Origin of the sequence: Mesorhizobium tianshanense, assembly GCF_007830515.1 — a bacterium.
Lineage (GTDB): Bacteria > Pseudomonadota > Alphaproteobacteria > Rhizobiales > Rhizobiaceae > Mesorhizobium > Mesorhizobium tianshanense.
Genome location: NZ_VLKT01000001.1, coordinates 1 through 110,060, shown reverse-complemented (window position 1 = coordinate 110,060; position 110,060 = coordinate 1). Strand labels below are relative to the sequence as shown.

The 110,060-nt window shown below is 63.1% G+C and carries 112 protein-coding genes, 1 other RNA gene, 2 pseudogenes and 1 riboswitch (1 of these 116 running past the window's edge); of the genes and pseudogenes, 57 read left to right on the top strand and 58 right to left on the bottom strand.

The annotated features are described in order from the left end of the window. The 4 genes from IQ26_RS00570 to IQ26_RS00555 form a co-directional block, all read right to left on the bottom strand. Nucleotides 1–213: the start of a class I SAM-dependent methyltransferase gene (locus IQ26_RS00570; RefSeq protein ID WP_145711278.1), read on the bottom strand. Its footprint begins 525 nt before the window's first position; 213 of the gene's 738 nt are visible here — the first part of the coding sequence; it begins with the start codon at nucleotides 211–213; its stop codon lies off the left edge, out of view. A gap of 88 nt (nucleotides 214–301) precedes the next feature. After that, nucleotides 302–1,156 (bottom strand): lytic transglycosylase domain-containing protein, encoded by an 855-nt coding sequence (locus tag IQ26_RS00565; RefSeq protein ID WP_145711273.1) that lies wholly within the window; start codon nucleotides 1,154–1,156, stop codon nucleotides 302–304. 4 nt (nucleotides 1,157–1,160) lie between these two features. After that, on the bottom strand, nucleotides 1,161–2,414 hold the full coding sequence (ispG, locus tag IQ26_RS00560) for a flavodoxin-dependent (E)-4-hydroxy-3-methylbut-2-enyl-diphosphate synthase (protein ID WP_145711267.1): 1,254 nt from the start codon (nucleotides 2,412–2,414) through the stop codon (nucleotides 1,161–1,163). Between the two features lie 420 nt (nucleotides 2,415–2,834). Further along, nucleotides 2,835–3,014 (bottom strand): YdcH family protein, encoded by a 180-nt coding sequence (locus tag IQ26_RS00555; protein WP_095487303.1) that lies wholly within the window; start codon nucleotides 3,012–3,014, stop codon nucleotides 2,835–2,837. Between the two features lie 239 nt (nucleotides 3,015–3,253). On the opposite strand from IQ26_RS00555, the gene IQ26_RS00550 reads away from it, so the two are divergent. After that, the gene (locus tag IQ26_RS00550) at nucleotides 3,254–3,457 is read left to right on the top strand and encodes a YdcH family protein (RefSeq protein WP_145711604.1); all 204 of its coding nucleotides are present in this window, start codon (nucleotides 3,254–3,256) and stop codon (nucleotides 3,455–3,457) included. Between the two features lie 33 nt (nucleotides 3,458–3,490). Here IQ26_RS00550 and IQ26_RS00545 read toward each other — a convergent pair whose 3' ends face one another. Beyond that, nucleotides 3,491–4,294 carry an IclR family transcriptional regulator gene (locus IQ26_RS00545; protein ID WP_145711264.1) on the bottom strand — a complete coding sequence of 268 codons (804 nt, stop codon included), beginning with the start codon at nucleotides 4,292–4,294 and terminating at the stop codon, nucleotides 3,491–3,493. Between the two features lie 123 nt (nucleotides 4,295–4,417). Between IQ26_RS00545 and IQ26_RS00540 the strand changes: the two genes are divergently transcribed. From IQ26_RS00540 to IQ26_RS40215, 11 genes are all read left to right on the top strand, one after another. Continuing rightward, a complete protein-coding gene (locus tag IQ26_RS00540; protein WP_145711259.1) occupies nucleotides 4,418–5,299 on the top strand; it encodes a transporter substrate-binding domain-containing protein in 882 nt (293 codons plus the stop codon). 77 nt (nucleotides 5,300–5,376) lie between these two features. Next, complete coding sequence (locus IQ26_RS00535) at nucleotides 5,377–6,042, top strand: amino acid ABC transporter permease (protein ID WP_145711254.1); 666 nt, start codon at nucleotides 5,377–5,379, stop codon at nucleotides 6,040–6,042. A 1-nt stretch (nucleotide 6,043) separates the two neighbouring features. Then, a complete protein-coding gene (locus IQ26_RS00530; protein ID WP_145711250.1) occupies nucleotides 6,044–6,694 on the top strand; it encodes an amino acid ABC transporter permease in 651 nt (216 codons plus the stop codon). Between the two features lie 4 nt (nucleotides 6,695–6,698). Continuing rightward, the gene (locus IQ26_RS00525; protein ID WP_145711246.1) at nucleotides 6,699–7,487 is read left to right on the top strand and encodes an amino acid ABC transporter ATP-binding protein; all 789 of its coding nucleotides are present in this window, start codon (nucleotides 6,699–6,701) and stop codon (nucleotides 7,485–7,487) included. Nucleotides 7,488–7,523: 36 nt separating this feature from the next. After that, entirely contained in the window at nucleotides 7,524–7,985 is a 462-nt protein-coding gene (locus tag IQ26_RS00520) for a RidA family protein (protein WP_126035370.1), read from the top strand. A 25-nt stretch (nucleotides 7,986–8,010) separates the two neighbouring features. After that, nucleotides 8,011–9,213: an aminotransferase class V-fold PLP-dependent enzyme gene (locus IQ26_RS00515; RefSeq protein ID WP_145711242.1), complete on the top strand. Its 1,203-nt coding sequence runs from the start codon at nucleotides 8,011–8,013 to the stop codon at nucleotides 9,211–9,213. A 103-nt stretch (nucleotides 9,214–9,316) separates the two neighbouring features. Further along, nucleotides 9,317–9,814: a 5-(carboxyamino)imidazole ribonucleotide mutase gene (purE, locus tag IQ26_RS00510; RefSeq protein WP_145711237.1), complete on the top strand. Its 498-nt coding sequence runs from the start codon at nucleotides 9,317–9,319 to the stop codon at nucleotides 9,812–9,814. Then, entirely contained in the window at nucleotides 9,811–10,893 is a 1,083-nt protein-coding gene (locus IQ26_RS00505) for a 5-(carboxyamino)imidazole ribonucleotide synthase (protein ID WP_145711234.1), read from the top strand. Before purE ends, IQ26_RS00505 begins: the two co-directional genes overlap by 4 nt. Nucleotides 10,894–11,021: 128 nt before the next feature. After that, nucleotides 11,022–11,147: a type B 50S ribosomal protein L36 gene (gene ykgO, locus IQ26_RS00500; protein ID WP_006203764.1), complete on the top strand. Its 126-nt coding sequence runs from the start codon at nucleotides 11,022–11,024 to the stop codon at nucleotides 11,145–11,147. 156 nt (nucleotides 11,148–11,303) lie between these two features. Beyond that, a complete protein-coding gene (locus tag IQ26_RS00495; RefSeq protein WP_145711232.1) occupies nucleotides 11,304–11,888 on the top strand; it encodes a tetratricopeptide repeat protein in 585 nt (194 codons plus the stop codon). A gap of 189 nt (nucleotides 11,889–12,077) precedes the next feature. Further along, a complete protein-coding gene (locus IQ26_RS40215) occupies nucleotides 12,078–12,281 on the top strand; it encodes a hypothetical protein (RefSeq protein WP_145711230.1) in 204 nt (67 codons plus the stop codon). 212 nt (nucleotides 12,282–12,493) lie between these two features. Here the strand turns inward: IQ26_RS40215 and pyk are convergent, their stop codons facing one another. Together pyk and IQ26_RS00480 are read right to left on the bottom strand one after the other, a co-directional pair. Continuing rightward, nucleotides 12,494–13,930: a pyruvate kinase gene (pyk, locus tag IQ26_RS00485; protein WP_145711227.1), complete on the bottom strand. Its 1,437-nt coding sequence runs from the start codon at nucleotides 13,928–13,930 to the stop codon at nucleotides 12,494–12,496. Beyond that, nucleotides 13,927–14,373, bottom strand: coding sequence for a DUF1036 domain-containing protein (locus IQ26_RS00480; RefSeq protein ID WP_240546960.1), 447 nt, complete (start codon nucleotides 14,371–14,373; stop codon nucleotides 13,927–13,929). The genes pyk and IQ26_RS00480 overlap by 4 nt, the downstream gene beginning before the upstream one ends. Nucleotides 14,374–14,660: 287 nt before the next feature. On the opposite strand from IQ26_RS00480, the gene IQ26_RS00475 reads away from it, so the two are divergent. The 3 genes from IQ26_RS00475 (at nucleotide 14,661) to IQ26_RS00465 (ending at nucleotide 17,218) form a co-directional block, all read left to right on the top strand. Next, nucleotides 14,661–15,458: an N-formylglutamate amidohydrolase gene (locus IQ26_RS00475; protein ID WP_145711223.1), complete on the top strand. Its 798-nt coding sequence runs from the start codon at nucleotides 14,661–14,663 to the stop codon at nucleotides 15,456–15,458. 26 nt (nucleotides 15,459–15,484) lie between these two features. Then, nucleotides 15,485–15,793 carry a DUF1244 domain-containing protein gene (locus IQ26_RS00470; RefSeq protein ID WP_145711221.1) on the top strand — a complete coding sequence of 103 codons (309 nt, stop codon included), beginning with the start codon at nucleotides 15,485–15,487 and terminating at the stop codon, nucleotides 15,791–15,793. Nucleotides 15,794–16,021: 228 nt separating this feature from the next. Further along, the gene (locus IQ26_RS00465) at nucleotides 16,022–17,218 is read left to right on the top strand and encodes an MFS transporter (protein WP_145711220.1); all 1,197 of its coding nucleotides are present in this window, start codon (nucleotides 16,022–16,024) and stop codon (nucleotides 17,216–17,218) included. On the opposite strand, the gene IQ26_RS00460 is transcribed toward IQ26_RS00465, so the two are convergent. After that, nucleotides 17,176–18,087, bottom strand: a complete 912-nt coding sequence (locus tag IQ26_RS00460; RefSeq protein WP_145711218.1) for a LysR family transcriptional regulator — start codon at nucleotides 18,085–18,087, stop codon at nucleotides 17,176–17,178. The genes IQ26_RS00465 and IQ26_RS00460 overlap by 43 nt on opposite strands. A 94-nt stretch (nucleotides 18,088–18,181) precedes the next feature. Between IQ26_RS00460 and IQ26_RS00455 the strand changes: the two are divergent. After that, nucleotides 18,182–19,146 (top strand): annotated as a pseudogene (locus IQ26_RS00455) (NmrA family NAD(P)-binding protein). Between the two features lie 103 nt (nucleotides 19,147–19,249). Here the strand turns inward: IQ26_RS00455 and IQ26_RS00450 are convergent. From IQ26_RS00450 to IQ26_RS00435, 4 genes are all read right to left on the bottom strand, one after another. Continuing rightward, nucleotides 19,250–22,426 (bottom strand): efflux RND transporter permease subunit, encoded by a 3,177-nt coding sequence (locus tag IQ26_RS00450; RefSeq protein ID WP_145711216.1) that lies wholly within the window; start codon nucleotides 22,424–22,426, stop codon nucleotides 19,250–19,252. Between the two features lie 2 nt (nucleotides 22,427–22,428). Continuing rightward, on the bottom strand, nucleotides 22,429–23,622 hold the full coding sequence (locus IQ26_RS00445) for an efflux RND transporter periplasmic adaptor subunit (RefSeq protein ID WP_145711214.1): 1,194 nt from the start codon (nucleotides 23,620–23,622) through the stop codon (nucleotides 22,429–22,431). Between the two features lie 326 nt (nucleotides 23,623–23,948). Then, nucleotides 23,949–26,222: a xanthine dehydrogenase family protein molybdopterin-binding subunit gene (locus IQ26_RS00440; RefSeq protein WP_145711212.1), complete on the bottom strand. Its 2,274-nt coding sequence runs from the start codon at nucleotides 26,220–26,222 to the stop codon at nucleotides 23,949–23,951. A 2-nt stretch (nucleotides 26,223–26,224) separates the two neighbouring features. Further along, nucleotides 26,225–26,686 (bottom strand): (2Fe-2S)-binding protein, encoded by a 462-nt coding sequence (locus tag IQ26_RS00435; protein WP_145711210.1) that lies wholly within the window; start codon nucleotides 26,684–26,686, stop codon nucleotides 26,225–26,227. A gap of 123 nt (nucleotides 26,687–26,809) precedes the next feature. On the opposite strand from IQ26_RS00435, the gene IQ26_RS00430 reads away from it, so the two are divergent. Next, the gene (locus tag IQ26_RS00430) at nucleotides 26,810–27,406 is read left to right on the top strand and encodes a TetR/AcrR family transcriptional regulator (protein WP_145711208.1); all 597 of its coding nucleotides are present in this window, start codon (nucleotides 26,810–26,812) and stop codon (nucleotides 27,404–27,406) included. A gap of 2 nt (nucleotides 27,407–27,408) precedes the next feature. On the opposite strand, the gene IQ26_RS00425 is transcribed toward IQ26_RS00430, so the two are convergent. The 3 genes from IQ26_RS00425 to IQ26_RS00415 form a co-directional block, all read right to left on the bottom strand. Next, nucleotides 27,409–28,539: a patatin-like phospholipase family protein gene (locus tag IQ26_RS00425; RefSeq protein WP_145711601.1), complete on the bottom strand. Its 1,131-nt coding sequence runs from the start codon at nucleotides 28,537–28,539 to the stop codon at nucleotides 27,409–27,411. 47 nt (nucleotides 28,540–28,586) lie between these two features. Next, nucleotides 28,587–29,369 carry a 3-hydroxybutyrate dehydrogenase gene (locus IQ26_RS00420; RefSeq protein WP_145711206.1) on the bottom strand — a complete coding sequence of 261 codons (783 nt, stop codon included), beginning with the start codon at nucleotides 29,367–29,369 and terminating at the stop codon, nucleotides 28,587–28,589. Nucleotides 29,370–29,558: 189 nt separating this feature from the next. Further along, nucleotides 29,559–30,224, bottom strand: coding sequence for a TetR/AcrR family transcriptional regulator (locus IQ26_RS00415; protein ID WP_145711599.1), 666 nt, complete (start codon nucleotides 30,222–30,224; stop codon nucleotides 29,559–29,561). Nucleotides 30,225–30,324: 100 nt separating this feature from the next. On the opposite strand from IQ26_RS00415, the gene IQ26_RS00410 reads away from it, so the two are divergent. Further along, entirely contained in the window at nucleotides 30,325–30,771 is a 447-nt protein-coding gene (locus IQ26_RS00410; protein ID WP_145711204.1) for a hypothetical protein, read from the top strand. A gap of 184 nt (nucleotides 30,772–30,955) precedes the next feature. Here the strand turns inward: IQ26_RS00410 and phaR are convergent, their stop codons facing one another. Further along, nucleotides 30,956–31,567: a polyhydroxyalkanoate synthesis repressor PhaR gene (gene phaR / locus IQ26_RS00405; protein ID WP_145711597.1), complete on the bottom strand. Its 612-nt coding sequence runs from the start codon at nucleotides 31,565–31,567 to the stop codon at nucleotides 30,956–30,958. A 279-nt stretch (nucleotides 31,568–31,846) separates the two neighbouring features. On the opposite strand from phaR, the gene IQ26_RS00400 reads away from it, so the two are divergent. The 6 genes from IQ26_RS00400 (at nucleotide 31,847) to IQ26_RS00375 (ending at nucleotide 39,801) form a co-directional block, all read left to right on the top strand. After that, nucleotides 31,847–33,031, top strand: coding sequence for an acetyl-CoA C-acetyltransferase (locus IQ26_RS00400; RefSeq protein ID WP_145711202.1), 1,185 nt, complete (start codon nucleotides 31,847–31,849; stop codon nucleotides 33,029–33,031). A 111-nt stretch (nucleotides 33,032–33,142) separates the two neighbouring features. After that, on the top strand, nucleotides 33,143–33,868 hold the full coding sequence (phbB, locus tag IQ26_RS00395; protein WP_145711199.1) for an acetoacetyl-CoA reductase: 726 nt from the start codon (nucleotides 33,143–33,145) through the stop codon (nucleotides 33,866–33,868). 719 nt (nucleotides 33,869–34,587) lie between these two features. Beyond that, nucleotides 34,588–37,959, top strand: coding sequence for a helicase-related protein (locus IQ26_RS00390; protein WP_145711198.1), 3,372 nt, complete (start codon nucleotides 34,588–34,590; stop codon nucleotides 37,957–37,959). A gap of 14 nt (nucleotides 37,960–37,973) precedes the next feature. Further along, a complete protein-coding gene (locus IQ26_RS00385; RefSeq protein ID WP_145711196.1) occupies nucleotides 37,974–38,360 on the top strand; it encodes an RNA-binding S4 domain-containing protein in 387 nt (128 codons plus the stop codon). Nucleotides 38,361–38,510: 150 nt separating this feature from the next. Then, the gene (gene fdxA, locus IQ26_RS00380) at nucleotides 38,511–38,849 is read left to right on the top strand and encodes a ferredoxin FdxA (protein WP_095487362.1); all 339 of its coding nucleotides are present in this window, start codon (nucleotides 38,511–38,513) and stop codon (nucleotides 38,847–38,849) included. 370 nt (nucleotides 38,850–39,219) lie between these two features. Further along, nucleotides 39,220–39,801, top strand: a complete 582-nt coding sequence (locus tag IQ26_RS00375; protein ID WP_111544498.1) for a CarD family transcriptional regulator — start codon at nucleotides 39,220–39,222, stop codon at nucleotides 39,799–39,801. Between the two features lie 105 nt (nucleotides 39,802–39,906). On the opposite strand, the gene IQ26_RS00370 is transcribed toward IQ26_RS00375, so the two are convergent. The 3 genes from IQ26_RS00370 to IQ26_RS00360 form a co-directional block, all read right to left on the bottom strand. Beyond that, nucleotides 39,907–40,680 (bottom strand): amino acid ABC transporter ATP-binding protein, encoded by a 774-nt coding sequence (locus tag IQ26_RS00370; protein ID WP_145711194.1) that lies wholly within the window; start codon nucleotides 40,678–40,680, stop codon nucleotides 39,907–39,909. Beyond that, a complete protein-coding gene (locus IQ26_RS00365) occupies nucleotides 40,677–41,357 on the bottom strand; it encodes an amino acid ABC transporter permease (RefSeq protein ID WP_145711192.1) in 681 nt (226 codons plus the stop codon). Before IQ26_RS00365 ends, IQ26_RS00370 begins: the two co-directional genes overlap by 4 nt. A 175-nt stretch (nucleotides 41,358–41,532) precedes the next feature. Continuing rightward, a complete protein-coding gene (locus IQ26_RS00360; RefSeq protein WP_145711190.1) occupies nucleotides 41,533–42,306 on the bottom strand; it encodes an amino acid ABC transporter substrate-binding protein in 774 nt (257 codons plus the stop codon). Between the two features lie 331 nt (nucleotides 42,307–42,637). Here IQ26_RS00360 and IQ26_RS00355 point away from each other — a divergent pair, with 331 nt between their 5' ends. Continuing rightward, a complete protein-coding gene (locus IQ26_RS00355) occupies nucleotides 42,638–43,501 on the top strand; it encodes an RNA polymerase factor sigma-32 (protein ID WP_145711188.1) in 864 nt (287 codons plus the stop codon). On the opposite strand, the gene IQ26_RS00350 is transcribed toward IQ26_RS00355, so the two are convergent. The 4 genes from IQ26_RS00350 to thiB all read right to left on the bottom strand — a co-directional run bounded on the left by IQ26_RS00350 (nucleotide 43,502) and on the right by thiB (nucleotide 48,888). After that, nucleotides 43,502–44,908 carry a M48 family metalloprotease gene (locus tag IQ26_RS00350; protein WP_240546959.1) on the bottom strand — a complete coding sequence of 469 codons (1,407 nt, stop codon included), beginning with the start codon at nucleotides 44,906–44,908 and terminating at the stop codon, nucleotides 43,502–43,504. Between the two features lie 318 nt (nucleotides 44,909–45,226). Beyond that, nucleotides 45,227–46,000 (bottom strand): thiamine ABC transporter ATP-binding protein, encoded by a 774-nt coding sequence (thiQ, locus tag IQ26_RS00345; RefSeq protein WP_145711184.1) that lies wholly within the window; start codon nucleotides 45,998–46,000, stop codon nucleotides 45,227–45,229. Next, nucleotides 45,997–47,616: a thiamine/thiamine pyrophosphate ABC transporter permease gene (gene thiP / locus IQ26_RS00340; protein WP_145711182.1), complete on the bottom strand. Its 1,620-nt coding sequence runs from the start codon at nucleotides 47,614–47,616 to the stop codon at nucleotides 45,997–45,999. The genes thiQ and thiP overlap by 4 nt, the downstream gene beginning before the upstream one ends. Nucleotides 47,617–47,874: 258 nt before the next feature. After that, nucleotides 47,875–48,888, bottom strand: a complete 1,014-nt coding sequence (gene thiB, locus IQ26_RS00330; RefSeq protein WP_145711178.1) for a thiamine ABC transporter substrate binding subunit — start codon at nucleotides 48,886–48,888, stop codon at nucleotides 47,875–47,877. A gap of 43 nt (nucleotides 48,889–48,931) precedes the next feature. Then, nucleotides 48,932–49,046: riboswitch (TPP riboswitch) on the bottom strand. Between the two features lie 103 nt (nucleotides 49,047–49,149). On the opposite strand from thiB, the gene IQ26_RS00325 reads away from it, so the two are divergent. From IQ26_RS00325 to IQ26_RS00310, 4 genes are all read left to right on the top strand, one after another. Further along, nucleotides 49,150–49,794 (top strand): thiamine diphosphokinase, encoded by a 645-nt coding sequence (locus tag IQ26_RS00325; RefSeq protein ID WP_145711176.1) that lies wholly within the window; start codon nucleotides 49,150–49,152, stop codon nucleotides 49,792–49,794. 1 nt (nucleotide 49,795) lies between these two features. After that, nucleotides 49,796–51,616, top strand: a complete 1,821-nt coding sequence (locus IQ26_RS00320; RefSeq protein WP_145711174.1) for an ABC-F family ATP-binding cassette domain-containing protein — start codon at nucleotides 49,796–49,798, stop codon at nucleotides 51,614–51,616. Between the two features lie 64 nt (nucleotides 51,617–51,680). Then, nucleotides 51,681–51,923, top strand: a complete 243-nt coding sequence (locus tag IQ26_RS00315) for a type II toxin-antitoxin system CcdA family antitoxin (protein WP_145711171.1) — start codon at nucleotides 51,681–51,683, stop codon at nucleotides 51,921–51,923. Then, nucleotides 51,923–52,222 carry a CcdB family protein gene (locus IQ26_RS00310; protein WP_145711169.1) on the top strand — a complete coding sequence of 100 codons (300 nt, stop codon included), beginning with the start codon at nucleotides 51,923–51,925 and terminating at the stop codon, nucleotides 52,220–52,222. The genes IQ26_RS00315 and IQ26_RS00310 overlap by 1 nt, the downstream gene beginning before the upstream one ends. A 24-nt stretch (nucleotides 52,223–52,246) precedes the next feature. On the opposite strand, the gene IQ26_RS00305 is transcribed toward IQ26_RS00310, so the two are convergent. Further along, nucleotides 52,247–53,884, bottom strand: coding sequence for a hypothetical protein (locus tag IQ26_RS00305; RefSeq protein ID WP_145711167.1), 1,638 nt, complete (start codon nucleotides 53,882–53,884; stop codon nucleotides 52,247–52,249). A 74-nt stretch (nucleotides 53,885–53,958) separates the two neighbouring features. Then, nucleotides 53,959–55,257: an adenylosuccinate synthase gene (locus tag IQ26_RS00300; RefSeq protein WP_145711165.1), complete on the bottom strand. Its 1,299-nt coding sequence runs from the start codon at nucleotides 55,255–55,257 to the stop codon at nucleotides 53,959–53,961. Between the two features lie 219 nt (nucleotides 55,258–55,476). On the opposite strand from IQ26_RS00300, the gene IQ26_RS00295 reads away from it, so the two are divergent. Continuing rightward, nucleotides 55,477–56,367: a DMT family transporter gene (locus tag IQ26_RS00295; RefSeq protein ID WP_145711162.1), complete on the top strand. Its 891-nt coding sequence runs from the start codon at nucleotides 55,477–55,479 to the stop codon at nucleotides 56,365–56,367. A gap of 60 nt (nucleotides 56,368–56,427) precedes the next feature. Here IQ26_RS00295 and serA read toward each other — a convergent pair whose 3' ends face one another. From serA to glmM, 5 genes are all read right to left on the bottom strand, one after another. Beyond that, nucleotides 56,428–58,029: a phosphoglycerate dehydrogenase gene (serA, locus tag IQ26_RS00290; protein ID WP_145711160.1), complete on the bottom strand. Its 1,602-nt coding sequence runs from the start codon at nucleotides 58,027–58,029 to the stop codon at nucleotides 56,428–56,430. A gap of 66 nt (nucleotides 58,030–58,095) precedes the next feature. Beyond that, entirely contained in the window at nucleotides 58,096–59,271 is a 1,176-nt protein-coding gene (locus IQ26_RS00285) for a phosphoserine transaminase (RefSeq protein ID WP_145711158.1), read from the bottom strand. A gap of 186 nt (nucleotides 59,272–59,457) precedes the next feature. Continuing rightward, nucleotides 59,458–60,207 carry an outer membrane protein gene (locus IQ26_RS00280; protein ID WP_145711156.1) on the bottom strand — a complete coding sequence of 250 codons (750 nt, stop codon included), beginning with the start codon at nucleotides 60,205–60,207 and terminating at the stop codon, nucleotides 59,458–59,460. Nucleotides 60,208–60,404: 197 nt separating this feature from the next. Next, nucleotides 60,405–61,235, bottom strand: coding sequence for an outer membrane protein (locus IQ26_RS00275; protein ID WP_145711154.1), 831 nt, complete (start codon nucleotides 61,233–61,235; stop codon nucleotides 60,405–60,407). 228 nt (nucleotides 61,236–61,463) lie between these two features. Then, nucleotides 61,464–62,816: a phosphoglucosamine mutase gene (gene glmM / locus IQ26_RS00270; protein WP_145711152.1), complete on the bottom strand. Its 1,353-nt coding sequence runs from the start codon at nucleotides 62,814–62,816 to the stop codon at nucleotides 61,464–61,466. Between the two features lie 537 nt (nucleotides 62,817–63,353). Between glmM and IQ26_RS40210 the strand changes: the two genes are divergently transcribed. Together IQ26_RS40210 and IQ26_RS00265 are read left to right on the top strand one after the other, a co-directional pair. After that, nucleotides 63,354–63,674: a hypothetical protein gene (locus IQ26_RS40210; protein ID WP_407660301.1), complete on the top strand. Its 321-nt coding sequence runs from the start codon at nucleotides 63,354–63,356 to the stop codon at nucleotides 63,672–63,674. Next, a complete protein-coding gene (locus tag IQ26_RS00265; RefSeq protein WP_240546937.1) occupies nucleotides 63,671–64,336 on the top strand; it encodes a hypothetical protein in 666 nt (221 codons plus the stop codon). The genes IQ26_RS40210 and IQ26_RS00265 overlap by 4 nt, the downstream gene beginning before the upstream one ends. A 380-nt stretch (nucleotides 64,337–64,716) precedes the next feature. Here the strand turns inward: IQ26_RS00265 and ftsH are convergent, their stop codons facing one another. The 9 genes from ftsH to ybgC all read right to left on the bottom strand — a co-directional run bounded on the left by ftsH (nucleotide 64,717) and on the right by ybgC (nucleotide 74,801). Then, nucleotides 64,717–66,645, bottom strand: a complete 1,929-nt coding sequence (gene ftsH / locus IQ26_RS00260; protein WP_145711150.1) for an ATP-dependent zinc metalloprotease FtsH — start codon at nucleotides 66,643–66,645, stop codon at nucleotides 64,717–64,719. A 123-nt stretch (nucleotides 66,646–66,768) separates the two neighbouring features. Further along, a complete protein-coding gene (gene tilS / locus IQ26_RS00255; protein ID WP_145711148.1) occupies nucleotides 66,769–68,205 on the bottom strand; it encodes a tRNA lysidine(34) synthetase TilS in 1,437 nt (478 codons plus the stop codon). Nucleotides 68,206–68,260: 55 nt separating this feature from the next. Next, nucleotides 68,261–69,337, bottom strand: coding sequence for a tol-pal system protein YbgF (gene ybgF / locus IQ26_RS00250; RefSeq protein WP_145711146.1), 1,077 nt, complete (start codon nucleotides 69,335–69,337; stop codon nucleotides 68,261–68,263). Between the two features lie 201 nt (nucleotides 69,338–69,538). Beyond that, complete coding sequence (gene pal, locus IQ26_RS00245) at nucleotides 69,539–70,045, bottom strand: peptidoglycan-associated lipoprotein Pal (protein WP_145711144.1); 507 nt, start codon at nucleotides 70,043–70,045, stop codon at nucleotides 69,539–69,541. Nucleotides 70,046–70,328: 283 nt separating this feature from the next. Continuing rightward, nucleotides 70,329–71,612, bottom strand: a complete 1,284-nt coding sequence (tolB, locus tag IQ26_RS00240; RefSeq protein ID WP_407660307.1) for a Tol-Pal system beta propeller repeat protein TolB — start codon at nucleotides 71,610–71,612, stop codon at nucleotides 70,329–70,331. 66 nt (nucleotides 71,613–71,678) lie between these two features. Next, nucleotides 71,679–72,836, bottom strand: a complete 1,158-nt coding sequence (locus tag IQ26_RS00235; RefSeq protein WP_145711139.1) for a TonB family protein — start codon at nucleotides 72,834–72,836, stop codon at nucleotides 71,679–71,681. Nucleotides 72,837–72,843: 7 nt separating this feature from the next. Next, on the bottom strand, nucleotides 72,844–73,302 hold the full coding sequence (gene tolR / locus IQ26_RS00230; protein ID WP_162457828.1) for a protein TolR: 459 nt from the start codon (nucleotides 73,300–73,302) through the stop codon (nucleotides 72,844–72,846). A 9-nt stretch (nucleotides 73,303–73,311) separates the two neighbouring features. Beyond that, a complete protein-coding gene (gene tolQ / locus IQ26_RS00225; RefSeq protein ID WP_145711137.1) occupies nucleotides 73,312–74,022 on the bottom strand; it encodes a protein TolQ in 711 nt (236 codons plus the stop codon). Nucleotides 74,023–74,327: 305 nt separating this feature from the next. Beyond that, nucleotides 74,328–74,801, bottom strand: a complete 474-nt coding sequence (gene ybgC / locus IQ26_RS00220) for a tol-pal system-associated acyl-CoA thioesterase (protein ID WP_145711135.1) — start codon at nucleotides 74,799–74,801, stop codon at nucleotides 74,328–74,330. A gap of 133 nt (nucleotides 74,802–74,934) precedes the next feature. Between ybgC and IQ26_RS00215 the strand changes: the two genes are divergently transcribed. Further along, nucleotides 74,935–76,185, top strand: coding sequence for a glycoside hydrolase family 5 protein (locus IQ26_RS00215; protein ID WP_145711133.1), 1,251 nt, complete (start codon nucleotides 74,935–74,937; stop codon nucleotides 76,183–76,185). Between the two features lie 6 nt (nucleotides 76,186–76,191). Here the strand turns inward: IQ26_RS00215 and IQ26_RS00210 are convergent, their stop codons facing one another. The 6 genes from IQ26_RS00210 to IQ26_RS00185 form a co-directional block, all read right to left on the bottom strand. Next, complete coding sequence (locus IQ26_RS00210) at nucleotides 76,192–77,100, bottom strand: metallophosphoesterase (protein WP_145711131.1); 909 nt, start codon at nucleotides 77,098–77,100, stop codon at nucleotides 76,192–76,194. A gap of 121 nt (nucleotides 77,101–77,221) precedes the next feature. Beyond that, a complete protein-coding gene (ruvB, locus tag IQ26_RS00205) occupies nucleotides 77,222–78,259 on the bottom strand; it encodes a Holliday junction branch migration DNA helicase RuvB (protein WP_145711128.1) in 1,038 nt (345 codons plus the stop codon). A 43-nt stretch (nucleotides 78,260–78,302) separates the two neighbouring features. Then, nucleotides 78,303–78,923, bottom strand: a complete 621-nt coding sequence (gene ruvA / locus IQ26_RS00200) for a Holliday junction branch migration protein RuvA (RefSeq protein WP_145711126.1) — start codon at nucleotides 78,921–78,923, stop codon at nucleotides 78,303–78,305. Nucleotides 78,924–78,933: 10 nt separating this feature from the next. Next, nucleotides 78,934–79,443 (bottom strand): crossover junction endodeoxyribonuclease RuvC, encoded by a 510-nt coding sequence (gene ruvC, locus IQ26_RS00195; RefSeq protein ID WP_145711124.1) that lies wholly within the window; start codon nucleotides 79,441–79,443, stop codon nucleotides 78,934–78,936. Nucleotides 79,444–79,530: 87 nt separating this feature from the next. Beyond that, on the bottom strand, nucleotides 79,531–80,061 hold the full coding sequence (gene rcdA / locus IQ26_RS00190) for a protease adaptor protein RcdA (RefSeq protein ID WP_145711122.1): 531 nt from the start codon (nucleotides 80,059–80,061) through the stop codon (nucleotides 79,531–79,533). 379 nt (nucleotides 80,062–80,440) lie between these two features. Beyond that, nucleotides 80,441–80,845, bottom strand: a complete 405-nt coding sequence (locus IQ26_RS00185) for a cbb3-type cytochrome c oxidase subunit I (RefSeq protein ID WP_145711120.1) — start codon at nucleotides 80,843–80,845, stop codon at nucleotides 80,441–80,443. 345 nt (nucleotides 80,846–81,190) lie between these two features. Here IQ26_RS00185 and IQ26_RS00180 point away from each other — a divergent pair, with 345 nt between their 5' ends. Then, complete coding sequence (locus IQ26_RS00180; RefSeq protein WP_145711117.1) at nucleotides 81,191–81,742, top strand: DUF2269 family protein; 552 nt, start codon at nucleotides 81,191–81,193, stop codon at nucleotides 81,740–81,742. A 56-nt stretch (nucleotides 81,743–81,798) separates the two neighbouring features. Here the strand turns inward: IQ26_RS00180 and IQ26_RS00175 are convergent, their stop codons facing one another. Then, a complete protein-coding gene (locus IQ26_RS00175) occupies nucleotides 81,799–82,569 on the bottom strand; it encodes a sulfite exporter TauE/SafE family protein (RefSeq protein WP_145711115.1) in 771 nt (256 codons plus the stop codon). A gap of 218 nt (nucleotides 82,570–82,787) precedes the next feature. Here IQ26_RS00175 and IQ26_RS00170 point away from each other — a divergent pair, with 218 nt between their 5' ends. The 8 genes from IQ26_RS00170 to IQ26_RS00135 all read left to right on the top strand — a co-directional run bounded on the left by IQ26_RS00170 (nucleotide 82,788) and on the right by IQ26_RS00135 (nucleotide 89,678). Next, a complete protein-coding gene (locus IQ26_RS00170) occupies nucleotides 82,788–83,435 on the top strand; it encodes a thiamine phosphate synthase (RefSeq protein ID WP_145711113.1) in 648 nt (215 codons plus the stop codon). Nucleotide 83,436: 1 nt separating this feature from the next. Then, nucleotides 83,437–84,462 (top strand): tetratricopeptide repeat protein, encoded by a 1,026-nt coding sequence (locus IQ26_RS00165; protein WP_240546936.1) that lies wholly within the window; start codon nucleotides 83,437–83,439, stop codon nucleotides 84,460–84,462. A gap of 168 nt (nucleotides 84,463–84,630) precedes the next feature. After that, a complete protein-coding gene (efp, locus tag IQ26_RS00160; protein ID WP_145711109.1) occupies nucleotides 84,631–85,197 on the top strand; it encodes an elongation factor P in 567 nt (188 codons plus the stop codon). Nucleotides 85,198–85,237: 40 nt separating this feature from the next. Continuing rightward, complete coding sequence (locus IQ26_RS00155) at nucleotides 85,238–86,038, top strand: inositol monophosphatase family protein (RefSeq protein ID WP_145711105.1); 801 nt, start codon at nucleotides 85,238–85,240, stop codon at nucleotides 86,036–86,038. Between the two features lie 97 nt (nucleotides 86,039–86,135). Further along, nucleotides 86,136–86,825: a PAQR family membrane homeostasis protein TrhA gene (gene trhA / locus IQ26_RS00150; protein WP_145711103.1), complete on the top strand. Its 690-nt coding sequence runs from the start codon at nucleotides 86,136–86,138 to the stop codon at nucleotides 86,823–86,825. Between the two features lie 114 nt (nucleotides 86,826–86,939). After that, the gene (locus IQ26_RS00145) at nucleotides 86,940–87,965 is read left to right on the top strand and encodes a MotA/TolQ/ExbB proton channel family protein (protein WP_145711101.1); all 1,026 of its coding nucleotides are present in this window, start codon (nucleotides 86,940–86,942) and stop codon (nucleotides 87,963–87,965) included. A 1-nt stretch (nucleotide 87,966) separates the two neighbouring features. Beyond that, nucleotides 87,967–88,998 carry a peptidoglycan -binding protein gene (locus tag IQ26_RS00140; protein WP_145711099.1) on the top strand — a complete coding sequence of 344 codons (1,032 nt, stop codon included), beginning with the start codon at nucleotides 87,967–87,969 and terminating at the stop codon, nucleotides 88,996–88,998. Nucleotides 88,999–89,231: 233 nt separating this feature from the next. Beyond that, the gene (locus tag IQ26_RS00135) at nucleotides 89,232–89,678 is read left to right on the top strand and encodes a hypothetical protein (RefSeq protein WP_145711097.1); all 447 of its coding nucleotides are present in this window, start codon (nucleotides 89,232–89,234) and stop codon (nucleotides 89,676–89,678) included. Between the two features lie 118 nt (nucleotides 89,679–89,796). On the opposite strand, the gene IQ26_RS00130 is transcribed toward IQ26_RS00135, so the two are convergent. Beyond that, entirely contained in the window at nucleotides 89,797–90,156 is a 360-nt protein-coding gene (locus IQ26_RS00130; protein WP_145711095.1) for a DUF1304 domain-containing protein, read from the bottom strand. 221 nt (nucleotides 90,157–90,377) lie between these two features. Between IQ26_RS00130 and IQ26_RS00125 the strand changes: the two genes are divergently transcribed. Both IQ26_RS00125 and IQ26_RS00120 read left to right on the top strand, forming a co-directional pair. Beyond that, a complete protein-coding gene (locus IQ26_RS00125) occupies nucleotides 90,378–91,862 on the top strand; it encodes a carboxypeptidase M32 (protein WP_145711093.1) in 1,485 nt (494 codons plus the stop codon). Nucleotides 91,863–92,027: 165 nt separating this feature from the next. Next, nucleotides 92,028–94,022 (top strand): DUF3857 domain-containing protein, encoded by a 1,995-nt coding sequence (locus IQ26_RS00120; RefSeq protein WP_145711090.1) that lies wholly within the window; start codon nucleotides 92,028–92,030, stop codon nucleotides 94,020–94,022. A gap of 14 nt (nucleotides 94,023–94,036) precedes the next feature. Here IQ26_RS00120 and IQ26_RS00115 read toward each other — a convergent pair whose 3' ends face one another. Continuing rightward, entirely contained in the window at nucleotides 94,037–95,839 is a 1,803-nt protein-coding gene (locus IQ26_RS00115; RefSeq protein WP_145711088.1) for an ABC transporter transmembrane domain-containing protein, read from the bottom strand. 202 nt (nucleotides 95,840–96,041) lie between these two features. Between IQ26_RS00115 and rpmE the strand changes: the two genes are divergently transcribed. Next, the gene (gene rpmE / locus IQ26_RS00110; RefSeq protein ID WP_006327661.1) at nucleotides 96,042–96,263 is read left to right on the top strand and encodes a 50S ribosomal protein L31; all 222 of its coding nucleotides are present in this window, start codon (nucleotides 96,042–96,044) and stop codon (nucleotides 96,261–96,263) included. Nucleotides 96,264–96,328: 65 nt separating this feature from the next. On the opposite strand, the gene IQ26_RS00105 is transcribed toward rpmE, so the two are convergent. After that, on the bottom strand, nucleotides 96,329–96,970 hold the full coding sequence (locus tag IQ26_RS00105) for a TetR/AcrR family transcriptional regulator (RefSeq protein ID WP_145711086.1): 642 nt from the start codon (nucleotides 96,968–96,970) through the stop codon (nucleotides 96,329–96,331). Between the two features lie 110 nt (nucleotides 96,971–97,080). Here IQ26_RS00105 and IQ26_RS00100 point away from each other — a divergent pair, with 110 nt between their 5' ends. After that, a complete protein-coding gene (locus IQ26_RS00100) occupies nucleotides 97,081–97,914 on the top strand; it encodes a Rossmann-fold NAD(P)-binding domain-containing protein (protein WP_145711084.1) in 834 nt (277 codons plus the stop codon). A gap of 1 nt (nucleotide 97,915) precedes the next feature. After that, complete coding sequence (locus IQ26_RS00095; RefSeq protein WP_145711082.1) at nucleotides 97,916–98,395, top strand: anthrone oxygenase family protein; 480 nt, start codon at nucleotides 97,916–97,918, stop codon at nucleotides 98,393–98,395. 31 nt (nucleotides 98,396–98,426) lie between these two features. Here IQ26_RS00095 and IQ26_RS00090 read toward each other — a convergent pair whose 3' ends face one another. The 3 genes from IQ26_RS00090 to IQ26_RS00080 all read right to left on the bottom strand — a co-directional run bounded on the left by IQ26_RS00090 (nucleotide 98,427) and on the right by IQ26_RS00080 (nucleotide 100,090). Continuing rightward, entirely contained in the window at nucleotides 98,427–98,753 is a 327-nt protein-coding gene (locus IQ26_RS00090) for an Rdx family protein (protein WP_145711080.1), read from the bottom strand. Nucleotides 98,754–98,791: 38 nt separating this feature from the next. Then, complete coding sequence (locus tag IQ26_RS00085; protein WP_145711078.1) at nucleotides 98,792–99,541, bottom strand: YebC/PmpR family DNA-binding transcriptional regulator; 750 nt, start codon at nucleotides 99,539–99,541, stop codon at nucleotides 98,792–98,794. 225 nt (nucleotides 99,542–99,766) lie between these two features. Continuing rightward, on the bottom strand, nucleotides 99,767–100,090 hold the full coding sequence (locus IQ26_RS00080) for an ArsR/SmtB family transcription factor (protein ID WP_145711076.1): 324 nt from the start codon (nucleotides 100,088–100,090) through the stop codon (nucleotides 99,767–99,769). 51 nt (nucleotides 100,091–100,141) lie between these two features. On the opposite strand from IQ26_RS00080, the gene IQ26_RS00075 reads away from it, so the two are divergent. The 4 genes from IQ26_RS00075 to IQ26_RS00060 are packed head-to-tail and all read left to right on the top strand — an operon-like array spanning nucleotide 100,142 to nucleotide 101,947. After that, nucleotides 100,142–100,624: an SRPBCC domain-containing protein gene (locus tag IQ26_RS00075; RefSeq protein WP_145711074.1), complete on the top strand. Its 483-nt coding sequence runs from the start codon at nucleotides 100,142–100,144 to the stop codon at nucleotides 100,622–100,624. A gap of 22 nt (nucleotides 100,625–100,646) precedes the next feature. After that, nucleotides 100,647–101,042: a VOC family protein gene (locus IQ26_RS00070; RefSeq protein ID WP_145711072.1), complete on the top strand. Its 396-nt coding sequence runs from the start codon at nucleotides 100,647–100,649 to the stop codon at nucleotides 101,040–101,042. Nucleotides 101,043–101,090: 48 nt separating this feature from the next. Further along, complete coding sequence (locus IQ26_RS00065; protein WP_145711070.1) at nucleotides 101,091–101,453, top strand: hypothetical protein; 363 nt, start codon at nucleotides 101,091–101,093, stop codon at nucleotides 101,451–101,453. Nucleotides 101,454–101,479: 26 nt separating this feature from the next. Beyond that, entirely contained in the window at nucleotides 101,480–101,947 is a 468-nt protein-coding gene (locus tag IQ26_RS00060) for an SRPBCC family protein (protein WP_145711068.1), read from the top strand. Between the two features lie 7 nt (nucleotides 101,948–101,954). Here IQ26_RS00060 and IQ26_RS39040 read toward each other — a convergent pair whose 3' ends face one another. The 5 genes from IQ26_RS39040 to ssrS form a co-directional block, all read right to left on the bottom strand. Beyond that, on the bottom strand, nucleotides 101,955–102,107 hold the full coding sequence (locus tag IQ26_RS39040) for a hypothetical protein (RefSeq protein ID WP_156090913.1): 153 nt from the start codon (nucleotides 102,105–102,107) through the stop codon (nucleotides 101,955–101,957). 3 nt (nucleotides 102,108–102,110) lie between these two features. Next, nucleotides 102,111–102,875, bottom strand: coding sequence for a TerC family protein (locus IQ26_RS00055; protein ID WP_145711066.1), 765 nt, complete (start codon nucleotides 102,873–102,875; stop codon nucleotides 102,111–102,113). Between the two features lie 74 nt (nucleotides 102,876–102,949). Further along, on the bottom strand, nucleotides 102,950–103,774 hold the full coding sequence (locus IQ26_RS00050; RefSeq protein ID WP_145711064.1) for a TIGR00282 family metallophosphoesterase: 825 nt from the start codon (nucleotides 103,772–103,774) through the stop codon (nucleotides 102,950–102,952). Nucleotides 103,775–103,855: 81 nt separating this feature from the next. Further along, on the bottom strand, nucleotides 103,856–104,443 hold the full coding sequence (locus IQ26_RS00045; RefSeq protein WP_145711062.1) for a 5-formyltetrahydrofolate cyclo-ligase: 588 nt from the start codon (nucleotides 104,441–104,443) through the stop codon (nucleotides 103,856–103,858). 98 nt (nucleotides 104,444–104,541) lie between these two features. Further along, nucleotides 104,542–104,697, bottom strand: a non-coding RNA gene (ssrS, locus tag IQ26_RS00040) — 6S RNA. Nucleotides 104,698–104,831: 134 nt separating this feature from the next. On the opposite strand from ssrS, the gene IQ26_RS00035 reads away from it, so the two are divergent. From IQ26_RS00035 to msrB, 5 genes are all read left to right on the top strand, one after another. Further along, entirely contained in the window at nucleotides 104,832–105,671 is an 840-nt protein-coding gene (locus IQ26_RS00035) for an AAA family ATPase (protein ID WP_145711060.1), read from the top strand. 178 nt (nucleotides 105,672–105,849) lie between these two features. Beyond that, nucleotides 105,850–106,296 carry a GNAT family N-acetyltransferase gene (locus IQ26_RS00030; RefSeq protein WP_145711058.1) on the top strand — a complete coding sequence of 149 codons (447 nt, stop codon included), beginning with the start codon at nucleotides 105,850–105,852 and terminating at the stop codon, nucleotides 106,294–106,296. Nucleotides 106,297–106,304: 8 nt separating this feature from the next. Continuing rightward, entirely contained in the window at nucleotides 106,305–107,495 is a 1,191-nt protein-coding gene (locus tag IQ26_RS00025) for a vWA domain-containing protein (RefSeq protein WP_145711055.1), read from the top strand. Between the two features lie 32 nt (nucleotides 107,496–107,527). Then, on the top strand, nucleotides 107,528–108,325 hold the full coding sequence (locus IQ26_RS00020) for an MBL fold metallo-hydrolase (RefSeq protein ID WP_145711053.1): 798 nt from the start codon (nucleotides 107,528–107,530) through the stop codon (nucleotides 108,323–108,325). Between the two features lie 109 nt (nucleotides 108,326–108,434). Then, on the top strand, nucleotides 108,435–108,839 hold the full coding sequence (msrB, locus tag IQ26_RS00015) for a peptide-methionine (R)-S-oxide reductase MsrB (RefSeq protein ID WP_145711051.1): 405 nt from the start codon (nucleotides 108,435–108,437) through the stop codon (nucleotides 108,837–108,839). 60 nt (nucleotides 108,840–108,899) lie between these two features. Here the strand turns inward: msrB and IQ26_RS00010 are convergent, their stop codons facing one another. Beyond that, entirely contained in the window at nucleotides 108,900–109,244 is a 345-nt protein-coding gene (locus IQ26_RS00010; RefSeq protein WP_145711048.1) for a hypothetical protein, read from the bottom strand. Nucleotides 109,245–109,461: 217 nt separating this feature from the next. Here IQ26_RS00010 and IQ26_RS00005 point away from each other — a divergent pair. Further along, nucleotides 109,462–109,970 (top strand): annotated as a pseudogene (locus tag IQ26_RS00005) (arsenate reductase ArsC). The last annotated feature ends 90 nt before the right edge of the window (nucleotides 109,971–110,060 follow it).

Sequence of the window (110,060 nt, the reverse complement as noted above, 5' to 3'; positions counted from 1 at the left end):
CGCGATATCGAGCATCGCCGGCGCCGGATCGACGCCGGTCACGCTGCGCCGGTCGGCGAGCGCGGCGGCCAGTTGCCCCGTGCCGCAGCCGAGATCGAGAACCGAGCCGACATCCTTGGCAAAGCCGACGCAATAGTCGAAGTCCACGCCGGCTTCGTTCTCGATATCGTAGAACTGGACGAGGTCGGGATCGCTGTAGAGATGGTCGGTCATGGTAGGCCTATAGCTGGAGCCGTGGAGCAGAATTCGTGGAGTCAAAGCGCAGTTTCGACGGTTTGTCGGGCAAATCGGTCGGTATCCATCACCGATTCCGCACCACAATGCATGCGCCGCCGACGCTTTGCAGTTTCTGGCAGATATTGTCGGCCTTAGCTTTGGAGTCGGCGCCAATCCGGACCGCATAGATGCCACGCCTGCCGATCGGCGTGCGCACCCGGCTGACCACCGGATCATGGCCGTTAAGCAAGACCGGAAACCGGCGCTTTACACCGCTCCATTGATTGAGCGCGGCAGCGCGGCGGAAATTGCCGGCGACCTGCACGCCCCATGGCTTGACGTTGATCGACGCCATGGCCACGGTTCTGGACATGATCGTCGGCAGCTTGCGGCAGGAGACTGCGAAGTTCGCTTTCTTGTCGAGCGGCTGGATAGTGCCGGCATAGGTGGCGTCTGTAAACCTGTCGGCCGGCTCGCCCATGATGTCCAGGACGTAATTTTCGGTCTCCATCGGCAGGAAGCCACCGGAACTCAGCCAGCGCGACACCCGGCTTTCGCCGGCATTGTAGGCGGCGGCGGCCAGGCCGAGATTGCCGAAGCCGGTTTTCATTTCAGCGAGATATTTTGCCGAGGCCGGGATGGCCTGCTGGATATCGAAGGAATTGGCGAGACCGCGCATCTTCGCTGTGCCCGGCATGAACTGGGCTATGCCTTCGGCGCCGACCGGACTGACCGCATTGGGATCGAAGCGGCTTTCCTTCCAGATCAGCCTGGCAAAAAAATCCTTGGGCAGGCCGTTTTGGTCTGCATGAGCCTCGATCAGGTTGCAAACCCGGTCGAGCAGCCTCTGCTTGGCGGGGCGCGGCGGATCGGCCTGGACGGTTGTCGCCCAGCCCAGCCCACAAAACAGAACCAGCGTCGCCCAGGGGAAGCGCCGCATTGACCTACTCCGCCGCGGCCCTGCCGTGTTGTCCAAACCGCTGCTCGATATAGTCGGCGACCATCTTCTCGAAGTCGGCGGCAATCGAAGGGCCGCGCAGCGTCGCCGCCTTCTTGCCGTCGACGAACACCGGCGCTGTTGGCATCTCGCCGGTGCCAGGCAGCGAAATGCCGATGTCGGCGTGCTTGGATTCGCCCGGGCCGTTGACGATGCAGCCCATCACCGCGACCTTGAGGTTCTCGACGCCGGGATATTTTTCACGCCACACCGGCATGTTCTTGCGCAGATCCGCCTGGATGTTCTGGGCGAGTTCCTGGAACACCGTCGAAGTCGTGCGGCCGCAGCCGGGGCAGGCGGCGACGATCGGCACGAACTGCCGGAACCCCATGGTCTGCAGGAGTTCTTGCGACACTTGCACCTCACGGGTGCGGTCGCCATTCGGCTCCGGTGTCAGCGAGATGCGGATCGTGTCGCCAATGCCTTGCTGGAGCAGGATGCCCATCGCCGCGGACGAGGCGACGATGCCCTTGGAACCCATGCCGGCCTCGGTGAGACCAAGATGCAGCGCGTGGTTGGAGCGGGTGGCAAGCTCGGTATAGACCGCGATCAGGTCCTGCACGCCGCTGACCTTGGCCGACAGGATGATCTTCTCGCGGCCAAGGCCGATCTCCTCGGCCAGTTCAGCCGAAAGGATCGCCGATTGCACGATCGCCTCGCGGGTCACTTCCTGCGCGGTCAGCGGAAAGCCTTGGCGCTGGTTGTCGTCCATCAGCCGGGTCAGAAGCTCCTGGTCGAGCGACCCCCAGTTGACGCCGATGCGCACCGGCTTGTCGTACCGGATCGCCATCTCGACGATCGCCGCGAACTGCCGGTCCTTCTTGTCTTTGAAGCCGACATTGCCGGGATTGATGCGGTATTTGGCCAGCGCCTCGGCGCAGGCCGGATGGTCGGCGAGCAGCTTGTGGCCGATATAGTGGAAATCGCCGACCAGCGGCACGCTGACGCCGAGCCGTTCGAGCCGCTCACGGATGGCGGGCACGGCGGCAGCACTCTCGTCACGGTCGACGGTGATGCGCACGATCTCGGAACCGGCGCGATGCAGCGCCGCAACCTGGGCGACCGTCTGGTCGACATCGGCGGTGTCGGTGTTGGTCATCGACTGGACGACGACCGGGGCACCCCCGCCGACCGTCACGCCGCCGACATCGACGCCGACCGACGTGCGGCGCGGGAAGGGAGAGGAAAAATATCCGGTCATGCCGGCTGCCTTTTGTTAGCGCATGGGCCCGAAGGCCGCCGGAATCGGTCTTCGCAAGGGATCATGCGCAAAATCAAAATGCTACAGCGTCTTTTGCGCGTCCGAAAGGTCGCTGTAGAAGGTCCGGGCATGAGGTGGAGGAGCAAAGATGGCTTGTCAATGGCGACAGGAAGGCAGGCCTATCAAATCAATAACAGAAAGACGGCGGCAAACCATCCATCCTGTCCATGTCGCCGGAGCAAAATAATAAACCTTCCGGCGGCATGGTTGCCACCGGAAAGACGATCGCGCGCCGAAAGCGGCGCAGCTATCCCGCGCATGACCTCGAAAATCGGAATCGATTTTCGCTGGAATCATGCGCCAAATCAGCATCCTTTGCGTGTCCAAGGACGCGCGGCACTGTATAGCTGTATAAGGGCGTCAGTGCGTGGTCGGTTTCGCCTTCAGTTTTTCAATCTCGTCCTTGAGTGCCAGCTTGCGCCGCTTGAGATTCACGATTTCGAGGTCGTCGACCGATGGATGATTCATCGCATCATCGATTTCGCGTTCGATGTCGCCGTGTTTCCGCTGCAGCTCATCAAGATGGGATGCAAGAGACATGATTGGTTCTCCCTTTCATGGTTTCCTCGATTGCAGCCGTCAAGGCGCATCCACCGCAGGCTCGCTTCTGTGACGGCATAATGACAGTGTGCCACCATCGGGCATCGATGTCGAATGCTGCGTGGTAGCATTCCACGACAATACGAAATGTGATATTGGCTGCGCGCCGGTGCAAGATACCGCCGGCCTCGCCCAATCAGGCCCATTTTTGGGCGCCGCAGACGTGCAGACGGTAGATGATGTCCGAACAGGAACAGGCTGATATCCGCCTCGAATATTCCCGGCTGAAGCAAGAGCACGCCGATTTCGACGCGGCCATCAATGCAATGATCGCCGTGAACTGCGACCCTCTGCAGATCCAGCGCATGAAGAAGAAGAAGCTTTTCCTGAAAGACCGGCTGATGGCGCTGGAAGACCGGATCATTCCCGACATCATCGCGTGAGCAAACCCCACTTGCCGTCTCGGCAAGAACCGCTCATCCCGCGATCGAAAGCCTCGCGGCGCGTTCGCGCAGCAGGGCGATGAGATCGACTGTCTTCTCCTCGGAGGTGTCGATGGGAACCACCAGGCACATCGTCGCCTCGACCTTGCCCGGCGCTGAAAAGACCGGCGCGGCAAGGCATTTCGTATAGGCGTCGACAAGACCCGAGGTCACGCAATAGCCGGCGGCCCCGGCCATGGCGATATCGGCTATGAAGTCGTCGAGCAGCAATCTGCGGCCGTCCGGCAGGACGAGATCGTCCTCAGACACCATGTCCTCGATCACGGTCCTTTCGAACCCGGCGAGAAGCAACCGTCCGGAAGCGGTCCAGGGAAGCGGTATCTGCAGACCTGTGGCCGAGCTGATCCGGAACGGCCTGGTGCCCGGACTTGAATGGACAATTGTGTAGCGGCCGCTTTGCAGCATGCACAGTTCAGAAGTCTCGCCTGTCTCGCGCGACAGATTGTCGACCTCCTGGCGGCCTCTCCTGAGCAGGTCGTTGCCGCGCACATAGTCCATTCCGTAGAGATAGAGCTTCTTGCCGAAATAGACCCGATTGCCGTCGCCGGCCATTTCCAGCAGGCCCGCATCCACGAGTTCGCGCACCAGCGTGTAGGTCGTCGAACGGGGCGCATTCACGCCCTTTGCAAGGTCGCCAATGCCGACCGCGCGCTGGGTCGTGTGCAGAAACTCCAGAATATGGAGCACACGGTTGAGACCCTTCTCGCGAGAGACCGAAATCTTGTCCTCGTCCGGACCGATATCCGGCCGAGCCGCCAAGGCATTGCCATCTTGCATTGTTGATTCCCGATGTTAGTATCTGTCTTGTACAGGATACATGTGTCTTTTGTAAGAGACAATCCAGCAGATCATTGATGCATGTATCGGCAAAGGGGAACTCAACACGAAAAGGAGGTCGCCGTGAACGACACATCCAAAAGGCGTGAATTTCTGAAACTGGGAATGGCCGGGCTTGCAACGGCCGGAGTGATGGGCGCAGCAGCAGCGGTCGATGTTCAGAAGGCGGCGGCGCAGGCGGCGCCGGACAGTCTCCTGCGCACTGTTCTCGATCGCGGCAAGCTGATCGTCGGCACCGGCAGCACCAACGCGCCCTGGCACTTCGAGAACGATGCCGGCGAACTCGTCGGTATGGACATCACCATGGGCCGCATTCTTGCCAAGGGGCTTTTCGACGATCCGACCATGGTCGATTTCGTCATGCAGGATCCGGCACAGCGCATTCCGAACGTGACCACCAACAAGGTCGACATTTCGATACAGTTCATGACCATGAGCGCCCAGCGCTCGCAGCTGATCAATTTCTCCCGGCCCTATTACGTCGAAGGCATCGCATTGCTGACCCGTCCGGATGCGGAAAACAAGACCTTCGACAAGCTGCTTGCGGGAGGTTCCGCGACGCGAATTTCCATCCTGCAGAATGTCGATGCCGAGGCATCGGTGCACGTCGTCCTGCCGGAGGCGCAGGTGATGCAGATAGATACGCAGGCAAACGTCTTGCAGGCGCTGGAATCGAAACGCGTCGACGCCGCCGCCGTCGATCTTTCCACGGTGCGCTGGCTCGCGTCGCGCAATCCGGATCGCTACTTCGACGCCGGCAAGAGCTGGTACAGCATGCTCTACGGCGCAGCACTCCGGCAAGGCGATCTCGACTGGCTGACCTTCGTCAACTCGACCTTCACCATCGCCATGTTCGGTCACGAAACCGCGCTCTACGATGCAGCGTTCAAGGACTATTTCGGGATGGAGCCACCGGCGCGGCATCCTGGTTTTCCGACCATCTGATCCAGTCGGCGGAAGGAAAGCGTCCGGCGTCCTTCCGCCACCTTCTCCTCGACGGCCGTCGATATTGAGGGAGACGCATGGGCTATACTCTCAACTTCAACCTGATCTGGCGAAATTTCGACAAGCTCTGGGGCGGACTGCTGCTCAGCCTCGAGCTCGCGGTGATCTCGATAGCCATCGGCATCGTCATCGGGCTGCTTCTGGCGGTCTGGTACGTTTCGGCCGGGCGCGTGGTCCGGACCGTCATCGCGGGCTATGTCGAGTTCATCCGCAACGTGCCGCTGATCCTGCTCGTCTATCTGGTCTTCTACGGCCTGCCGACGGTGATCGACGTCGCCTACAGCGCCCAGACGTCGTTCGTCGCGACGCTGTCGCTCTATAGCGGCGCGTATCTGGTCGAGGTGTTTCGCTCCGGCCTCGAAGCGGTTCCGCGCGGACAGATCGACGCCGGCAAGGCGATCGGCCTGACGCCTTGGCAGCGACTGCTCCATGTGCGCCTGCCGACGATGCTGCGGATAACGCTGCCCGCGCTTTCCAACACGTTCATATCGCTCTTCAAGGACACGTCCGTCGCCTCGGTCATTTCGGTGCCCGAGCTCACCTACGGCGCCCAATGGATCAACTTCAACACGTTCCGGATCGTGGAGGTCTACCTTGTCGTGACGGCGATGTACCTCTTCACGGGCTACGCCCTTCTCTATGCGCTTCGGCTTGTCGAGCGCCGGTTCAGGGTGGCGCACTAGGATGCTTGGCCAGATCGCCTATGCCTTGCCCTTCCTGGCCCAGGGTTTTGCCGTGACCCTGTGGGTGTCGCTGCTGGTCGTGGCGTTGTCGCTCGTCGCCGGTGTAATGATGGGCGTCGGCCTTGTCTACGGTCCGGCTCCGCTGCGCTGGGTGGTGCGCATTTTCAGCGACACCATACGCGGCATCCCGATCCTGGTGCTCATCTTCTTCGTCTATTACGGCCTGCCTGCCGTCGGCATCCACCTGGAATCCTTCTGGGCAGCCGTGCTGGCGCTCACCCTGTTCAAGACGGCGCAGGTCATCGAATATCTGCGTGGCGCGGTCGGTTCCATACCAAAGGGGCAGTCCGAAGCGTCGATGGCGATTGGGCTGACCTTTCGCCAGCGACTGGCCTACGTGATCTTCCCGCAAGCGTTCAGGCGCTTCCTGCCCCCATGGATCAATGGCGTCACCGATGCGGTAAAGGGCAGCGCGCTAGTCTCGCTGCTCGGCATCACCGATCTGATGCATGCCATAAACCAGGTCATCGGCCGCACCTACGAGGCGATGCCGCTCTACATCCTCGGCGCGGTCATCTACTTCGCCGTCAACTACGCCCTCTCGCTCGCCAGCCGGCGGCTGGAGCGACGCTTCTCCTTCATCCGGGAATAGCAAGATGTCCACGCACGCCAATCCGGCACTTCTCGATGTCTCTGAGGTTTCCAAATCCTTTGGGTCCGTTGAGGTCCTGCGTTCCGTCAGCCTGCAGGTGACACGTGGCGAAGTCGTGACGGTCATCGGGCCTTCCGGCAGCGGCAAGACCACACTGCTGCGCTGCGTCAACTTCCTGGAGAGCTACGACAGCGGCTCCATCCGCATCGACGGCAAGGAGGTCGGCTTCCGCGAGACGGGAACACGCCAGCGTCGCAGCGAGCGCGACCTGGCGGCGATGCGGGCCGAGACCGGAATGGTGTTCCAGAGTTTCAACCTGTTCCCGCATCTGACAGCGGCCGGCAACATCATGCTTGGCCTGCGCAAGGTGCGCGGCAAGAGCAGCGCCGAGGCTCGCCAGATTGCCGAGCACTGGCTAGGCAGGGTCGGCCTCGCCCATAAGGCGGACAGCCTGCCGGCCGAGCTTTCCGGCGGCCAGCAGCAGCGCGTCGGCATCGCCCGCGCGGTGGCGATGGAGCCGAAAATCCTGCTTCTCGACGAGATCACCTCCGCGCTCGATCCGGAACTCGTCGGCGAGGTGCTCGAAGTCGTGCGCAGCCTGGCCGAGGACGGCATGACGATGGTGATGGTCACGCATGAAATGGCCTTTGCGCGCGACGCCTCGAGCCGCATCGTCTTCATGGCGGATGGCGGCGTCAGCGCCGCAGGGCCGCCTGCCGAGATTCTGGGCGCGGAGATCGACAACGAGCGTCTTCGCAGCTTCCTGGCGCGGTTTCGCGCCTCGCATTTCTGACATCAGACGGCGAAAGCCGTCGCAAGGAGCTTTTTCATGACGCCTTACATCCGGCTCGCCGAATTGGGCCTGACGCTGCCCGAGCCGCCGACGCCCATCGCCAATTTCGTCACCCACGCCGAGAGCGGACGGCTGATCTTCCTCTCCGGACAGGGGCCGTTGCGCGCCGATGGCACGCTTTGCACCGGCAAGGTGGGCGAGGACATCACGGTGGAGGAAGCCTATGAGCATGCCCGTCTCACCGGTTTGAACCTGTTGGCAGTCATGCACGCCGCGGCAGGCGACCTCGGCCGCATCGTGCGCGTCGTCAAGCTGCTTGGCTTCGTCAATGCGATCCCGACGTTCAGTGACCACCCGAAAGTGGTCAACGGCTGCTCCGATCTTTTCGCCGCTGTCTTTGATAGGATCGGCGGCCACGCCCGTTCGGCGATCGGTGTCGGCTCCTTGCCGGGGAACATCACAGTCGAAATCGAGGCGGTCGTCGAGATCGCCGCCTGACGTCTTACCAATGGGATCTCTAGAGATGACGATCTATTCCGCTAACGGCTCCAACACGACAATTCGCGAACGGCTCGGCCTTCGCCCGATCATCAATGTTTCCGGCACGATGACGGCGCTCGGCGCCTCGATCATCGTCCCGGAAGCGATCGCCGCGATGTCGGAGATCGCTTCGCAATGGGTGGAGATGGACGATCTGCAACGCGCCGCAAGCACGATCGTCGCGCGCCTCACTGGCGGCGAGGCCGGTTTCATCACGGCTTGCTGCGCCAGCGGCATCACGATGGCGATTGCCGGCGCGATGACCGGCACCAGCCTTCTCGCGATCGAGCGGCTGCCGGATGACACCGAAGGCCTCAAGTCGGAGGTCATCGTCCAGCTCGGCCATATCGTCAACTACGGCGCGCCGATCGACCAGTCGATCCGGCTTGCCGGAGCCAGCACCGTGCCGGCCGGCACGGTCAGCGTGACGCAGGACTATCACGTACGCGAGGCAATCCGCGACCGCACCGCGGCAGGCCTCTATGTCGTAGCGCATCACACGGTGCAGTACGGCATGCTCTCACTCGAGGAATTCTGCGAAATCTGCCACGCCAGGGGCGTCCCGGTGATCGTCGACGCCGCCTCCGAATACGACCTGCGTGGCTTTCTCGCACGCGGCGCCGACATCGTCGTCTATAGCGGGCACAAATTCCTCTCAGGACCGACCAGCGGCATCGTGACCGGGCGCAAGGATCTGGTACGGGCCGCCTATTTCCAGAACCGTGGCGTTGCGCGGGCGATGAAGATCGGCAAGGAAAGCATCGCCGGCACCATGGCGGCACTCGAAGCCTGGGAAAAGCGTGACCATGTCGGCATCCGGCAGCGGGAGGAAGCTGCACTCAATCTGTGGAAGGACGCACTGCAAGGCATTGCCGGAATTGGCGCCGAGATCATCCCCGATCCGACGGCCAACCCGCTCAACCGCCTGCAGGTCTTCGTCCGGCCGGAAAGCCGCTTCAGCGCCGCCGGTCTTGCCTCGGCGCTGGCGGCGGGCTCACCTCCGATCATCGTGCGCAACCACGAGGTCGAACGCGGCCATTTCTTCCTCGATCCGTGCAACCTTCATCCCGGCGAGGCGGAGATCGTCGCCGAGCGCATGCGCGCCGTGCTCAGCGCCGAGCGTCCCGCGGACGCCATGAAGTCGGCCCGCAAGGACACCGCCGGCGTCTTGCGCTGGCCGGATTAGGCAACGATGGCGCTGTGCGTCCGAATGCTGCGCAGAGGCACCGCATCCTTGCGGCTCTCCCCGAATTCCGCTAATGCGCGCCTTTGCCGCCGGGAGCAGAAGCTTGGACGATCAACGCGCCGACGTCGCCATCATCATGGGCAGCCAGTCCGACTGGGCGACGATGCGCCACGCCGCCGAAACGCTGGAGGCATTGGGCATCCCGCACAGGCGGCTGATCGTTTCGGCTCACCGCACCCCGGACCGGCTCTATGACTTCGCCAAGGGCGCCAAGGCGGCCGGTTTTCGGGTGATCATCGCCGGCGCCGGCGGTGCGGCGCACCTGCCCGGCATGACGGCGGCGATGACCCCGCTCCCCGTTTTTGGCGTGCCGGTGGAATCGAAGGCACTTTCCGGACAGGACTCGCTGCTCTCCATCGTCCAGATGCCGGCCGGCATTCCGGTCGGCACGCTGGCCATCGGCAAGGCCGGCGCCACCAATGCCGCCCTTCTGGCTGCCGCCGTGCTGGCGCTGACCGACGAAAAGCTCGCTGCCCGGCTCGATGCCTGGCGCGCCGCCCAGACCGCCAAGGTCGCCGCCGAGCCCACGGACGCGCCATGAGCCTGCCCGCCGGCTCGACCATCGGCATCATCGGCGGCGGCCAGCTCGGCCGCATGCTAGCCATGGCCGCGGCCCGCCTCGGCTACCGCACGGTCGTGCTGGAACCGCAGCCGGATTGCCCAGCCGCACAGGTCGCCAACCGGCAGATCACCGCTGCCTATGACGATACGGCCGCGCTCGCCGAACTGGCGGCGGTCAGCGCGGTCGTCACCTACGAGTTCGAGAACGTGCCGGTCGCAGCCGCCAGCGCGCTTGCCGTCACGGTCCCGGTCTATCCGCCGGCGCGTGCGCTGGAAGTGGCGCAGGATCGGGTGGCGGAGAAGAAATTCCTCAACGGCATCGGCGTCCCCACCGCGGATTTCTGTCCCGTCGACAATGACGACGAACTGACGGCGGCGCTGAAGAAATTCGGTGGCAGCGGCATATTGAAAACGCGGCGCATGGGCTATGACGGCAAGGGCCAGCGTGTCTTCCGCAACATGGAAACGGGCGGCTTTGCCGGCACCTGCGAGGCGATGGGCAACGTGCCGCTGATCCTCGAATCCTTAGTCGCCTTCGAACGCGAGATTTCGGTGGTCGCGGCGCGCGGCATAGACGGTTTGCTCGCCACCTACGATCCGGCAGAAAACGTCCACCGCGAGGGCATACTGCACAGCTCGACCCTGCCGGCTGGAATAACGTCCGAAACAGCGGTTTCGGCGCAGGCGGCCGCGGCAAAAATACTTGCAGCGCTCGACTATGTCGGCGTCATCGGCATCGAGTTCTTTGTCCTTGCCGACGGCTCGCTGCTGGCCAATGAGATTGCGCCGCGCGTTCACAATTCCGGCCACTGGACGGAAGCCGCCTGCATCGTCTCGCAATTCGAGCAGCACATTCGCGCTGTCGCCGGCCTGCCGCTGGGAAATCCCGGCCGCCATTTTGACTGCGTCATGGAAAACCTGATCGGCGACGACATCCTGTGCGTCCCAGCCCTGCTCGCCGAGCCCGATCTGATGCTGCATCTCTACGGCAAGGCCGAGGCGCGGCCCGGCCGCAAGATGGGCCATTTTACGCGAATGAGCCGTCACCGGCTCATCTAAGAAGCATGCTTGCGGTTGACACGGGCAAGGCTCCTCGTTTATGAGCCACGCACAAGTTGAAAGGCGCGCTTTCCGAGCGCGCCTTAATAATTCGGCCCGGGACCGGGCCCAGACCGACGGGCAAGACCATGAAGATCAAGAATTCGCTCAAGGCGCTGAAGGCGCGTCACCGCGACAACCAACTGGTTCGCCGCAAGGGCCGCATCTACATCATCAACAAGACCGCTCCGCGCTACAAGGCGCGCCAGGGTTGAACCTTGCGCGTGGGGCCTGCCTCCGCGCTCGCATGATGTTACCGCATCGACGTCCTTTGCGCGTCGAAAAGGACGCGTGGCTCTAATACCGGCCTGCCGGGCCCTCTCACGCTAAATTCAGTTTGACGATCCGCTGTCCGGGGCTAGATTCCGGCTATGCGGATTCTTTTTGCATTTCTCGCGGCGCTTTTTCTTTTCGGTTCCGCCTCGCTTCCGGCTCAAGCGGACGACCCGGTCGCACCTCCGGTCGCCACGACCAGAGAGGCAAGGCTCGACCAGTTGTTCGCCGACCTGAAGCGCGAGCGCAACGAAAAAGCCGCCGAGCGCATCGCCGCGCGCATCTCGAACGAGTGGGCGCAATCCGGCAGCGCCTCGATCGACCTGATGATGCAATGGTCGCAAAAGGCGATCGAAGACCAGAAGTTCGACGTGGCGCTCGATTTCCTTGATCAGGTGGTGACCTTGCAACCGGCCTTTGCGGAAGGATGGAACCGGCGCGCCACCGCGCATTTCATGATGAAGAACTTTGGAAAATCGATGTCGGACATCGACCGCACGCTGCAGCTCGAACCACGCCATTTCGGCGCGCTTTCCGGCTTGGCGCAGATCATGGCCGTAACCGGCCACAAGGAATCGGCGCTGGAAGCGTGGCAGCGCGTACTAGGCATCTATCCGATGTTGCGCAGCGCCCAGGGTCAGGTCGGCACGCTTTCGGAAGAGCTCGCCGGCGAAGGGATTTGATACCGGAGGGTCAGTGCCCCAGGCTGCAACGTTCCCACGGCAATTTCAACATTGCTGTCGGTCTTGCGGTGGCCATAGCCATCTTCCGATCAGTGAATGACCAATCTCATCGCTTTTACTTGTCTCGGCACTGCTTGCCGGTGAGCGTGATGTGTGGTTTCTGTATGGGCTAGAGTGGTTGGGGCAATCATGATTGCAGCTTACATCGACGAGTTCATAATGTTTTGCGCCGGTCTATGGATGTCGGGCGTCGGCTACGGGTTCATCCAGATGCCAAACCAATCCCAAGCCGGACAACAGGCCTGGTTGGCACGCCTTCCCAGACATTTCAAATGGATGGGGCCGCTCTTGCTGATAATCTCGATCGTGCTCGCCGTCGCCTCACCTTCTTGATCCGGTTGCAGGCAACAGGTTGCTGCGCTCCGCATCGAGGCGAGGCTTCAGCTTGGTGAATTCGCCTGTGGGCGGCCTAAAGCGCGTCGCGTTTGAATGGATTCGTGTGACGCGCTTTAAGTCCTGATTTTATGCATGTCGTTATCGCAAAACCCTGCACACTTTTGCGCGACATGCATTAAAAATCGCTGCGCATCTTTGAGCGACTCGCTCTAGCGGCTGGCCTGGATCTCCGATCCGACATAGGCGATGCGCAGCATGTTGGTGGAGCCCGGCGTCCTCAGCGGCACGCCGGCCGTGATGATGACCCGGTCGCCCGGCTTGCCGAATCCCTCGTCCAAAGCAATGCGGCAGGCGCGGTCGACCATGTCGTCGAGGTCGATGGCATCGGGCGAGACGACGCAATGCGTGCCCCACAAAAGCGACAGCCGCCGCGCCGTGTTGACAATCGGCGACAACGCGACGATCGGCACCTGCGGTCGCTCGCGCGCGGCACGCAGGCCGGTCGTGCCGGACGCCGTATAGGTGATGATCGCCGACAGTTTCAGCGTCTCGGCGATTTCGCGGGCGGCCAGCGAGATGGCATCGGCGCCGGTCGCTTCCGGCTGCGAGCGCTGCGCATTGATGATGCCGGCATAGGTCGGGTCGGTCTCGACCTTGGTGGCGATACGGTCCATCATCGCCACCGCCTCGACCGGGTAGGCGCCGGCCGCGGACTCCGCCGAGAGCATGATGGCGTCGGCGCCTTCGAACACGGCGATCGAGACGTCCGACACCTCGGCGCGGGTTGGCACCGGCGCGGCGATCATCGATTCCAGCATCTGCGTGGCGATCACCACCGGCTTGCCGGCGCGGCGCGCGGCGCGGGTGATCTGCTTCTGGATGCCGGGCACGGCTTCGAGCGGCATTTCGACGCCGAGATCGCCGCGGGCGACCATCAAGGCATCCGAAAGTTCGATGATCTCGGCCAGCCGCGCGACAGCTTGCGGCTTTTCGATCTTGGCCATGATGAGCGCCCGGCCGCGCGCGATCTTGCGCGCTTCCGCCAGATCCTCCGGCCGCTGCACGAACGACAGCGCCACCCAGTCGACGCCGGTGGCCAGCACCGCATCGAGGTCCCTGCGGTCCTTTTCGGTCAGCGCGCCGACCGGCAGGTCGGTGTCGGGCAGGCTGACGCCTTTCCTGTCGGAGATGGTGGTGCCGGCGACGACGGTGCAGACGATCGCCTTGCCGTCGCTCTTCACCGCCTTAAGCTCGAGCTTGCCGTCGTCGATCAGAAGGCGGTGTCCGACCTCGACCGATCTCAGGATTTCGGGATGGGGCAGATAAACCCTGGTCGAATTGCCAGGCTCGGGATTGTCGTCGAGCGTGAACGTCTGGCCGAGTGTCAGAGCCTCCTTGCCGTTGGCGAATTTGCCGACCCGCAGCTTAGGCCCCTGCAAGTCGGCGAGAATGCCGATCGGCCGGCCGACCGCTTTCTCGACCGCGCGGATGCGACCGACAAGTGTGCGCATCAAATCATGATCGGTGTGGCTCATATTGATGCGAAACACGTCGGCGCCGGCTTCGAAGAGCTTCTTCAGCATATCCTCGGAGGAGGAGGCCGGACCGATGGTGGCGAGTATCTTGACCTTGCGGCTGCGTCTCATTGACTGTTTGTTCCCGGGGCGGCTGGAGCGCCCCCCGTTGCGGGGTCGTCGGTCAGCTGGACCATCCAGCTTGCCTGCTCGCCCGTGTCATATTCCTGGAATCCGGCGCGCTGGAAGCCCCGGGCGACGCAATCGGCAACGCCGGCGATCTTGAACTCTTTTTCGGCCACGCACATGTTGATCGGGCCGTCCCAGCGCCCGCCGCGCTCCGCGTCTTCTGCATAGAGATAGTAAAACCTTGATGACAGCGGCCCTTCGATCAACGTCTTGCAGCTTGATCCTTCGATGTGCCACCAGCCTTCGGTGATCCAGCCGGCCTTGGCGCGATAGCCGATGCCGACGCCGACCAAATTCTGCGTGGCGTTGCAGACACGGAAATCGGCGCGCGCGGGCGAGGCAGCAACCATCGCGGCGAAGCCCACGGCAAGGGTCAGGAGCGGCATGGCGAAGGCATAGCGTACGCTCGGCCTGCCGGCGGAACCCATCCTGAAACCCCTCAAGAACCACATTTGCATCTCTCAACGCCCCTTTTCGGAAAAGTCCGGACGCATGTCAACGCGCCCATTTGCCCAATTCCAATCGATTTAGGAAGGCCCTGGCGCACGGTCTGCCGCCCTGTGCCAGATTTCCGCAGAAACCGTGGCCAAACAACGGCATTGCGCAAGCGTCCTCTTCGTGGAATGACGATACCACCCTCCCCGGAAGCCAGCGAACAGACCATTTCCCACCAATGACCCGATCCACAGTTTTCGCGCCTTTCGACATCGTCGAAGGCGACCGCAAGCCAGGTATCGTGCTCCTGGCCGATCACGCCCGCCGCGACCTGCCGGAGGACTATGGCAGCCTCGGCCTGCCGGCGGCGGAATTCGACCGCCATATCGCCTACGACATCGGAGTCGAGACGGTGACACGCGAACTGGCCGCTTTGCTCGGCGTGCCGGCGGTGTTCGCCAATTTTTCGCGACTTCTGATCGACCCCAATCGCGGCGAGGACGATCCGACGCTGATCCGCCAACTCTATGACGGCACGGTCGTGCCGGGAAACTACCCTATATCAGCGGAAGAGCGCGAAAGGCGGCTCGACCGCTTCTACCGGCCCTATCACGACGCGGTCGGCGCCATGATCGCCTCGGTGGCGCAGGCCTCCGCAAGCGCACCCTTCATCTTCTCGGTACATTCCTTCACGCCGGTGATGCAGGGGCTGGTGCGCCCGTGGCATGTCGGTATCTTGTGGGATCGCGACGACCGGGTGGCGCGGCCGTTGATCGACATGCTGGCCGCCGACAAAGACCTCGTCGTTGGTGACAACGAGCCTTATGATGGCGCATTGCGCGGCGACACTATGTTCAGGCATGCCATCGTCAACGGCTTTGCCCATGCGCTGATCGAAATCCGCCAGGACCTGATCGCCGATCGGAAGGATGCGGTCGCATGGGCCGAACGGCTGGCGCCGATCGTTGACGCGGTCAATCGCCACCCCGATATACATGCGGTGAAGATGTTCGGCTCGCGCACCGGGCCGCTATGACGGAGGCCCAAGGAGGCCAGGAAGCAATGACCGATTTCAGCGACGAGCAAAAACGCGATTTCGAAGCCGCCGCCTTCCGCCGGCTGGTCGCGCATCTGCGCGAACGCACGGACGTGCAGAACATCGACCTGATGAATCTTGCCGGCTTCTGCCGCAACTGCCTGTCCAACTGGTATCGCGATGCCGCGCAGGCCGAGGGCGTCGATCTCAGCAAGGACCAGTCGCGCGAGATCATCTACGGCATGCCCTATGCCGAATGGCAGGCGCTCAACCAGACCGAGGCCTCCGACGCCAAGAAGGCGGAATTCGAGGCAAAACGCCCCAGGGATCATTAGGGTCGTGATCCCGGACCGAAGGGCCGCGTAAGCGAAAAGTGGAAATCCGGTTTTTGCTGCACTGACCTGCGGTTCGGATAAGATCGTGATTGACCCCATTCGATTTGATTTCATCGATCGGTCCCAGGTGGCCGCTTGGCCCAAGCACTTTCGGCCGAGAGCGCTTGACTGACGATTGAATCGATCTAATTTGCCGCGCGAGGCCATTTTCAGACCGGATTCTACACGATGCACGCGCAAAACGTCATGCAGGCCGCCATTCGTGGACGATGGGCGGTGGCGGCCATCTTCCTCGCCAATGGCTTCCTGACCGGCGCCTGGGCGCCGCAGATCCCGGTGTTCCTGACCCGGCTCGATATCTCGAAGTTCACGCTCGGCCTGCTGATCCTGCTGTTCGGCGCCGGGGCGGTCACGGCGATGACATGGTGCGGTCACCTGATCTCCAGGCACGGTTCGCGCACCGTATTGCGCTGGTTCGGTCTCGTCGGCAGCTTCGGCCTGCTGGTCGTGGCGCTGGCCCCCAACGTGCCGCTGGCGGCGATCGCCATGTTCATCTTCGGCGGTTCGATCGGCGGCATGGATGTCGCCATGAACGCCAATGCGGTCGCGGTGGAACGGCGGTTGTCCCGCGCCATCATGTCGTCCTCGCACGGCTTCTGGAGCCTCGGCGGCTTCGCCGGCGGCGCTCTCGGCGGCTTCGCCATCCAGAACTATGGCCATCTCGCCCACGCGACGGTCGTGACGGCACTGGCCTTTGCCGTGATCGCAGTGGCGGTCCGCCACCTGGTAGCCGAAGACAAGCCGCTCCAAGGGTCAACAGGCGGCAACGGGCATCGCAAATTCGCGCTGCCGGGAAATCCGCTGGTCTATCTGGTCGGGCTGATGGCGCTGCTGACGATGATCTCCGAAGGCGCGGTGCTCGACTGGGCGGCGCTGTATCTGCGGCAGGAACTTGGCGCCGATCTTGCCATAGCGGGCCTTGCTTACGCCGCCTTTTCCGGCGTCATGGCCGTCATGCGCTTCCTTGGCGACGGGGTCCGCAACCGCTTCGGCGCGGTGACGACGCTGCGCGTCTCGGCCCTTGTCGCCGCCGCCGGCATGCTGGTGGCCGGGCTGGCACCCTCACCCTGGCTTGCCATAGCGGCTTTTGCCTTTTGCGGCTTCGGCATCGCCAACATGGTGCCGATCCTGTTTTCCGCCGGCGGCAACCAGGAAGGCATGTCGTCCGGCACCGGCATGAGCGTCGTCACCACAATGGGCTATTCCGGCATTCTGGTGGCGCCGTCGGCAATCGGCTTCATCGCCGAGCACTCGAGCTTCGGCCCGATCTTCGTCGCTTTGTCGGGGCTGCTGGTCGTCGTTCTGTTGATGGCCGGGCTCGCTCATCGCGCCGAATTCGCCCCCGACGCCGCACCAGCCGAATAGCGCTTCAACGCCTCATGAAGAAAATCCGCGACACGGCGGATGCGCACGCTGGTGCGCACGTCGCGGTGCATGGCCAGCCATACCGGCAGCGTCGGCAGCGCGAGGTCCGGCAGCACTGTCTCCACCAGCGGATCGCGGTCGGCCAGCGGTTCCTGGCCAAAGCCGATGCCGTTGCCCGCCCGCACCGCCTCCCACAGCACGATCTGGTTGTCGGTCCTGAAGCGGAAGGCATTGCGGGTGAGCGAGACACCGAATTGAGCAAAGCCGCGAATGATCTCGTCGCTGCGGTCGAAGCCGATCAGGTCGTGGCCGGCGAGATCACCGGGTTCGCGCGGACGGCCGCGCCGGTCGAGATAGGATTTTGCCGCGCAGGCGCGGAGCGGAATGTCGGTCACCTTGCGCGCCACCAATTCGTTCTGCGCCGGCTTGACCATGCGGATGGCGATGTCGGCATCGCGGCGCAAAAGGTTTTCGACCTGGTTCGACGCGACGATCTCGACCTCGATGCCGGGTTCCTCGACGCCCAGCCGCGCCATCATCCCGGGCAGGACATAGGCCGCCACCACCTCGCTGGCGGCAATGCGCACCGTGCCCTCGATCGCCTCGGCCGACCCCAGCGCCAATAGCGAAAAGGCGCTCGCTTGCTCGCTCACCGCCCGGCCGCGCTCATAGAGCGTGCTGCCGGCTTCGGTCAGCGCATAGCCGCGCCGCCCACGCCGGAACAGCGTGACGCCGAGCGCCTGCTCCAGCTCGGCGATATGGCGGCCGAGCGTCGGCTGGCTTGCGGCCAGCTTGCGCGCGGCAGCGGACAGGCTGCCGGTTTCCGCCACGGTGACGAAGCTCTTGATCAGATTCCAATCGATGTCCATTCAAAAATGAATATCATACCGCCAGATTCGGTCAATTTCCATTCGTTTGCGAGTTGATCATAATCAGGACGCTACGCAAACACGGAGACGAAAGATGACCAAGATCGCAATTCTGGGTGCCAACGGCCGACTCGGCCGCGTCGTGGCCAAGGCCTTCATCGAAGCCGGCTACGACGTGCGCGCCGTCACTCGCAGCGGTAAGATACCGGCAGAACTAACCGGCGCCACGGCCGTCGCCGGCGACGGCCTCGATCGCGAAGCGCTGATCCGCGCCACCGAAGGCGCCGACATCATCTTCAACGGCCTCAACCCGATCTACACCGACTGGGGCAAGTGCCTGCCGATGGCCGAGAACGTGATGGCCGCCTGCCGGGCGAACGGTGCGCTGCACCTCGCTCCAGGCAACGTTTACAATTACGGCTCGCCGATGCCGGCGGTGATCACCGAAGACACGCCATTTCTGCCGACGACCGAAAAGGGCCGGATCCGCGTCGCCATGGAAGACCACTTTCGCCGTGAGGCTGAAGCGGGTCGAGTGCGCACCATTCTGCTGCGAGCCGGCGATTTCTTCGGCGGCACAGGCACCGGCTCGTGGTTCGACCTTGTCGTCGCCGCCAAGATCAGCAAGGGTATCTATACCGCCCCCGGACCGGTCGATCTCGTGCATGAATGGGCCTATCTGCCAGACCTGGCCAAGGCATTCGTCGGGCTGGCCGGAATCTCGACAAGCTCGCTGCCTACGAGGCGCTGAACTTTCCCGGCCACGCCGTCACCGATCTGGAGATCAAGGCGGCCGCGGAAAAAGCGCTTGGGCGCACGCTGAAACTGACGTCGATGGCGTGGTGGGTGCTGCGCGGCGGCAGCCCGTTCGTGGCGATGTGGCGCGAAATCGTCTCGATGTCCTATCTTCGCTTCGAGCCGCACCAGCTGACCTCGGCGAGGCTCGAAGGCATCATCGGCACGATCCCGCATACGCCGCTGGACAAGGCGGTGGCGGATGCCCTTGCCGATATCGGCATTGCGACCATTGGCGCACCACACAGCCGGATGGCCGCTTGATCGAAATCGAATTCATCGAGGCAAGGCAAAAAGGCCGCCCGGTTCCGGACGGCCTTTTTCTTCGCACGTTCAAAACACGCGCGGCGCTCCGACCGGAGTCCGCCTATTCGGCGGCCTTCGGGAAGGCTATCGCCGGTTCGTCAAGCGAGCCCGGTCTTGCGGAGGTCGCTACAGTCGCATCGGCTGTCTTGCCGCGCCGGAACACCCGACGGAAGAATGCATAGAAGCGGCTGTTCTTACTACGCGTGAACACCATCAGCATCGACGGTGTCACCACCAGCGTCAGCAAGGTGGCGAAGGACAGGCCGAAGACGATCGCCGAGGACAGTGAAATCCACCATTGCGTCGACGGCGCGTTGATCGTCGTCTCGTGATGGAAGATCTCGAGACCGAGGCCGAAAGCGATCGGTAGCACGCCGAGGATCGCCGACACCGCCGTCAGCACGACCGGGCGGGCACGTTCGCGGCAGGTCTGCAGAACCGCGTCCATCTTGTCCCAGCCTTCCTCGCGCAGCCGATCATAGGTGTCGATCAGCACGATGTTGTTGTTCACCACCACACCTGCCAGCGCGATGACGCCGATGCCCGACATGACGATGCCGAACGCCTCTCCAGTCAACAGCAATCCCAGGAACACACCGACCGTCGCCATGACCACGCAGGACAGCACCAGCCAGACGCTGGTGAATTTGTTGAACTGCATCAGAAGCACCAAGAAGATCAGGAAGATCGCCGCACCGAAGGCCTTGCCAAGGAATGCGCTGGCCTCGGCGCTGTCCTCGTTCGAGCCGGCGAGTTTCCAGCGTATGCCGCTGCCGAGATCCATATCGGCGACAGCCTGGGTGACCTCTTGCTGGACGGCCGCGACCTGAGCACCAGCGGCAACGTTGGCCTGGACGACCACCGTGCGCGCGCCATCGATGCGGTTGAGGATGCCGACGGTCGGCTCGGGCTTGCGCACGACGAAATTCGAGATCGGCACCGACCCTTGCGAAGTCTGCACCCTGAGCTCGTCGAGCATCGACAGCGTGCGCCGGTCCTCGGGCAGGCGCAGCCGGATGTCGACGGCGTCATCCGCTCCGGCGGGCCGGTACTCGCTGAGCTTCAGCCCGTTCGTCACCAGTTGCACCACCGTGCCGACCGCGGTCGGGCTGATGCCGTATTGTGCCGCCTTGGCGCGATCGACGTCGAGCGCCCAGTCGACGCCGGGCGGCGGCAGGCCATCGGAAACATCAATGACGCCGGGCACCTTGGCGATGCGCGCGGCGACGGCGCGCGCCTTGTCGTCGAGACCTTTCGGGTCGACGGCCGAAAGCCTGATCTGGATCGGCTTGCCGGTGGGCGGGCCGGCCTCGGGCACGCGAACCTCGACATCGACGCCGGGAATTCCGGCCATGACGCCGCGCAGTTCGTCGAGGATCGCGTTCGCCGATTTGCGCTCGCGCCAGTCGACGAACTCGTAATTGATCACGCCGACCACGTCTTCAGGAATGTCTTGGCCGCCACCTTGCGTCTTGCCGACACGGGTATAGACCGATTTCACGCCTGGCCAGCCGAGAAGCCGGTTTTCCGCGGTGGTTGTGGCGGCATCCATTTCGGCGAGCGAAAGGTTGCCGCGGGCGTGCACATAGAGCAGGCCGTAGTCGGGCTCGACATTCGGGAAGAATTCGACGCCGGCGCCGTATTTCGAATAGGCGAAGCCGACACCGAACAAAAGACCGACGGTCAGCAGAAGCACGGTGATGGGAAAGCGCACCGCCTGCTTGACCACGGCCATGTACCAGCCGTCGCGGTTGTCATTCTCGTGATGCGGCGGCGCCTTGGCGAACAAGGCGCCCAGCGCCGGCGCAAAGACCAGTGCATAGAGCATCGAGGCCGAAAGCGTGACGATCAGCGTGATCGGCATGTACTTCATGAAGTCGCCGATGATGCCCGGCCAGAACAGCAGCGGCGAAAAGGCTGCGATGCGTGTCATCGTCGCCGCGATGACCGGCCCCGCCATGCGCTTGGCGGCAAGCGCGAAAGCCTCTGCCTTAGGCATGCCTTCGCTCATGCGCCGCTCGGCGAATTCGGTGACGATGATGGCGTCGTCGACCAGCATGCCGACCGCGAGGATGAGGCTGAACAGCACGATCATGTTGATCGTGTAGCCCATCATGGCCAACAGCAGGATGCCGATCAGGAAGGACGATGGAATGGCGAGGCCAATCAGCAGCGATGCACGGCCCGACAGCGCGTAGAGAATGACGATGAACACCAGGATCACGGCGATCATGACGTGGTTCTGTAGATCGCCGAGCAACTGGTTGACGAAGACCGACTTGTCCTGCGTGTATGTGACGTGCATGCCTTCCGGCATCGACTTGAGATAGGCATCTGACACTTTCATCACCTGGGCGATCGTGTCGATCAGGTTGGAACCGATGCGCTTCTTCACCTCGATGGCGATCGCCGGCTTGCCGTCGAGGCGGGTCACCGTCTCGGCGTCCTTGAAGGTGGAGCGAACGGTGGCGATATCCTTGGCCTGCACCACGGCATTGGGGCCGGCGACGATCGGAAGCGCCGCCACGTCCTCCGGCGTTTCGATCAGCGACGGCACCTTGACCGCGTATTTGCCCTCGGACCCTTCGATGTTGCCGGCGGCGACGAGGCTGTTGGAATCGCCAACCGCACCGATCAGCTGCTCGAGTTGTAACCCGTAGGAAGACAGTTTCATCGGATCGATGACGACTTCAACGAGGTCGTCGCGCGCACCTTGCAGCGCGCCTTCCAGCACGCCGGGCACCTCCTCGATGCGGTCGCGCAGCTCGCGCGCGGCAGCTGTCAGCACGCGCTCGGGCACCTCGCCCGACAGAGTCACCACCAGAACGGGGAACTCGGAGATGTTGACTTCGGTGACGACAGGCTCCTCGGCTGCCTGCGGCAGGTCGGCCTTGCCGTCCTGGACCTTGCTGCGTGTGTCCTGCAACGCCGTCGCCAGATCCGTCTGCGGCTGGAATTCGACCAGCACGTAGCCGCCGCCCTGGAAGGCAGCCGAGCGCATCTCCTTGAGGCCCTTGAGGCTTTTCAGCTTGGCTTCCATCGGCCGCAGCAGAAGGCGTTCCGAGTCCTCCGGGGAGATGCCCTGATAGATCAGGCTGACATACATCATCGGAATCGGAACGTCGGGTTCCGCTTCCTTAGGTGTCGACTGATAGGCGACCGCACCCGCAAGGATGAGGAAGACCAGAACCGAAATGGTCAGCCGGGCATTGTTGATTGCGAGCTTGACGATATCCATGATTATTGCGTCCCGGCCGTCGCTTCGCCCAAGAGCTTCTGGATGGTCGCCTGATCGGCCTCGACCGGCTTGACCACTTCGCCTTCCTTCACCAGTTCCTGGCCGGCGACGATGATGCGCGCATCGGCAGGGATGCCGCCGAGCACCAGGCCGGTCGGCGTGTCGTCGACCAGGTCGATCGGGAAGAACACGACCTTGCTATCCTTGTCGACGGCGCGGATGCCGAGGTCGCCCTTGTCGCCGAGCGTCACCACCGAGCGCGGCAGCATGACGGCGTCGGTCGGCTGCGCGCTCAGCGATATCTCGGCGGTCATTCCGGCCGGAATAGTGCCCTCGGGATTGGGGATCGCGATCTCGACGCGGAAGGTGCGAGTTGCCGAGGACGCGTCGCGGCTGATGTAGCGCACGGTGCCCTCGACGGTCTGGCCGCTGACCAGCCGTACATTCGCCTTGTCGCCGATCTTCAGATAGCCGAGATCGCGTTCGCTGACCTCGCCGCGGGCGATCACGGGATCGAGCTTGATTATGGTCGCCACCTCGCCGCCCTGCATCACGGAACTGCCAAGCTCCACCGGCACCCGGTCGATGACGCCGTCGAACGGCGCCTTCACCTCGTTGCGATCGAGCTCGGCTTGGGCCGTCTCCAACAAGGCCTGCGCCGAAGTCAAATTCGAGCGCGCGGTATCGAGCTGCAGCTTGGGCAGATTGCCGGTTTTCATCAGCCGAAGGGCTGCAGCCAGCTCGGCCTCACGCTGCACGACAAGCTGTCTGGCATTGTCGACCGCTGAGATTTTTTCCTCGGCGGCAAGCATCAGCACCAGGTCGCCGGTCTTGACGTGCTGGCCTTGGCTGACCGGCAGCTTGTCGATGACGCCGGCGACGCGCGTCGCCAGGACCGCGCGCTTGTCGGCTTCGGTCAGTCCGGAAACCCGGATGGCGCGCGCATAGGTGCGCCGCGGTGGAGTGACCACCGCGACGGTGCGCGATGGCGCCTTGGGCTGCTCTGCCTCGGTGGGATTGGGTTCAGCCACCTGGGGATTGCCGGCGTCGGCCGCTTTTGGCTGTTCGACTTCTCCCGCCTTGGGTTTGTCGGCGGATGCGCTGCCGACGGACGAGAACTCGCCCGTCGCCATCCAGGCGGCGAATCCGACAAGCACAACAATGGCTGCAAGCTTGTGAAACCTGTATTTCGGCATCGTCGTTTTCCAGTGCGCGGGGTTCGGCCAGACCGTGTCTTCTAAAAACTGCCGCGTCTTCTAACTCGGGCGCGTCGCCGATATGGGTGCGCGCAAGGCCGTGTTCAATTTGCCGTGACCGGCGAAACGCGCTTCTACATCAAAGTTGCACTGCAATATAGTCAGAAAAGTTGCTGGATCATTACATGCTCGGATAAGGTGCACCCGCCGCCATCCAGTTTTTCTATCGCTTCATAGGTTTCCACCGACCCTGGTGCCGGCCCGCGAGCCCTTTCCGGCCCTAACCCGGCAGCATGGCAGCAGGTGTCAGCATTGTGGAAATAATTTCATGCGAAGGTCACCTCCTTGGATAAGGGCAGCGTGCGGATTCGTTTGCCGGTCAGTGCGAAGATGGCGTTGGCAAGTGCGGGCGCCGCCGGCGGCGTGCCGACTTCGCCAACGCCGCCCATCTTGTGGAAATTCTCCAGGATCGCGACTTCGAAGACCGGGCACTGGAAGATGCGCATGGCGTCGTAGTCATGGAAATTCGATTGTTCGACCAAGCCGTCGGCGAAGGTGATCTCCTGAGCCATCGCCGCCGACAGGCCGTAAATGGCGGCGGAGATGAGCTGCGCCTCGATGATGCCGGGATCGAGCGCGATGCCGACATCGGCGGCGATCCACACCTTCTCGATAAGGAACCCGGCCGGCGTGTCGGCGACCTGGACGACCTCGCCGACCCAACTGCCGAAGGACAGCGTGAACGCCATGCCCCTGGCCTTGCCGGCGGGCAGCGCCTCGCCCCATTTCGCCATTTCGGCGACCTTTTCGACCACCTTCACCGCTGCGGGATAGGCAGCCATCAGTTTCTTGCGCAATTCGACCGGATCGGTTTTCCCGGCGACGGCGATCTCGTCCAGAAATCCTTCATGGAAGAAACCGTTGATCGAACTGCCGACCGACCGCCAGGAGCCGACGGGGATGGAGACGGGTGCGGCGATGCCGGTCACCCGGTAGTTCGGGATCGTATAGGGCTGGTTGTGGGCTCCGTCGACGATGGACTTGTCGGGGCCGAGCGGCGATATCGAGGGAAACAGCCGGCGCAAGGTGCTGGCTATCATCGATGGCGAGGCGATTTTCATGTCGACGGCGACCGGCATGCCGTCGTCGCCAAGCCGCGCCTGGAATCTGCCGACGGAAGCCGGCCGGTAGGCGTCGTGGCGCATGTCCTCCTCGCGCGTCCAGATCACCTTGATCGGCCGGCCGGCCGTCTCTTTCGCCATCAGCGCGGCACAGAGCGCATAGTCCACCTCGACGCGCCGGCCGAAGCCGCCGCCCATGGAGGTGGTGTGGACGCTGACCTTGTCCTGCTCGATGCCGACGGCATTGGCGCAAAGCTGCCGCACCAGGGTCGGCGCCTGGTTGCCGCACCAGATGTCGAGGACGCCGTCCTTCAGCCGCGCCGTGGCGTTCATCGGCTCCATCGTCGCATGCGCCAGATAAGGCACCGCATAGTCGGCCTCGACTATTCTTTCGCGCGGCGCATCCGCAAAGGCGGTGTCGACGTCGCCATCGTCGCGCATTTCCGACCCCTTGGTGCCAAGCGCCTGCTTCAGCACGTCGGAAATGGCGGCGCTGTCCAGCGGATATTCGGGATCGGCCCATTCGGCGTCGATCGCCTCCGCCGCCTTGAACGCCGCCCAGGTGTTTTCCGCGACGATGCCGAAGCCGTGGCCGTAATTCGTTTCGATCGGCACGATCCTGATCACGCCGGGCATTTTCTCGGCCTTGGAGAGGTCCGCCTTGACCGGCTTTGCCCAGAAGCGCGGGCTCATTTTGACCGTGCCGTACAGCATGTCAGGCAGCGTCACGTCGATGCCGAAGATCGGCGCCCCGGTGACCTTGGCCAGCATGTCGATGCGCTTCTGTGGCTTGCCGAGCAGTTTCCAGTCGGCTTTGTCCTTGAGCCTGATATCGGCGGGCGACGCCATGGCCGCGGCAGCGGCGGCGACCGCGCCATAGGTCACCGACTTGCCCGACGCCTTGTGCAGGACCCTGCCATTGGCCGTTTCCAGCTCGGCGGCAGCTATACCGAGCCTTTGCGCTGCCGCGGCAACCAGCATTTGGCGCGCGGCGGCCCCTGCTTGCCGCATCTTCAGGAAAGCGTCGCGCGTCGAGGTCGAGCCGCCGGTGGCCTGGATGGCGAGGAGCTTTCCGACCACGCCCATGCCGGCGCGCATCGCTTGAGCGGTCATGCTCTCGTCGAAGAAGGCGAATGGACCGCCCTCTTCCAGGATCGTCGCATTGTAATAGGCATGGGAGGCCGGGCCGTGCTCGACCTTGATCCGGTCGAGGCCGACATCGAGCTCTTCGGCGACCATGGCGGCGAGCGTCGTCGAGATGCCTTGTCCCATCTCGGCGCGCGGCGCGACGATGGTGATGGTGTTGTCGGCGCCGATCTTCACATAGGGGTTGAAGGTCACCTCATCAGCGGCGAGATCGCCTTCCAGCGGATTCGGATAGGGTTTGCGGTAGTAATAATAGCCGACGGCGACGCCGCCCCCAATGGCAGCCGCGCCGATGAGAAACGTGCGGCGGGCGATCCTTCCGACGCTGGCCATGGTCAGATCCCCGCTGTCTTCAGGACGACCGCTCGTTTGATCGCCGCGCGTATCTTCGGATAGGTGCCACAGCGGCAGAGATTGCCGCCCATGGCGTTGTCGATGTCGGCATCGCTCGGGTCGGCAATCTCGTCGAGCAGCGCCACCGCGCTCATGATCTGGCCGGCCTGGCAGTAGCCGCATTGCGCGACCTGCTCCTCCAGCCATGCCTGCTGCACCGGATGCAATTTGCCGCCTCTGCCGATGCTTTCGATCGTGGTGACGACGCCAGTGACCTCGCCGACCGGCAGCGAGCAGGAACGGACGGGCCGGCCGTCGACATGCACCGTGCAGGCGCCGCAGGCGGCGATGCCGCAGCCGAACTTCGGCCCGGTCTTGCCCATGAGATCGCGCAGCGCCCACAACAGCGGCATTTCGGGATCGGCATCGATGTCGAATGACTGCCCGTCGACGGTGAGGCGCATGGGGATACCCTTCGTTGTCGTCCACAGCCCGAGGCGAATGGCCGGTTGGCCATTTCGTCCTCATACATCTTGACAAATTTCGTTATTTTGTCAATAGAGCTTTTTGCAGGATAAAGTTGTGCCATGATCGAGATCGAGGACATCGCCACCGACCCCAAGCGCGTCCGCATTCTGGACGGCGCGATGAAGGTGTTTCTGGCCTATGGCTACGCTCGCACCACCATGGACGACATTGCGCGTGCCGCCGACATGTCGCGGCCGGCGCTCTATCTCCAGTTCAAGAACAAGACCGACATCTATCGCGCCATCGCGCTGATGCTGCTTTCCCGCTCGCTCGAGCAGGCGAAAACGGCGCTCGCCGGCGAAGGACCCTTTGCCGAACGCATGATGCGGGCCATCGACGAGGCGCTGATCTCGATGATGCGTGCCGTCCACGCCTCGCCGCACGGCGCCGAACTCCTCGATATGAAATCGAGCCTCGCCGACCTGGTCGGCTGCTGGCGCGGCCGACTTGTCGAGCACATCGCCAAGGCTGTTCAGAGCGAGGCCGGCCGCAATGGCGTCGATCTGGCGGCCAAGGGCTTGTCGGCGCGACTGCTCGCCGACATGCTGCTCGACGGGCTTGAAGGCATGAAGACGCGCATCAGCGACCCGGACGAGCAGCGGCAGGCGGCGGCCGCACTGATCAAGGTGATCGACCTCGCGCTGAAAGCTGGGTGAGGTCAGATCTGACGGCGCGTGGCCTCGGGCTTCTTGCGCGCTGCAAGGAATTCCTTGACCCGCCGGCCCGGCGCCGGACCACGCATCGGCTTGAACCCGTCGTCGAGCTCGCCGGAGAGATCGAGCGTCGGCCGTTTGCCGACGGCGTCGTAATTCTCCTCCAGCCAGTCGCTGGCAGCGGTACGGCCAAGGTCGCGCAGATAGGTCAGGAACGCCCATTCGGCATTGACCTTGGACGACGCAGACAGATCCTTGAACGCCTCGTCGGCATCGATGCGGTGCATGCGGATGTCGCGGTATTCGCCATGCGGCAACCGGTTGGCGGCGATCAGTTCCTTGACGAAGGCGATCGAGCGGAATTCACGCAGCAGCCCGGCATTGAAGGTGATCTCGTCGATGCGATTCTGAATTTCGTTGGCGCTCTTCGGCGTCCCCTCGCGGACCACCGGATTGATCTGCACCAGAAGCACATCCTCGGTGACGGTCGACTTGAAGAACGGGAACAGCGCCGGATTGCCGCCATAGCCACCGTCCCAGTAGGGCACGCCCTTGATCTCGACGGCGCGGAACAGCTGCGGCAGGCAAGCCGACGCCATCACCGTTTCGAGGTCGATCTCGCCATCGGAAAAGACACGCAATTGCCCGGTCTCGACATTGGTCGCGGAGATGAACAGCTCCATCGATTTGCAGGCGCGCACATTGCCGAAATCGATCTCCTTTTCGATCACGTCGCGCAGCGGGTTGAGGCCGAGCGGGTTGGCGACATAGGGCGAAAACACCCGCGACATGGTGTCGAAAAAGAGATAGCCGGGCGTGTTCTCGATCGACCAATTGCCCCAGGCCACATCCCAGGGCATGCGTTGGACAGGACTGAACCGGCCCTTCAGCGCCACCGCGTGCCAGAATTCGTCGAGCTTCCGCCGCGCGCCCTCGACCCCGCCGCGAACGAAGCCGTCGGCCAGCGCCACCGCGTTCATAGCGCCGGCGCTGGTACCCGAAACCGCAGCGATGTCGAGCCGTCCGTCCTCAAGCAGCCGGTCGAGCACGCCCCAGGAAAAGGCGCCGTGCGAGCCGCCGCCCTGCAGCGCGATGTTGATCTTCTTTGGCTCCTCCGCCTTGCCGTTTGTCGTCATGGCGTTGCCCTTGATGTGGCGGCCGGATTTATCACGCGCACCCGAACTCACTGGGCGGTCCAGCCGCCGTCGACTGAGATATGCGTGCCGTTGATCTGCGCCGCCGCATCGGAACACAGGAATACCGTGGCTGCGGCGACCTGCTCGACCGTGACGAACTCCTTGGTCGGTTGCTTTTCCAGCATGACTTCGCGGATGACGGTCTCGCGATCCATTTTGTTGGCCTTCATCTGGTCGGGGATCTGGGCCTCGACCAGCGGCGTCAGCACATAACCGGGACAGATGGCGTTGCAGGTGATCCTGTCGCGCGCCAGTTCCAAAGCGACCGTCTTGGTCAGCCCCATGATGCCGTGTTTGGCCGAAACATAGGCAGACTTGAACGGCGAGGCGACCAGCCCGTGGGCCGAGGCGATGTTAACGATCCTGCCGCCGCCGGCTTCTCTCATCAGCGGGATGGCGGCGGCAATGGTGTGGAAGGCCGACGACAGGTTGATGGCGATGATCGCGTCCCACTTCTCGATCGGAAATTCTTCCACCGGCGCGACATGCTGGATGCCGGCATTGTTGACCAGTATGTCGACCGAGCCGAATGCATCGGCTGCCTTCGCGACCAAAGCCCGGCATTCGGCCGGCTTCGACATGTCGGCCTTGATATAGGCGGTCTTCACCTTGTGATGTTTGGCGATCGCATCGGCAATGGCCTGGTCGTCGGCCGTGTCGGAAAAGGAATTGACGACGATGTTGCAGCCTTCCGCCGCGAGCGCATGGGCGATGGCAAGACCGATGCCTGAGGTGGAACCAGTGACGATGGCGGTTTTTCTGGTGGGCAAGGCGAAATCCTTCAGTGCGGTGCCAACGGGAACATATTGCAGTGCAGCATATATGTCTCATGCGGCGCAAGAACAGCGGCACCGATTGGCGATGACATGAAATTTTTGTCATGAAGAGGCCGTTCTCACTCGAAGTTGTGCGCCTGACAGGCCGTGTGAAAACCAAGTTTTGTCAGCGATCCTGGGGAGTCACTTCGGGGTGCGCATTTTGGATGGAATGGTCATCTGGCTCATGAAAAGACGCAGAGCCTTCTGCGCAGCGAGGGATGGCGGCTCGGACGGATGCCACTCCGGGAAATGACCATCAATCGCCATGCGTGCCAATCCGTAGACAAGCGCACGCGCGGCAAGCACCAGATGATCGGAGTCGGTGTCCGCAGCAAGCTGACCTTGTTGCTGCGCTCGGATCAGCAGGTCGATCATCTTCCGGCGAATCGCTTCATTCTGATCACGAAGACTATCCGACGCATCGAAATCGATCAGCGTCCGGGAACTGATGATCTGGAAATGCGTGGGATTGCTGATCGCCCATTCCAGATAGCCTTGTCCGATTGCCTCGAAGGCCTCAATGGGATCTGCGCTGTCGACCTTTGACTGTGCCTTGGCAACGGCCTCAGTCAGCCGGTTCATGGCCTGTTCGGCGACTGCGGTCAGCAGTGCTGTTTTCGACCGAAAATGCCGGAATGGCGCGCCAGGCGAAACGCCGGCACGCTTTGCGGCCTCGCGCACAGACACATGCTCTGCTCCGCGTTCCTCGATGATCTGCACGGTTGCATTGATCAAGGCCTCGACCAGATTGCCGTGATGATAACGCTTTGGGTGGCCGGCTTCGCCGGAAACAGGAGTCTTGGTCATGCCTTCCAATAGCATGCAGCCAAAATGTAATCACTGATTATTTTCCTTGCGCCCAAGCAATTTGTATGTAATCAGTGATTACACATCAACGGAGGTTACCATGTTTCGCATCATCGCGATGACTACCCTTGCTTTCTCCTTATTGTCGCTCGTATCGGCACAGGCCGAAGATCGGCCCACCCTGGAAATCGCCTGGCCGGCGGCCGCTTCGGTCATCGAACTCGGCAACGATTCCGAGAAGGCGATAGGCGTCGTCGTCAGGAGCAACTTCACGTTGCTCTCTGCGGGTGAGTGCGGCGACAACAGCCAATGCGGCCACGTGCATATGAAGATCGATCCCGACGGAGACACCTGCAACATCCCCGGCAAGCCGTACAACAGCATGAACAGCGACTTTGGCGGCGACCTCATCGAGGCTCGTTTCGGCCACTGTCCGGTTGTCGTCGGCAAGCACGTGATCGGCGTCCTCATTGCCGACGATCGTCACAAGCCTATCCTAGTGGACGGCAAACCTGTTACCGCTCTGGTGACGGTGACAACGAAATAGATCGATGAGACGTTGTGCCGGAAACGACGACAATGAGTCTGCAACCGGGTCGATCCTCGACAGCCGGTACTTCCTTCAACCATCGACGATTACGTTCAAGCTGATGCGCCGGTACCTGATGCGGCAGCGCAGACACTCGGCCGAGTTGCTGAGAGGTTTCGGCCGGACTTCGTCCAGCCCGTGATCAGGACATGGTGTCGAGCTTGCGCTGCATCGCGGCGATCTGTTCCTTCAACTCCTGAAGATCGTCGGGTTTTTCCGGTGTCTCTTTCCTGGTTGGCTCTGTCGGCACTGCGGAAGCGCCATTCGAGCCTGCGGGTGGAAAGGGCGTGAACAGGCGCATGGCATTTTGAAACATCTCCATGTTGCGGCGCGTCTGCTCTTCCAGCGCCTTGATCGGCGTGGCCATTTTCATCACATCCAGCGGCGACTTGCCCAAGGCGCCCTTCATCTGCTCACGGAAACGCTCTTGTTCTTTCGAGAAGGCGATCATCGACTGTTCGAGGAAGCTCGGCACGATCATCTGCATCTGATCGCCGTAAAAGGCGATCAACTGACGCAGGAACGGGATCGGCAGCATGTTCTGCCCATCCTTGTTCTCAAGTTCGAAGATGATCTGGGTCAGCACCGGATGCGTGATGTCGTCGCCGGTCTTGGCATCCTGGACGGTGAAGTCCTCGCCCTTCTTGACCATTTCGGCAAGATCCTCGAGCGTCACATAGGTGCTGGTGCCGGTGTTGTAGAGGCGACGATTGGCATACTTCTTGATGATAATCGGTTCGTCTTTCGCGGCCATCAGTATCCTCCCCGGACACCGGCGCACTTGAGTAAGTAGCCGGTAACGATTGCGCTTTTTCAAGGATATGCGCAAAAGCGTCACAATTCCAAGCGGTTTGTGCAGTGCGGGATCAATTAATGCTGCGCAGCAACGGACGGGCGGTCTCCATGACGACGCGCACCCTGCTTGCGGCGCCTGGCCGGCATGCCCATTTCCAATTTGACTTGGCTCATGGAAAGGGCAAGAAAAGTCGCTAACCATAGCCTGAATTCGACCCCTAGAAGTCTGGAGAACAACATGTCCGCTTCCAATGCCATTGTCGTCGCCAGTGCGGCGCGCACGCCTGTCGGTTCCTTCAACGGCGCCTTCGCCAACACACCGGCCCACGAATTGGGCGCTGTCGCCGTCAAGGAAGCGCTCGTCCGCGCCGGCGTTGACGGCAAGGAGGTCGACGAGGTGATCCTCGGCCAGGTGCTGACAGCGGCTCAGGGCCAGAACCCCGCCCGCCAGGCATCCATCAATGCCGGCCTGCCAAAGGAAACCACCGCTTGGGGCCTCAATCAGGTTTGCGGCTCAGGCCTGCGCGCCATCGCGCTTGGCATGCAACAGATCGCCACTGGCGATGCCAAGGTGATCGTCGCGGGCGGACAGGAATCGATGTCGCTGGCCCCGCATGCCCAACACCTGCGTGCCGGCGTCAAGATGGGCGACTACAAGATGATCGACACCATGATCAAGGACGGGCTGTGGGACGCCTTCAATGGCTACCACATGGGCAACACAGCCGAAAACGTCGCTCGCCAGTTCCAGATTACCCGCGAGGACCAGGACCGGCTCGCATTGGCGTCCCAGAACAAGGCCGAGGCCGCGCAGAAGGCCGGCAAGTTCAAGGACGAGATCGTGGCCTTCACCGTCAAGGGCAAGAAGGGCGACACCATTGTCGACCAGGACGAGTACATCCGCCACGGCGCCACGATCGACGCCATGACCAAGCTAAGACCGGCCTTCGACAAGGACGGCACGGTGACCGCCGCCAACGCCTCCGGCATCAACGATGGCGCCGCTGTCGCGGTGCTGATGACCGAAGCCGAGGCCGCAAGGCGCGGCATCACGCCGCTGGCGCGCATCGTGTCCTGGGCGACCGCGGGCGTCGATCCGCAGATCATGGGCACAGGGCCTATTCCCGCCTCGCGCAAGGCGCTGGCCAAGGCCGGCTGGTCGGTCGGCGATCTCGACCTGATCGAGGCCAACGAGGCCTTCGCCGCCCAGGCCTGTGCCGTCAACAAGGACATGGGCTGGGATCCGTCCATCGTCAATGTCAATGGCGGCGCCATCGCCATCGGCCATCCGATCGGCGCATCCGGTGCCCGCATCTTCAACACGCTGGTCTACGAGCTGCGCCGCCGCGGCGCCAGAAAAGGCCTCGCCACGCTGTGCATCGGCGGCGGCATGGGCGTCGCCATGTGCGTGGAGGCGCTGTGAAGACAGTGAAGACAGAATGAGCAAGCCATGAAATAGTCGGTGGCGAACGGGGCTCAATCGCCGTTAGAGCGTTCCCCGCCCGCCGCTCATGAAACCAAAGGGGAGGATGATATGACAAAGGTAGCACTGGTCACCGGTGGGTCGCGCGGTATTGGCGCAGCGATTTCGATCGGCCTGAAAAACGCCGGTTACAAGGTCGCCGCGAATTACGCCGGCAATGACGAAGCAGCGCAGAAATTCAAGGCCGAGACCGGCATACCTGTCTACAAATGGTCGGTCGCCGACTACGACGCCTGCGCCGCCGGCATCAGACAGATCGAGGCCGACCTCGGCCCGGTCTCCGTGCTGGTCAACAATGCCGGTATCACCCGCGACGCCATGTTCCACAAGATGACGCGCGAGCATTGGAAAGAGGTCATCGACACCAACCTGTCGGGCGTCTTCAACATGACGCACCCGCTGTGGGGCGGCATGCGCGACCGCAAATTCGGCCGCGTTATCACCATATCCTCGATCAACGGCCAGAAGGGCCAGACCGGCCAGGTCAATTATTCGGCCTCGAAGGCCGGCGACATCGGCTTCACCAAGGCGCTCGCCCAGGAAGGGGCGCGGGCCGGCATCACCGTCAATGTCATCTGCCCCGGCTACATCGCAACAGAGATGGTCAAGGCGATGGACGAGAAGGTGCTCAACGAGCGCGTCATTCCGCAGATTCCGGTCGGCCGCCTCGGCGAACCGGAAGAGATCGCACGCTGTGTCGTGTTCCTCGCTTCCGACGATGCCGGTTTCATCACCGGATCGACCATCACAGCCAATGGCGGCCAGTATATTACCTGAAGCCTGGATAGGGACACCGGGACAGACAAAAGCCCGCAATAAACGGGCCGGGAAATCGGTCCGTCTTCATCAGTTGTTCCTCGTCGCGAGGTCTTGATGCCAGACCCTGCCCCAATCCGGCACGCAAGGGTTAACGGTCGCCGCGCAGCCTGTGCAAAACCTGCTCCTCACCTGTGGATTCTCGGTGGAAAACCTGTGCACAACACAACATGTTGGGGTGAACAAACCGGGAAACATCCGTCAGCGCTGATTCGTCGCCGTTTCGTTCCGGCTTTGACCAGAAGGTTAACGACAACGGATGAAAACATCCGTCAAACCGTTAAGGCGCGTTAGGAAAGATCAATAATTTCATAATGTTGGATGACGCTCGCCGGTCCGCGCCGATCGTTCACCGGCAAAGGTTAACGGCGACGCTCGCCCTGCATGAATCGGGCCAGTTCGGCGATTCAGCATGTGGTGAGACTCGCCGGCAAAAAATCCAGATGTAGCCGTGAACAAAGCCTGAATCTGTGCGAGTCAGTGATTCGTAGCCGATTCGTTCCAGACTCGTTCCAACTGTTAATCGGAGCCTGTTGACAGCACTGAGCGAGAGCCTTCGACGTGCCGGCGGAACATTCCGCTTTCGCTTCGCGCGCTAAATCCCTATGTGTCGCCTGTCACACGCGCCTCCATGGGCGCGCTCCCGACAACGCGGGGCAGAGAGCCTTATTCCCAGGTCGATGAACATCCAGCCGAAACACACTGAGCCGCTGATCCTGTCGGGCCGCGACGTGACTGCCGTGCTCGGGCCGACCAACACCGGCAAGACCCATCTCGCCATCGAGCGTATGGTGGCGCATGAAAGCGGCATCATCGGCCTGCCGCTCAGGCTGCTCGCCCGCGAGGTTTATTCACGCGTCTGCGAGAAGGTCGGCGCTCACAAGGTGGCGCTCATCACCGGCGAGGAAAAGATCCAGCCCGATGGCGCCAGATATTCGGTCTGCACGGTGGAAGCCATGCCGCGCGAGACCAACGCTGCCTTCGTCGCCATCGACGAGGTCCAACTGGCCGGCGATCTCGAACGTGGCCACATCTTCACCGACCGCATCCTGCATCTGCGCGGCCGCCAGGAGACGCTGCTGCTCGGCGCCGCCACCATGCACGGCATCCTCCAGCGTCTGCTGAAGGGCGTATCGGTGGTGACGCGGCCACGGCTGTCGCATCTTGCCTATGCCGGCTCGAAGAAGCTGACCCGCCTTGCGCGACGCACGGCGATCGTCGCCTTTTCCGCCGACGAGGTCTATGCCATCGCCGAACTGATCCGCCGCCAGCAAGGCGGTGCGGCCGTTGTGCTCGGCGCACTATCGCCCCGCACCCGCAACGCGCAGGTGGCGCTGTTCCAATCGGGCGATGTCGATTACCTGGTCGCCACCGATGCGATCGGCATGGGCCTGAACCTCGACCTCGACCATGTCGCCTTTGCCCAGAACCGTAAATTCGACGGCTACCAGTATCGCAACCTGACGGCGGCCGAGCTCGGCCAGATCGCCGGCCGCGCCGGCCGGCACTTGCGCGACGGCACCTTCGGCGTCACCGGCCAGGTCGATCCGCTGGACGAAGATCTGGTCAAGAAGATCGAAGGGCATGAGTTCGACCCGGTCAAGGTGCTGCAATGGCGCACCGCGCATTTCGATTTCGCCAGCCTCGATGCGCTGAAGCGCTCTATCGAGACCAACGCGCCGGTCGAAGGCCTGACACGCGCTCTGCCGGCGGTGGACGCGCAGGCGCTCGAACATTTGTCCCGCGACGAGGACATCCGGGCGCTTGCCACCGACGCCAGGCGCGTGGCGCTGTTGTGGGAGGCCTGCGCCCTGCCCGACTACAGGAAGATCGCGCCGGCCCAGCATGCCGACCTGATCGCCTCGATCTATATGGACCTTGCCAGGCGTGGCCATGTCGACGAGAATTACATGGCCGAGCAAGTGCGTCGTGCCGACACCACCGAAGGCGACATCGACACGCTGTCGCACCGGATCGCCCAGATCCGCACCTGGACTTTCGTTTCCAACCGGCCCGGCTGGCTGGCCGATCAGGCACACTGGCAGGAAAAGACGCGCGAAATCGAAGACAGATTGTCGGATGCGCTGCATGAGCGGTTGACGAAACGCTTCGTAGACCGCAGGACTTCCGTCCTCATGCGGCGCCTTAGAGAAAATACCATGCCTGAAGCCGAAATCAGCCCAACCGGAACCGTCCTCGTCGAAGGCCACCATATCGGCGAGTTGCAGGGGTTCCGCTTCACCGCCGACCAGAGCGCCGGCGGCGAGGACGCCAAGGCAGTGCGCACGGCAGCCCAGAAGGCGCTTGCAGCCGAATTCGAGGCGCGGGCCGAACGCTTCGGCGCCTCGGCCAACGGCGACATTGCGCTCGGCTCCGACGGCACGCTGCGCTGGATCGGCGCGCCGATCGGCACGCTGGTCGCAGGCGACGAGGCGTTGAAGCCGCGCCTTGTGCTGCTGGCCGACGAGCAGCTCACCGGTCCCGCCCGCGACAAGGTCGCGGCGCGCGCCGAGCGCTTCGTCAATTTTCAGATCGAGTCCTTGCTGAAGCCGCTTGTCGATCTCAAGAACGCCGAGCAGATCACCGGCATCGGCCGTGGCATCGCCTTCCAGCTCGTCGAGCATTTCGGCCTCATCAACCGCCGTGACATCGCCGAGGAGATGAAGTCGCTCGACCAGGAAGGCCGCGCCGCCCTTCGCCGGCTCGGCGTGCGCTTCGGCGCCTACCACATCTTCGTGCCGGCGTTGATCAAGCCGGCGCCGGCCGGACTGGTGACGCTGTTGTGGGCGCTGAAGAACGACGGCAAGGACAGACCGGGCTTCGGCGACGTCGTCCACGCGCTGGCCTCGGGCCGCACCTCGGTGGTCATAGACCCCACTTTCGACAAGACTTTCTACAAGCTCGCCGGCTACCGCAATCTCGGCCGTCGCGCGGTGCGCGTCGACATCCTTGAACGACTGGCCGACCTGATCCGGCCCGCGACCAACTGGAAGCCGGGGCTCGGCCAGCGCCCCGATGGCGCCTATGACGGTCAGTCCTTCATGGTGACGCCGCCGATGATGTCGATCCTCGGCGCCACTGCCGACGACATGGAAGAGATTTTGAAAGGCCTCGGGTATCGGGCCGAGCCGAAGCCGGCGATCGAAGTGAAGGCGCGGCTCGAGGCACAGGACAATGCCGCGCGTGAAGCCGCCGCGGCCAAGCAGGCGGCGGAAGAGCAAGCCGAGCTGGCCAAGGCAGCGGAAGCCGCGGGTGCGGACGCAGCCGCCGAGGCGCCGGCCGAGAATTCGGAGTTGGGTGCGGCCGCCGTGGCAGAAGCCACAGCCGAAGCCTCCGTGGAAACCGCCGCCGAAGGTGCAGCAGAGCCTGTCGTGGAAGCTCAGCCGGAAACTCCAGTTCGGGTCACAGAAGAGGAGCTGCCTGTAGCCGAAGCCGCAGTTGAAATGCCTGCGGTATCAGAGGCTGAGCCAGCGGTAGAACCCGAAGCCGCAGAGGTTGAAATCGCACCCGCAGAGCCGGCTTCAGAAGCCTCGCCTGCAACAGAAGCGGTCTCGGCCGAACTTGCCGCGGTGGCGGACGCCGCCATCGGCGAGGCTGCTCCAGGGGCCGAGGAACCGAAACCCATCCTGTTGTGGCGGCAGGGCCGCTTCGACCAGCGCCCGCGCCACCGCCACCATGACAATCGGCCCCGTGACAATAATCGCGACAATCGCCCGCGCCATGGGCAAGCCGTGCGCGATGGCCATGACCAAGCGCCCGCAGATGCCGGGCAAGCGGCCGGTGCTCCAGGCAGCCGGCCGGCCGGCGAAGGACGCGGCACCGGCAAGCCGCGCTTCGACCGTAGCAAATTCAAGCCCAAGCCCCAGGGCGAGACGGGAGAACGGCGCGACAAGCGGCCCGACTGGAAGAGCGGACGGCAGGACGGCAAGAGCGGCGCGCAAGGCGGGAAGCCCGCCTTCCAACCGAAGCCGCGCGAGGAGCGCCCGGCGCGCTTCGACCCGGATTCGCCCTTCGCCAAGCTCGCCGCGTTGCGCGACCAGCTGAAGAAGTAAGTCCGCTCGCTCCGATGGTCACTGATGCCCGCCAGCGCATCGACAAATGGCTGTTCTTTTCGCGTGCGGTGAAATCGCGCTCGCTGGCGGCGAAGCTTGTGGTGGCCGGACGCGTCCGCATCAATCGCGACAAAGCAGCGCAGGCCTCCGACATGGTCCGGGTCGGCGACGTCCTGACCATCACTCTCGAGCGGCGCATCTTCGTCTGGAAGGTGCTCGGAACGGGAACCCGGCGCGGCCCCGCCGAGGAAGCGCGCATGCTCTACGAGGATATGTCGCCGCCGCCTGTGCCAAAGGGCGAGGCCGTTCCCGATGCGATTCCGGCGCTGCGCGATGCCGGCAGTGGCCGCCCGACCAAGAAGGAACGCCGGGAGACCGACCGGCTGTTCGGCGAGGACTGACCGCATAACCGGCTTTCGCTGCATCGCTCCTCTGGAATTCCATTCCGGAAACACCGGTACCGCGCGCAATGGCTGCCCTTGCAAGCAGCGGGCAAAGACGTTACCTCACCAAAAAAGCCCAACAAAAACGGGACGTCCCGGAGCCGACTGATGACCTATGTCGTGACCGACAATTGCATAAAATGCAAATACATGGACTGCATCGAGGTCTGTCCGGTCGACTGTTTCTACGAAGGCGAGAACATGCTCGTCATTCATCCCGACGAATGCATCGACTGCGGCGTCTGCGAACCGGAATGCCCGGCCGATGCGATCAAGCCGGACACCGAGCCGGGCCTCGACAAATGGCTGCAGATCAACACCGAATACGCTGACAAATGGCCCAACATCACCGCCAAGAAGGAGCCTCCGGCCGACGCCAAATCCTTCGATGGCGAGGCCGGCAAGTTCGAGAAATACTTCTCGGCTGAACCAGGCGAAGGCGACTGACTGCAATGTCGGTTCAGCCGGCCTGACGCTGCGTAACAAGCATGACACATTGACTGCCTTGACAGGCAGCGATGGTGCATGGCCTTCGCGCATGCAGCAAAACCTTGATTCTTCCGACTTTTTGTGCTACATCAACCAAACATGCCGGTGACACAACGTCGATTTATGGCGCAAACGCCCCAAATCACTGAAAGGTGAATTTCTCATCCGGACCAGAGTGATCTGGGGCAGGCGGTCGCTGTTATGCGGTTTGCCGGTCCTGATTTTTCCGGATGGATTCGTCTGTTGTGCGGCTAACGGTCGGTAGCCCGACCGCACGAGTTCAGCCGGCGCCGCCATGCCGGCGCAACAACAAGGAGTTCAGGGCGTAATGGCAACTATCACCCCGCAGAAGAAGTCCAGCGCAGCGCGTCACGGTTTCAAGACCGGCGAGTACATCGTCTATCCGGCGCATGGCGTTGGTCAGATCGTCTCGATCGACGAGCAGGAAGTTGCGGGCCACAAGCTGGAACTGTTCGTCATCGACTTCCAGAAGGACAAGATGCGCCTGAAGGTCCCGGTCGCCAAGGCGACCTCCATCGGCATGCGCAAGCTGTCGGAAGAGGATTATGTGGAGCGCGCGCTGAAGGTCGTGCAGGGCCGCGCCCGCGTCAAGCGTACCATGTGGTCGCGCCGCGCCCAGGAATATGATGCGAAGATCAATTCCGGTGACCTGATCTCGATCTCGGAAGTTGTGCGCGACCTCTACCGCGCCGACAACCAGCCGGAGCAGTCCTATTCCGAGCGCCAGCTTTACGAAGCGGCACTCGACCGCATGGCGCGCGAGATCGCGGCCGTCAACCGCATGTCGGAAACCGAAGCGGTGCGCCTCATCGAGGTGAACCTCAATAAGGGTCCGAAGCGCGGCGCCAAGGCCGACAACGAGGAAGCCGAGCAGGAAGAAGCGGCCTGAGCGCTTCTCGCCTCCGAATTTGGAAAAACCCGGCCTTGCGCCGGGTTTTTTTGTTTTGGGCCGATCATCTGATGAAGTGCATGACGGGCAGAACAGGCGTATATCTTACCCTTCTGCGCCGCCCCCCTTCTCGGCCTCTTGCTTCAGCGTCGCGATAAAACGCCTAGTCCGCTGACGCTCCGGATTGCTGAACAAAACAGCCGCTGGGCCTTTCTCAACGACGCTACCGGCGTCGAGGAATACCACTTCTTGTGCGATCTTGGAGGCGAGGCGCAGGTCATGCGTCGCCATCACCATGGTGGTGCCCTCCCTGGCGAGCTGGCTTAGCACGTCGACCACCTCCTGCGCCAGTTCCGGGTCGAGCGCCGAGGTCGGCTCGTCGCACAGCAGCACTTTCGGCGACGGCGCCAGCGCCCGGGCGATCGCCACGCGTTGCTGCTGGCCGCCTGACAGCGTCGCCGGCCAGGCATCGGCCTTGTGCGCCATGCCGACCTTTTCGAGCAGAACGAGCGCCCGCTCGCGCGCCCGGCCGGCCGGCCATTTGAGCACCGTCACCAGCCCCTCCATGACATTCTCGATCGCGGTGCGATGCGGAAACAGCTGAAAATTCTGGAACACCATGCCGGTCTGCAGCCGCAGGCGCTGGATGGCCTTGGCGGAAACCTTACCGCCGGGGTGGAATTCGAGCGTGTCGTCGCCGATGCGCACTGTGCCCGAAGTCGGGATCTCGAGCAGGTTGATGCAGCGCAGAAGCGTGCTTTTCCCGCCGCCCGAGGGACCGACAAGGGCGGTGACGCTGCCCTCCTCGATGGTGACCGTCACGCCCTTCAGCACAAGATTGTCGCCGAAGCGCTTCTCGATGTCGGTGAGTCCGATCATGAGCGCGCCTCCAGGAAGCCGCCATAGCGGTTGAGCCGCTTTTCGAGGCGCGCCTGCAATGCCGACAGCACGGAGCTCAGCGCCAGGTAGAGAGCTGCTGCCTCAATATAGAGGATCAGCGGCTCGTAGGTGGTGGCAACGATGCGCTGTGCCGCCTGGAACATTTCCGGCACGGTGATGGCGGCGGCCAGCGACGTGTCCTTGACCAGCGAGATGAAGGTGTTGGACAGCGGCGGCACCGCGACGCGGCCGGCCTGCGGCAGGATGGTTCGCCGCATCACCTGGCTCCAGGTCATGCCGATCGAATAGGCCGCCTCCCATTGCCCCTTCGGCACCGAGCCTATGACGGCGCGGATGATTTCCGATGTATAGGCGCCGATGTTGAGCGTGAAGCCGATCAACGCGGCTGAAAAAGCGTCGAGCAGGATGCCGACCGAAGGCAGTCCATAGAAGATCAGGAAGAGCTGCACCAGAAGCGGCGTGCCGCGGAAGATCCAGACATAGAAGCGGACCACGGCGACCAGCGGCTTCGGGCCGAACAGCCGGACAAGCGCCGCGACCAGCCCTACGAAGAGGCCGAATGCGAACGACAGCAGCGTCAGCGGCACGGTGAAGATCAGCGCCGCCCATAGCAGCGTGGGCAACGAGTCCAGCATCAATTGCAGCCAGTGCGGCACGAAGACCCTCCTTGCGAGATTGCCGCCCCAATCGGCCCGGCGGCATCGGGGCGCGACCATAGGATCGTCATATCACGCGAAAAGCGGCGGCCGTCAAAGGCGGCTCGCCGCTATACTTGCCATGCGGGTATACTTGCCATGCAGGCCGGCAATCGGCCCGGCCCGTGAAATGCGCTTACTTCGAAACGTCCTGGCCGAAATAGGTGTCGGCGATCTTCTGGTAGGTGCCGTCGGCCTTGATGTCGGCCAGCGCCTGGTTGATGGCGGCGACCAGTTCCGGATCGCCCTTGCGCACGATGACGCCGGAATAGTCGGCGTTTTCTTCCTGCGCGGCGATCTTCACATTGGCGTCGGGCTTGTGCTTCTTGAAGTCGAGGAAGGACAGGCTGTCGTTGATGGTGGCGTCGGCGCGGCCGGTCAGAAGCAGCTGGATCGACTGGTCGAAACCATCGGTGCCGACGAGCTCGGCGCCGTTTGTCTCGGCGAGCTTGCCGAAATTCGAGGTCAGCGACTGCGCCGCCTTCTTGCCCTTGAGGTCGGCAAAGCTCTTGATGTCGGTATTGTCGCCGCGAACGATCAGCACCGCCTTTGAAGCGATGTAGGGATCGGAGAAATCATATTTGGCCTTGCGCGCCTCGGTGATGCCGACCTGGTTGATGACGGCGTCATAGCGCTTGGCGTCGAGGCCGGCGATCAGCCCATCCCATTTGCCTTCGAGGAACTCGACCTTGACGCCGAGGCGCTTGGCGATCGCCTGGGCGATCTCGACATCGAAGCCGACCAAAGCGCCCCCGGCATCATGATAGGTGAAGGGGGCATAGGTGCCTTCCGTGCCGATCTTGAAGACGCCGGCCTGCTTGATCTGATCGAGATTGGCGCCAGCGTGGCCTGATGTAACGGCCAGAACCTGCAGTGTTCCAGCGACAATAAGCGATTTGAGCCATTTCATTTTTCTGTGATCCCGTCCTTGGCCGGTATACGGCGCATTTGTGAGCGCTGGAAACTGACAGATGCAGGTCAGTAAAATAAGGAACCAGATTTCAAAAACGAGACGCTTTCGAAATCTCATTCTCAACGATATGCAGAATTGCGCCAATTGGCCGCCTAGCAGAACGTCGCAACGGGCTTTCCGACGGTGCGCTCCACGCGACATCGCCAGCGGAACCATTCCCCCGCGTGGCACGTTCTTGGCTGTTGTAGGGCGCGGCGTCGCCAATTCAACCACGATGCCAGCTCAGGGTCGAGCGATCGCACCACAACGCCCGGAATAGGAGCGCGGCATGATGGAAGATACGGCAGGGCGAACCATGATCCGTGCGGCGATGAAAGCCCCCTATCTCGAACGCGACGAGGAGCATCTTCTCGCGCTGCGCTGGAAGAAAGACAACGACCAGCAGGCGCTGCACCAAATCGCCATGGCGCATATGCGGCTGGTCATTTCCATGGCCTCGAAGTTCCGCCACTACGGCCTGCCCCTGGGCGACCTGGTCCAGGAAGGCCATGTCGGCCTGCTTGAGGCGGCGGCCCGTTTCGAACCGGAGCGCGAGGTCCGGTTTTCGACCTACGCGACGTGGTGGATTCGCGCCTCGATGCAGGATTACATCCTGCGCAACTGGTCGATCGTCCGCGGCGGCACCAGCTCGGCGCAAAAGGCGCTGTTCTTCAATTTGCGGCGCCTGCGCGCCCGCTTGGCGAACGGCACCGAGCCGATCTCGAACACCTCGCTCTACCGCGAGGTGTCGGTGGCGCTCGGTGTCTCCGAGGCCGACGTGGCGATGATGGATTCCCGCCTCTCGGCTCCAGACAGCTCTCTCAACCAGCCGCTCGCCGACGATGCGGGCGCCACCGAGCGGATGGATTTCCTCATTTCAGACGATCCTTTGCCGGACGAAGTCGTGGGTGACACGATCGATGTCGAACGCCGTTCTCTCTGGCTGAAAGCGGCGCTCGGCGCGCTCAATGCCCGCGAGCTCAGGATCATCGAGGAGCGCCGGCTGAGCGACGAGGGCGCGACGCTCGAAGCGCTCGGCGAGGCGCTCGGCATATCGAAGGAGCGTGTCCGCCAGATCGAGGCACGCGCCATGGAAAAGCTCAAGATAGCGCTGGTGAAGCAGAACCCAGAGTTTCTGGCGACAGCCGCCTAGCTATCTGTCGGTGATGATCTTGACCTTGTCGCCGGCCGAAACGGCAGCGCCGGGCGACAGCGCATTGAGCACCCGGAACAGGTCGAGCTTGCGGTCGACGCCGACCATCTGCGCGGCGAGCGAACCCATGGTCTGTCCGGGCTGCACCGTGACGACGCGGATATGCAGCGGCTTCAGTGCAGCTTTCTCGGCCGCGCTCAAGATGCGGAAGGAGCCGCTAACCGAGCGCGCCACCGCGTCCAGCGAGGTGGCGGCGGAAGGGGCCGCCGTCAACAGCCGGTAGACCTGGCCGCCGGCGCGGATCACCGCGATGTCGAACTGCCAGCCCTCGGCGCTGGCATGCGCCGTCGCCGCCTCGTTGCCGTTGATCGTCTCCTGACGCACGCTGCTCTCGTCGAGACCGGCCACCCAGCCGCTGCGGATATAGTCGGTCAGCGAGCGGCTCTTGTCGATCGAAACGCCGTCGAAGCGGATCGCCATATCGCCCGGCCCGGTCGCCGTCACCGCCGCGGCCGAGTTGTCGATGATGAAACCGTCGGGCACCGAAAACGACACGCCGAGGCCCGGATGCAGGAAGGTTTCGCCGCGCACATAGCCTTCTTCCGGCGTGTCGCCGTAAAGCAGGCCGTCTATGCCGGCAAGAAAGGGGTCACGGTCGCGCGTGCCGACGCCAGGCGCGCCGAACTGGCGGGCGTGGCGCTGCGCCAGTTCGATGCGCTGCGGCGTGTTGGGGTGCGTCGCCAGGAAGTCGAGGCTGGCGTCCGTGGCGCCGCTGATCGAGCGGAAGTCGGTATAGGCCGACATTGACTGCAGGAAGCGGCCGGCGGCAAAGGGATCGAAGCCCGCCTCGCCGATCGACTTGATGCCAATGCCGTCGGCCTCCAGTTCCTGATTGCGCGAGAACTGGGCAAGCCGCAGCTTGCCGCGGATCAGTGCCGCCTTGGCGGTCGGGTTGTCGCCGAGCACGTCGGAGACGACCTTGGTCGCCAGTCCTTCCTCGGCCTCCAATTGCTGGCGCTGCAGGCCGTGGTTTGCAGTGACGTGACCCATCTCGTGCGCGATGACAGCGGCGAGCTCGGCCGAATCGTTGGCCAGCGCCAACAGGCCGCGCGTGATGTAGAGATAGCCGCCCGGCAATGCGAACGCGTTGACGTTGGGCGAATTGAGGATCGTGATGCGGTAGGTCTGGGTCGGGTTGGCCGACACCACGGTCAGGCGGCCGACGACCTTGGCGACCATCCGCTCGAGCTTGGGGTCGGAGTATTCGCCGCCATAGGTGGCGAGGATGCGCGGATGCTGCGCCTTCGCCATTTCGGCGAGCCTGCTGTTGGCGGCGACATTGTCGACCGTGATCGGCTTGCTGGAAGGCTGGAAGCCGGATTCCTGAATGTCCGGAGGCGTGAACATCTGGCAGCTTGCCAGTGCCACGGCAAAGCCTGCCAGCGCGAGGAAGCGCGCCAGCGGATTCCTTCTCACTCTGTCGGTGCCGGTCGGCAGAATAGCTTCCTTTCGGGTCTCAGCACATGACCCGAAAATCGGGTATCGATTTTCAGAAAGGATCATGCGCAAAAATCAAACTGCCACAGCGTCCTTCGCGCCACCAGCATGCGCGACACCGTAGTGGCAAATCACACCCTATGCCGGACCAGTATCGGAGGACCTAGCCACACTACTTTGACCATGGCAAGCAAACGCCGCATCGCCTGAAGCCGGTTTGGCCGTAAATTATGTCCGCTTCCGGGCAATATCTCGTGATCCCGCGCCAAACGGACCTGCACCGATATAGCGCCGGAAGGCTTCCGGTCCAGCCTTGGTGAAAAAACCGGCCGCGGCACCCGTCGCGGCAACCGTGCCATTGTCCAGGAACACCATGTCCTGGCCGATACGGCGCGCATCTTCCGGTTGGTGCGTGACGAACAGCACCGTCATGCGCCGCTCCGCATGGACGCTGACCACCAGGTCGAGCATGTCGTCGCGCAGGGCCGGTCCGAGCGAGGCGAACGGCTCATCGAGCAAGAGCACCGGCCGGTCGCGCACCAGGACGCGGGCGAGCGCGACACGCTGCCGCTCGCCACCGGACAATTCGCGCGGCAGGCGCTGTTCCTTGCCGGCAAGGCCGACGCGCTTGAGCGCCCCAGCGACTGCAGCATGGTCGGCGTCTGTCAGCCTGAGCGACGGCGAGCGGCCGAGCCCGACATTTCGTTCGACCGAAAGATGGGCAAAGAGATTATTCTCCTGGAACACCATCGACACCGGCCGCGCCGAGGGTGGCGTGGCGCCGACATCGGCGCCGCCGATCAGCACGCGGCCCGATCGCGGTGTCTCGAAGCCGGCCACCAGATTGAGCAGCGTCGATTTTCCCGAGCCGCTCGGCCCCATGATGGCCGTGATCTTCGAAGCGGCGAACTCGACATCGAATAAGAACGGCGCTTCGCCATAGCTGAACGAAACCTTTTCCAGCCGCACGGCCGTACCGTTTTCCGCGCTGTTGTGCGTCATGATTTCTCCCCCCGTCCCAGCCAGTTCGCGGCCAGGACAAGCGCGAGACAGACCAGGCCGAGCAGCAACGCCAGACCTGCGGCGTCCAGCGTGCGATAGCTGCCCATACGCGCCAGCAGGAGATAAGGCAGTGTCTGCAGGGAGTCGCTGCCGAACAGGGCAATGACGCCGAGATCGCCGAGCGACAGCGCCATGGCAAAGGCGAAACCGGTGGCGAGCGGCCGCCGCAGCGACGGCCAGTCGACCAGCCGGAACCGGTTCCACCCCGTAATGCCAAGCAGCAGACAGAGCCGTTCATGGCGTTCGCTCGCCGCATCATAGCCGGGGCGGATGACGCGGATGGCAAACGGCATCGCCATCACCGCATTGACGGTGACGACCATGACAGGGGCGATGGCAAAGACGTCGCTGACAGCGCGCAGGAGCAGAAACCAACCGGCGCCGATGACGATGGGTGGCACGACGAGCACGAAGCCGGCGCCGGTATCGGTGGCGTGTTCGAGCAGCGTCTTGGCGCCGACGCGACGGTTCAAGGCCAGCGCCCGCCGTGCCATGACGAGCGACAGCGACAGCGCCACCGAAAGCAGCGCCGCCAGCGAGGCGAGCACGGCGCTGGTCAGCGTCGCTTGCCGCACCGCGCTCTCGCCCGCCAGCCGGCCGAGATCGGCACCAAGGCCTGACGTCACCGTGGCCGCCATCGGCCCGGCGACGAACAGCAATGCCAGAACGATCAATGCGGCGTTCAGCACGGTCTCGGCGATGCCTGGCGAAAGATACCGGCGCGGCGCCACCGGCAGGTTGGCGTCACCGACGGTGTTGGCGCCGAGTCGCATCAATGCCAGCACCACGACGAAGGTCAGCACGATCTGCAACAGCGTCAGCGTAACCGCGCGGGCAGGATCGAAATCGAAACGCAGCGCCTGGTAGATGGCGACCTCCAGTGTCGTCGCGCGCGGCCCACCGCCCAGCGTCAGCACGATAGTAAAGGACGTGATGCAGAGCATGAAGACGAGCCCGGCGACCCCCGGCAGTGCCGTGCGCAGCGTCGGCCATTCGATCAGCCGGAAGGCGGGCCTGGCGCCCATGCCGAGCTGGCTCGCCAACCGCCACTGGTCGGCCGGCACTGTCCCCAGCGCTTCAAGGAACAGCCGTGTGGCCAGCGGCAGATTGAAGAAGACATGGGCGACGAGGATGCCGGACAGGCCGTATATGCCCGGCCAGCCTTGACCACCAATCGCGGTGAGCACGCCGGCGAAATAGCCGGCACGACCATAAAGGGCCAGAATGCCGAGCGCCGCGACGATGGCCGGCAGCGCCAGCGGCACGGCGAAGAGCTGCAGGATCAGGTCGCGGCCAAAGAAGCGCGGATGCCGCGACAGCGCCCGAGCGACGAACAGCGCCGGCACGACGGAAAGTAGCGTCGACAGCAAAGCCTGCCACAGCGTGAAGCGGGCGACTCGGAAGAGATAGGGATCGAAGGCCGACACAGCGCCGGACAGGTCGCGTGCGCCTTCAAGGATGAGCCCGGCGAACGCTCCGCCGATCAGCAGCGCTATTGCCGCAAGCGCGATGGTGCCGGCGGTGATGCGGGAGTCGACGGGATGGCGGCTCTGCATTCGCGTTACCCAACACTGCGACGAGTGTTGAATGACGGAAATGCTTGGCGGAGGTCGAGTTCCCGCCCACCCCCCTCTGGCCTGCCGGCCATCTCCCCCGCAAGGGGGGAGATGGCGCACTCGCCCGCCGTCGCCAATCTCCACCGTGACAGGAATGAGCGGGGCGGCGAAGCTGCCGATCTCCCCCCTTGCGGGGGAGATGGCCGGCAGGCCAGAGGGGGGTGGCGTGGAGCGAACACCATGCGGAAATCTAAAGTTCTACTTGCTCATCACCGACAGCCATTCGTCGACCCAGGCCTTGCGGTTGGCGGCGACCTCTTCGGGGCTGAACAGCAAGGTCTTGGTCGGCTTGACGAGCTTGTCGAAGGCAGGATTGAGCGGCTTGTCGGTCTTGCCGGCCGGGAACATCCAGTTGGTCTCGGGGATGACATCCTGGAATTTCGGCCCGGTCATGAAAGTCAGGAACTTTTCTGCCAGCGGGTTTTTCGCACCCGTGGTGGTGATGCCGGCGACCTCGATCTGCAGATACTCGCCCTCCTCGAAGGACGCCGCCTGATAGCGTTCGGTGTTTTCGGCGACCATGTGATAGGCCGGCGACGTGGTGTAGGACAGCACCATCGGCGCCTCGCCCTTGGTGAACAGGCCGTAGGCCTCGCTCCAGCCCGGCGTCACTGTGAGCACCTTCGCCTTGAGCTTGGCCCAGGCTTCCGGAGCCTTGTCGCCATAGACCGACCTCATCCACAACAGCAGGCCGAGACCGGGCGTCGAGGTGCGCGGATCCTGGATGACGATCTTCTCATCGGCATCGCCCTCGACCAATTCCTTCAGGCTCTTCGGCGGGGTCTTCAGCTTTTCGGAGTCGTAGACGACGGCGAAATAACCATAGTCGAACGGCACGAAAACATCGTCGCTCCAGCCGCCCGGCACATTAACGTCGATTACCGCACCATGCGGCGAAAACAGGCCGGTTGCCTTGGCTTCCGCGGTCAGATTGGTGTCGAGGCCGAGCACGATATCGGCCTTGGTAGCGGCCCCTTCCAGCTTGACGCGGTTGAGCAGCGCGACGCCATCGGCGACCGCGACGAAATCGAGAGCACAGCCGCATTCCGCCTCGAAGGCCTTCTTCACCGCAGGACCTGGACCCCAATCGGCGGTGAAGCTCTCATAGGTATAGACGGTGAGTTTCTCCTGCGCGGACGCCGGCCCGGTGCCAGCGAGAACGGACGCCGCCAGGAGCACTGCTGAGACAAGAGAGTAAAAAAGCGTGCGCATCGGCGCCTCCTTCGTTCGCATTGAAAGGAATTGAGGCGTCGGGTTGTCCGAAACGTCTAATCCCTCCGCCGGTACAAACCGGATCAGGTTCAGCGGGTTGGCATCGTTGCCTCTCAGCCGGTCCGCGAAGATCGCGTCCAGCACCCCGTTAGAGCGTTTCGACACATAGGCCCGGCCTAGGTGCGGCGCAAGCGGAAGTTTGCCGGGCGTCCGGAGCGCGGCCTTCCGTTTCCTGGGCAGGGCTGGTAAGGGCCACGAGATATGAGCACATTCACCATCCTGCTTGGCGGCGATCTTATCCGCACGCCGCTGCTCGACCGCCAGGTCGCCGGCACACGCGTCATCGCGGCTGATGCCGGCATCGGCCATGCCCGGACTTTGGGCCTGACGCCGGAACTCTGGGTCGGCGACTTCGATTCCGTCCCGGCGGATTTACCGGCCGACCTGGCCGCAATTCCCCGCCAGGTGTTTCCGGCCGAAAAGGACAGCACCGACGGCGAACTGGCCATCGCCGCCGCGCTCGAACGCGGCGCGACCAGCCTCGTGCTCGCAGGCGCGTTCGGCGGCAGGCGCATCGACCACGCATTCCTGCATCTGGCGCTCAGCCTGCGACTGGCGGAACGTGGGACGGACGTGCTTTTGACCAGTGGGGCGCAGGAAGGCATCCCCTTGCTTCCCGGCAGGGCCGGCTTCGACTACGCCGACGGCACGCTGTTTTCGATCCTCGACTTCTCCGATCTTTCCGGCCTGACCGTCTCCGGCGCCAAGTGGCCGCTGGACCATGTCGAGGTGGCGTTCGGCTCGTCGCTGACCCTCTCCAACGAGGTCAAGGGCCGGCTCGAAATCGCGCTGGACAGCGGCCGCGCGCTATTGCTCGCCCATCCTTTTCCCTTACCTGAAAGCTGACATGGCGCCGCCGCTTCTCAATCTCGACGGGATAAAACTGACCTTCGGTGGCACGCCGCTGCTCGACGGGGCGGAACTGACAGCGTCGGCCGGCGACAAGATCGCCCTGGTCGGCCGCAACGGCTCGGGCAAGTCGACATTGCTCAAGATCGCAGCGGGATTGATCGAGCCGCAGGACGGCGAGGTGTTCCGCCAGCCTTCGGCGACAGTGCGCTACCTGCCGCAAATGCCAGACATGGACGATTTTGCCAGCGTCCGCGCCTATGTCGAGGCGGGGCTCGGACCCGCCGACGATCCCTACCGCGCCACCTATCTGATGGAGCATCTCGGCCTGTCCGGCGAGGAACGGCCGAACGACCTGTCCGGCGGCGAGGCGCGCCGCGCCGCCCTTGCCCGCGTCATGGCGCCGGAGCCCGACATTCTCCTCCTCGATGAGCCGACCAACCATCTCGACCTGTCGGTCATCGAATGGCTGGAGGAGGAGCTTGCCCGCACCTCTTCGGCGCTGATCGTCATCTCGCACGACCGCCGCTTCCTCGAACGCGTGTCGCGCGCCACCGTCTGGCTCGATCGCGGCCAGACCCGCAGGCTGGACAAGGGCTTTGGCCATTTCGAGGAATGGCGCGACACGGTGCTGGAAGAAGAGGAGCGCGAGCAGCATAAGCTCGGCCGCCAGATCGTCCGCGAGGAGCACTGGCTGCGCTATGGCGTGACGGCGCGACGCAAGCGCAACATGCGCCGGCTCGGCGAATTGCAGACCATGCGCCAACGTTTTCGCGGCCATCGCGGCGCCGAGGGCGCTGCGACCATGGTGGCCAGCGACGCGGCCGAATCCGGCAAACTGGTCATCGAGGCCAAGAACATCGAGAAGAGCTTTGGCGACCTCACGGTGGTCAGAGGCTTCTCGACCCGCATCCAGCGCGGCGACCGCCTCGGCCTGGTCGGGCCGAATGGCGCCGGCAAGACGACGCTGCTGAGGATGCTGACCGGCGAATTGAAGCCGGACTCAGGCACGGTGCGGCTCGGCACCAATCTGGAGATCGCCACGCTCGACCAGAAGCGCGAGGCGGTCGAGCCGCGGGAGACGCTGGCGCAATATCTCACCGACGGGCGCGGCGAGAACCTTGTCATCAATGGCGAGCAGCGCCACGTCGTCTCCTACATGAAGGACTTCCTGTTCAAGCCGGAACAGGCGCGCACGCCGGTGCGCGAGCTTTCGGGCGGCGAGCGGGCGCGGCTGCTGTTGGCCCGTGTGCTGGCGCGGCCGGCAAACCTGCTGGTGCTCGATGAGCCGACCAACGACCTCGACATGGAGACGCTGGAGCTGCTGCAGGAACTGGTCGCCGGTTTTGCCGGCACCGTCATCCTGGTCAGCCATGACCGCGATTTCCTCGATCGCACCGTGACCAGCCTGATCGCGCCGGACGGCGGCGGCCACTGGATCGAATATGCCGGCGGCTATTCCGACATGCTGGCGCAGCGCGGCGGCACCAGGCTCGATGATCGCAAGGCGCGGCCGAAGGCCGAGACTGGCGAGGCGACAGCGGCGGGCAGGACCGAAGCGGCTGCGCCGAAAGGACCGGCGAAGAAACTGTCGTTCAAGCAGAAATTCGCGCTGGAATCGCTGCCGAAGAAGATCGAGGCAGTAACAGCATCGATTTCGCGGCTGGAGAACAACATCGCCGACCCGGCCTATTACGAGCGCGACCCGGCCTCGTTTCAGAAGACGATCGCCGCCCTCGACAAGGAGCGCGCCACGCTGGCAGCGCTCGAGGAGGAGTGGCTGGAACTGGAGATGCTTCGCGAGGAGATGGAGGGGTAGAACGCCTTGTGGTTGCTACGGCGAGAAAATGCGCATACTTTATGCGCATGTTATGGAGGCAATAATGCGTAAGCTAGCCTTGAACGCGGTCCGCCAGCCAGCAAACCTGTCGATCGATTCAAAACTCATGAAAGAAGCCAAGGGGCTCGACGTTAATGTCTCGCGCGCCGCGGAAGCTGGCATTGCAGAGGCGGTGGCTGCCGAAAAAACGCGACTATGGAAGCTTGAGAATCGCGCCACGATAGAAGCGTGGAACGAATACGTCGAAAAGCACGGTATTCCGTTGGAAGAACATCGGCAGTTCTGATGGCACGCTATGATGTCTTTGCGGGTCGGGGCGAAGGCAGCTATTTGCTCGACGTTCAATCCGACCTGCTTGACGATTTTGGAACACGGGCGGTGATCCCGCTTCTGCCGATCACGATGTCGCCGCCGCCGATGCGAAAGCTCCATCCCGTCATCGAGATCAATGGGCGAAAAATGGTTATGGCCACCCATTTGATCGCCACGGTTCCGGCCGAGGAATTGGGCGAAAGTCGACTGAATATCGCCAGGCATCACGACGACATCGTGGCTGCGCTCGACATGCTGTTCCAGGGATTCTGAACCGGCGGAGGCTCAGGCCGAGCCTCAGCCCGCCGTTTTCGCTTGCCAGGCTTTCAGCGCCTCATCGAACACCTTCTCGCCGGGAATGCCCTTTTCCATGGTGAGCAGCGCCCGCCGTCCGGTCTTGTAGACGACCGGCACGTCGATCCAGTTCTGACCCCGGAGCAGGGTCAGGTTGGCGTTTTCGTCCGCCTTGGTGTCGTTGAGCGCGACCAGGAAGAAGCCGTCGGCGATCTTGGCCGGGATGCCTATCAGCGGACTGCCTGCATCCTGTTCAGAGCCCTTCATGGCGACGCGCAGGATGTTGTCGACGCCACCACCGTCGAAGCCGTCGGGCGTCAGGAAGATCATCTCGATGATATGGCTGGCCGGCAGCGTCTGGTCGGTGTTGCGGCGGATGGTCATGCGCAATTGCACGTCCTTGCCAGGGATGCTCGCCTCGGCGCGGATCGCCGGCTCGGGCGGCAGATTGCCGCCGGGCGATTCCTGCACAAGCGACCAGACGATGCTGCCGGGCTCGGCCGAGCCCTGAGCGGTGCTGGTGCGCTCCTCATAGAAGATCGCCTTCTGGCCGACCGCCAGCGCGGTTTCCGCAGGCGCGGCCGGTGTGGCACCCGGGCTCGGCGCTGCCGGAGCCGCGGTATCCGGCGGCGTGGCTCCGTCGGCAGGCGGTGTTGCGGTCGGGGCCGCGCCCGGCGTGGTGGGTTCGTCCGGGGCTTGCGCATCGCCGGCTGGCGCTTCAGGCGCGGGAGTGGCCGGCGGCGGCGTGGTCAGCGCTGCGACGGATTCGCCCTCTCCGATGCTGCTTTGTCCTGAGGCGGGGCCGGGATCGACCTCACCGCCCTCGGCTGTCAGGCGCTGGGTGAACTTTGCGCCCCCGGTGTCCGGTGCAGCCGGTTCGGCCGGGGGCCTTGTCGCGGCATCGGCAGCCGGGTTGGCGGGGGCCGCCGGATCGGCGGGGCCCGCGGACTTCACCAGTGGTTTGGTCGTTGCGACCTCGGTGCTGTTGAGACCCAGCATACTGCTGAACGCGTCCTTGTTCAGCCAGATGCCGTAGCCGCCGCCGGCAACAACGAGCAGAGCGACCACAGCGGCGATCAGTCCGCCATAGCTGCGCTTGCGCTCGGCCGGACGCGGACGCTGAAAGGTACCGGACGGCGCTGGCCCGTCGTTGGAAAAGACATCGTCGATGAAAGCATCGCCCTTGGGGACATTGCCCTTATCGCCCGCCGCTGGAGGATCCGCTTCCGAAGGCACGGGATCGGCGCGCTCTGGAGGAGAAGCAACGGACGGCGGTTTTTGCCAATTCGGCGCCGCCTTGGCGGCTGGCGCCGGCTGCCATGCCGGCTCGGTCTTCACCGGCTGCCGGACATGGCTGGATTGGTTCTTGTTGCGGTCGATGGAGGAGAAGATGTCCTCCAGTTCCGCCAGCGGATCGGATGCCGGTGCAGGCCTCGCATACTCCCGCTCGACGGTGGCAATGGCGTCTTCCAAGGTACGCTTATGCTGGGCAATGACCGACGGCGCCAGCGGCGGTGTCTTCTTGGCCAGCTGGTCTGCAATGGTGGAGCGAGCCTTGTCATAGACTCTCGCGCGCACCTCCGGCGTCGGGTTGCTGAGCCCGCCGAGCGTCTTTTTCAGAGGACCAACAAAATCTGCCATGCTTCAGTCGACCTGCATTTCGTTTCTGGGCCGGCCTCCGCAAATCGGCCGCGATGCCCGGAACGGCTGAGAATCTAGTCTTGAAACGGATCGGTCACAAGTATTGTGTCGTCCCGTTCCGGGCTGGTGGAAAGGAGTGCGACCGGCGCGCCGATCAATTCCTCGATGTGACGGACATATTTGACTGCCTGGGCCGGCAGGTCGTTCCAGCTTCTGGCGCCGGCGGTGGTGCCTTTCCAGCCCTCCAGCGTCTCGTAGACCGGTTCGACGCGCGCCTGCGCACCCTGGCTGGCCGGCAGATAGTCGATCGCCTCGCCGTCGAGCCGATAGCCGGTGCAAACCTTGATCTCGTCCAGTCCGTCGAGCACGTCGAGCTTGGTCAGCGCGATGCCCTTGATGCCGTTGACGGCGACGGCCTGGCGAACCAGCACGGCATCGAACCAGCCGCAACGGCGCTTGCGGCCGGTGACGACGCCAAACTCATGGCCCCGCGTGCCCAGGAACTCGCCGATCTCGTTCTTCTGTTCGGTCGGGAACGGACCTTCGCCGACACGCGTCGTATAGGCCTTGGTGATGCCGAGCACATAGCCGATGGCACCTGGGCCGACACCGGAACCGGCGGAGGCCTGGCCAGCGACCGTGTTGGACGAGGTGACGAACGGATAGGTGCCGTGGTCGATGTCGAGCAGCGTGCCTTGCGCGCCCTCGAACAGGATGCGCTCGCCGGCGCGGCGCTTGTCGTCGAGTATCTTCCAGACGCGGTCCATATAGGGAAGGATCTCATCGGCGACCGAAATCAGTTCACTCATGATCGCGTCATGCGTGACTTCGGCGTGGCCGAGCCCGCAGCGCAGCGCATTGTGGTGCGTCAGCAGCCTGTCGACCTTCCGGGGCAGCGTCTCCAAATCCGCCAAATCCATCACCCTAACCGCGCGCCGGCCCACCTTGTCCTCGTAAGCGGGACCGATGCCGCGACGGGTCGTGCCGATCTTCGTTCCGGAATTGGAGGCGGCGTCCTCGCGGAATCCGTCCAGCTCCCGGTGCAACGACAGGATAAGCGCGGTGTTTTCGGCTATTTTCAGGCGCTCCGGCGTCACCTCGACGCCCTGCGCCTTCAACTTCGCCACTTCCGCGACGAAGGCGTGCGGATCGAAGACGACGCCATTGCCGATGATGGACAGCTTGCCTTGCCGCACCACGCCGGAGGGCAGCAGTGACAGCTTGTAGACCTTGCCGTCGACGACCAGCGTGTGACCGGCATTGTGGCCGCCCTGGAAACGCACGACGACATCGGCGCGTTCCGACAGCCAGTCGACGATCTTGCCTTTGCCCTCGTCGCCCCATTGCGAGCCGACGACCACCACATTGGCCATGTTTCTTTTCCCTTGAGGCGCCGCTCGGAGCGGCTTGAAATGGTTCGAAACGACAGGCTTCTATAACCTCAAGACCCGGCGAGCGCGACCATTCTTTGCCGCCGAAAGCGCCCTGAGGCACAACAATTTTCGCCTTTGACATCATTTTACTTGGGCAAGTCACCACAATAGGGCGACAAATACCTTTCGCCCGCCGTCCCCCGGCCGGAAAATTTCGCCATGCATCGGACCGCCTATCTGTTCCTGCTGTTCACCACCTTGCTGTGGGGCGGCAACTCCGTGGCGGGCAAGCTGGCGGTCGATCACATTTCGCCGATGACGCTGGTCTTCCTGCGCTGGCTTCTGGCCGTTCTGATCATGCTGCCGATCGGCTGGCGAACGCTGCGCGAGGACTGGCCGGTGATGCGCCGGCATTGGTTGCTGCTCGGCGGGCTCGGCGCCTGTGGCTTCACCTTCTTCAACGCGATCTTCTACACGGCGCTCAACTACACGACGGCGATCAACGTCTCGATTGAGCAGGCGGCGATACCGATCGTGATCATCCTCGCCAATTTCGTGCTGTTTCGCCTGCGTGTGAACCGGGTGCAGATCGCCGGCGTCGTGCTGACGATCATCGGCGTCGCCCTGACTGCCAGCCATGGCGATCTGCGCCAGCTTCTCAAGCTGGATCTCAACTTCGGCGACGCCATCATGCTGATCGCGGTGCTCTGCTACAGCCTCTACTCGGTCGGGCTGCGGCTGAAGCCGGCCATGCGCTGGCAGAGCCTGATGCTGGCGCTGTCGTTTGCGGCGCTTGCCACCTCTGTGCCTTTCTTGCTGTGGGAGGTGGCCGCCGGCAAGGTCATCGTCCCCGATGCACGCGGCTGGGCGATCGCGTTCTACACCGCGATCGGCGCCTCGGTCATCTCACAGCTCTTCTACATCAGGGGCAACGAGCTGATCGGCGCCAACCGGGCCGGCCTGTTCATCAACCTGGTGCCGATCTTCGGAACGCTGCTTTCGGTGCTGATCGTCGGTGAGACATTCCAGCTCTATCAAGGCCTTGCCCTCGTGCTGGTGCTTGGCGGCATCGGCCTCGCCGAATACAGCGGAAGGAAGATGGCGGTATAGCCGAGGCCAAAAAGGCGCGGGCCAGGCCGCGCCTTCATATGCCTTCTCGGAAATCTCAGATCAGGCGCCGCCCACATCGAAATGCAGCCTCTTGGCGGAGTCGATCGACTTGTGCGCCCGCACCTGTTCCAGCACGTTGTCCGGGAACGGCGCATCGAGATAGAGCAGCGCGATGGCATCGCCGCCAGGCCGGTTGCGGCCGAGTTGGAAGTTGGCGATGTTGACGCCGTTCTCGCCGCAGACCGTGCCGAGCAGGCCGATGATGCCGGGTGCGTCGGCGTTGGTCGTGTAGAGCATGTGCTGGCCGACTTCGGCGTCGAGGTTGATGCCCTTGATCTGGATGAAGCGCGGCTTGCCGTCCGAGAAGCAGGTGCCGGCGATCGAACGCGTCCTATGCTCCGTCTTGACCGTAAGCTTGATATAGCCGTCGAACACGCCGGACTTGTCGCGCTTGACCTCGGCGACGATGATGCCGCGCTCCTTAACCATGATCGGCGCCGACACCATGTTGACGTCGGAGACCTGCGGCCGGATCAGCCCGGCAAGAGTGGCACTGATAAGCGCGCGCGTGTTCATCGTCGCGGTCGAACCGTCGAACAGTATCTCGACCTCCTTGATCGGATCCTCGGTGACCTGGCCGACAAAGGCGCCGAGCACTTCGGCGAGTTTGACGAAAGGCTTCAGGCGCGGCGCCTCCTCGGCGGTGATCGACGGCATGTTGATGGCGTTGGAAACGGCGCCCTTGATCAGATAGTCGGACATCTGCTCGGCGACATGCAGGGCGACATTCTCCTGCGCCTCGGTGGTCGAAGCGCCGAGATGCGGCGTCACCACAACATTCTCCATGCCGAACAGTTCGTTCTGCTCGGCCGGTTCGACCTCAAACACATCGATGCCGACGCCTGCCACCTTGCCGCTTTTCAGCGCCGCGATCAGGTCGGCCTCGACGATCAATCCGCCACGGGCGCAGTTGATGATGCGCACGCCAGTCTTCATGTTGGCGATCGCCGCGGCGTCGATGATGTTGCGCGTCTTGTCGGTCAGCGGCGTGTGCAGGGTGATGAAATCGGCGCGGGCGAACAGTTCGTCGAGTTCGACCTTCTCGACCCCGAGCTCCTCGGCGCGGCTGTCCGACAGGAACGGGTCGAACGCGATGACGTGCATCTTCAGGCCGACGCCGCGCGTAGCCACGATCGAGCCGATATTGCCGCAGCCGATGATGCCCAGCGTCTTGCCGGTGATCTCGATGCCCATGAAGCGGTTCTTTTCCCATTTGCCGGCATGGGTCGAGGCATTGGCCTCAGGTATCTGGCGGGCCAGCGCGAAGATCATCGCGACGGCATGCTCGGCCGTGGTGATCGAATTGCCGAACGGCGTGTTCATCACGATGATGCCCTTGCGGCTCGCCGCCGGGATGTCGACATTGTCGACGCCGATGCCGGCGCGGCCGACCACCTTCAATCTGGTGGCGGCGTTGATCAGCTTTTCGGTGACTTTCGTCGCCGAACGGATGGCGAGGCCGTCATACTGGCTGATCACCTCAAGGAGCTTTTCCTTGTCCTTGCCGAGATCGGGCAAGTAATCGACCTCGACGCCGCGATCCCTGAATATCTGCACGGCGGTGGGAGAGAGTTTGTCTGAGACGAGAACGCGGGGCGCCATAGCGGCCTCCTTAAATGGGAATTGATCCGTTTGGGAAAGGGCGGCCCGAGGGCCGCCGCGGGACACTCAGGCGGCCGCCTTGAGCGACGCCTTTTGCGCGGCAAAGGCCCAGTCGAGCCAGGGCAGCAGCGCTTCGAGGTCGGAGGTCTCGACCGTCGCCCCGCACCAGATGCGCAGGCCGGGCGGCGCATCGCGATAGGCGCCGATGTCGTAGGCGACGCCTTCCTTGTCGAGCGCCGAGACGATGCCCTTGGCGAACGCCGCTTGCCCGTCGGCATCGAGCGCCGCGACATCCGGGTCGGTGAAGGAAAGGCAGACCGACGTGTTCGACCGCGTCGCCGGATCGGTGGCCAAATGGCCGAGCCACGAGGATCTGCGGACGAAACCGTCGAGAGCGGCGGCATTGGCGTCGGCGCGGGCAATCAATGCGTCGAGCCCGCCGATCGACTTCGCCCAACGCAGTGCGTCGAGATAGTCCTCGACGCACAGCATCGACGGCGTGTTGATGGTCTCGCCCTTGAAGATGCCTTCGATGAGCTTGCCGCCCGACGTCAGGCGGAAGATTTTCGGCAGCGGCCAGGCCGGCTTGTAGCTTTCCAGCCGCTCGACGGCGCGCGGGCTGAGGATCAGCATGCCGTGCGCACCTTCGCCGCCCAGCACCTTCTGCCAGGAGAAGGTAACGACATCAAGCTTCTGGAAATCGAGCTTTTGTGCAAAGGCGGCCGAAGTGGCGTCGCAGATGGTCAGGCCCCGACGAGCGGCCGGAATGAAATCGCCGTTCGGCACGCGCACGCCCGAAGTCGTGCCGTTCCAGGTGAAGACCACATCGCGGTCGAAGTCGATCTTTGTCAGGTCGGGCAGCGCGCCGTAGCCGGCCTCGATCCTGCGCACGTCGGCGAGCTTCAGCTGCTTGACCACGTCGGTGACCCAGCCGGAACCGAAACTCTCCCAGGCGACCATGTCGACGCCGCGTTCGCCGAGCAGCGACCACAGCGCCATCTCGACCGCGCCGGTGTCCGACGCCGGCACGATGCCGATGCGATAGTCTGCCGGAACCTTGAGGATCTCCCGCGTCAGCTCGATCGCCTGTTCGAGCTTGGTCTTGCCGATCTTGGCGCGGTGCGAACGTCCGAGTGCGGCATTGGTCAACGCCTCGACCGACCAGCCGGGACGTTTTGCGCAGGGACCTGAGGAAAAATTGGGATTTGCCGGACGGAGTCCGGGCTTCGTATACGTCGTCATCGTGGTCTATCCTTCCAGATAGTGGCCCCTCGTTGGGGAGGGGTGGCCCACGGACGGCGATATGCTTTCAGGGTTCAGGCGTCAAGGGGAAAGTTTTTGTCGCTAGCAGGACACTACAGCGCACCAGCCGAAAACAGAACGACGGGCCGAAGCCCGCCGCTGCCATTCCAAGGCTTTCGCCGGTGCCTACCAGAGGTCGTAACGCAACCCGACCTTGACTTGGTGATTGCTGATCCCTTTGCGGATCGGATACGAATCCAGGTCCTCTGCGGTGGCATATTCAGCATCGGGCGCGGAAAAATATTGATAGCCAAGGTCAACGGAAATATTTTTGGACAGTTTGTATGCGAGTCCCGCATTCAGCGTGTAAGCGAAGGAATACTGAGTCTTGTTGTCATGCAGGACAAAATCGTTTGTGTCGTCACCATCGTCGCTGAAATAGCTCGCCGAGAGGCTGCGTTTGCTTTGCAGAATACCGGCACCGGCGCCAATGTAAGGCGTAATTCCGACATAGGTTCCAAGATCGACATAGCCATTGACTATGCCTGACCAGGCATAGTTTTTCAGGTTTCCCGATGCCGCGATCGTCCCATCGTCGTAACTGACACCAATCTTGTTGCCGGGCAGGTATCCAAGATTCACTTCGGCTCGAAGGTAGTCGTTCAGATGGTATCCGAAGCCGATACTGGCAAAAACGGGATCCTCATTTTCGTCATAGCTGGCAGGGTTGAAAGCGAAGTCCACATTTCTGAAGCTCTTTTCCGGCAAGTAGGCGACGTCGCCGCGCAGATACCATCCGGAGCCGACCTCGACCGGCACATAGTCCGGCGCCTGGTCGACATAGATCGGCGGATCGTAGTCGGCCGCCAGCGCCTGCGTCGCAGGCATCAGGGCGATTGTTGCAAGCGCCAGCGCTATGCGCGATTTGACTGTCATGTCCCCGGCTCCCGAAGGTGGCGCCATTCGCGATTGCGAGCGCCGTTTCAAGAGGCATTGTTAACCATAGTGGTTAAGTGGCGGTTAAGGATAACAGGACGTTAGCGAATTGATTCTGATGCGCTTTGGACCACCCCGACACAAACGAAAACCGCCCGGCTTTTGCCGGGCGGTCCGCAAACCTGCTTTCGAAGTGATTACTTGGTGTAGATCGGCCCGGGTTCGTAGGCGATCGGCTCCGGCTGGGCGCAGTCCGATTTGCCGAACTGGTAGCGTAGGCCGCCGCGCACTTCGTGCGTGTCGATGCCCTTGTCATAACCCGGACCGACATTGCTGGCGAAGTCGAACATCTTACCGCCGTTGATGTGGCTGTAGCGGTAGCCGACATCGAGCTTGACCCGGTCGGTCAAGCAGTAGGATGCGCCGGCCATGGCCGCATAGGCAAAGCGCCAGCCCTTGCCGCCACTGTGGGAGAATTCGCCGTCTTCAGTACTATTGTGGAGTGTATCCCACTTGACCCAGGCGCCGCCGATGCCGGCGCCGACATAAGGCGTGATGCCGTGCCATGTGCCGATATCGACATAGGCGTTGGCAAGAAGCAGCAGCGCCGTATAGGACGAGGTGTCGACCGAAGTGCAGGGGTCTCCGTCGAGGCAGATGCCGCTGGTCGAGCCGCGGAATTCGGATTTGCTCATCCAGTCCGCGGTCAGGTCGGTGCGGAAATGCTGGTTGATCTGGTAACCGACGCCGGCACCGGCCGAGAAGGCGCTCTCCAGCTTGCCGCTGTCGAACCTGCCCGTTCCCGGCGGATCACCATAGGTGATGTAGTCGGCGCCGCGAAACTTCGACCAGTGATAGTCGATGTCGCCGCGAATGTACCACCCGCCATACTCGACTGGCTGCTCGTAGACGGCCGGCGGCGGGGCGTGCTCGATCACGGGCGGCTCCACGAAGTCGGCTGCGAACACTGGCCCGGCTACCCCCGCGAACAGCGCCGCAAAGAGGGCCATTCCTGCTTTATTGAACATGCTTGTCACCCCTGAGAACCCTCGGCACAGCGAACGCTGTCCGAACATGATTGGTTTCAGTCGTGGATAATGAATTGGAAAAGTTAAAACGCGTTTAACCGTATTGCTTAACCATGAATCCCTAGAATTCGGGGAAACTCGCGGCCATATCCACGGGCAGGATTGACGTGCAACCATTGAAAAAAGCCCGCCGGGAGGGCGGGCTTTCAAACTGGCAAGAGCGCAGGCTCAGGCAGCGCTGCGCGTTTCCGAAATGACCTCGATGATGTCGTTGACGACGGCCTCGACCAGTTGCTGGTCGTCGCCTTCCGCCATGACGCGGATGAGCGGCTCCGTGCCGGATGGCCGGATGACCAGGCGCCCGGACTTGCCCAGCCGGTGGCGCGCATCCTCGATCGCCGCCTTGACCGGGGCTTCCTCGAGCGGCTTGCCGCCGGAAATATGGACGTTCTTCAGAAGCTGCGGCACCGGCGCGAACTTCTTCGACAGTTCGCTGACCGGCCGGTTCTGCCGCTTGATGCAGGCGAGCACCTGGAGCGCCGAGACGAGGCCGTCGCCGGTCGTGGAAAAATCGGACAGCACGATGTGGCCCGACTGTTCTCCGCCGACATTCAAACCATGCGCGCGCATGTGCTCGACGACGTAGCGGTCGCCGACCTTGGTGCGATGCAACTGCAGGTTCATGTCGCCGAGGAAGCGTTCGAGGCCGAGATTGGACATCACGGTCGAGACGACGCCGCCGCCGGCCAGCCGTCCGCTCTGATGCCAGGACTCGGCGATTAGCGCCATGATCTGGTCGCCGTCGACGATGGCGCCATTTTCGTCGACGATGACGACGCGGTCGGCATCACCGTCGAGCGCGATGCCGATGTCGGCGCGCACTTCGTGCACCTTCTTCTGCAGGCCGGCCGGGTGGGTCGAGCCACACTCCTTGTTGATGTTGAAGCCATTGGGCTCGACATTGATGGCGACGACCTCGGCGCCGAGTTCCCACAGCGCCTCGGGCGCCACCTTGTAGGCGGCGCCGTTGGCGCAATCGACGACGATGCGAAGCCCCGAAAGCGACATCGCCCGCGGCAGCGTGCGCTTGGCGAATTCGATATAGCGGTCATGGACGCCGTCGACGCGCTTGGCGCGGCCAAGCCCGTCCGAATCGGCGAGCGCCAGGTCGATATCCTTATCGAGCATCCCCTCGATGCGCTCCTCGATCTCGTCGGAAAGTTTATAGCCATCGGGGCCGAACAGCTTGATGCCGTTGTCGTAGTAGGGATTGTGCGAGGCCGAGATCATCACGCCGATGTCGGCGCGCAGCGAGCGCACTAGCATGGCGACGGCAGGCGTCGGGATCGGGCCGAGCAGGAACACGTCCATGCCGGCGGCGCACAGGCCCGACACCATCGCATTCTCGATCATGTAGCCGGAAAGTCTGGTGTCCTTGCCGAGCACGACGCGGTGGCGGTGGTTGCCGCGCTGGAATGAGAGACCGGCGGCCATGCCGACCCTCATGGCGACCTCCGCCGTCATTGGAAACCTGTTGGCGCGCCCGCGAATGCCGTCCGTACCGAAATAACTTCCTGCCATGCTAGTCAGCTTCCCGATGGTTCTTTCCCGGCACGTCATGCCACAAATTGGCCCGCGCCCTATCATCACAATGCATGATTATATGTCACCATTCCTTAGAAAATCGTTGGTTTGTGTGATTTGTGTCACGCTGATGTGGTGGTTTTCAAGTTCCTGCCTGTATGCGGCAGCGGGGTTCAGGAACTTCAACTCAAACCGCACTGGAGTCCGGACGATGTGTCAGCGTGGCTTCAACCCAAAATTCGCGCGCCGTGCTGCTCCGCGCCGAGCCGCATTCAGGTCCGCCACGCTGGCCGACTCGACTGATCTGTCGTGTAAAGCATCCCTTGGACGCGGGCCGCCATATACGCGCTCTCCGTGCAATTGCGGTCGGAAAGATTCACCTGGAGACCCGTAGCCCGCAACGATTCTGTCACCTTATTGGAAAGAATTCGCTTTCCAAACGGTCTTTTACGCTACCTAGCATCTGGCGCAACCAGTCGTTGAGCGCTATTGCTTGCTGAGGGACATATCATGAACCTTCTGAGGGAGAAACGCATGCTCATCCATCGAATTGCCACTTTGACGGGTCTTGCCGTCGTGACCTTGTTCCTGGCCGCGCCAGCCAATGCGCTGACCATGGCCGAATGCAGCACCAAGTATAACGCGGCCAAGGATGCCGGAACACTTGGCGGACAGAACTGGAACCAGTTCCGCAAGGCACAATGCGGCACCGACGCCACCGCAACCGACACCACGCCAGCCAAAGCAGATACCACCAGCGCTGCCACCGCCGACGATGCGGCGCCGGGCCTGACGGCGAAAGAGTGCAGCGCCAAATATCAGGCCGCGAAAGCCGCCGGTACGCTGCCGGCATGAAGTGGAACGACTTCCGCAAGAGCGAATGCGCCGCCGGCGCCAGCGCGGCGGCCGAGCCCGTCGAGACGCCCAAAGCGGCGGCAGCCGCTGGCGACGACGCGGCACCGGGCCTGACGGCGAAGGAATGCAGCGCCAAATATCAGGCCGCGAAAGCCGCCGGCACTCTGAACGGCATGAAGTGGAACGACTTCCGCAAGAACGAATGCGCCGCCGGCGCAACCGCCGCGGTCGATACCAAGCCCGCCAAGACGACCGAGTCGGCTGCGACAACCACCGAGACCGGCAAGGGCCTGAGCATGGCCGACTGCAGCGCCAAATATCAGGCCGCGAAGGCCGGCAACACGCTGAACGGCATGAAGTGGAACGACTTCCGCAAGAGCGCGTGCGGCGCCGGTGCATCCGATGACGACACCGTGCCGGCTCCCGATGAGGCAAGCTATACCAGCGACCCGGAAACACCGACCGTCACGGCGCCCAGGGGCGTCAAGTTCCCGACGGCGATCTCGAAGAAGTTTGCCGGCGAGACTCCCGCCAAGGGCCGCATGCACACCTGCCTCGAAACCTACTATGCCAACAAGGACGCCAATACGCTGGGTGGCCTCAAGTGGATCCAGAAGGGCGGCGGCTTCTACAGCCTCTGCAACGCCAGGCTGAAGAGCTGATTCGCGGCAACGTGATCTTAACGAACCGAAGGCCCGCGAACCGCAAGGTTCGCGGGCCTTTTGTTGCCGCACGGGCGTGTCAGTTGGGTCGAAGCGCAGTTGGCCATCACTGCCTGCCGGCTGCATTCGCAGAACTTGACGCACACAACCGATTCCTCGCCCCACCAAGTGGGGAGAGGGACCCAAGATCTGCAACCCCGCGTCTGCAATGCGTTTGAGGGGCGGCGCCGGCTCTGGTCGTCTTGATGTCAAAGCCAAGCGAACAGCACCTCACCACCCTTGTGGTAAGATTTCAAGCCGCGACCGACTGTCGGCACCGTCCAAACGAAAACGCCGCGGTCGAAAGCCGCGGCGTTTCGCAATCGGTCTCCTGGCCGAGCTCAGCTTGACGGCTGAGGCTCCATGCCGCCTTCGGGCTCCGGACCCTTCTTGCGGCGGCTGCCGGACTTCGGCACTGCCGAGCCACGGCTCGGCGGCGTGTCGTCGCCGAGATCGCGGGCGGGCTTATGGCCGGCGATCAGTTGCTTGATCTCCTCGCCGGACAGCGTCTCATATTCCAAAAGTCCCTGCGCCAGCGCGATCCATTCCTTCTTCTTCTTCGTCAGGATGGATTTCGCCGTCGAATAGGCCTCGTCGATCAGCCGGCGCACTTCAGCGTCGATGATCTGCGCCGTCTCTTCCGAGACGTTCTGGGTGCGCGCCACCGAATGGCCGAGGAACACTTCCTCCTGATTTTCGCCATAGGCGACGTGGCCGAGCTTGTCGGAGAAGCCCCAGCGCGTGACCATGGCCCGCGCCAGCTTGGTCGCCTGCTCGATGTCCGAGGAGGCGCCCGAGGTGATGTTCTCCTTGCCGAACTTGAACTCCTCGGCGACGCGGCCGCCCATCATGATGGCGAGCCGCGAGATCATGTATTTGTAGCTCATCGAATAGCGGTCGCCTTCCGGCAATTGCATGACCATGCCAAGCGCCCTGCCACGCGGGATGATGGTCGCCTTGTGCAGCGGATCGGCCGACGGCACGTTCAGCGCCAGGATGGCGTGGCCGGCCTCGTGATAGGCGGTCAGCTCCTTCTCGGCCTGGGTCATGGCCGACGAGCGGCGCTCGGCGCCCATCATGATCTTGTCCTTGGCGTCCTCGAACTCGGCCATGGTGACAAGGCGCTTGTTGCGCCGCGCCGCCATAAGGGCGGATTCGTTGACGAGGTTCATCAGGTCGGCGCCGGAAAAGCCCGGCGTGCCGCGGGCGATAACCTTGAGGTCGACATTGGGCGCCAGCGGCACGTTGCGCACATGCACCTTCAGGATCTTCTCGCGGCCGACGATGTCGGGGTTCGGCACCACCACCTGGCGGTCGAACCGGCCGGGCCTGAGCAGCGCCGGATCGAGCACGTCCGGCCGGTTGGTGGCGGCGATCAGGATGATGCTTTCGTTGGATTCGAAACCGTCCATTTCGACCAGCAACTGGTTCAGCGTCTGCTCGCGCTCGTCGTTGCCGCCGCCGAGACCGGCGCCACGATGACGGCCGACCGCGTCGATTTCGTCGATGAAGATGATGCAGGGCGCATTCTTCTTGGCCTGGTCGAACATGTCGCGGACGCGGCTGGCGCCGACGCCGACGAACATCTCGACGAAGTCCGAGCCGGAAATGGTGAAGAACGGCACGTTGGCCTCCCCGGCGACCGAACGGGCAAGCAGCGTCTTGCCGGTTCCGGGAGGGCCGACGAGCAGCACACCGCGCGGGATCTTGCCGCCGAGCCGCTGGAACTTCTGCGGATCACGCAGGAACTCGACGATTTCTTCCAGATCTTGCTTGGCTTCGTCGACGCCGGCGACGTCCTGGAAGGTGACGCGGCCATGCGCCTCGGTGAGCAGCTTGGCCTTCGACTTGCCGAAGCCCATGGCGCGGCCGGAGCCGGACTGCATCTGGCGCATGAAGAATATCCAGACGCCAAGGATGAGGATCATCGGCAGCCAGGAGATGAGATAGCCGAACAGCGAATTGGAACCGTCGGATTCGGGGCGCGCATTGATGGTGACGTTCTTGTCCTGAAGCCTCGAAACCAGCGACGGATCTCCCGGCGAATAAGTCTGGAAGCCGGTGGAGGTGTCGGTATAGGTGCCGGAGATGCGGGCGCCCGCGATGGTCACGGTCTTGACCCGGCCCGCCGCGACATCCTGCAGGAACTGCGAATAAGGGACATCGCTCGATGCTCCGCGCGTCTGCGGCGTCTGGAACAGATTGAAGAGAGCGATGAGCAGGACCGCTATGATCGCCCAGAGCGCGAGATTGCGATAATTCGGATTCATCAATTGTCCCGTTGGCGTCCGCTGGCGGACACGCGTCGTGAGAGGAAACTTGGGTCTAACATAGGGAGAGCACCTCCCCTTGCCAAGCAGAACAGCACGTCTCGGTTAAGCTTTCGCCCATGATCAACCGGGACTGTGGCCGCTGAAAGGCACGGCTGGAACGAGCGGCGCGCCGATCAGCGCGGCGACAGTTCTGGCCGGCGCCAGATCAAAGGACGGCAGGAAGCGGGAAAAGGGCGCAACAACCGGACGTGCCGCCATTCGTGACGAGACCGGGCTGTCCTGCACCAGACCAAGGAATTCGCCAGGATATTCGCCAAGGTATTCGCTTGACCGCCACAGCGCCGGCTCGGCCGCCAGGGCGGCTCGCACAAGGCTTGGCGGCGTGCCGTCTTCGGCAATTGCCCGTTTTGCGGCACGAGCCGCGCCGAGCGGCGCGATCAAAAACGCACCTGGCCTGTCGCCCAACGTGATCTTCCGGCGACCGTCCCAGAGGGCATCGTCCGCGGCCGGAGCGACGGGCGGCAGGTTGCGGGTTTCGCGACGCAGGAAGATGCCGGCGCGCCGCGCATCGACCACCGTCCGCGACAATGTGGCGCAAAATGGGATCGCGCGAAACGAGGTGGCGCAAGACAGCCCCGCCCTCAGCCGTTCGAGCAGCACCTCGCTGCGAGCCTGGTCAGGCAGAAAGGCAACGCCGCCGACAGTCGCCAGCATGATGCGCAGCGCATAGACGGCCGCCGGCTCGTCGCCGGCCGCCACAAAGCCCGGATCGAGGCGGACAAGGCCGTCGGCTGGCTTACTGGCGAAGCCACGGATCAGCGCCGCCGCGCGATAGCCAAGCTGTTCGCGCTCGACCGCGGCCAGCGCGGCCAGCGCCAGCGCGTCTTCCATTCGCTGCGCGCCATTGCCATCGGCAAGTGCCGCGCGGATGCGCGGCCGCTCGAAAGCCTCGTCTTCATTGGTCGGGTCTTCGACCCAGCCGACATTTGCGCGCCGCAGGACGTCGCGCAGTGCCGCACGCCGTGTGCCAAGAAGCGGCCGTGCGATCCAGATCCGCCAATCGTAAAGGGTTGCGGGCGCCATGCCGGCAAGGCCTCGCCCCCCGTCGCGTGCCCCATCGTCGCGGGCGCCACCGTCCTCGCGAACTTGCCGCATCAGCACAGTCTCGGCTTGGTCGTCGGCAGTGTGGCCGGTCAGGATCAGGCCAATGCCTTCCCCCCGCGCTGCCTCGGCCAGCAGCCGGTAGCGTGCCTCTCGCGCGGCGGCGGGCAGACCGGTCGACGGTTTGCGTCCAGACCAGACCAGGATGCGGTGGGCAATGCCGCGCCCGGCGCAAAGCCTGGCCACGGCTTGCGCTTCCGCTGCCGCGCCCGGCCGCAAATCGTGATCGATCGTCACAGCCAGCAATTTCGTTGCCGGCGCGGTACGGTCGAGGTGATCTTTGAGGAGGAGGAGAAGGGCGGTCGAGTCGCTGCCGCCGGATACGGCTGCAACAACGCCGTTGGTAAAGTCGATCTGCGAGAAATCCGAAATGTCAGGCTCGGTTTCGAGCGTCAATGCATGTCGCCCAAAAGTAGGCCCGGTTTTGGGGCAACGACATGCAAGAGAAAAACTAGCACGCCGCAAGCGCCCTTTCCTGCTTGACGCGTTCCTTGAGCGCGCCGGAAACGTTGGGATAGCGCTTGCCGATCTCGCCGAAAGTGGCGCAGGCCACGTCGCGCTGGTTCAATCCGACCAGCGATACACCGAGCTTCAGCAGCATGTCGGGGGCCTTCTTGGCCTTCGGATAATCCTTGCTGGCCGCCAGGAAAGTCTCGGCCGCGTCGCGGTATTTCTGCTGGCCGAGCAGCGACTCACCCAGCCAGTAATGCGCGTCCGCCGCCTTGGCGTCCCTGGGGAAGCGGGTGATGTGGTCGCGAAAACCCTGTTCAGCGGTGTTGTAGTCGCCCGACAGAATGAACTGGTAGGAGTTGCGGTAAAGCTCCTCCGGATCGTCGGTGGCGGGCAGCGCCGCGACCACCGTGTCGTCGGGCTTGCCGGCCTGCGTCCCTGTGGCTTGGCCGCCGGGGACGGGGTCGGTGCTCTGCGCCGGTGCATGCGCTTGCGGTTTGCCGTCGGAATCGACAACGTTGCCGTTCTTGTCGACTGTGATGGTACCGAACGTCTTCGGTGGCGCACCCTGGATCTCCGTGCCGGGTTCGCCTGTCGGCGATTCGACGATCACCTCCTGGCCGCCATCGGGCGGTGTGCCCGCATCGGCCGGCGTGTGCGTCGCCGGGGCCTCGGCGACGCTGCTGTCGGTCTCGGTGGTGGCGTCCGACTTCTTCTGCTCGCCTGGTTGCTGCGCGCCTTGCGAACCGCCTTCCAGCTGCTGGAAGCGGAACTCGTTGTCTTCCTGCTGCTTGCGGATCTGCTCCTGCATCTGCAGGACCTGGAAGTTGAGCTCCTCGATCCTGCCGTTCATCTGCCGGAGCTGTTCCTGAAGCGCCGTAGCGCTGGTGCCGTCCTGCGCGAATTGAACCTGATCCGGTTTCTTCTTCGTTTCACCGAAAACGCCGGGCAGGTTGATCTTGGGCAAATGGAAGGAAAGACCGCCTTTGGACGGTTGCTCGGTGCCGCTTGCCGGGGCGACGACGCTTGTTAGGAGCAGCAGCGCAAGCGTGCCGCTCAAGACCGATCTGAAATGCATGTGCCTCTCGCCGTGAAGTTGTTGGCCTGTTGCGCGCCTTCCGATCAGGATGGACCGTCAGGCGTCTCGGCTCTTAGCAGGACGCAGGACTTCGGCCAAATTTTGTTTCAGGCCCCATATCCGGGCTCCGGACATGAAAAAGGCGGCCGTGGCCGCCTTTCGCACATATGTGTTGCATTTCTGCCGATCAGGAATTGCCGATCAAGAACCGGCGCCGCTGAGCGTGGTGACGGCGCGGCGGTTCTGCGACCAGCAGGAAATGTCGTCGCAGACCGCGACCGGACGCTCCTTGCCGTAGGAAATGGTCTTCAGGCGCTGGGCGGCGACACCCCTGGCGACGAGAAAGTCGCGGGTGGCGGCCGCACGGCGGGCGCCGAGCGCCAGATTGTATTCGCGCGTGCCGCGCTCGTCGGCATGGCCTTCGATGACGATGGCATACTGCCCGTACTGGTTCAGCCACTGCGCCTGGCGCGAAAGCGTTGTCTGCGCGTCGGCGCGGATCGAGGACGAATCCGTGTCGAAGAAGATGCGGTCGCCGATGTTGACGGTGAAGTCCTGGGCCGATCCGGGCGTTGCCGCGCCGGCGCCGCTGAGGCCGAGATCGGCGGCGCTGTTCGGGGTCTTCTTCGAAGCGCAACCGGCGATGGCGAGCGACGCCACCAGTGCAATCAACACCGGGCTTCGGGTAAGTGCTGCGATACGGCCCATGCCGCCTCTCCTTCGCAATTCGAGTGATTTCATTGATCCTCCAGTAACCACGTTTGGGTTAACCGGCATTCAAGAAACACGGTTAAAATTTGGTTTCGGCTGCCGTCCCGTAGCCGTTTGCCAGAGGGCCACCCGAGGGGCCACAATGCGCGCGGACCATAGGCGGAAATGCGGCTAAAACGCGACTAAGGCATGAAAACAGGCCGATAACGCGGCCTATCCGCCACCGTTGCGAGCCTGCAACCAAAGCAAAGGATGCTCGAGCTGAACATCCTTACTCGCGCTATTCCAGTAGCGGCGACCATGCCGGGTCCGACGCGAAATTCGCGGTCGGGATCGGCTGTTCGTTGCGGCCGGTGAGATCGACCGAAACGAGCTTCGGTCCGCCGGCTGAATCGCGGAAGAACATCAGCACCCGGCCGTTGGGCGCCCAGGTCGGCCCCTCCTGCTGGAAGCCTGTCGAAAGGATGCGCTCGCCCGAACCGTCGATGCGCATGACGCCAATCTGGAATTCGCCGGCGGTCTGCTTGGTGAAGGCGATGAGATCGCCGCGCGGCGACCACACCGGCGTCGAATAGACACCGTCGCCGAAGGAGATACGGGTCTGGCCCGAACCGTCGGCGCCCATCACGTAGATCTGCGCGCGGCCGCCGCGGTCGGAGGTGAACACCACCTTGCTGCCGTCCGGCGAATAGGACGGCGAGGTGTCGATCGCCGTCGAATTGGTGAGCCTGGTCGTCGAGCGGCTTCTCAGGTCCATGGCGAAGATGTTGGAATTGCCGTCCTCGCGCAGCAGGCTCATGATCACCTTCTGGCCGTCGGGCGAAAAGCGCGGCGCAAAGGTCATGCCGGGGAAGTTGCCGACCAATTCGCGCTGCCCGGTCTCGATCTGCAAGAGATAGACCCTCGGCTGGCCGCTTTCATAGGACATGTAAGTGATTTCCTGCCGGTTCGGCGAGAAACGCGGGGTCAGCACGATCGACCTGCCATCAGACAGATAGCGGATGTTGGCGCCGTCCTGGTCCATGATGGCGAGGCGCTTCTTGCGCGCATTCTTCGCACCCGATTCGTCGATGAAGACGACGCGCGTGTCGAAATAACCCTTCTCGCCGGTCAGCCGTTCATAGATGGCGTCGGCGATGATATGGGCGACGCGCCTCGTATTGGCGTCGTTGGCGAAGAACTGCTCGCCGGACATCTGCTGGCCGGCAAAGGTGTCCCACAGCCTGTACTGGGCGCGGACGCGGCCGTCGGCCTCCTTGCTGACGCTGCCGGTCACCAGCGCCTGAGCATTGATCACCTTCCAGTCTTCGAAGCGCGGCGTCGCATCCGGGTTCGAGATCTTTTCGATGAAGGCGCTCTTGTCGATCGGCGCGAACAGGCCGGAGCGCTTCAGGTCTGCGCTGACGATGCCGGAAATCTCCGCGCCCAGCGCATCGCCGCCCTGAAAATCGGTGATGGCGATCGGCAGCGGCTCGACATTGCCTTTGTTGACGTTGAGTTCAACGAGCGCCCGCGCCGGCAAGGTGGCGGCGGCAGTCATGCCCAGCGCCATCGCTGCGATCATCAGGAGCGGCTTGAGGATGGATTTCATGTCTTCTCGCTTCTCTTCAATGATTCAATGGCGCCAGGCCTAAAGGCCGAGCATCTCCCTCGGATCGAAAGTGACCCGGACGTCGGCCCAGATGTCTTGTTTGCCTGCGGGAACCTGCAGGCCGGCGACATCGCATTTCTGAACCGCGCGCACGGCACTTTCGTCAAACGGACGATTCCCGCTGGACTTTTCGACGGATGGCCGTCCGTCGAGCTTGCCGGAGGCGTCCAGGTTGAACCGGACTATGACTATGAAATTCTCGGAACCCTCGAGTCCTGCCGGCAGTGTCCAGCAACCGCCAAGCTGGGCCTCCAATGCCCCCTGCTCCGATCTCGAAAGCTTCTGGCCCTGATCCTTGTTGCCACCGAGCGACGCCTGCTGGGTCGAGCGCTTGGCGCCGCCGCCGGATGGCTTCTGCTTGTCGAGCAGCGCTGAAATCTCGTCGGCGTTGAATTGCTTGTCATCCGACTTCGGCCTGGACGAGGCTTCCTTGACCGGCTTGTCGGCGTTCTTGCGCTCCGGCGCCTTGGCGCTTTCGGCCTGGGCCGGCTGCGGCTTCGGCCGCGCCTGCGGCGCGGGCGCCGAATCCGGAAGCTGCGTCTCCTCGGTTGGCGGCTCCTGGGCAATGGCCTCGGCTACGGCGTCGGGTTTGACCTCCGGCTGCGGGTCGATGGCGGCAGTCTTGTCCTGCTGCGGGGCCGGCTCCGGCTCCTTGGCCGGTGTCGGTTTTGGCTCCGCCTGCTTGACCGGCTCGGGCTTCACCTCTTCCTTCGGCTGCGGGACCGGCGCGACCTCGGTCGCCGGAACAGGCTTGGGCTGCTCTTTCGGCTTCGGCACGTCCTCGGGCTTCGGCTTTTCGACCGGGGTAGGCGCGGGTGGCGGCGCCTCTGCCAGATCGACCGGCTTCGGCTTGGCTTCCGGTGTTATCGGCTTTTCCGTATCGACACTGTTCTCGCCGACCTTCTGGGCATCGGGAACGATATCCGGTCGCTTGGTCGGCGTCGGCGCCGGCTTTTCATGCACCACGGCTTTCTTGTCGCCCTGCAGAACCTGCGCCATCGCCTCCATGGGCACGATATCGACCGACACCGATTCAGCGTCGGACGCAGGCATGGCAGGCGGCGAGGACAGCGTGAACAGCCCGAAGGCAATCGCCACCGTATGCAAGATCACCGATGTGGTGAGGCCGGTCCTCATCTTGCGTCTATTGATCCTGTTCCTGCAGTGAAACGAGGCCGATGTTTTTGTAGCCGGCGGCCGAGATGCGGGCCATCACCTTCATCGCCGTGCCGTAGTCCGTCGATCTGTCGCCGCGGATGAAGATGCGCTCATCGTAGCCGGTCTTCGAAATCGCCTGCAGCTTCGCCACCAGCTCCTCGATCGGGATCTCGGTTTCCTGGAGATAGATCTGGCCGGTGGAGTTGATCGAAACGGTGATCGGTTGCGTATCGACATTCATCGCCTTGGCCTGCGTGTCCGGCAGGTCGATCGGCACGCCGACCGTCAGCAGCGGCGCGGCGACCATGAAGATGATCAACAGCACCAGCATCACGTCGACCATCGGCGTGACGTTGATTTCCGATATCATCGCGTGATGGCGGCCGCGCCGCCTGTGGCCGCGACCACCGCGTCCTCCGCCACCCGCGCTTACAGACATTCCCATGATTGTTCCTCAGGTCTTCTGCGCGACTTTTTCATCGATTTGGCGCGAGAGTATGGCGGAGAACTCGTCCGCGAACCCCTCCATGCGCACGGCGATCTTGCTCGCGTCCGATGACAGCTTGTTGTAGGCGATGACGGCGGGTATGGCTGCGAGCAGGCCAATGGCAGTGGCCAGCAGCGCTTCGGCGATGCCGGGTGCGACCACCGACAGGCTGGTGTTCTTGGATGCGGCGATCGCCTGGAACGAGGTCATGATGCCGATCACGGTGCCGAACAGGCCGATGAAGGGCGCCGCCGAGCCGGTGGTGGCGAGAAAACCAAGCCGTCCTTCCAGCCGTTCCATTTCGCGGGTCAGCGCCAGATCCATCGCCTTGTCGATGCGGGTCTGCAGGCCGAGCGGCGATTTCGCGCCCTTCTCGAAGCTCTTCTTCCACTCGCGCATGGCGGCGACGAAGATGGCACCCATGCCTGACGTCTTGCGGTCGGCGAGCGTGCGGTAGAGCTCTTCCAGCGACTGTCCCGACCAGAACACCTGTTCGAAGCGATTGAGCGCAAGCCGCATGCGGCCATAGGCGACGAGCTTGTCGACGATGATCGCCCAGGTCCAGATCGAGGCGCAGAGCAGCCCGATCATGACCAGCTTGACCACCCAGCCGGCCTGCATGAACAGTGCCCAAACCGACAAGTGCGCGCCCGGTTCGGCGAGTGCGATGTTTTCCATGGTTACGTCCTTAAGATTTCCGGGGCATGGCTGGCGGTTGGCCCATGGGCATACCTTGTGGTCCGTTCGCGCAAAGCTTGCAGAATAACCCCAAAATGCACCGTTGGCGGCCTTTTCGGAGTAAATATTGGTGAAAGGAAGGCGCTGGATTTCGCCAATCTTCACCGATCTCTTCATGAACTGTTATGGTTAAGGATGAGTTAGGACGTACAGCGCGACGCATTGCCGCGCCCCGGGCGAGCCGTCCGGCAAATCGTCACCCGCGATCGAAGCGGACAGCACCGGGTCAGCGACGCTGGGAGACGTTACCCATTTGCCTTCGGCATGAAGGCCGCAACCCATTCCTTCGGAAAACGTCTTGGCCGGCCGTTCTGGCCGATGATGGCCGCCTCGACCCGCGCCTCGACCAGCACCTCGCTGCCACGCTTCAACTGCTGCGCCATGAAAATGCGCGCGCCGGAAATGTCCTCGGTTCGCGTCTCGATGGTCAAGATGTCGTCCATGCGGGCGGATCCGCGGAAGTCGATCTCCATGCGCCGCACCACCCAGACTATTCTTTCGCCATGCTTGCCCTGGGCCAACTCGGTGTGATGGATGCCGGCAAGCCTGAGATAGTCGGAACGGCCACGCTCGAAGAATTCGAGATAGCGCGCATGATAGACGACGCCGGAGAAATCGGTGTCGGCATAATAGACCCGCGCCATCAGCCGATGGCCGAATTCCGTCAGCGCGCCGGAAAGCCCGGCGCGGAGCATCGCCGATTCACCATGATCGTCCATTGCGCTTTCCTTTTTCGGCCTGACCGGGCACCTAAAGCGCGACGCGCTTGAGGCAGTTGTTTCCGCGCGTGTCGTTGTCCCAGAACCGCTACACGCTTTTGGGCGGCACGCATTAGCTTGGCGCACGAACCCGATGGCACTGTTGACGGCGATGATCAAGACCTTGATGGCGGCGCTGCTTGTGCTGGCCGCGCTGGCGCTGCCGGGCCAGGCGGCGAGCTTTTCGATGAAGCGGGGCCTCAATCTCGACCAATGGACGACATGGCCGGGCGAGGACAAATGGAGCGATCCGCAGGCAATCCTGCCCTATCCGGAATGGCGCAAGTTCCTCAACGGCGACGACCTCAAGGCGCTGAAGAGCGCCGGCTTCGATTTCCTGCGCATGCCGGTCGACCCGTCGCCGTTCCTGTCGGAGCAGACGCTGACGCTGCGCGACGAGCTCTATGCCAGCGTGCTGGACTCGGTGCGCATGATCAACCGCGCCGGACTGAAAGTGATCGTCGACATGCATCTGATCCCCAGCGGCAGCAGCCGGAAGATCGGCATGGGCGAGGTGATGGACGACCCGCAAACCTTCGAGGCCTATCTCGAGGTGGTGCGCAAGATGGCCCGCACACTGGCCGATGAGGACCCGCGCCAAGTGGCTTTCGAGCCGATGAACGAGCCGATCGTCGACTGCGATACCGACGGCACCGGCCTCTGGCCGGAGCGCCAGCAGAGACTGTTCGCAGCGGCGCGTTCGTCGGCCACCAAGCTCACCCTGATCCTGACCGGCGCCTGCTACTCCAATGCGGCATCGCTGCCAAAGATCGATCCGAAGGCGATCCCGGACGACAACATCATCTGGACCTTTCACTCCTGCGATCCGTTCCTGCTGACCCATCAGGGCGCGACCTGGGCTGGCGACTTCATCCCCTACGTGACCGGCCTGCCCTATCCGCTCAGCGCCGTCCCGCGCGCGCAACTGGATGCCACGCTCGATACGATCCGCGCAAGGACCAAGGCCGAGGCGCCGTGGACGCGGCAGAGCGGTCTGCTCGCCTATCTCGACGAGCAGGTGGCCAGCATGGATACGGATGAGAAGCTGCGCGGGATGATGGATGCGCCGTTCCTAACCGTCAAAGCCTGGGCAAAGGCCAACGGCATCAGGCCTGAGAATATCACGCTCGGCGAATTCGGCATGATCCGCCAGGAATACGGCAATGCCTATGTGATGCCGGCCGAATACCGCGCCGCCTATGTCAGCGACATGATCGCGCGCGCCGAAGCTCATGGCTTTGCATGGTCGGTCTGGAGCTATGGCGGCGCCTTCGGCGTCGTCGACGCTTTTAACGGCGAAAAGGCCGAGCCGGAAGTGATGGACGCGATCAAGTCACTTCATTGAAGTGGTTCAGGCTGAACCCAGTTCGATTGAAAGAATCTCTGGGCGCATGCCAAAACGCACCGGCAGAATGCTGAAGCCGAGCCCTCCGGAAACGATCAGGTTGCGGTTGTGCTCGACGACGTGGCCATAGGCAAAACGGTTGCCGAAGTGGGATGGCACGACCGGAGAATAGCCGAGCAGCCGCACCTGTCCGCCATGGGTGTGGCCCGAAAGGGTCAGCGATACCCATGACGGGACCTTCGGAAATATATCCGGCTCATGCGCGAGCAGGATAATAGGAGCCTTGTCGCTCACCTTTGCCAGCGTGCCATGCAGATCGTCCAGTCCTTTGAATCTGCTGCGGCCCCAGGCTTTGCCCGGCCGCAGCGCAAGTTGGTCCGCAAGTCCGGCGACCCAGAAGCCATGCCCGTCCTTTTCCAGGCGGACGACATCGTTCTCCAGCACCGGGATGCCGGCACGCTCGAGCGCCCTGCGCGCCAGCGTCGGCCCGGCCCCGGCCTTTTGCGCGGAAAGGTCCTCCCACCAGTCGTGATTGCCAAGGATCGACCACACGCCGAGCGGCGCCTTCAGGCCGGACAAGGCAGCCGCCCATTCGGAAGAACCCACCCAGTCCGTAACCAGGCGTGTGCCGGCTGCATAGTCGCCAAGCAGGACAACCAGATCCGGCTGCAGGGTGTTCGCCCGTTCGGCAAGCGACCTAATCCGCTCCGGCGTCATCCATGGCCGGCAAGCATGAATATCGGCAAGAGCGACAACACGAAGCCGCAATCCCGCGGGCCAGTTTGGCGGCGTCAATGAATAGCGCTTTACATGCGTCAGCAACATCGGCTCGATGCCAACCGCATAAGCGCTGAGCGACACGGCCGACAAGAACGAACCGCCGATGAGGCGCAGAAAGCCACGTCTGGTGATCAAGCTCAGCTCCGTCGTTCGTGGGATCGACGGTCCCACAGCGCGAAGCGTTAGAGACCGCAAATGCGCCGGCAAGCTGACCAGGATTAGGAGTTTTTGCGCAGGAACGAAGCGCGCGCGAACGCTACTCTTCCTGGAACAGGCTGATCTGCTGCTGTGCCAGGTCCTTCGGTGCGTCGAGGCCGAGATGCCGCCAGGCATTGGCGGTCAGCAGGCGGCCGCGCGGCGTGCGCTGGATGAAGCCCTGCTGGATCAGATAGGGTTCGATGATGTCCTCGATGGCGTCGCGCGGCTCGGAGAGCCCAGCCGCGATCGTCTCGATGCCGACCGGCCCGCCGCCAAAATTCCGCGCGATCATCGACAGATAGCGGCGGTCGAGCGCATCGAGGCCGAGCGCGTCGACCTCGAGCCGCGTCAGCGCCTCGTCGGCGATCTGTCGATCGACATGACCGTCGCCGGCGACGGAGGCGAAGTCGCGCACGCGACGCAACAGCCGGCCGGCGATGCGCGGCGTGCCGCGCGCGCGCCGCGCGATCTCCAGCGCGCCGTCGTCGCCGAGCGGCATGGCAAGGATGCGGGCGCCGCGACGCACGATCTGCTCCAGTTCCTCGACCGAGTAGAAATTGAGACGGACCGGAATGCCGAAACGGTCGCGCAGCGGATTGGTCAAGAGACCGAGCCGGGTGGTGGCCGCGACGAGAGTGAAACGGGCAAGGTCGATCTTGACCGAGCGCGCCGCCGGCCCTTCGCCGATGATCAGATCGAGCTGGAAATCCTCCATCGCCGGATAGAGGATTTCCTCGACCGCCGGGTTGAGCCGGTGGATCTCGTCGATGAACAGCACGTCGCGGTCCTCGAGATTGGTGAGCAGCGCCGCGAGATCGCCGGCCTTGGCGATGACCGGACCTGAGGTCGAACGGAAGTTGACGCCGAGCTCGCGGGCCATGATCTGCGCCAGCGTCGTCTTGCCGAGGCCGGGCGGGCCGACGAACAGCACATGGTCGAGCGCCTCGCTGCGGCCCTTGGCGGCTTCGATGAACACTTTGAGATTGGCCCGCACTGCCGCCTGGCCGACGAAGTCGCCAAGCGTCTGCGGCCGCAAGGTCTGCTCGGCGTCCTCGCCGCGCTTGTCGGGAGCAATGAGGCGGGGCGAAAGACTCATGCCGCCTTCCTTGCACAGGGCACGGAACGGGACAAGCGCCGACTCACCGCGCCAGTTCCTTCAGCCCGAAGCGGATCAGTTTCGACGCATCCGCGTCCTCGCCGGCGCTCTTCAGCGCCGCCGCCACCGCATTGGCGGCGATGTCGCGCGAATAGCCGAGATTGACCAGCGCCGAGACGGCGTCGGTGATCGGCGCCGGCGCGACGCCCTCGCCGAGTTCCTGCTTCAGGCCGATGGTGCCCGAGGCAGTGCCCGCATAGGCCGGCGCCTTGTTCTTCAGTTCGGTGACGATGCGCTCGGCCACCTTCTTGCCGACGCCCGGCGCGCGGCTGACCATGGCGATATCACGCAGCGCGATGGCATTGGCGAGATCGGCAGGCGCCAGCGTCGACAGGATGGCCAGCGCCACCTTGGCGCCGACGCCCTGCACATTGTTCATCAACAGGCGGAACCACTCGCGCTCCAGCACCGACTGGAAGCCGTAGAGCCGCAGCATATCCTCGCGCACATAGGTCTCGATGAACAGCACCACCGCCTCGCCGGGCGCAGGCAAAGCGGCAAGCGTGCGCGCCGAGCAGTGGGCGACATAGCCGACGCCGTGCACGTCGATGATGCAGAAATCCTCGTCGATCTCGTCCAGTGTGCCTTTAAGCTTGCCGATCATGCGTGATCCCTCATGCCAGCGCCGCTATCCTATAGGCAACGCTCTGCCGGTGATGCGCGTGGCAGATGGCAATGGCAAGCGCGTCGGCGGCATCGTCGGTGTCGAAAGTCGCCTTCGGCATCAGCACCTTGACCATCATGTGGATCTGCTTCTTGTCGCCATGGCCGACGCCGATCACCGCCTTCTTGACGGCATTGGGCGCATATTCGGCGACGACCAGACCTGCCCGCGCCGGCACCAGCATGGCGATGCCGCGCGCCTGGCCAAGCTTCAGCGTCGCTGCCGCATCCTTGTTGACGAAAGTCTGCTCGACCGCCGCCTCGTGCGGCATAGCGGTATGCAGGATATCACTGAGCCCATCATGCAACTGGCAGAGGCGCGTCGCCAGCGCCGCCTTGTCGTCGGAACGCACAGTGCCGGAGGCAACGAAGCGTAGCGAATTGCCGAGGCTCTCGACGATGCCCCAACCGGTGCGCCTCAGCCCCGGATCGATGCCGATGATGCGAATCGCTTCCCCCATTCGCCAAGTCTACCCTTGGCGGACAGTGATGCCAGCGAAATGTGAACAAACCAGAAACAGGTTCCCCGCTACGTCCCGGGCAGCCTGTCAGCCGCGGGCGAAAGCCGTATTCAGCAGCGTGATCTGGTCGGAAACCGGATTGACGCGGCGGCCGGATGGCGGCACGTCGGCCACGGCGCTGCCATAGATTTCCTCGTCCATGCGGCGCACCAGCGCCTGCAGGCGCAGCGAGCGGTCGACGAGGTCGAGAAAATCCTTGGGCAGTTCGACCCAGCCTGCGGCATCGTTGTTGGCGGAAGCGGTGTCGAGACGCACCTTGGATTTTTCGGAAGCAACCTGATCGCGGGTCATCTCGCCGGAATTCGCCGCGCGCTGCAAAAGCAGCCATGAGGCGACCTGCATCAGCCTCGTGGTCAGCCGCATCGACTCAGCCGCATAAAGCGTCGCTGCCAGCCTCGACAGTTTCTTCGCCTCGACCCGGCCCTTGCCGTCCAGATATTCTGCCGCCTGTTCGACCAGGCCCATGCCTTCCTGGTAAAGCGGCTTGAAGGATTGGGAGAAAACCCGGCGCTCCGCCAGCTTGATGGTTTTCGCGCTTCCTTTCGAAGACTCGTTCATCGATACGCCCCTGCACTTGCCCTTACAGCCGGCCGATTCGGCGGCATCGCCGTCACGCCTGTAGCCTACATGACTGAAGCTTGAAAATGCGCTTCGGAGCCCGCGAAGGCAAGCACATGTTTAACAAACGGTTAACGGCGGCACAGGCGCCGGGCAACCCGGATCGCGGACAAAAAAAGAGCCGCGGATAAGGCGGCTCTCAGGAGTTTAACAGGGAGGCGTCAAACAAAGTGGCTCCAACCACTCGGTAAGAATCCAGATCACTGGATGCACATAGTAAACGCCTGTAAAGCTTAATGAAACCTTAACGGCGCGGATATTTTTTGATCGAGCGTCTCCCGCCTGTGCCGTAACAGCACAATGCCCGGGCCTTTCGGGCTCAGGCCTTTTGTGCCTCAGCAAGCCGCTCGACCTTCCACACCACTGGCAGCGCGATATAGGCGAACAACAGCAATCCCGCGTAAAAGCCCATCGAGGACGTGGCCACCAGCGGCTCGATCGCCGGGTTGCCGGCAAGCATGATGTAAAGGCCGATCAACAGGCCGATGCCACTGATTGCCGTCAACCAGAAATGGACGGTGGCGAGCGTCTTTCGCCCGATTGCCGGAAACAAATGGTAGAAGAAGGCGAACACCGCCGACATCAGCCATCCGGCCACCATGATATGGGCGTGGGTCGGCATCTGCGCATGGTCTTTGCTGATCGCCATCTGAAGGCCGAGCGCCATCCCAAACAGCGCGTAAATGACGGCCAGCGTGAAGAAATTTCGTGCTACTGTCTGCATACTAATCCCCCGATTTGCCTTTTCCCGACACGGGAATCGGTTGCGTTGAGGCGGTTGATCCGCCGCCGGATCCCCGGCACCGGCGCATTAGCATCGGCAATGTTTCTGGACGATGCCGCATCGCGGCCGGCCCGGCCCTGCAACAGTAGCAGCAGACAGCGCGGCACACTCGTCCAGTCGCCTTACGGTTCCCTTCCGGCCGCGTTTCGCGGGACGCCGAAACAAAGCCGCCTCCCATGCGACATCGTTCCGAAACAGGCGCCGCGCTAAACGCCCGCTCCTTGCGGCGAGACGGAGCAAATGTGCGCCGCTCACAATCGTCGAAACATTCAAGGAGGGAAAACCATGGACTGGTACTCGATCGTCAAATTTCTGCATGTCGTTTCGGCGATCCTCTGGGTCGGCGGCGGCTTCACACTTATGGTGCTTGCCGTACGCGCCGACCGCGCCGGCAACATAGAAGGCATGCTGCAGGCCATGCGCGCCACCGGCGAGCTGGGCAACAGGTTCTTCGCGCCGATGTCGATGCTGACGCTTGCCTTCGGCCTCATCATGTGCGGGTTCTGGGTCGGCTTCTCCGACCTGTGGATTCTGATCGGCCTTGTCGGCTATGCGACGACCTTCTGCATCGGCATGTTCGTCTTCAAACCGACCGCCGACCGCATGGCGGCGATGATCGCCAAGGACGGCGTGACACCGGCGGCCCTCGCCCAGGGCCAGCGCATCCTCAGCGCTGCGCGCCTCGACTATTCGGTGATGCTCGTGATCATCGCCGACATGGTGCTGAAGCCGACGCTGAACGACATCACCATCCTGGGCTGCATGGCGCTGGTCCTGACCACCGGAATTGCTCTTGCCCTCGGCGGGGCGCGCCGGTTGGTGCCGAGTGCCGCCTGAATCCGCAGCGAAGCTGCTGGCCGCTCGGCCGCTCGGCCGCCTCCATGGGCGGCGATCTATAGGAGGCCGGCGATCCCGTCCCACAGAAGCTTGACCGCGACGACCGCCACGGTCGCATAGGTGAATGGATAGAACAGTTCCGGCCGCATCCGCCGCACCAGCCAGGCGCCGGCGAGGGTCGAGAGCGGCGCCAGCGGTAACAGAACCGCCGACGCGGTCAGGTTGGTGGTATCGAACTGTCCCAGCGCAAAATAGGGGACGAGCTTCAATGCGTTGGTAGCGGCAAAGAAGATTGCGGCGGTTCCCGACAGCACTTTCGGATCGAGCCGGATCGGCAGCGCATAGACCTGAAAGGGTGGGCCGCCGACATGGGCGACGAAGCTGGTGAAGCCGGCGACCGTCCCCCAGAAGGCGGCAGCCGCGCGGTTGGGCTCGGCAGAGTGGTTCGCGCCGTGCCGCATCTGTAGATAGACCCAGCGAAGCACGAAGATAATGGCTACGGCGCCGACGATCAGCCGCACCATTTCCGCCGTCACCAGCGCCGCGGTCAGCCAGCCGAGGCCGATGCCGATCACTGCCCCCGGCATCATGTCCGCAAGCATCTTGCGGTCGTAGACACCCCACCATGTCCACACCGAGACGATGTCCATCAGGCACAGAATCGGCAGCAGGATGGCGGCGGCCTGCACCGGCGGCATGGCGAGCGCCATCAGCGGCACGCCGACAAAGCCGACCGCACCGCCAAAGCCACCCTTGGACAGACCGACCAGGATGACGGCTGGAATGGCGGCGGCATAGAACCACGGATCGAGGAGGAGGCCTGACATGGGAGGGGAGCAGTTGGAGGGAAACCGTGTTGACTGGAATAGCCGATAAACCTTCGCGCCGGCGACTGCAAATATGCGCACGATCGGCCCGATCGAAGGAGTCAGGCGCCAAGGCCCATCACAATGATCCCGCCCGCCTGTTCAAGGCAGGCACTTTGCTCTATGCCGCAATGCAACCATCTTCGCCCGGCATAGGCGAAAACCGGGATCGAAAACCAATGAACGACGCTACGCCTCCAAATCGCTGCCGCATCGTGCTGATCGCGCCGCCTGGCGTGTCGGCTGAGCGCATCGGCACGGCGTTCGGGGGCGGCGACGTCGCCTCGCTCATCCTGCCCGAGAACGGCATGGACGAAGCCTCCTTCCAGGCCTTCGCCCAGCAGATCGTGCCGGCGGCGCAAGCGGCAGGCGTCGCTGTCGTCATTGCCGGCGACACCCGCATCGCCGGCCGCGTCCAGGCCGACGGCATTCATGTCGAGGTCGGCAAGGCCGAACTCGCCGAGACGATCGAGCGCTTCCAGGAAAAAATCATGGTCGGCGCCGGCGGCGCCAAGACCCGCGACGATGCGCTGGAACTCGGCGAGGTCAGGCCCGACTACATCTTCTTCGGCCGCTTCGGCTACGACAACAAGCCGGAGCCGCACCCACGCAACCTGTCGCTGGGACAATGGTGGGCGGATGTGATCCAGATCCCTTGCATCGTCATGGCCGGATCCGACCTCGCCTCGGTGGAAGCGGTGGCTGCCACCGGCGCCGAATTCGTGGCGCTGTCCAGCGCCGTCTTCGCCGACGGCGTCGACCCAAAGATGGCAGTCGCCAGCGCCAATGCGCTGCTCGACGAAACCGCGCCGCGTTTCGAGGACTGACGTGCCGGCGCGGACGATCCTCTTCAGTGCTTTCCTTGCAGCGCTCACGGTGCAGGCCGCCGTCGCGGAAACCGTCCCGTTGCCGCAACCCAAGCCCGACACCGACACGGACAAGCCGATCGCCACGCCGCTGCCGCAGCCCGCCACCAATGCGCCGCTGCCGTCGGCCGACGCCATCAATCCCGACCGCTTCGGTGCAAAGCCGTCGGATTCCGCCTATGGCGCCTTCCAGCGCGGTCTTTACAAGACGGCCTACAACCTCGCTTTGGTCCGCGCCCAGAACGGCGATCCAGCGGCACAGACACTGGTCGCCGAGATCTTGTCGCGCGGTCTTGGCACGCCGGTCAACGCGGCGGAGGCAGCGAAATGGTACGCGCTTGCCGCCGAGCAGGGCATACCGGAATCGCAGTTCCAATATGCGCTGATGCTGCTCGACGGCCGCTACGTCAAGAAGGACGAAAAGGCGGCCTACGCGCTGATGCAAGCCGCCGCCGAGGCCGGAAACCGTCTGGCGCAATTCAACTTCGCTCAGTTGCTGGTCAAGCAGGATCCAGGCGATGCCGGCATCGCAAAGGCCGTGTCCTATTATCAGCGCGCCGCCGCGACCGGCCTTGCCGACGCGCAATATGCAATGGCGCAGATCTATGCCAATGGCGTCGGCGGCACGCCGCGTGACGATGCCCAGGCCCGGGGCTTGCTGGCGCAGGCAGCACGGCAGAATTACGACACGGCACAGATCGATCTCGCCGCCTGGATGATCGAAGGACGTGGCGGCGCGCGTGACCTGAAGTCTGGCTTCGGCTGGATGAAGCAGGCCGCCGAGGGCGGCAATGTCGCCGCCCAGAACCGCCTCGCCAAGCTTTACATGGGCGGCATCGGCACCGATCCGGATCCGATCCTTGCCGGCGCCTGGTACACTGTCGCCCGCCGCGCCGGGCTTATCGATCCGCAAATGGACGATTTTCTGCAGGGTCTGACCGAGGACCAAATCAAACAGGCGCTGCAGAAGGCCAACCGCCTGCCGTAACGCGCCGCGGACGGTGAATAGCTGGCAGTGGTGCAGGTAAGACGCTGACGAGGGGATGCCCGAGCGCACTTGCCCTCCTGCCCACTCCCTTGCCTCTCCTGGCGATTTGTGGTCTTGGAGGCGCCAAATCGCTTTCATCGCGAAAATCTCATTTCGGATTACATCATCATGGCCAAGATCAATGGCAACGAAATCCGTCCCGGCAACGTCATCGAGCATGATGGCGGCCTGTGGGTGGCGGTCAGGACCAACACCGTCAAGCCCGGCAAGGGCGGCGCCTACAACCAGGTCGAGCTGAAGAACCTGATCAACGGCACCAAGCTCAACGAGCGTTTCCGTTCCGCCGAAACCGTCGAACAGATCCGGCTTGAGATGAAGGATTTCTCCTTCCTCTACGAGCAGGGCGAAGCGCTGGTGTTCATGGATACCGAAAGCTACGAGCAGCTTGAATTGCAAAAGGATTTCGTCGGCGACCGCGCCGCCTTCCTGCAGGACGGCATGATGGTGACGGTCCAGCTTTATGACGAAAGGCCGATCGGCATTTCGCTGCCCGACCAGGTGACGCTGACCATCACCGAGGCCGACCCCGTGGTGAAGGGCCAGACGGCGGCCTCGTCCTACAAGCCGGCAATACTGGAGAACGGTATCCGCGTGCTGGTGCCGCCCTTCATCGGTTCGGGTGAGCGCATCGTCGTCGACACCAACGAAATCACTTACGTGCGCCGCGCCGACTAAAGCGCCCGGCAGCAGGAAGAAGCGCAGCAGGAAGAACACAATGGCGCGTTCCGCGATCCTCAACGTCATGGTCCAGGCCGCCATGAAGGCCGGCCGCTCGCTGTCGCGCGATTTCGGCGAAGTGCAGAACCTGCAGGTCTCGATGAAGGGGCCGGGCGACTATGTCAGCCAGGCAGACCGCAAGGCCGAGGACATCCTCTTCACCGAACTGTCGAAGGCGCGGCCGGGCTACGCCTTCCTGATGGAGGAGCGCGGCGTGATCGAAGGTGACGACGGCCAGCACCGCTGGATCGTCGATCCGCTCGACGGCACCACCAATTTCCTGCACGGCATCCCGCTCTTCGCCATCTCGATCGCGCTGGAGCGCCAGGGCCAGATCGTCGCCGGCGTCATCTACAACCCGGCGATGGACGAGCTCTACACCGCCGAGCGCGGCGGCGGCGCCTTCATGAACGACCGTCGGCTGCGCGTCGCCGGCCGCGCAAAGCTGATCGATGCGGTGATCGGCTGCGGCGTACCGCATCTCGGGCGCGGCCAGCACGGCAACTTTCTTGTCGAGCTGCGCAATGTGATGGCCGAGGTCTCGGGCGTGCGCCGCCTCGGCTCTGCTTCGCTCGATCTCGCCTACGTCGCTGCCGGCCGCATGGACGGGTTCTGGGAAACCGGCCTGTCGGCCTGGGACATCGCCGCCGGCATCCTGGTGATCCGCGAGGCGGGCGGCTTCGTCTCCGACTTCGCCGGCGGGCAGAACATGCTGGAAGGCGGCTCGGTCGTCGCCGGCAACGAGATCATCCAGCGTGCGCTGCTGAAGACGGTGAAAAAGCCGGTGCCGCCGCGCTGATCAACTTGGCGCGCTGAACCGCCGCAGTCGCAAAACCGCAACCAAAGCTTGAAATACTGTCCGGCATCCGCCCAGATAGGGGGATGCAGGATCATTCATGACGAATATCGGGCCCGAATCCCAGATCGAGATCCCCTTCATGGGACGCTGGCACTATTCGCGCGCCGAAATGATTGCCGACGGCATCGTCCATGCGGTGGGCATCGTGCTCGCCATCGCCGCTGGCTCGGCCCTGCTGGCGCTGGCCGCCTCCCATGCCGGCCCCGGCGAATATGTCGCCGCTGCCTTCTACGTGGTTTCGCTGCTCACCGTGCTATCGGTGTCGCTGGCCTACAATCTGTGGCCGGTGTCGCCGGCCAAGTGGATTTTGCGCCGCTTCGACCATGCCGCGATCTATCTGCTGATCGCCGCGACCTACACGCCCTTCCTGGCCCAACTCGACGGCTCGCCGCTGGCCGTCTCGATGATCGTCCTGGTCTGGGTTGCCGCAGCAATCGGCATCGCCATCAAGGTGCTGCTTCCCGGCCGCTTCGACCGGCTGGCGATCGTCTTCTATCTCGCCATCGGCTGGAGTAGCATCGTCCTGGTCGAGCCGCTCGTCCAGACGCTGCCTACGACATCGATTGCGCTGATCGTTGCCGGTGGCATCGTCTACTCCTGCGGCGTCATCTTCTTTGCCTGGAAGGGGCTGCGCTTCCACAATGCGCTGTGGCACGGCTTTGTCGTCACCGGCGCCAGCCTGCATCTGGCCGCCATGGTCGACTGCCTGGTCATCAACCGGCTCTGACGCCAAATGACCCGGTTGGCAATATTGCCAAGCGCCATTCAATTTCGTCACAATTGCGTTTAGAGTCGCCGTCAAACGTGATTTGGCGGCAGCGGCATCGGAAACGGGGCACGGATGGCTTTTTTCAAATCCTTCGGCATCGACAGACGCTCCGACGTTCTGATGTACGATCCGCACAAATTGTCGAGCCCGCAGGTCTTTCTCCTGACCATGGTCATCTTCCTGATGATCGTCGCCTTCATCGCCGCCATCCTGACCCGTCAGATCTCGACCGCCTTCGCCACCAATCCCGGTCTCAACGGCCTGATCATCGGCGTGCTTGTGGTCGGCATCCTGCTGGCCTTCGTGCAGGTCGGCCGGCTGTTTCGCGAAGTGCGCTGGGTCAACTCCTTTCGGGCCGGCTCCGAAACCACCGAGCCGGTGCTGCTGGCGCCGATGAAGGCGATGATCGGCCGCTCGTCGACGATCGCCTTCTCGACCAGCTCGATGCGCACCATGCTCGATTCGATCGCCACCCGCCTCGACGAAAGCCGCGATACCTCGCGCTACCTTGTCGGGCTGCTGGTTTTCCTTGGCCTGCTCGGCACTTTCTGGGGCCTGCTCAACACAATCGGCTCGATCCGCGAAACCATTGCGTCGCTCGATCCCGGCACCGGCGATGCTGCCGCCGTGCTCGAATCCCTGAAGCAGGGCCTTTCCGCGCCGCTGGCCGGCATGGGCACCGCCTTCTCGTCCTCGCTGTTCGGCCTGTCCGGCTCCCTGGTGCTAGGCTTCCTCGACCTGCAGGCTGGCCGCGCCCAGACACGTTTCTACACCGAGCTCGAAAACTGGCTGTCCTCGGTCACCGACCTGTCGTCCGACATCGTCGTCGCCGAACCGGTCAAGGCCGAATCCTCCGACGAGATCCGTGTCCTGTCGGAAAGGCTGCGCAGCATGCAGGAGAGTGGCGGCGGCGCCAATCCGCGCGTCGCCACCGCCATGGCCAATCTTGCCGACGGCATTTCGGGCCTGGTCAAGAACATGCGCTCGGAGCAGCAGATCATGCGCGACTGGGTCGAGGCCCAATCGGACGAGCAGAAGGCGATGCGCAGCACGCTGGAGAAGATCGCCGACGCCCTGAAGAAGCCTGGAGTTCATTAGCATGGCTCTCGCCAGGAGCCGGCGTGCCGATCGCCGCATCGACTACTGGCCGGGCTTCGTCGACGCGCTTTCGACGCTGCTGCTCGCGATCATGTTCCTGCTCACGGTCTTCGTGCTGGCGCAGTTCCTGCTCGGCCGCGAAATCTCCGGCAAGGACACGGTGCTCAACCGCCTCAACTTGCAGATCAACGAATTGACCCAGCTTCTGGCGCTGGAACGCTCGACGACGCAGGACAGGGAAGATTCGCTCGCCAATTTACAGGCGTCGCTGTCGGCGTCAGAGGCGGAAAAGAGCCGGCTCGAGCAATTGCTGGCGCAAGGCGCCGGCGCCGGCGACGCGGCCAACCAGCGCGCCACGGCACTTTCCGGCGAACTCGACAACCAGCGCCAGATCAGCCAGCAGGCGCTGAGCCAGGTCGAAATCCTCAACCAGCAGATCGCGGCGCTGCGCAGGCAGATCGGAGCGCTCGAAGAAGCGCTCAACGTGTCCGAAGCGCGCGATCGCGAGTCCAACACAAAAATCGCCGATCTCGGCCGCCGCCTGAACGTCGCGCTGGCGCAACGCGTGCAGGAACTGAACCGCTATCGGTCCGACTTCTTCGGGCGCTTACGCGAAATCCTCGCCGACCGCGAGAACATCCGCATCGTCGGCGACCGCTTCGTCTTCCAGTCGGAAGTGCTTTTCCCGACTGGCTCCGAAGTGATCAACGACGCCGGCAAGGTCGAGATGAAGAAGCTCGCCGACGCCATCATCGACCTGCAGAAGGAGATCCCGCCGGAGATCAATTGGGTGCTGCGCGTCGACGGCCACACCGACGACAAGCCGCTGTCGGGCACCGGCCGCTACCGCGACAATTGGGAATTGTCGACGGCACGCTCGACCTCGGTGGTGAAATTCCTGATCGAGAACGGCGTACCGGCCAACCGGCTGGTTGCGGCCGGCTTCGGCGAATTTCAGCCGCTCGACCCCGCCGACACTGAAGACGCGCGCAACAAGAACCGCCGTATCGAACTGAAACTGACCGAGCGCTGATCGGCCCGGCTCGAAGCGGCAGCCGCATGTAGGGCGCCAGCATAGGCTGGCAAGGCCTGAAAAGATTACCTTTTTTTGATTGCACTTTGCCGAGAAGCGCTCCTAGGCTCTGTCACCGGGGCCGAGAACCGCTGGCGGTGGAATCGTCCATCGCGACGCGACGGAACCGGACGGCCCACGGCAGGAAGGTGGGCGTCCCAATCGCCGCCTCCCCAGTAAAAGGAGACGCAGCCATGCGCTCTTTCACTGCCAAGACCCTCGGGCTCCAGCCGCTCAAGCGCATGACCCTCAGGACTGCAACGCTCGCCGCACTTCTCGTCACCGTTCCGTTTGCTGGCGCCTACGCCGCATCGACCTCCTTCTACGGCCTACGTGAGACCGGCTTGATCAACCAGATAGAGAGTGTGGATACAGGTATACGAGCCGCGACGCAGGCAAACGTGATCCCGCCCGACGAGGCGCGTGATTTGCATACGCAGGTCGCTCAACTCGACCAGGTCGCCCACAGGGCCGCGCGAAATGGAACGATACCGGCCACGCAATATCGGCAGTTGCTGCAGCAGCTCGACGACGTGAGCCAAAAGCTGCGGGCCACCACCGGCAGCGCCTTCCTCATCGGCAGTGGCGGCGATGGCGGGTATTATCCAAACGGTTACGGCCCAAATCATCCACACCGCTGAAAATTCATTACGGCGCGTGCGCCCTGTCGGCGCGCAAGGCCGCTGCAGCACTTTTGGCATGGCCCCCTTCCGGACGGTTTGGGGTCATGCGCGAGGCCGTCGGAACCAAAAACGATGCTCAAAAAAGCTGGCTCAACGCGAGCGCGATCTGCGCCAGCATTGCCGGCACGGTCTGGATGAACAGTATCTTCCTGCCGACCGTCGCCGCGCCGTAGAGGCCGGCGATGGCGACGCAGAGCAGGAAGAAGACCTTGGTCTGGAAACCGGCCGCGCCAAGGTAAAGTCCCCAGATCAGCCCGGCGGCGAGAAAGCCGTTGTAAAGCCCCTGGTTGGCGGCAAGCACTTTCGATGCGCTGGCGAATTCCGGCGTCAGCTTGAACGCCTTGTGGCCGCGCGGCGTGTCCCACAGCACCATCTCCAGGTAGACGATGTAGAGGTGGATCAGGGCTACCAACCCGACCAGCACATTGGCGATCATGCTTCGTCTCCCCGTCACGGCCTTGCGCCGCCAGGCGATATTGACCACGCACGCCATCACCTCCGCAAGATCCATAACTCTCGCAAGATGCCCATCGCTTTTACAAGGCGCATCGCGGCGCTCCAGCCGGCGATCTATGTGCATCCGCAGACAGACTTCAGGGTTGCCAATGCCCGCGCATTGGTATCTTTTCCCGCCGTTCGAATTCAGCGGAACCCACCATGTCCTTTCAAAAACTCGACGACCTCGGCCACAAGCTCGAAGCGCTGGAGCATGCGCTCGCCATTCTCGGCGCCGACGAGGCGACCCATATGGCCGTTGGCGGCGGCGAGAAGCGCGCCGAGGCAATGTCGGCGCTTGCCGGCATGCATCACGCCCGAGCGACCGCGCCGGAGATCGCCGACTGGATCGCGGCGGCCGAACAGGAAGCGCTGAACGAAGAACAGCAGGCAGCGCTCAAGGAATTCCGGCGGCAATACACCAACCTGACCTGCCTGCCGGTCGAGTTCGTCGAACGCCAAACGACCGCGCGCATGCGCTCCGAGCAGCTCTGGCGCGACCTGCGCGCGAAAAACGACTGGGCCGGTTTTTTGCCGGCGCTCGAAGGCGTCGTGGCGCTGGTGCGCGAGGAAGCGGCACTTCGCGCCGATGTGCTCGGCCTCGATCCCTATGACGCGCTGATGGAGCAATTTGATCCGGGTAACCGCACCGCCGACATCACGCCGGTCTTCGCCGAACTGAAGACCTTCCTCAGGGGATTCATGCCGGAGGCGCTGGCCGTGCAGGAAGAGCGGCTGGCAAAACACCCGCTGAAGCCGCTTTCGGGCAGCTATGCAATCGACAAGCAGCGCGAGCTTGGCCTCGCCATGATGGCGGCGGTCGGCTTCGACCTCACCCACGGCTCGCTTTCGGTGTCGCATCATCCGTTCTGCGGCGGCGTGCCGAGCGACGTGCGCATCACCACCCGCTACAAAACCTCGGACTTCCTGTCGGCGCTGATGGGCGTGCTGCACGAGACCGGCCACGCGCTTTACGAACAGAACCTGCCCAAGGCGTGGGCGCACTGGCCGCTCGGCAAGGCGCGCGGCATGGCCGTGCATGAAAGCCAGAGCCTGTTCGTCGAAAAGCAGATCGGCCGCAACCCCGAATTCTGGCGCTGGGCGCTGCCGGTGGTCGAAAGGCACCTCGGCGAGACCTGGTCGATCGACGACATCCTGCCGCATGTGCACCGGGTCGAGCGCGGCCTGATCCGCGTCGACGCCGACGAGGTGACCTATCCGCTGCACGTCATCCTGCGCTACGAGCTGGAGCAGGAGCTTGTCTCGGGGCGGCTGGAGGCAGCCGACCTGCCCGAGGCCTGGGACGCCAGGATGCGCGATTATCTCGGCCTGTCGACCATCGACAACCCGGCCGACGGACCGATGCAGGATGTACATTGGCCGGGTGCCGCCTTCGGCTATTTCCCATCCTACACGCTGGGCGCCATGATGGCGGCACAGCAATGGGCGGCGCTGACCAGAGACCATCCTGCCGCCGACGCAGACCTCGCCCGAGGGGATTTCGCGGCGATCAACGACTGGCGCCGGCAAAGGATCTGGTCGCAGGGCTCACGCTGGTCGACGCCCGATCTGCTCGAACGCGCCACCGGCGAAAAACTCAACGCCGCGCATTTCACCGAGCATTTGAAGAAGCGCTATGGCGCCTAGGGCGCACCGCTACCAACCATCCCGCCTGGCCGATCATTGGTGTTCTCGAAGATACCGCACGGTCCACCATCCTCGATCTCGGCGGAGCCCACTCTGCCTTGCAGGACGCAATTAACTTTTCTATCACTAGTGGCATTCGACTGTATCTGGCGGGACGTACAGGGCATGGGGCGGGCAAGACACTTTCAGGCCGCGACAACAGTGGTCGCAAGACTTGCAGTGTTGATTGTTGTCTGCACGGTCTGCTGGCCGGCCGTGGCCGGTACGAACGTGCACAAGGGCAGCCTTGGCAGTTGGATCGATCGGGTCGCACTGCCAAAGGCCGATCCGCAATTCGACAGCCAGATCAAGAACGGCATATCCAACCTGCTGTCGGATTATCAGATCCGCAAGCGCCCGGGCGGATTGGAGATCTTCGACCGCTACGCCTACAAGATCGTCGACCGCACAGGCCTGGAACGCGGCGCCAGCATAAGTTTTGAATTCGATCCTGCGACGTCCGACGTCACCGTGAACTGGATCGACATCATTCGTGACGGCGTGGTGATCCAGCACCTTTCCGAAGCTGATTTCGACGTGTTCCGGCGCGAGAAGGATGCGGAGAAGGGCCTCTTCGATGGCTGGCTTACCGCGTACGTGAACATCAACGATGTCCGGGTCGGAGACATCGTCGACTATGGCAAGACCGCGGTCAGAACTCCGATCATCGGCACGGATCTTCTTTACCATTCCGTTGCCGTGGCTTGGGACGAACCAATCGCTCTGATCCGCGAAAGAGTGACGTGGCCAACGGTGCAGCCCCTGAACGTCCGGCAGGTCAGGACGGACATACGCCCGGATGTCCGGTCTAGCGGAGAAACGATGACCTATCTTTGGCAAAGCGCCAATCCGATTCCGCTGAAATCGCAGCAATATCTGCCGCCGGACTTTCTCATATATCCGGCCATCGAGATCTCCTCGACATCGAAGTGGCAAGATATCGTCGACACGGTTCTTCCCTATTATCGGCTCGACCAGGAGCTGCCGGCAGATTTCGCATCGAAGCTCGATGCGATTGCCGCCAAATACGATGCGCCCGAAGACAGGATGATCGAGGCAATGCGGTTGGTCCAGGACAACATCCGCTATGTCAGCCTGTCGATGGGTCGTGGTTCCTATATCCCGCGCAGCCCGACAAGAGTGGTGGCAAGCGGCTTCGGAGATTGCAAGGACAAGGCGCTGCTTCTCGCCTCCAGCCTGCGGCGACTGGGACTCCATGCGGACGTGGCTCTCACGGATATCGATGAAGGGCTTGCTCTCGCCACGAATCTTCCGACGATTAGCGCGTTTGACCACGTCATCGTAAAGGTCGTTATCGGCAGCCAGACGTATTGGATCGACGCGACCAACTACCTGCAGGGGGGCAGAGCAGACAATCTTGTATCACCCGATTTTGGCTTTGCGCTGCCCGTTGTCGCCGACAACGCGGAGATAGAAAGGGTCGACCGAAAGGAGCTCTACCAGCCGACCACCTTTGTGAGCGAGCTGTTCGATTTTCCCAAACGTAAAGGCGAGCCGCTCAAACTGACGGTTACCACTACCTATTGGGGCGCGGATGCCGATAGCATGCGCTATAGGCTTGTCTCGCGATCGGCGACAAAGATCGCGGACGACTATCTCAAATATTACAATCGCCAGTATCCCGGAATGAAAAGTCTGGGACCGTTGGTGACGAGCGACAGCCGCGACAAGAATCTGGTTTCGGTAATCGAATCCTACGATCTGTCGGCAGACGATCTCGACGCCGATAACCTCTCCAAGGAATTTTCTTTGAAATCGGATGTCGGCATCAGATATCTGCCGGAGCCCGACCTCCTCGAAAGGAGCGCGCCAGTCTGGCTAGGCAGCCCGATCTTTAGACGACACCAGTCCACCGTCAGAAATCTGAAGGCCCAGTTCGTAGGCCCCGAGGACAATGACGACGTGATCACGCCCTACGTTGCATTCAAGGCGCGTTGGACGAGCACCCCCACCGAATTTCAAGTCGACTGGTTTCTCAAGACTATCAATGATCAGGTTCCCGCCAAGAGCATCGGCCCTTATTTAAAATCCCTCAAGAAGATGAGCGACAACTCTGCTTGGACCTACAATTTCGCCTATTCCGACGCCGAAGCGAACTGAACCGGTGAAAGGGCCTATTCCGCAGCGCCCCTGAAAGCATTCGCCCCGGTTTCGAATTGCAGCTTAGCCAGCCGGGCATAGATGCCGCCCTTGGTGACGAGGCTCTGGTGCGTGCCTTCCTCGACGATGCAGCCGCCATCCATGACCAGGATCCGGTCGGCCTTCAGCACCGTCGCCAGCCGGTGGGCGATGACGATCGTGGTGCGGTCCTGCATCAGCCGTTCCAGCGCCGTCTGCACCAGCGTCTCGCTTTCGGCGTCGAGCGCCGAGGTCGCCTCGTCGAGCAGCAGGATCGGCGCGTCGCGCAGAATCGCGCGGGCAATCGCCACGCGCTGGCGCTGGCCGCCGGACAGCGTCACGCCGCGCTCGCCGACCTGACTGTCATAGCCTTTCTCAAGCTTTAGGATGAATTCGTCGGCAAGCGCATCTTTCGCCGCTGCCTCGATCTCGGCGTCGCTGGCGTCCGGACGACCGAAGCCGATATTGTTGCGTGCGCTGGCCGCGAAGATGGTGACGTCCTGCGGCACGATGGCGATGCGTTCTCGTATGGCGGCAGGGTCGGCCTCGCGCACATCGACACCGTCGATCATGATCTTGCCTGTCTCGGGGTCGTAGAAGCGCAGGAGCAGCGAAAAGACGGTGCTCTTGCCCGCGCCCGACGGGCCGACGATCGCCACCGTCTCGCCGGGCTTGACCTGGAAACTCAGGCCGTGGACGGCGGCACGGTCGGGCCCAGCCGGATAGGAGAAGGACACGTCGTCGAAACTGATTGCGCCTCTGACCGTCGCCGGCAGCAGTTTTGGATGCGCGGGAGCCTGGATCGCGGGCTTCTCGGCCAGGATCTCGGTCAGCCGTTCGGCAGCGCCCGCCGCCTGAGAAAGCTCGCCCCACACTTCCGACAGCGCGCCGAGCGCGCCGGCGGCGAACACCGAATAGAGCAGGAACTGGCCGAGCGTGCCTGGCGACAGCGTGCCGTCGAGCACGTCTCGCGAACCGAACCACAGCACCGCCACCACCGAGGAAAAGATCATGAAGATGGCGAAGAAGGTGAGGAAGGATCGGGCAAAGATCGAGGACCGCGCCGCCTCGAAGGCGGCTTCCACGGTAGATGAAAAATGCCCGGTGACCAGCTTCTCGTTGGTGAAGGCCTGCAGCGTGCGCACCGCGCCGATCTGCTCGCTGGCGTACGCCGTGGCGTCGGCCAGCGTGTCCTGCGCCAGCCGCGATTTGCGGCGCACCGCGCGACCAAAGGCAACCAGCGGCAGCACGATCACCGGGATGGCGGCGATGACGAGGCCGGACAGTTTCGGGCTGGTGAAAACCATCATCGCCACCGCGCCGAGACCCAGGATGACGTTGCGAAGCGCCACCGATGCGGTGGCACCGACCGCCGACTTCACCTGCGTCGTATCGGCGGCGAGCCGCGACACGATCTCGCCCGACTGAGCGGTGTCGAAGAAGGACGGCGACAGTGTCGTGACATGGCGGAACACGTCGCTGCGGATGTCGGCGACGACGCGCTCGCCCAGCGTGATGACGAAATAGTAGCGGCTGGCCGACGCCGCGGCTAACAAGGCAGCCATCACGACCAGCATGGCGAAGTACTCGGCGATGAAGCCGGAATCGGAAGCGGAAAAGCCGTGGTCGATCATCCGCCGCACGGCCAGCGGCAGCGCCAGCGTCGTCGCCGCCGCGACGGTCAGCGAGACGACCGCGCCAATGACCATTTTCCGGTAACGGGTGATGTAGGGGAATAGGCGCCGCAGCGGCTTGAGCGAACGCCTGCGCGCGTCTGCATCGCCACTGGTGTGCGCCATGACCGTTTCCTCTGGCTCTTTTGACATGCGCCCCAATATGCGCTTGCCGCGGCCTTGTGATTCAATTCCGGCTGATGTATAGGCTCGCCGACCGTTTTAGAAGCCGTGGCTCCTCAATAGCTGCGGCTTCGAGTTTTAAAAAGGGGCGCATCGACGCAGGCTTTGTGCCCGTCAGCAGCGCCGGCGAACCAGGAATAGCACAATGAAGACCGACATCCATCCCGACTACCACACGATCAAGGTCGTCATGACCGACGGCACCGAATACATGACCCGCTCGACCTGGGGCAAGGAAGGCGACACGATGAACCTCGACATCGACCCGACCACCCACCCGGCCTGGACCGGCGGCCAGCAGACCTTGCTCGACCGCGGCGGCCGCCTGTCGAAGTTCAAGAAGCGTTTCGAAGGCTTCGGCCTCTAAGCCGCAGGGCTTTCGCAGATCAAGAACCCGCCCTCGTGGCGGGTTTTTTGTTGCCGAAATGCGGCCTATTCGCCGACCAGTTCGCGCAGCGCCATGCGCTTGTAGGCGGCGACCAGGTCGTCGCCTTCTTGCCGCCCGACCGAGATCGCCAGCCGCATGGTGGCCTCACCCATCTGCCAGATGAGAAACGCCGTCGTTTCCAGCGCCGCCGGATCGGCGACAGGCCGCAACCGCTTTAGCACCGCCGTGAGGAATTCGGCATTGGCCCGGCTGTCGGCGAGCTCGAGCTCACGTAGCGCCTTGTCGGCCTGCGTGCCCGACCAGATGTCGCGCATCACCGGCTCCGCCAGGAACAGTCCGTAATAGATATCCACCAGCTCCGAAAACGCCCGACGCAGGCCTTCGACATCAGTGACATCTGCCAGTGCGGCTGAGATGCAGGCCTGGCTTTCGGCGGTGTAGCGCTCGGCCAGCGCCCAGATGATCGCCCGCTTGTCCGGGAAGAACTGGTAGAGCGAGCCGATCGACACCCCGGCCCGTTCCGCCACTTCGCCCATGCGCATGGCGTCGCTGCCTTGCTCGGCGGTCAGCGCGGAGGCTGCGGCCAGCATCCGCTCGACCCGCTCGCGGCTGCGTTGCTGGCTCGGTGCCCGACGCGGCGATGCGATCTGGCCATCCTGTGAATTCGATACGGTCGAGCCTTCCATCACTGTCTCCAGGCGAACGATCAACAATTGGCTTGACTCATAAATACGAGGGTTTATCACGTTTTGCAAATGTGAGGATTGCTCATGTTTAGAAACAGAGGAGAATAACCATGAACGCGACCGCAAGAAAACCGACCTTGATCCTCGGCGGCACCGGCAAGACCGGCCGTCGTCTCGCGGACCGACTGACGGCGCAGGGCCTGCCGGTGCGGATCGGCTCGCGCTCGGGCACGCCGCCCTTCGACTGGGAAAACAACACGACCTGGGCACCGGCACTGCACGGTGTGGGCGCCGTCTACATCAGCTACTACCCCGATCTTGCGGTGCCCGGTGCCGCCGAAGCGGTCGGCGCCTTCGCCAATTTTGCCGTGGAGCGCGGTGTGCGCCGGCTGGTGCTGTTGTCAGGCCGCGGCGAAACGGAAGCGCAACGCGCCGAGGATACGCTGAAAGCCTCAGGCGCCGACTGGACGATCCTGCGCTGTGCCTGGTTCGCCCAGAACTTCAGCGAGAGTTTTTTGCTCGATCCGCTGCTCGCCGGTGAGGTAGCTTTGCCGGTCGGCACTGTCGGAGAACCGTTCGTCGACGCCGACGATATCGCCGACGCCGCCGTGACGGTGCTTACCCGGCACGGCCATGTCGGCCAGCTTTACGAGCTGACCGGGCCGCGGCTGCTGAGCTTCGCCGAGGCGGTCGCCGAGATCGGCATGGCGGCCGGCCGCGACATCCGCTTTATCAGGATTTCGCATGCCGAGTTCACCGCCGCAGTAGCCGGGTACGAGCTGCCGGCCGAGTTCGCCCGGCTGCTCAACGAGCTGTTCACCGAGGTGCTCGACGGCCGCAACGAGTCGCTGACTGACGGCGTCGAGCGCGTGCTCGGCCGCGCCCCAAAAGATTTTTCCACCTATGCAACCGAAACCGCCGCTACGGGCATCTGGAGTGACTGACATGATCATGAAGCTGCTTCCCACCCTCACCTTCATCGCAGCCCTTGGCTCAGGCATCGTCGGCGGCGTTTTCTTCGCCTTTTCCAGCTTCGTCATGCCGGGCCTCGCCCGCATGCCCGCCGCGGGCGGCATTGCCGCCATGAATTCGATCAATGTCACTGCGGTGACCCCGATGTTCATGACCGCGCTTTTTGGCACCGGGCTGATCTGCCTTGTCCTCGCCGTCGGCGCTGTCATCGGTTGGAACCAACCGGGTTCGTTCTGGCTACTCGCCGGCGCCCTGATCTATCTCATCGGCAGCCCGATCGTGACGATGATCTTCAACGTGCCACTCAACAACGCGCTGGCCGCCGTCGATCCGGCGAGCACCAATGGCGCCGCGGTGTGGGCCACCTATCTCAGCGACTGGGTGATGTGGAACCACGTCCGCACCGTTACCGCCATCGCGGCGCTGGGTTGCTTCATCATGGCATGGCGGTGAATGCAGGGGCAGAAACGGAAAAGACCCTGCGTCAGCCAAGGTCTTTTGACGTGGTGTCTTTTGACTTGTGGCCTTTGCGGTCGGCATGGCCGAGATCGCGGTCGGGATCGATCACGTCGCGGACCAGTTGCTTGAGCCTTGCGGCATCGGGAAAGCCGCCGTCGCGCTTGCGGTCCCAGACCAGCGTATCGTTGCACGAAATGGTGAAGATGCCGCCGGTGCCGGGCACCAGCGTCACCTCGCCCAGATCCGTTCCGAAGGTGGACAGCAGCTCCTGCGCCATCCAGCCCGCGCGCAGCAGCCACAGGCACTGCGTGCAGTAGGTGATGCGGATGATGGGCAGCGCCTGTTCGGTCATGTCAGATTGAGCTCCGCTCATGCCGGGCTGAGTTTGGCTCATGCCGCGCTGAGCTTTGCCATGGTCTCGTCGTCCACCTCGAAATTGGCGTAGACGCTTTGCACGTCGTCGTCATCCTCGAGCGTGGCGACCAGCTTCATCAGCGACTGCGCCCGCTCCTCGTCGACCGCGATATTGGTCTGCGGCTTCCAGATCGGCTTCACCGACTCTGCCTCGCCGAGCGCGTCTTCCAGCGCCTTCGAGACCTCGCCCAGGTTCTCGAAGGCGCAATAGATCGTATGGCCGTCCTCGTCCGACTGGACGTCGTCGGCGCCGGCTTCGATCGCCGCGTCCATGACCTTCTCGGCGCTGCCGACTGACGCCGGATAGACGATTTCGCCAGCACGGTCCCACATGAACGACACCGAGCCGGTTTCGCCCATCGCTCCGCCGGCCTTGGTGAAGGCGGCACGCACATTCGACGCCGAGCGGTTGCGGTTGTCGGTCAGCGCCTCGACGATCAGCGCAACGCCACCCGGCCCGTAGCCTTCGTAGCGCACGGCTTCGTAAGTCTCGGCGTCGCCCATCGATGCCTTGTTGATGGCGCGCTGGATGTTGTCCTTCGGCATCGACACCGCCTTGGCGTTCTGCACGGCCAAGCGCAGGCGCGGGTTCATCGACGGATCCGGTGTGCCGCTCTTGGCGGCGACGGTTATTTCGCGCGCCAGCTTGGAAAACATTTTCGACCGCACCGCGTCCTGACGGCCCTTGCGGTGCATGATGTTCTTGAACTGTGAATGGCCAGCCATGGCACCCCTGTCATCTTCTTGGCAGAGCATCCTGCAGCGAGATAATGACCTCGCCTTGCGCCAAAATGCTCGAATTCAAAACTTCAGAACGTCCCTGATGCGTCCGGATGGACGTACGGCGCTCTCTATCGGAATGGCCGGCTTATAGATAAATCGGCTCAATTCGTCCAGCCGTGCGGTAAGGGTGATGCGCAACAAGCCCGCCAGCTGCATTCCTGCGGCCGTTCACTCTTCCAGATCGGATTTCAGTCGGTTGAGAATGCTGATCGCGTGGGTGGCGTATTCGCTGATCCAGCGGTCGTGGATCTGCTTGATCGGCAGCGCATTGAGGTGGTTCCAGCGCTCGCGCCCCTCGCGCCGCGCGACGACCAAATCAGCCTCCTCCAGCACCTTCAGATGCAGCATGACGGTGCAACGGTCCATGTCGGGGAAGGCATCGCACAGCATGCCGGTGGTCTTCGGTGCATCCTTCAGCTCGTCCAGCAAAGCGCGCCGGCGCGGATGCGCCAGCGCCTTGAAAACATTGTCGTCTTGCGATCGGCTTGACATGTTATGTTTTTATAACATATTGTCTGCCCAATCAAGGAAGGAGCTGTGAATATGTCCCTTGGATTCAGAGTTTCGGGCCGCATCGGCAAACCGGTTGCCGAGGTCTTCGACGCAGTCGTCAATCCCAGGAAGCTCAGCGGCTATTTCACCACGATCGGCGGCGCCAGCGCGCCGCTGGTCGCGGGCGCAGGCGTCGTCTGGTGGGGCAAGGTCCCGGTCGAGGTCGACGAAGTGGAGAAAGACAGCCGCATCGTGCTGCGCTGGGACGCTGCCGACGCGGACGGCAAGCCGGCCTACAAGACGCGCATCGAGATGAATTTCGAGCCGCTGGACGACGGCGGCACCTTCGTCACCATCGCCGAGACCGGCTGGCACGAGGACGCGGTCGGCCTGAAGAAGTCCTACCTCAACTGCGAGGGCTGGTCGCAGATGCTGGCCTGCATGAAGGCCTATGTCGAATACGGCATCAACCTGCGCGACGGCTATTACCGCAGCGAGATGAGGGGTGAACCGGCCAGCGAAGACAATATTTGAGCGACCGTAAGGAAGACGTGCGATGAAGAGTGTAACGCCATTCCTGATGTTCGAGGGCAAGGCCGAGGAGGCAATGGCCCTCTATTGCGAGACCATTCCCGGCAGCAGCGTCCTTGACGTCACACGTTACGGCCCCGGCGAAGACAGACCGGAAGGAACGGTCAAGCTGGCGCGCTTGTCCATCGGTGGCGGCTTGGACGTGATGGTCTACAACAGCCCCGTGCACCATGCCTTCACGTTCACGCCGTCGGTCTCGCTCTATGTGGATTGCTCCACGGAGGCAGAGTTGAACGGCATTGTTACGGCTCTGGCAAAGGATGGCGCGTTTCTGATGCCGCCCGACAATTATGGCTTCAGCCGCCGTTTCGCATGGCTGAACGACAGGTTCGGAGTCTCTTGGCAGATCAATCTGGCGTAGCGAGGCCGAGCCGACCAACAACACCTGAGCACGACAACGGAGCCAGCAATGACCGCGAAAATCACCGGCGGCATCAACATCGCCATGAAAGTGCCCCCGCACCAGTATGAGGAGACGATCGCCTTCTACCGCGACGTCGTCGGCTTGAAGCCGTTCACCGCCAAGGCGCCGGCAATCGGCTTCGAGCTCGGCCCCAACCGTCTGTGGATCGATGAGGCGCCGATGCTAAGCCAGGCAGAGGTCTGGCTGGAGCTTTTCACCGACGATTTCCCTGTGGCCGCGGATCATTTCGCCAAGGCCGGCGTTGTGCGCTGCGATGCCATCGAGCCCTTGGGCGAGGGCTTCCGCGGTGGCTGGATCACCAATCCGGCCAACATCGTTCACATGGTGCGCGAGCCCGACGCCTGGTGAGCGCCAATGCCTGAAAGGAGCATCCCATGGAGATCCGCGAAAACCCGACAGCCGAAGCCGGCATGCTGGTCCGGCGGCCGGTCGCAGAGGTGTTCGAAGCCATCGTCGATCCGGCCATCACCACGAAATTCTGGTTCACGCACGGCAGCGGCCGGCTGGACAGCGGCAAGCAAGTCCGCTGGGAATGGCGCATGTACGACGTCTCGACGACGGTCGATGTCAGCGAGATCGTCAAGGACAAGAAGCTCGTCATGCAGTGGAGCGAGCCGCCGACCACCGTGGTCTGGACCTTCACCGAAATGCCTGGGAGTGCCACCTTTATCGAGGTCCGAAATTTCGGCTTTGCCGGCAATGGCGACGAGCAGGTGAAAGAGGCCATCGGTTCAACCGGCGGCTTCACCCTCGTGCTCGCCGGCGCCAAGGCATGGCTGGAGCAGGGCCTGACGCTTGGCCTGATCGGCGACCGTCATCCGAAGGGTGTGCCGGCGAGCTAGAGCCGGCTCAGGATCGCCGCTTTTCCTGCCCACGGCGAGCTTGAATCCAATTCTCGGCCGGAGCTTCCCGAATGTCCGAAGTATCGATCTCGCTGTCAGGCAAGTCAGCCAGCTTGGCTAACTGATCGAGCTGATCCTGGCTAAGGCCCTTGGTGGTCATAGCTCAATGCCCGCCAGCCTTTGCCTTCCTCCGGCGCCTTGCCAGCATGTTGAGGCCCTCGACCAGCGCCGAGAACCCCATGGCGGCGTAGATGTAGCCCTTGGGCACATGAAAGCCCATGCCGTCGGCGATCAGCGTCATGCCGATCATCAGCAGGAAGCTCAGCGCCAGCATGACGATGCTGGGGTTCTTGGCGATGAATTCGGCGAGCGGCCCGGCCGCCAGCATCATCACGCTGACCGCCACGATCACGGCAATGTACATGATGGCGATCTCGTCGGTCATTCCGACCGCGGTGATGATCGAATCGATCGAAAAGACGAGGTCGAGCAGCAGGATCTGGAAGATGGCGCCGGCTAGCGAAAGCTGCAGCGTGTCGCCCATCATCGTGTCCTGGTGATCCTCGAGATCGACCGTGTGGTGGATCTCCTTGGTCGCCTTCCAGACGAGGAACAGACCGCCGGCGATCAGGATCAGGTCGCGCCACGAAAAGCCGTGACCGAAGGCCGTGAACACCGGCGTCGTCAATTGGACGATGATCGAGATGGTCGCAAGCAGCACCAGCCGCATGATCAGCGCGGCAGAAATGCCGAGCCGGCGCGCGCGAGCCCTTTGCGCCTCCGGCAGCTTGTTGGTGAGGATCGAGATGAAGATCAGATTGTCGATGCCGAGCACGACCTCCAGCACAATCAGCGTCAGCAGCGCGACCCAGGCAGTCGGGTCGTAAACGAAGGCGAAATGCGGCGCCAGGAATTCGATTAGCTGCATGGAGGTCGTCCCCTCTCTAACGATCTGAAGCAGGTGTAGCCGGCAATTAAGTACTACAATCGCTTACATCAATATTATGACCAGAAGGACGGCGCCGTTTCCTCGAGCCGCGGTCCGCGGCGAAACGGCGCAATCCGTTCGGTCAGGCCGCTGCGATCCGAAATGTCGACGCCGACGCCGCACAAAGTCGCCGGGCCGGTCGACGCCTCGAAGCGGCCTTTCGGCACCTTCGACAGGAACCGGTTGAGCGGCTCCTCCTTGTCCATGCCGAGCGAGGAATCATAGTCGCCACACATGCCGGCATCGGAAATATAGCCGGTGCCGCCGTTGAGAATCTGGTGGTCACCGGTCGGCTGGTGCGTGTGGGTGCCGACGACCAGGCTGGCGCGGCCGTCGACGAAATGGGCAAAGCACATTTTTTCAGAGGTCGCCTCGGCATGGAAATCGATGACCACCGCATCGGCCTGCTCGCCGAGCGGACAGGCGGCAAGCTCGCGCTCACCGGCCTGGAACGGATCGTCGAGCTCGGGATGCATGAACACTCGGCCCATGATGTTGGCGACCAGAACGCGTGCGCCGTTCCTGGCGATGTAGACGCCGGAGCCGCGCCCCGGCGTGCCCTTGGGGAAATTCGACGGACGCAGAAACCGCTCCTCGCGTGGTGCGAAAACCAACGCGTCGCGCTGGTCCCAGACATGGTTGCCGGTGGTGACGACGTCGGCGCCCGCCGAAATCGTCTCGCGAAATATCTCTTCGGTGATGCCGAAGCCGCCGGCGGCGTTCTCGCCATTGACGATGACGAAGTCGAGTTTGAAATCCGAGATCAGGCCGGGCAGTTGTTCCCACACCGCCGTGCGGCCCGTTTTGCCGACCATGTCGCCGAGGAAGAGGAGTCTCATCTGAGCATAATTCCGAACCGAAGGTCAGCGAAGCAAGAAGCTGCATGACTTTCGGAAAAGATCATGCGTCCAGGAAACTATCTACAATTGTGGCGCGAAGCGGCGCAACCCGCTCTCGGTGAGTATTTCCGAGATGATCACGTCATGGTCCTCGTCCGGCACCAGCGCCACCTCCTGGCAGTCGAAGGCAATGCCGATCAGCCGGGGCGGCTGCCCCTTGTCGATCAGCCTGGCGATTGCACGGTCATAGTGGCCGGCGCCGTAGCCGATGCGGTGACCGCGCGCATCGAAAGCCGCGAGCGGCACCAGCATCACCTGGGGATCAAGCACCTCGGCTTCCTCATGAGGCCCGACGGTGCCGAAACCCATGTCGATCATCGGCGCACCACGCACCAGTTCGCGAAAGACAATGGTGGTCTTGTCGAGAATGGCCGGCAGGCAAAGCCTTGCTCCATTTTCGCGCAAGGCGAACATCAGCGGCCGGACGTCGACTTCCGAGCGCATCGGCCAGAAGCCGGAGACGATCTGGCCCGGCTCGACGGCGATGCTATCCCGCGCCGTCTCGGCCATTTCAAGCGCCGCTTCCACTCGCCAGAACGGATCGAGCGCGTCGCGGCGCTCGAGTGCTTCGCGTCGCAAATTTTTCTTCAGGTCTTTGGGAGAGGTCATATGGCCAGGGTAGAAAAGGTCAGATCTGATTGGAGCGTTGGGAGCGACGTTTTCCACCGCACGATCCACCGAAGCGTGGGCGGGCCCTTTGCATCGAGTGACGATCCACACAACCGGTGGAGAGAGCGATCCCGGGAACCTACAAAGTAGGTGGGCGCCGTATGAGAAAACCCACGGGTCTTCCCAGGGACAGCTCCCTAGGGATCATTAAGGCCCCGGGGAAAATGTTCTCCTGCCGGGAAGCACAGACCGTCAGACCCAATATAGGCCGATGGCCGACCAAGCGCCAGAGAGACGGCCATGTTCGGCGGCTTTATTCGTGCTTCACCCGCCCTTGCGCAGGCCAAGCCGCCTCCTTAGGGTTTTCCAGATGAACCAAAGAGAAAAAATGCGTTTCGAAGGCACGGCGGCCTATGTCGCCGACAAGGATCTGATGGTCGCGGTCAATGCGGCGATCGCGCTGGAGCGGCCATTGCTGGTCAAGGGCGAACCCGGCACCGGCAAGACCGAACTGGCGAGGCAAGTGTCGGCAGCGCTCGGCCTCGAGCTGATCGAATGGCACGTCAAGTCGACGACGAGGGCACAGCAGGGCCTCTACGAATATGACGCCGTCTCGCGGCTGCGCGACAGCCAGCTCGGCGACGAGCGCTTCAACGATATCAGGAACTACATCAAGCGCGGCAAGCTGTGGGACGCCTTCGCGACAGCCAAGAAGGTCGTGCTTCTGATAGACGAGATCGACAAGGCTGACATCGAATTCCCCAACGATCTGTTGCAGGAGCTCGATCGGATGGAATTCTTCGTCTACGAGACCGGCGAGACGGTCCGCGCCGCTGTGCGGCCGATCGTCATCATCACCTCCAACAACGAGAAGGAACTGCCGGACGCTTTCCTGCGCCGCTGCTTCTTCCACTACATCCGCTTTCCCGACGCCGAGACGCTGCACAGGATCGTCGACGTGCACTATCCCGGCATCAAGCAGAACCTGGTGCGCGCCGCACTCACCCAATTCTACGTGATCCGCGACGTGCCGGGCCTGAAGAAGAAGCCTTCGACCTCCGAGGCACTGGACTGGATCCGACTGCTCGTCGCGGACGACATCGCACCCGAGGATCTGCGCGCCGACGCGAAGAATGCGCTGCCCAAGCTGCACGGCGCGCTGCTGAAGAACGAACAGGACGTGCATCTGTTCGAGCGACTGGCTTTCATGGCGAGACGGCAGGGGTAACGAGCGATCGGCCAAAGGCCGCTGAAAAGCCAACGATTTGGCTTTTCAGGTGACGAGCGCCCGGAGCCATGGCGCAGGGCCGGGCATGCAGCGGCGGACAGCGCTTTCCGGTTGCTGGACCGTTGCCGCCAGCCGGGCATCGAGGCAACTTCCGGCTTGAAGCTTCGGAGGGAACGAAATGACCGAGATTACTGTCCGCCCACTTGCCCAATCCGACCACGCCGATTGGCAGCGACTGTGGACCGCCTACCTCACCTTCTACGAAACCAAGCTGCCGGAGGATATCTACGCCGTCACCTGGAAGCGCCTGTTCACGGCGGGTGAGTTCGAGCCGAAAGGCTTCATCGCCACCCTCGACGGCAAGGCGGTCGGCCTGACGCACTATCTCTACCACCGCTCCTGCTGGTCGCAGATAAACAACTGCTATCTGCAGGACCTGTTCGCCGACCCGGATGTGCGCGGCAAGGGCGTCGGTGCCGCCCTGATCGAGGCGGTCAAGCAGGAAGCCGGCAAGATCGGCGTCAAGAACGTCTACTGGATGACGCACGAGACCAACACCACCGCGCGCAAGCTCTACGACCACGTGGCGCGGCGGACCGGCTTCATCGAGTATGATCTACTATAGACAGTGCGATGTTCATCCCCTTCTTCCTCGAACTGAAAGGCGCGCGGGTTCCGGTCTCGCTTCGGGAATATCTGTCGCTGCTGGAGGGGCTGGAGGCAGGATTGATCGACTATGACGTCGAGGGTTTTTACTATCTCGCCCGCTCAGCACTGGTGAAGGACGAGCGCCACATCGACCGCTTCGACCAGGTCTTTTCGCACATCTTCAAAGGCGTCGAAGCGCTGGCTGGCGAAAACGCGGTCGACGTCGAAAACATTCCAGAGGAATGGCTGCGCCGGCTTGCCGAAAAGCACCTGACCGATGAGGAGAAAAGGCTGGTCGAGGCGCTCGGTGGTTTCGACAAGCTGATGGAGACGCTTAAGAATCGGCTGGAGGAACAGAAGGGTCGTCACCAGGGTGGCTCTAAATGGATCGGCACCGGCGGCACTTCCCCCTTTGGCGCCTATGGCTACAATCCCGAAGGCGTGCGCATCGGCCAGCATGAGAGCCGCAACCGCCGTGCGGTGAAAGTCTGGGACAAGCGCGAGTTCAGGAATTTCGACGATGCCGTCGAACTCGGCACCCGCAACATCAAGATCGCGCTGAAGCGCCTGCGCCGCTGGGTGCGCGAAGGCGCCGAGGAAGAGTTCGACTTGCCCGGCACCATCCACGCCACCGCCGAGCACGGCTACCTCGACGTGCAGACGCGGCCTGAGCGGCGCAATGTCGTGAAGCTGCTGATGTTCTTCGACGTCGGCGGCTCGATGGACGACCACGTCAGAAGTGTCGAGGAGCTGTTTTCGGCCGCTCGCGCCGAATTCCGCCAGCTCGAATATTTCTACTTCCACAACTGCCTCTACGAGGGCGTGTGGAAGGACAACCGCCGCCGTCATGCGGAGGTGATTCCGACCTTCGACCTCCTCCACAAATACGGCCCGGACTACAAGGTGATCGTCGTCGGCGACGCCTCGATGAGCCCTTACGAGATCGCGCATCCCGGCGGCTCGGTCGAGCATTGGAATCCTGAGGCCGGCGGCGTCTGGCTCGGCCGGCTGCTGCAGCAATGGCCGAACGCAGTATGGCTCAACCCGGAAAACGAAAAGCATTGGGGTTACACCCACTCGATCGCCATGATCCGCGATATCTTCGGCGGCCGCATGTTTCCGCTGACGCTCGCCGGGCTCGAAGCCGCGACGAAGCAGCTTTCAAGGAAGCACTGAATGGCTTTACGACACGCAAGACAGGAAGGCCGATGACCTGTTTCCTCTGCCTGCAGTGTGGCGTCCAGTTCGCGGCGGCAGCAACGCCGCCGGACCATTGCCCGATCTGCGAGGACGAGCGGCAATATGTGCGCTGGGAAGGCCAGGCCTGGATCACGCCGGAAGAGCTCGCCGCCGGGCATCGGATCGTGATGAAGGACGACACCGGCGTACTCGCCTTCGGCATCGAGCCGCGCTTCGCCATCGGTCAGCGGGCGTTGCTGGCGCAAACGCCGCACGGCAATGTGCTGTGGGACTGTATCTCGATGGTCAGCGGCGAGGCGGTGGCCGAAATCAGCCGACGGGGCGGCCTGGCCGCGATCGCCATTTCGCACTGCCATTATTATTCGGCGATGATCGAGTGGAGCGAGGCGTTTGGCGGCGTGCCGATCTATCTGCACGCCGACGATCGTCAGTGGATCATGCGGCCGCATCCGGCTGTTATCAGTTGGGAGGGCGAGACGCGCGCCCTGAACCCCTCGCTGACCCTTATCCGTTGCGGCGGCCACTTTGCCGGCGGCCAGGTGCTGCACTGGAAGCGCGACGGCGGCGACGCCATCCTGGCCGGCGACATCTTGCAGGTCACGCCTACGCGCCGCCATGTCAGCTTCATGTACAGCTACCCGAACTACATTCCGCTCAATGCGGCGAAAGTGCTCGGCATCAAGGCTGCGCTGGAGTCTTTCGAGTTCGACCATATCTATGGCGCATGGTGGAACCAGAATGTCATCGGAGAAGCAAAGGCGGCATTTGCAGCTTCTGTTGCGCGGTATCTCGCGGCGATCGCCTGAGGATTCTTCACGGCAGGAACGGAATACGGGCAAACGCCGTAACGAGTGCCTATTTTAGGCGAACTTGGGAAAGCGACCCAACAGCGGCTCGAGCTAAGAGGCAAAAAAGATGGATAGTCATACCTACCCCGTCACCCGAACCGATGCCGAATGGCGCGCCCGGCTGACGCCAGAGCAATATGCGGTGATGCGCAACCACGGCACCGAGCGGCCAGGCAGTTGCGCCCTGCTCCACGAGAAGCGCGCCGGTACCTTTTCGTGCGCCGGTTGCGACCAGCCCTTGTTCGAATCGAAGCTGAAATTCGAGAGCGGCACCGGCTGGCCGAGCTTCAACGACCCGGTGGCCGGTTCGGTCGAGACCACGGTCGACCGCAGCTACGGCATGGTCCGCACCGAATGCCACTGCGCCCGCTGCGGCAGCCATCTTGGCCATGTCTTCGAGGACGGCCCGCCGCCGACCGGCCTTCGCTATTGCATCAACGGCGTGGCGCTGAAATTCGAGCCGGCCGCCTGACTGGAATTCGACGGTGGCAAGGGACGGCTTCGGCCGCCCTTGCCGGCAGCACTGTCCTGTCTAGACCACCACCACCAGCATCAGCCACAGCACAGCCCCCAGCGTCATCAGCGAAGCCTTGACGCCGCCGGATTTCTCGGCGGTGCGCCACACCGCAAAAGTCAGAAAGATATTGTACGGCACCGGCGCGAAATGCACCGCCAGAACGAGAGCGAGCGGCAGCTTCAGCCCGAGCAGGATGAGCGCCAGAACCGACGACGCGATGTTGATCGCCGTGCCGACAAGGACCAGATCGCGCCAGAACAGCCGATCGAGCGGGGCCGTGCCTCGCCAGCGCGAGCGGAAGAAACCCGCCGCACGGCCTGCCTTGCCGTCTTCGCCTTCGAAGGTTTCTGGCGCACTCATCGATGCGGCCTTCTCTCATTTGACCGCCGCAGAGATGTCCAACGCAGCAAGCCTGTCAACGCAGGTCGATCATCGGCACGCAAGCGTATGATCTGACAGATTGTCATCAAACGGTCGTGAAACCTTTCTACGTCGACCCATTGTCGGCATCTCGGCAAAGATACCGTGCCGGAATCTGCCGCCCCATCATCCAGTCGCCTGCCAGGGAGGTCTTGAGATGAGCGATAATGTCTACAACGTGCTGTTTCTTTGCAACGCCAATTCGGCGCGATCCATCATGGGGAAGCCATCCTCAATCGGATCGGCGCCGGCAGGTTCAGGGTGTTTTCCGCCGGTTCCCAGCCGAAGGGCGAGGTCAACCCTTACGCACTGCAGCTGCTCGAAAGTCTCAACTACGATACGAGCTTCGCCCGCCCGAAAGGCTGGGACGAGTTCGCCGAGCCCGATGCGCCGGAAATGAACTTCATCGTCACGCTTTGCGACAGCACCGCGAATGAATCCTGTCCGATCTGGCCGGGTCATCCGATGACCGCGCTCTGGTCGATACCCGACCCATCCAAGGCGGACGGCACCGAAGCCGAGCTGCATCTCGCCTTTGCCGATGCCTATCGCATGCTCAACAACCGCATCTCGCTGTTCGTCAATCTGCCGATGGAAGCGCTCGACCATCTGGCGCTGCGGCACCATCTCGACGCGATTGCCCGCGACACGCCGAAGCCGAACTAGAGCGTGTCGCGTTTGACGTGATTCAGGATTCCCATTGAGGCTGCGGCGTGATTCATTGCGGTTTGAAGGAGAACCGCGATGGGCAAGCCG

What these genes read in the sequence shown, in the direction of transcription:
- IQ26_RS00565 (WP_145711273.1), bottom strand. Translation starts at nt 1,156, where the DNA reads ATGCGGCGCTTCCCCTGGGCGACGCTGGTTCTGTTTTGTGGGCTGGGC.
- ispG (WP_145711267.1), bottom strand. Translation starts at nt 2,414, where the DNA reads ATGACCGGATATTTTTCCTCTCCCTTCCCGCGCCGCACGTCGGTCGGC.
- IQ26_RS00555 (WP_095487303.1), bottom strand. Translation starts at nt 3,014, where the DNA reads ATGTCTCTTGCATCCCATCTTGATGAGCTGCAGCGGAAACACGGCGAC.
- IQ26_RS00550 (WP_145711604.1), top strand. Translation starts at nt 3,254, where the DNA reads ATGTCCGAACAGGAACAGGCTGATATCCGCCTCGAATATTCCCGGCTG.
- IQ26_RS00545 (WP_145711264.1), bottom strand. Translation starts at nt 4,294, where the DNA reads ATGCAAGATGGCAATGCCTTGGCGGCTCGGCCGGATATCGGTCCGGAC.
- IQ26_RS00535 (WP_145711254.1), top strand. Translation starts at nt 5,377, where the DNA reads ATGGGCTATACTCTCAACTTCAACCTGATCTGGCGAAATTTCGACAAG.
- IQ26_RS00530 (WP_145711250.1), top strand. Translation starts at nt 6,044, where the DNA reads ATGCTTGGCCAGATCGCCTATGCCTTGCCCTTCCTGGCCCAGGGTTTT.
- IQ26_RS00525 (WP_145711246.1), top strand. Translation starts at nt 6,699, where the DNA reads ATGTCCACGCACGCCAATCCGGCACTTCTCGATGTCTCTGAGGTTTCC.
- IQ26_RS00520 (WP_126035370.1), top strand. Translation starts at nt 7,524, where the DNA reads ATGACGCCTTACATCCGGCTCGCCGAATTGGGCCTGACGCTGCCCGAG.
- IQ26_RS00515 (WP_145711242.1), top strand. Translation starts at nt 8,011, where the DNA reads ATGACGATCTATTCCGCTAACGGCTCCAACACGACAATTCGCGAACGG.
- IQ26_RS00505 (WP_145711234.1), top strand. Translation starts at nt 9,811, where the DNA reads ATGAGCCTGCCCGCCGGCTCGACCATCGGCATCATCGGCGGCGGCCAG.
- ykgO (WP_006203764.1), top strand. Translation starts at nt 11,022, where the DNA reads ATGAAGATCAAGAATTCGCTCAAGGCGCTGAAGGCGCGTCACCGCGAC.
- IQ26_RS00495 (WP_145711232.1), top strand. Translation starts at nt 11,304, where the DNA reads ATGCGGATTCTTTTTGCATTTCTCGCGGCGCTTTTTCTTTTCGGTTCC.
- IQ26_RS40215 (WP_145711230.1), top strand. Translation starts at nt 12,078, where the DNA reads ATGATTGCAGCTTACATCGACGAGTTCATAATGTTTTGCGCCGGTCTA.
- pyk (WP_145711227.1), bottom strand. Translation starts at nt 13,930, where the DNA reads ATGAGACGCAGCCGCAAGGTCAAGATACTCGCCACCATCGGTCCGGCC.
- IQ26_RS00480 (WP_240546960.1), bottom strand. Translation starts at nt 14,373, where the DNA reads ATGCCGCTCCTGACCCTTGCCGTGGGCTTCGCCGCGATGGTTGCTGCC.
- IQ26_RS00475 (WP_145711223.1), top strand. Translation starts at nt 14,661, where the DNA reads ATGACCCGATCCACAGTTTTCGCGCCTTTCGACATCGTCGAAGGCGAC.
- IQ26_RS00470 (WP_145711221.1), top strand. Translation starts at nt 15,485, where the DNA reads ATGACCGATTTCAGCGACGAGCAAAAACGCGATTTCGAAGCCGCCGCC.
- IQ26_RS00465 (WP_145711220.1), top strand. Translation starts at nt 16,022, where the DNA reads ATGCACGCGCAAAACGTCATGCAGGCCGCCATTCGTGGACGATGGGCG.
- IQ26_RS00460 (WP_145711218.1), bottom strand. Translation starts at nt 18,087, where the DNA reads ATGGACATCGATTGGAATCTGATCAAGAGCTTCGTCACCGTGGCGGAA.
- IQ26_RS00450 (WP_145711216.1), bottom strand. Translation starts at nt 22,426, where the DNA reads ATGGATATCGTCAAGCTCGCAATCAACAATGCCCGGCTGACCATTTCG.
- IQ26_RS00445 (WP_145711214.1), bottom strand. Translation starts at nt 23,622, where the DNA reads ATGCCGAAATACAGGTTTCACAAGCTTGCAGCCATTGTTGTGCTTGTC.
- IQ26_RS00440 (WP_145711212.1), bottom strand. Translation starts at nt 26,222, where the DNA reads ATGGCCAGCGTCGGAAGGATCGCCCGCCGCACGTTTCTCATCGGCGCG.
- IQ26_RS00435 (WP_145711210.1), bottom strand. Translation starts at nt 26,686, where the DNA reads ATGCGCCTCACCGTCGACGGGCAGTCATTCGACATCGATGCCGATCCC.
- IQ26_RS00430 (WP_145711208.1), top strand. Translation starts at nt 26,810, where the DNA reads ATGATCGAGATCGAGGACATCGCCACCGACCCCAAGCGCGTCCGCATT.
- IQ26_RS00425 (WP_145711601.1), bottom strand. Translation starts at nt 28,539, where the DNA reads ATGACGACAAACGGCAAGGCGGAGGAGCCAAAGAAGATCAACATCGCG.
- IQ26_RS00415 (WP_145711599.1), bottom strand. Translation starts at nt 30,224, where the DNA reads ATGACCAAGACTCCTGTTTCCGGCGAAGCCGGCCACCCAAAGCGTTAT.
- IQ26_RS00410 (WP_145711204.1), top strand. Translation starts at nt 30,325, where the DNA reads ATGTTTCGCATCATCGCGATGACTACCCTTGCTTTCTCCTTATTGTCG.
- phaR (WP_145711597.1), bottom strand. Translation starts at nt 31,567, where the DNA reads ATGGCCGCGAAAGACGAACCGATTATCATCAAGAAGTATGCCAATCGT.
- IQ26_RS00400 (WP_145711202.1), top strand. Translation starts at nt 31,847, where the DNA reads ATGTCCGCTTCCAATGCCATTGTCGTCGCCAGTGCGGCGCGCACGCCT.
- phbB (WP_145711199.1), top strand. Translation starts at nt 33,143, where the DNA reads ATGACAAAGGTAGCACTGGTCACCGGTGGGTCGCGCGGTATTGGCGCA.
- IQ26_RS00390 (WP_145711198.1), top strand. Translation starts at nt 34,588, where the DNA reads ATGAACATCCAGCCGAAACACACTGAGCCGCTGATCCTGTCGGGCCGC.
- IQ26_RS00385 (WP_145711196.1), top strand. Translation starts at nt 37,974, where the DNA reads ATGGTCACTGATGCCCGCCAGCGCATCGACAAATGGCTGTTCTTTTCG.
- fdxA (WP_095487362.1), top strand. Translation starts at nt 38,511, where the DNA reads ATGACCTATGTCGTGACCGACAATTGCATAAAATGCAAATACATGGAC.
- IQ26_RS00375 (WP_111544498.1), top strand. Translation starts at nt 39,220, where the DNA reads ATGGCAACTATCACCCCGCAGAAGAAGTCCAGCGCAGCGCGTCACGGT.
- IQ26_RS00370 (WP_145711194.1), bottom strand. Translation starts at nt 40,680, where the DNA reads ATGATCGGACTCACCGACATCGAGAAGCGCTTCGGCGACAATCTTGTG.
- IQ26_RS00360 (WP_145711190.1), bottom strand. Translation starts at nt 42,306, where the DNA reads ATGAAATGGCTCAAATCGCTTATTGTCGCTGGAACACTGCAGGTTCTG.
- IQ26_RS00355 (WP_145711188.1), top strand. Translation starts at nt 42,638, where the DNA reads ATGATGGAAGATACGGCAGGGCGAACCATGATCCGTGCGGCGATGAAA.
- IQ26_RS00350 (WP_240546959.1), bottom strand. Translation starts at nt 44,908, where the DNA reads ATGTTCACGCCTCCGGACATTCAGGAATCCGGCTTCCAGCCTTCCAGC.
- thiQ (WP_145711184.1), bottom strand. Translation starts at nt 46,000, where the DNA reads ATGACGCACAACAGCGCGGAAAACGGTACGGCCGTGCGGCTGGAAAAG.
- thiP (WP_145711182.1), bottom strand. Translation starts at nt 47,616, where the DNA reads ATGCAGAGCCGCCATCCCGTCGACTCCCGCATCACCGCCGGCACCATC.
- thiB (WP_145711178.1), bottom strand. Translation starts at nt 48,888, where the DNA reads ATGCGCACGCTTTTTTACTCTCTTGTCTCAGCAGTGCTCCTGGCGGCG.
- IQ26_RS00325 (WP_145711176.1), top strand. Translation starts at nt 49,150, where the DNA reads ATGAGCACATTCACCATCCTGCTTGGCGGCGATCTTATCCGCACGCCG.
- IQ26_RS00320 (WP_145711174.1), top strand. Translation starts at nt 49,796, where the DNA reads ATGGCGCCGCCGCTTCTCAATCTCGACGGGATAAAACTGACCTTCGGT.
- IQ26_RS00315 (WP_145711171.1), top strand. Translation starts at nt 51,681, where the DNA reads ATGCGTAAGCTAGCCTTGAACGCGGTCCGCCAGCCAGCAAACCTGTCG.
- IQ26_RS00310 (WP_145711169.1), top strand. Translation starts at nt 51,923, where the DNA reads ATGGCACGCTATGATGTCTTTGCGGGTCGGGGCGAAGGCAGCTATTTG.
- IQ26_RS00305 (WP_145711167.1), bottom strand. Translation starts at nt 53,884, where the DNA reads ATGGCAGATTTTGTTGGTCCTCTGAAAAAGACGCTCGGCGGGCTCAGC.
- IQ26_RS00300 (WP_145711165.1), bottom strand. Translation starts at nt 55,257, where the DNA reads ATGGCCAATGTGGTGGTCGTCGGCTCGCAATGGGGCGACGAGGGCAAA.
- IQ26_RS00295 (WP_145711162.1), top strand. Translation starts at nt 55,477, where the DNA reads ATGCATCGGACCGCCTATCTGTTCCTGCTGTTCACCACCTTGCTGTGG.
- serA (WP_145711160.1), bottom strand. Translation starts at nt 58,029, where the DNA reads ATGGCGCCCCGCGTTCTCGTCTCAGACAAACTCTCTCCCACCGCCGTG.
- IQ26_RS00285 (WP_145711158.1), bottom strand. Translation starts at nt 59,271, where the DNA reads ATGACGACGTATACGAAGCCCGGACTCCGTCCGGCAAATCCCAATTTT.
- IQ26_RS00280 (WP_145711156.1), bottom strand. Translation starts at nt 60,207, where the DNA reads ATGACAGTCAAATCGCGCATAGCGCTGGCGCTTGCAACAATCGCCCTG.
- IQ26_RS00275 (WP_145711154.1), bottom strand. Translation starts at nt 61,235, where the DNA reads ATGTTCAATAAAGCAGGAATGGCCCTCTTTGCGGCGCTGTTCGCGGGG.
- glmM (WP_145711152.1), bottom strand. Translation starts at nt 62,816, where the DNA reads ATGGCAGGAAGTTATTTCGGTACGGACGGCATTCGCGGGCGCGCCAAC.
- IQ26_RS40210 (WP_407660301.1), top strand. Translation starts at nt 63,354, where the DNA reads ATGCTCATCCATCGAATTGCCACTTTGACGGGTCTTGCCGTCGTGACC.
- IQ26_RS00265 (WP_240546937.1), top strand. Translation starts at nt 63,671, where the DNA reads ATGAAGTGGAACGACTTCCGCAAGAGCGAATGCGCCGCCGGCGCCAGC.
- ftsH (WP_145711150.1), bottom strand. Translation starts at nt 66,645, where the DNA reads ATGAATCCGAATTATCGCAATCTCGCGCTCTGGGCGATCATAGCGGTC.
- ybgF (WP_145711146.1), bottom strand. Translation starts at nt 69,337, where the DNA reads ATGCATTTCAGATCGGTCTTGAGCGGCACGCTTGCGCTGCTGCTCCTA.
- pal (WP_145711144.1), bottom strand. Translation starts at nt 70,045, where the DNA reads ATGGGCCGTATCGCAGCACTTACCCGAAGCCCGGTGTTGATTGCACTG.
- tolB (WP_407660307.1), bottom strand. Translation starts at nt 71,612, where the DNA reads ATGATCGCAGCGATGGCGCTGGGCATGACTGCCGCCGCCACCTTGCCG.
- IQ26_RS00235 (WP_145711139.1), bottom strand. Translation starts at nt 72,836, where the DNA reads ATGAGGACCGGCCTCACCACATCGGTGATCTTGCATACGGTGGCGATT.
- tolR (WP_162457828.1), bottom strand. Translation starts at nt 73,302, where the DNA reads ATGGGAATGTCTGTAAGCGCGGGTGGCGGAGGACGCGGTGGTCGCGGC.
- tolQ (WP_145711137.1), bottom strand. Translation starts at nt 74,022, where the DNA reads ATGGAAAACATCGCACTCGCCGAACCGGGCGCGCACTTGTCGGTTTGG.
- ybgC (WP_145711135.1), bottom strand. Translation starts at nt 74,801, where the DNA reads ATGGACGATCATGGTGAATCGGCGATGCTCCGCGCCGGGCTTTCCGGC.
- IQ26_RS00215 (WP_145711133.1), top strand. Translation starts at nt 74,935, where the DNA reads ATGGCACTGTTGACGGCGATGATCAAGACCTTGATGGCGGCGCTGCTT.
- ruvB (WP_145711128.1), bottom strand. Translation starts at nt 78,259, where the DNA reads ATGAGTCTTTCGCCCCGCCTCATTGCTCCCGACAAGCGCGGCGAGGAC.
- ruvA (WP_145711126.1), bottom strand. Translation starts at nt 78,923, where the DNA reads ATGATCGGCAAGCTTAAAGGCACACTGGACGAGATCGACGAGGATTTC.
- ruvC (WP_145711124.1), bottom strand. Translation starts at nt 79,443, where the DNA reads ATGGGGGAAGCGATTCGCATCATCGGCATCGATCCGGGGCTGAGGCGC.
- rcdA (WP_145711122.1), bottom strand. Translation starts at nt 80,061, where the DNA reads ATGAACGAGTCTTCGAAAGGAAGCGCGAAAACCATCAAGCTGGCGGAG.
- IQ26_RS00185 (WP_145711120.1), bottom strand. Translation starts at nt 80,845, where the DNA reads ATGCAGACAGTAGCACGAAATTTCTTCACGCTGGCCGTCATTTACGCG.
- IQ26_RS00180 (WP_145711117.1), top strand. Translation starts at nt 81,191, where the DNA reads ATGGACTGGTACTCGATCGTCAAATTTCTGCATGTCGTTTCGGCGATC.
- IQ26_RS00175 (WP_145711115.1), bottom strand. Translation starts at nt 82,569, where the DNA reads ATGTCAGGCCTCCTCCTCGATCCGTGGTTCTATGCCGCCGCCATTCCA.
- IQ26_RS00170 (WP_145711113.1), top strand. Translation starts at nt 82,788, where the DNA reads ATGAACGACGCTACGCCTCCAAATCGCTGCCGCATCGTGCTGATCGCG.
- efp (WP_145711109.1), top strand. Translation starts at nt 84,631, where the DNA reads ATGGCCAAGATCAATGGCAACGAAATCCGTCCCGGCAACGTCATCGAG.
- IQ26_RS00155 (WP_145711105.1), top strand. Translation starts at nt 85,238, where the DNA reads ATGGCGCGTTCCGCGATCCTCAACGTCATGGTCCAGGCCGCCATGAAG.
- trhA (WP_145711103.1), top strand. Translation starts at nt 86,136, where the DNA reads ATGACGAATATCGGGCCCGAATCCCAGATCGAGATCCCCTTCATGGGA.
- IQ26_RS00145 (WP_145711101.1), top strand. Translation starts at nt 86,940, where the DNA reads ATGGCTTTTTTCAAATCCTTCGGCATCGACAGACGCTCCGACGTTCTG.
- IQ26_RS00140 (WP_145711099.1), top strand. Translation starts at nt 87,967, where the DNA reads ATGGCTCTCGCCAGGAGCCGGCGTGCCGATCGCCGCATCGACTACTGG.
- IQ26_RS00135 (WP_145711097.1), top strand. Translation starts at nt 89,232, where the DNA reads ATGCGCTCTTTCACTGCCAAGACCCTCGGGCTCCAGCCGCTCAAGCGC.
- IQ26_RS00130 (WP_145711095.1), bottom strand. Translation starts at nt 90,156, where the DNA reads ATGATCGCCAATGTGCTGGTCGGGTTGGTAGCCCTGATCCACCTCTAC.
- IQ26_RS00125 (WP_145711093.1), top strand. Translation starts at nt 90,378, where the DNA reads ATGTCCTTTCAAAAACTCGACGACCTCGGCCACAAGCTCGAAGCGCTG.
- IQ26_RS00120 (WP_145711090.1), top strand. Translation starts at nt 92,028, where the DNA reads ATGGGGCGGGCAAGACACTTTCAGGCCGCGACAACAGTGGTCGCAAGA.
- IQ26_RS00115 (WP_145711088.1), bottom strand. Translation starts at nt 95,839, where the DNA reads ATGGCGCACACCAGTGGCGATGCAGACGCGCGCAGGCGTTCGCTCAAG.
- rpmE (WP_006327661.1), top strand. Translation starts at nt 96,042, where the DNA reads ATGAAGACCGACATCCATCCCGACTACCACACGATCAAGGTCGTCATG.
- IQ26_RS00105 (WP_145711086.1), bottom strand. Translation starts at nt 96,970, where the DNA reads ATGGAAGGCTCGACCGTATCGAATTCACAGGATGGCCAGATCGCATCG.
- IQ26_RS00100 (WP_145711084.1), top strand. Translation starts at nt 97,081, where the DNA reads ATGAACGCGACCGCAAGAAAACCGACCTTGATCCTCGGCGGCACCGGC.
- IQ26_RS00095 (WP_145711082.1), top strand. Translation starts at nt 97,916, where the DNA reads ATGATCATGAAGCTGCTTCCCACCCTCACCTTCATCGCAGCCCTTGGC.
- IQ26_RS00090 (WP_145711080.1), bottom strand. Translation starts at nt 98,753, where the DNA reads ATGACCGAACAGGCGCTGCCCATCATCCGCATCACCTACTGCACGCAG.
- IQ26_RS00085 (WP_145711078.1), bottom strand. Translation starts at nt 99,541, where the DNA reads ATGGCTGGCCATTCACAGTTCAAGAACATCATGCACCGCAAGGGCCGT.
- IQ26_RS00080 (WP_145711076.1), bottom strand. Translation starts at nt 100,090, where the DNA reads ATGTCAAGCCGATCGCAAGACGACAATGTTTTCAAGGCGCTGGCGCAT.
- IQ26_RS00075 (WP_145711074.1), top strand. Translation starts at nt 100,142, where the DNA reads ATGTCCCTTGGATTCAGAGTTTCGGGCCGCATCGGCAAACCGGTTGCC.
- IQ26_RS00070 (WP_145711072.1), top strand. Translation starts at nt 100,647, where the DNA reads ATGAAGAGTGTAACGCCATTCCTGATGTTCGAGGGCAAGGCCGAGGAG.
- IQ26_RS00065 (WP_145711070.1), top strand. Translation starts at nt 101,091, where the DNA reads ATGACCGCGAAAATCACCGGCGGCATCAACATCGCCATGAAAGTGCCC.
- IQ26_RS00060 (WP_145711068.1), top strand. Translation starts at nt 101,480, where the DNA reads ATGGAGATCCGCGAAAACCCGACAGCCGAAGCCGGCATGCTGGTCCGG.
- IQ26_RS39040 (WP_156090913.1), bottom strand. Translation starts at nt 102,107, where the DNA reads ATGACCACCAAGGGCCTTAGCCAGGATCAGCTCGATCAGTTAGCCAAG.
- IQ26_RS00055 (WP_145711066.1), bottom strand. Translation starts at nt 102,875, where the DNA reads ATGCAGCTAATCGAATTCCTGGCGCCGCATTTCGCCTTCGTTTACGAC.
- IQ26_RS00050 (WP_145711064.1), bottom strand. Translation starts at nt 103,774, where the DNA reads ATGAGACTCCTCTTCCTCGGCGACATGGTCGGCAAAACGGGCCGCACG.
- IQ26_RS00045 (WP_145711062.1), bottom strand. Translation starts at nt 104,443, where the DNA reads ATGACCTCTCCCAAAGACCTGAAGAAAAATTTGCGACGCGAAGCACTC.
- IQ26_RS00035 (WP_145711060.1), top strand. Translation starts at nt 104,832, where the DNA reads ATGCGTTTCGAAGGCACGGCGGCCTATGTCGCCGACAAGGATCTGATG.
- IQ26_RS00030 (WP_145711058.1), top strand. Translation starts at nt 105,850, where the DNA reads ATGACCGAGATTACTGTCCGCCCACTTGCCCAATCCGACCACGCCGAT.
- IQ26_RS00025 (WP_145711055.1), top strand. Translation starts at nt 106,305, where the DNA reads ATGTTCATCCCCTTCTTCCTCGAACTGAAAGGCGCGCGGGTTCCGGTC.
- IQ26_RS00020 (WP_145711053.1), top strand. Translation starts at nt 107,528, where the DNA reads ATGACCTGTTTCCTCTGCCTGCAGTGTGGCGTCCAGTTCGCGGCGGCA.
- msrB (WP_145711051.1), top strand. Translation starts at nt 108,435, where the DNA reads ATGGATAGTCATACCTACCCCGTCACCCGAACCGATGCCGAATGGCGC.
- IQ26_RS00010 (WP_145711048.1), bottom strand. Translation starts at nt 109,244, where the DNA reads ATGAGTGCGCCAGAAACCTTCGAAGGCGAAGACGGCAAGGCAGGCCGT.